At 69.1% G+C, this 110,668-nt stretch carries 105 protein-coding genes and 4 tRNA genes (2 of these 109 only partly in view); 47 read left to right on the forward strand and 62 right to left on the reverse strand.

Annotation, left to right across the window (positions count from 1 at the left end):
• The 5 genes from ACTCB7_RS01055 to ACTCB7_RS01075 all read right to left on the reverse strand — a co-directional run.
• Window positions 1-325, reverse strand: partial view of a class I SAM-dependent methyltransferase gene (locus tag ACTCB7_RS01055; protein ID WP_463005343.1) — the 5' end (the start) only. The gene continues 371 nt to the left of window position 1, outside the view; 325 of the gene's 696 nt are visible here — the first part of the coding sequence; the start codon lies at window positions 323-325; its stop codon lies off the left edge, out of view.
• A gap of 62 nt (window positions 326-387) precedes the next feature.
• Window positions 388-1,203, reverse strand: a complete 816-nt coding sequence (locus tag ACTCB7_RS01060; protein ID WP_463005241.1) for an undecaprenyl-diphosphate phosphatase — start codon at window positions 1,201-1,203, stop codon at window positions 388-390.
• Window positions 1,204-1,259: 56 nt separating this feature from the next.
• A complete protein-coding gene (tsaB, locus tag ACTCB7_RS01065; RefSeq protein ID WP_224415822.1) occupies window positions 1,260-1,958 on the reverse strand; it encodes a tRNA (adenosine(37)-N6)-threonylcarbamoyltransferase complex dimerization subunit type 1 TsaB in 699 nt (232 codons plus the stop codon).
• A gap of 315 nt (window positions 1,959-2,273) precedes the next feature.
• Entirely contained in the window at window positions 2,274-2,930 is a 657-nt protein-coding gene (gene adk / locus ACTCB7_RS01070) for an adenylate kinase (RefSeq protein WP_224415823.1), read from the reverse strand.
• 178 nt (window positions 2,931-3,108) lie between these two features.
• Entirely contained in the window at window positions 3,109-3,477 is a 369-nt protein-coding gene (locus ACTCB7_RS01075; RefSeq protein ID WP_463005242.1) for a diacylglycerol kinase, read from the reverse strand.
• A gap of 177 nt (window positions 3,478-3,654) precedes the next feature.
• On the opposite strand from ACTCB7_RS01075, the gene ACTCB7_RS01080 reads away from it, so the two are divergent.
• The 8 genes from ACTCB7_RS01080 to ACTCB7_RS01115 all read left to right on the forward strand — a co-directional run bounded on the left by ACTCB7_RS01080 (window position 3,655) and on the right by ACTCB7_RS01115 (window position 11,932).
• Window positions 3,655-4,632, forward strand: coding sequence for an MDR family oxidoreductase (locus ACTCB7_RS01080; protein ID WP_463005243.1), 978 nt, complete (start codon window positions 3,655-3,657; stop codon window positions 4,630-4,632).
• 210 nt (window positions 4,633-4,842) lie between these two features.
• Window positions 4,843-5,865 (forward strand): type I glyceraldehyde-3-phosphate dehydrogenase, encoded by a 1,023-nt coding sequence (locus tag ACTCB7_RS01085; RefSeq protein ID WP_463005244.1) that lies wholly within the window; start codon window positions 4,843-4,845, stop codon window positions 5,863-5,865.
• A 63-nt stretch (window positions 5,866-5,928) separates the two neighbouring features.
• Window positions 5,929-7,092, forward strand: a complete 1,164-nt coding sequence (locus ACTCB7_RS01090) for a phosphoglycerate kinase (RefSeq protein ID WP_463005245.1) — start codon at window positions 5,929-5,931, stop codon at window positions 7,090-7,092.
• 80 nt (window positions 7,093-7,172) lie between these two features.
• Window positions 7,173-8,237: a class II fructose-bisphosphate aldolase gene (gene fba, locus ACTCB7_RS01095; RefSeq protein WP_463005246.1), complete on the forward strand. Its 1,065-nt coding sequence runs from the start codon at window positions 7,173-7,175 to the stop codon at window positions 8,235-8,237.
• Between the two features lie 71 nt (window positions 8,238-8,308).
• Window positions 8,309-8,608 (forward strand): hypothetical protein, encoded by a 300-nt coding sequence (locus tag ACTCB7_RS01100; RefSeq protein WP_463005247.1) that lies wholly within the window; start codon window positions 8,309-8,311, stop codon window positions 8,606-8,608.
• Between the two features lie 40 nt (window positions 8,609-8,648).
• Window positions 8,649-9,551 carry a DMT family transporter gene (locus ACTCB7_RS01105; protein ID WP_463005248.1) on the forward strand — a complete coding sequence of 301 codons (903 nt, stop codon included), beginning with the start codon at window positions 8,649-8,651 and terminating at the stop codon, window positions 9,549-9,551.
• Window positions 9,552-9,595: 44 nt separating this feature from the next.
• Window positions 9,596-10,468 carry a DMT family transporter gene (locus tag ACTCB7_RS01110; RefSeq protein ID WP_463005249.1) on the forward strand — a complete coding sequence of 291 codons (873 nt, stop codon included), beginning with the start codon at window positions 9,596-9,598 and terminating at the stop codon, window positions 10,466-10,468.
• Window positions 10,469-10,534: 66 nt separating this feature from the next.
• Window positions 10,535-11,932, forward strand: a complete 1,398-nt coding sequence (locus ACTCB7_RS01115) for an SLC13 family permease (RefSeq protein WP_463005250.1) — start codon at window positions 10,535-10,537, stop codon at window positions 11,930-11,932.
• A gap of 105 nt (window positions 11,933-12,037) precedes the next feature.
• Here the strand turns inward: ACTCB7_RS01115 and ACTCB7_RS01120 are convergent, their stop codons facing one another.
• Both ACTCB7_RS01120 and ACTCB7_RS01125 read right to left on the reverse strand, forming a co-directional pair.
• Complete coding sequence (locus ACTCB7_RS01120) at window positions 12,038-12,175, reverse strand: hypothetical protein (RefSeq protein WP_463005251.1); 138 nt, start codon at window positions 12,173-12,175, stop codon at window positions 12,038-12,040.
• A gap of 109 nt (window positions 12,176-12,284) precedes the next feature.
• A complete protein-coding gene (locus tag ACTCB7_RS01125; RefSeq protein ID WP_463005252.1) occupies window positions 12,285-12,572 on the reverse strand; it encodes a DUF4235 domain-containing protein in 288 nt (95 codons plus the stop codon).
• A gap of 218 nt (window positions 12,573-12,790) precedes the next feature.
• Between ACTCB7_RS01125 and ACTCB7_RS01130 the strand changes: the two genes are divergently transcribed.
• The gene (locus ACTCB7_RS01130; protein WP_463005253.1) at window positions 12,791-13,084 is read left to right on the forward strand and encodes a hypothetical protein; all 294 of its coding nucleotides are present in this window, start codon (window positions 12,791-12,793) and stop codon (window positions 13,082-13,084) included.
• A gap of 19 nt (window positions 13,085-13,103) precedes the next feature.
• Here ACTCB7_RS01130 and ACTCB7_RS01135 read toward each other — a convergent pair whose 3' ends face one another.
• The gene (locus tag ACTCB7_RS01135) at window positions 13,104-14,189 is read right to left on the reverse strand and encodes a right-handed parallel beta-helix repeat-containing protein (protein WP_463005254.1); all 1,086 of its coding nucleotides are present in this window, start codon (window positions 14,187-14,189) and stop codon (window positions 13,104-13,106) included.
• Between the two features lie 170 nt (window positions 14,190-14,359).
• Between ACTCB7_RS01135 and ACTCB7_RS01140 the strand changes: the two genes are divergently transcribed.
• A complete protein-coding gene (locus ACTCB7_RS01140; RefSeq protein ID WP_163648215.1) occupies window positions 14,360-15,742 on the forward strand; it encodes an NAD-dependent succinate-semialdehyde dehydrogenase in 1,383 nt (460 codons plus the stop codon).
• An 87-nt stretch (window positions 15,743-15,829) separates the two neighbouring features.
• Here the strand turns inward: ACTCB7_RS01140 and ACTCB7_RS01145 are convergent, their stop codons facing one another.
• Genes ACTCB7_RS01145 through ACTCB7_RS01155 form a run of 3 tightly spaced genes read right to left on the reverse strand, consistent with a single transcriptional unit; the run spans window position 15,830 to window position 18,834 of the window.
• Entirely contained in the window at window positions 15,830-16,771 is a 942-nt protein-coding gene (locus tag ACTCB7_RS01145) for an ArsA family ATPase (protein WP_163648214.1), read from the reverse strand.
• Between the two features lie 28 nt (window positions 16,772-16,799).
• On the reverse strand, window positions 16,800-17,096 hold the full coding sequence (locus ACTCB7_RS01150) for a cory-CC-star protein (RefSeq protein ID WP_051907307.1): 297 nt from the start codon (window positions 17,094-17,096) through the stop codon (window positions 16,800-16,802).
• Entirely contained in the window at window positions 17,083-18,834 is a 1,752-nt protein-coding gene (locus tag ACTCB7_RS01155) for a carbon starvation CstA family protein (RefSeq protein WP_163648213.1), read from the reverse strand. The genes ACTCB7_RS01150 and ACTCB7_RS01155 overlap by 14 nt, the downstream gene beginning before the upstream one ends.
• A gap of 442 nt (window positions 18,835-19,276) precedes the next feature.
• Between ACTCB7_RS01155 and ACTCB7_RS01160 the strand changes: the two genes are divergently transcribed.
• The 7 genes from ACTCB7_RS01160 to ACTCB7_RS01190 all read left to right on the forward strand — a co-directional run bounded on the left by ACTCB7_RS01160 (window position 19,277) and on the right by ACTCB7_RS01190 (window position 24,806).
• On the forward strand, window positions 19,277-20,254 hold the full coding sequence (locus ACTCB7_RS01160; RefSeq protein WP_163648212.1) for a sugar kinase: 978 nt from the start codon (window positions 19,277-19,279) through the stop codon (window positions 20,252-20,254).
• A gap of 113 nt (window positions 20,255-20,367) precedes the next feature.
• Window positions 20,368-20,541: a hypothetical protein gene (locus ACTCB7_RS01165; RefSeq protein WP_224415838.1), complete on the forward strand. Its 174-nt coding sequence runs from the start codon at window positions 20,368-20,370 to the stop codon at window positions 20,539-20,541.
• A 172-nt stretch (window positions 20,542-20,713) separates the two neighbouring features.
• Window positions 20,714-21,700 (forward strand): 2-hydroxyacid dehydrogenase, encoded by a 987-nt coding sequence (locus tag ACTCB7_RS01170; RefSeq protein WP_163648210.1) that lies wholly within the window; start codon window positions 20,714-20,716, stop codon window positions 21,698-21,700.
• Window positions 21,701-21,827: 127 nt separating this feature from the next.
• Complete coding sequence (locus ACTCB7_RS01175) at window positions 21,828-23,069, forward strand: GGDEF domain-containing protein (RefSeq protein WP_224415839.1); 1,242 nt, start codon at window positions 21,828-21,830, stop codon at window positions 23,067-23,069.
• 120 nt (window positions 23,070-23,189) lie between these two features.
• Window positions 23,190-23,879 (forward strand): HAD-IA family hydrolase, encoded by a 690-nt coding sequence (locus tag ACTCB7_RS01180; RefSeq protein ID WP_163648208.1) that lies wholly within the window; start codon window positions 23,190-23,192, stop codon window positions 23,877-23,879.
• Window positions 23,880-23,966: 87 nt separating this feature from the next.
• Window positions 23,967-24,341, forward strand: a complete 375-nt coding sequence (locus tag ACTCB7_RS01185) for a translation initiation factor Sui1 (RefSeq protein WP_163648207.1) — start codon at window positions 23,967-23,969, stop codon at window positions 24,339-24,341.
• Window positions 24,342-24,389: 48 nt separating this feature from the next.
• A complete protein-coding gene (locus ACTCB7_RS01190; RefSeq protein WP_224415840.1) occupies window positions 24,390-24,806 on the forward strand; it encodes a YbaY family lipoprotein in 417 nt (138 codons plus the stop codon).
• Between the two features lie 4 nt (window positions 24,807-24,810).
• On the opposite strand, the gene ACTCB7_RS01195 is transcribed toward ACTCB7_RS01190, so the two are convergent.
• A complete protein-coding gene (locus tag ACTCB7_RS01195; protein WP_224415841.1) occupies window positions 24,811-25,680 on the reverse strand; it encodes an NAD-dependent protein deacetylase in 870 nt (289 codons plus the stop codon).
• Window positions 25,681-25,784: 104 nt separating this feature from the next.
• Between ACTCB7_RS01195 and ACTCB7_RS01200 the strand changes: the two genes are divergently transcribed.
• Entirely contained in the window at window positions 25,785-26,846 is a 1,062-nt protein-coding gene (locus ACTCB7_RS01200) for a diguanylate cyclase (protein WP_463005255.1), read from the forward strand.
• A gap of 72 nt (window positions 26,847-26,918) precedes the next feature.
• Window positions 26,919-27,830 (forward strand): nuclease-related domain-containing protein, encoded by a 912-nt coding sequence (locus tag ACTCB7_RS01205; RefSeq protein WP_163648202.1) that lies wholly within the window; start codon window positions 26,919-26,921, stop codon window positions 27,828-27,830.
• On the opposite strand, the gene ACTCB7_RS01210 is transcribed toward ACTCB7_RS01205, so the two are convergent.
• The 5 genes from ACTCB7_RS01210 to ACTCB7_RS01230 all read right to left on the reverse strand — a co-directional run bounded on the left by ACTCB7_RS01210 (window position 27,831) and on the right by ACTCB7_RS01230 (window position 33,105).
• Window positions 27,831-28,628 (reverse strand): ribonuclease T2 family protein, encoded by a 798-nt coding sequence (locus tag ACTCB7_RS01210; protein WP_224415842.1) that lies wholly within the window; start codon window positions 28,626-28,628, stop codon window positions 27,831-27,833.
• On the reverse strand, window positions 28,619-29,773 hold the full coding sequence (locus tag ACTCB7_RS01215; RefSeq protein ID WP_463005256.1) for a permease: 1,155 nt from the start codon (window positions 29,771-29,773) through the stop codon (window positions 28,619-28,621). The genes ACTCB7_RS01210 and ACTCB7_RS01215 overlap by 10 nt, the downstream gene beginning before the upstream one ends.
• Before the next feature lie 98 nt (window positions 29,774-29,871).
• Window positions 29,872-31,206: a deoxyguanosinetriphosphate triphosphohydrolase gene (locus ACTCB7_RS01220; protein WP_463005257.1), complete on the reverse strand. Its 1,335-nt coding sequence runs from the start codon at window positions 31,204-31,206 to the stop codon at window positions 29,872-29,874.
• A 94-nt stretch (window positions 31,207-31,300) separates the two neighbouring features.
• Window positions 31,301-32,743, reverse strand: coding sequence for a D-alanyl-D-alanine carboxypeptidase/D-alanyl-D-alanine endopeptidase (gene dacB / locus ACTCB7_RS01225; RefSeq protein WP_463005258.1), 1,443 nt, complete (start codon window positions 32,741-32,743; stop codon window positions 31,301-31,303).
• Window positions 32,744-32,775: 32 nt separating this feature from the next.
• Entirely contained in the window at window positions 32,776-33,105 is a 330-nt protein-coding gene (locus ACTCB7_RS01230) for an SMR family transporter (RefSeq protein WP_463005259.1), read from the reverse strand.
• 117 nt (window positions 33,106-33,222) lie between these two features.
• Between ACTCB7_RS01230 and ACTCB7_RS01235 the strand changes: the two genes are divergently transcribed.
• Window positions 33,223-34,101 carry a LysR family transcriptional regulator gene (locus tag ACTCB7_RS01235; protein ID WP_224415847.1) on the forward strand — a complete coding sequence of 293 codons (879 nt, stop codon included), beginning with the start codon at window positions 33,223-33,225 and terminating at the stop codon, window positions 34,099-34,101.
• A gap of 6 nt (window positions 34,102-34,107) precedes the next feature.
• On the opposite strand, the gene trmB is transcribed toward ACTCB7_RS01235, so the two are convergent.
• The gene (trmB, locus tag ACTCB7_RS01240) at window positions 34,108-34,788 is read right to left on the reverse strand and encodes a tRNA (guanine(46)-N(7))-methyltransferase TrmB (protein ID WP_463005260.1); all 681 of its coding nucleotides are present in this window, start codon (window positions 34,786-34,788) and stop codon (window positions 34,108-34,110) included.
• Between the two features lie 242 nt (window positions 34,789-35,030).
• Here trmB and ACTCB7_RS01245 point away from each other — a divergent pair, with 242 nt between their 5' ends.
• The 7 genes from ACTCB7_RS01245 to ACTCB7_RS01275 all read left to right on the forward strand — a co-directional run bounded on the left by ACTCB7_RS01245 (window position 35,031) and on the right by ACTCB7_RS01275 (window position 42,411).
• Complete coding sequence (locus ACTCB7_RS01245) at window positions 35,031-36,911, forward strand: beta-ketoacyl synthase (protein WP_224416812.1); 1,881 nt, start codon at window positions 35,031-35,033, stop codon at window positions 36,909-36,911.
• 126 nt (window positions 36,912-37,037) lie between these two features.
• The gene (gene coaD, locus ACTCB7_RS01250) at window positions 37,038-37,535 is read left to right on the forward strand and encodes a pantetheine-phosphate adenylyltransferase (protein ID WP_463005261.1); all 498 of its coding nucleotides are present in this window, start codon (window positions 37,038-37,040) and stop codon (window positions 37,533-37,535) included.
• Between the two features lie 28 nt (window positions 37,536-37,563).
• Window positions 37,564-37,812, forward strand: coding sequence for a YfhL family 4Fe-4S dicluster ferredoxin (locus tag ACTCB7_RS01255; RefSeq protein ID WP_463005262.1), 249 nt, complete (start codon window positions 37,564-37,566; stop codon window positions 37,810-37,812).
• Window positions 37,813-37,894: 82 nt separating this feature from the next.
• Window positions 37,895-39,244 carry an MATE family efflux transporter gene (locus ACTCB7_RS01260; protein ID WP_463005263.1) on the forward strand — a complete coding sequence of 450 codons (1,350 nt, stop codon included), beginning with the start codon at window positions 37,895-37,897 and terminating at the stop codon, window positions 39,242-39,244.
• A gap of 69 nt (window positions 39,245-39,313) precedes the next feature.
• Complete coding sequence (locus ACTCB7_RS01265; protein ID WP_463005264.1) at window positions 39,314-40,630, forward strand: short-chain fatty acid transporter; 1,317 nt, start codon at window positions 39,314-39,316, stop codon at window positions 40,628-40,630.
• Between the two features lie 256 nt (window positions 40,631-40,886).
• Window positions 40,887-41,396 carry an acyl-CoA thioesterase gene (locus ACTCB7_RS01270; RefSeq protein ID WP_163648189.1) on the forward strand — a complete coding sequence of 170 codons (510 nt, stop codon included), beginning with the start codon at window positions 40,887-40,889 and terminating at the stop codon, window positions 41,394-41,396.
• 28 nt (window positions 41,397-41,424) lie between these two features.
• Complete coding sequence (locus ACTCB7_RS01275) at window positions 41,425-42,411, forward strand: ion transporter (RefSeq protein ID WP_463005265.1); 987 nt, start codon at window positions 41,425-41,427, stop codon at window positions 42,409-42,411.
• A gap of 57 nt (window positions 42,412-42,468) precedes the next feature.
• Here the strand turns inward: ACTCB7_RS01275 and ACTCB7_RS01280 are convergent, their stop codons facing one another.
• Window positions 42,469-42,792, reverse strand: coding sequence for an I78 family peptidase inhibitor (locus ACTCB7_RS01280; protein ID WP_463005266.1), 324 nt, complete (start codon window positions 42,790-42,792; stop codon window positions 42,469-42,471).
• Between the two features lie 195 nt (window positions 42,793-42,987).
• Here ACTCB7_RS01280 and osmF point away from each other — a divergent pair, with 195 nt between their 5' ends.
• Genes osmF through ACTCB7_RS01300 form a run of 4 tightly spaced genes read left to right on the forward strand, consistent with a single transcriptional unit; the run spans window position 42,988 to window position 46,929 of the window.
• Window positions 42,988-43,905 carry a glycine betaine ABC transporter substrate-binding protein OsmF gene (gene osmF, locus ACTCB7_RS01285; protein ID WP_463005267.1) on the forward strand — a complete coding sequence of 306 codons (918 nt, stop codon included), beginning with the start codon at window positions 42,988-42,990 and terminating at the stop codon, window positions 43,903-43,905.
• 3 nt (window positions 43,906-43,908) lie between these two features.
• Window positions 43,909-45,102 carry an ABC transporter permease gene (locus ACTCB7_RS01290; RefSeq protein ID WP_463005268.1) on the forward strand — a complete coding sequence of 398 codons (1,194 nt, stop codon included), beginning with the start codon at window positions 43,909-43,911 and terminating at the stop codon, window positions 45,100-45,102.
• Window positions 45,103-45,133: 31 nt separating this feature from the next.
• Window positions 45,134-46,168, forward strand: coding sequence for an ABC transporter ATP-binding protein (locus ACTCB7_RS01295; protein ID WP_224415859.1), 1,035 nt, complete (start codon window positions 45,134-45,136; stop codon window positions 46,166-46,168).
• The gene (locus tag ACTCB7_RS01300) at window positions 46,165-46,929 is read left to right on the forward strand and encodes an ABC transporter permease (RefSeq protein WP_463005269.1); all 765 of its coding nucleotides are present in this window, start codon (window positions 46,165-46,167) and stop codon (window positions 46,927-46,929) included. The genes ACTCB7_RS01295 and ACTCB7_RS01300 overlap by 4 nt, the downstream gene beginning before the upstream one ends.
• Window positions 46,930-47,036: 107 nt before the next feature.
• Here the strand turns inward: ACTCB7_RS01300 and ACTCB7_RS01305 are convergent, their stop codons facing one another.
• The 5 genes from ACTCB7_RS01305 to ACTCB7_RS01325 all read right to left on the reverse strand — a co-directional run bounded on the left by ACTCB7_RS01305 (window position 47,037) and on the right by ACTCB7_RS01325 (window position 51,499).
• Window positions 47,037-47,168: an entericidin A/B family lipoprotein gene (locus tag ACTCB7_RS01305; RefSeq protein ID WP_163648185.1), complete on the reverse strand. Its 132-nt coding sequence runs from the start codon at window positions 47,166-47,168 to the stop codon at window positions 47,037-47,039.
• Window positions 47,169-47,295: 127 nt separating this feature from the next.
• Window positions 47,296-47,427: an entericidin A/B family lipoprotein gene (locus tag ACTCB7_RS01310; RefSeq protein ID WP_163648184.1), complete on the reverse strand. Its 132-nt coding sequence runs from the start codon at window positions 47,425-47,427 to the stop codon at window positions 47,296-47,298.
• 67 nt (window positions 47,428-47,494) lie between these two features.
• Window positions 47,495-48,241, reverse strand: a complete 747-nt coding sequence (locus ACTCB7_RS01315) for a sulfite exporter TauE/SafE family protein (protein ID WP_163648183.1) — start codon at window positions 48,239-48,241, stop codon at window positions 47,495-47,497.
• Window positions 48,238-50,370, reverse strand: coding sequence for a TRAP transporter permease (locus tag ACTCB7_RS01320; protein WP_463005270.1), 2,133 nt, complete (start codon window positions 50,368-50,370; stop codon window positions 48,238-48,240). The genes ACTCB7_RS01315 and ACTCB7_RS01320 overlap by 4 nt, the downstream gene beginning before the upstream one ends.
• A gap of 112 nt (window positions 50,371-50,482) precedes the next feature.
• Window positions 50,483-51,499, reverse strand: coding sequence for a TAXI family TRAP transporter solute-binding subunit (locus ACTCB7_RS01325; protein ID WP_224420544.1), 1,017 nt, complete (start codon window positions 51,497-51,499; stop codon window positions 50,483-50,485).
• Window positions 51,500-51,714: 215 nt separating this feature from the next.
• On the opposite strand from ACTCB7_RS01325, the gene ACTCB7_RS01330 reads away from it, so the two are divergent.
• A complete protein-coding gene (locus ACTCB7_RS01330; protein ID WP_463005271.1) occupies window positions 51,715-52,137 on the forward strand; it encodes an HIT domain-containing protein in 423 nt (140 codons plus the stop codon).
• A gap of 7 nt (window positions 52,138-52,144) precedes the next feature.
• Here the strand turns inward: ACTCB7_RS01330 and ectB are convergent, their stop codons facing one another.
• The 6 genes from ectB to ACTCB7_RS01360 form a co-directional block, all read right to left on the reverse strand.
• On the reverse strand, window positions 52,145-53,419 hold the full coding sequence (ectB, locus tag ACTCB7_RS01335) for a diaminobutyrate--2-oxoglutarate transaminase (RefSeq protein WP_463005272.1): 1,275 nt from the start codon (window positions 53,417-53,419) through the stop codon (window positions 52,145-52,147).
• A gap of 31 nt (window positions 53,420-53,450) precedes the next feature.
• Window positions 53,451-54,911, reverse strand: a complete 1,461-nt coding sequence (locus tag ACTCB7_RS01340; RefSeq protein ID WP_463005273.1) for an NAD-dependent succinate-semialdehyde dehydrogenase — start codon at window positions 54,909-54,911, stop codon at window positions 53,451-53,453.
• Window positions 54,912-55,101: 190 nt separating this feature from the next.
• A complete protein-coding gene (locus ACTCB7_RS01345; RefSeq protein WP_463005274.1) occupies window positions 55,102-56,463 on the reverse strand; it encodes a sigma-54-dependent transcriptional regulator in 1,362 nt (453 codons plus the stop codon).
• Window positions 56,460-58,298, reverse strand: a complete 1,839-nt coding sequence (locus ACTCB7_RS01350) for a sensor histidine kinase (RefSeq protein WP_463005344.1) — start codon at window positions 58,296-58,298, stop codon at window positions 56,460-56,462. The genes ACTCB7_RS01345 and ACTCB7_RS01350 overlap by 4 nt, the downstream gene beginning before the upstream one ends.
• Window positions 58,299-58,303: 5 nt before the next feature.
• Window positions 58,304-58,663: a hypothetical protein gene (locus ACTCB7_RS01355; protein ID WP_463005275.1), complete on the reverse strand. Its 360-nt coding sequence runs from the start codon at window positions 58,661-58,663 to the stop codon at window positions 58,304-58,306.
• Window positions 58,660-59,211 carry a hypothetical protein gene (locus ACTCB7_RS01360; protein WP_224415866.1) on the reverse strand — a complete coding sequence of 184 codons (552 nt, stop codon included), beginning with the start codon at window positions 59,209-59,211 and terminating at the stop codon, window positions 58,660-58,662. Before ACTCB7_RS01360 ends, ACTCB7_RS01355 begins: the two co-directional genes overlap by 4 nt.
• A 283-nt stretch (window positions 59,212-59,494) precedes the next feature.
• Here ACTCB7_RS01360 and ACTCB7_RS01365 point away from each other — a divergent pair, with 283 nt between their 5' ends.
• On the forward strand, window positions 59,495-60,631 hold the full coding sequence (locus ACTCB7_RS01365; RefSeq protein WP_463005276.1) for a glycerate kinase: 1,137 nt from the start codon (window positions 59,495-59,497) through the stop codon (window positions 60,629-60,631).
• A gap of 6 nt (window positions 60,632-60,637) precedes the next feature.
• On the opposite strand, the gene ACTCB7_RS01370 is transcribed toward ACTCB7_RS01365, so the two are convergent.
• Window positions 60,638-61,312 carry a Fe2+-dependent dioxygenase gene (locus ACTCB7_RS01370; protein ID WP_463005277.1) on the reverse strand — a complete coding sequence of 225 codons (675 nt, stop codon included), beginning with the start codon at window positions 61,310-61,312 and terminating at the stop codon, window positions 60,638-60,640.
• A gap of 148 nt (window positions 61,313-61,460) precedes the next feature.
• Between ACTCB7_RS01370 and ACTCB7_RS01375 the strand changes: the two genes are divergently transcribed.
• The 4 genes from ACTCB7_RS01375 to ACTCB7_RS01390 all read left to right on the forward strand — a co-directional run bounded on the left by ACTCB7_RS01375 (window position 61,461) and on the right by ACTCB7_RS01390 (window position 65,144).
• On the forward strand, window positions 61,461-62,567 hold the full coding sequence (locus ACTCB7_RS01375; protein WP_463005278.1) for a hypothetical protein: 1,107 nt from the start codon (window positions 61,461-61,463) through the stop codon (window positions 62,565-62,567).
• A gap of 148 nt (window positions 62,568-62,715) precedes the next feature.
• Complete coding sequence (locus ACTCB7_RS01380) at window positions 62,716-63,189, forward strand: Dps family protein (protein WP_463005279.1); 474 nt, start codon at window positions 62,716-62,718, stop codon at window positions 63,187-63,189.
• A gap of 209 nt (window positions 63,190-63,398) precedes the next feature.
• Entirely contained in the window at window positions 63,399-63,962 is a 564-nt protein-coding gene (locus ACTCB7_RS01385) for a type 1 glutamine amidotransferase domain-containing protein (protein ID WP_463005280.1), read from the forward strand.
• A 90-nt stretch (window positions 63,963-64,052) separates the two neighbouring features.
• Window positions 64,053-65,144, forward strand: a complete 1,092-nt coding sequence (locus tag ACTCB7_RS01390; RefSeq protein WP_463005281.1) for an App1 family protein — start codon at window positions 64,053-64,055, stop codon at window positions 65,142-65,144.
• Here ACTCB7_RS01390 and ACTCB7_RS01395 read toward each other — a convergent pair.
• From ACTCB7_RS01395 to ACTCB7_RS01440, 10 genes are all read right to left on the reverse strand, one after another.
• On the reverse strand, window positions 65,125-66,603 hold the full coding sequence (locus tag ACTCB7_RS01395) for an aminoacyl-histidine dipeptidase (RefSeq protein WP_463005282.1): 1,479 nt from the start codon (window positions 66,601-66,603) through the stop codon (window positions 65,125-65,127). The genes ACTCB7_RS01390 and ACTCB7_RS01395 overlap by 20 nt on opposite strands.
• A gap of 158 nt (window positions 66,604-66,761) precedes the next feature.
• Window positions 66,762-66,956 (reverse strand): hypothetical protein, encoded by a 195-nt coding sequence (locus ACTCB7_RS01400; RefSeq protein WP_163648168.1) that lies wholly within the window; start codon window positions 66,954-66,956, stop codon window positions 66,762-66,764.
• A gap of 16 nt (window positions 66,957-66,972) precedes the next feature.
• A complete protein-coding gene (gene cydB / locus ACTCB7_RS01405; protein ID WP_463005283.1) occupies window positions 66,973-68,106 on the reverse strand; it encodes a cytochrome d ubiquinol oxidase subunit II in 1,134 nt (377 codons plus the stop codon).
• A gap of 3 nt (window positions 68,107-68,109) precedes the next feature.
• Entirely contained in the window at window positions 68,110-69,693 is a 1,584-nt protein-coding gene (locus ACTCB7_RS01410) for a cytochrome ubiquinol oxidase subunit I (RefSeq protein ID WP_163648166.1), read from the reverse strand.
• A 128-nt stretch (window positions 69,694-69,821) separates the two neighbouring features.
• Entirely contained in the window at window positions 69,822-71,615 is a 1,794-nt protein-coding gene (gene cydC / locus ACTCB7_RS01415; protein WP_463005284.1) for a thiol reductant ABC exporter subunit CydC, read from the reverse strand.
• Window positions 71,612-73,366 (reverse strand): thiol reductant ABC exporter subunit CydD, encoded by a 1,755-nt coding sequence (gene cydD, locus ACTCB7_RS01420; RefSeq protein ID WP_463005285.1) that lies wholly within the window; start codon window positions 73,364-73,366, stop codon window positions 71,612-71,614. Before cydD ends, cydC begins: the two co-directional genes overlap by 4 nt.
• Before the next feature lie 220 nt (window positions 73,367-73,586).
• Window positions 73,587-75,824, reverse strand: a complete 2,238-nt coding sequence (locus ACTCB7_RS01425; protein WP_463005286.1) for a tRNA(Met) cytidine acetyltransferase TmcA — start codon at window positions 75,822-75,824, stop codon at window positions 73,587-73,589.
• 58 nt (window positions 75,825-75,882) lie between these two features.
• The gene (locus tag ACTCB7_RS01430; RefSeq protein WP_463005287.1) at window positions 75,883-77,787 is read right to left on the reverse strand and encodes a PhoX family protein; all 1,905 of its coding nucleotides are present in this window, start codon (window positions 77,785-77,787) and stop codon (window positions 75,883-75,885) included.
• Window positions 77,788-77,980: 193 nt separating this feature from the next.
• A complete protein-coding gene (locus ACTCB7_RS01435) occupies window positions 77,981-79,534 on the reverse strand; it encodes a DHA2 family efflux MFS transporter permease subunit (RefSeq protein WP_463005288.1) in 1,554 nt (517 codons plus the stop codon).
• The gene (locus ACTCB7_RS01440; RefSeq protein ID WP_463005289.1) at window positions 79,531-80,640 is read right to left on the reverse strand and encodes an HlyD family secretion protein; all 1,110 of its coding nucleotides are present in this window, start codon (window positions 80,638-80,640) and stop codon (window positions 79,531-79,533) included. The genes ACTCB7_RS01435 and ACTCB7_RS01440 overlap by 4 nt, the downstream gene beginning before the upstream one ends.
• Before the next feature lie 134 nt (window positions 80,641-80,774).
• On the opposite strand from ACTCB7_RS01440, the gene ACTCB7_RS01445 reads away from it, so the two are divergent.
• Window positions 80,775-81,434, forward strand: coding sequence for a TetR/AcrR family transcriptional regulator (locus ACTCB7_RS01445; protein ID WP_463005290.1), 660 nt, complete (start codon window positions 80,775-80,777; stop codon window positions 81,432-81,434).
• 235 nt (window positions 81,435-81,669) lie between these two features.
• Here the strand turns inward: ACTCB7_RS01445 and ACTCB7_RS01450 are convergent, their stop codons facing one another.
• The 6 genes from ACTCB7_RS01450 to ACTCB7_RS01475 form a co-directional block, all read right to left on the reverse strand.
• On the reverse strand, window positions 81,670-82,242 hold the full coding sequence (locus ACTCB7_RS01450; RefSeq protein ID WP_463005291.1) for a Rossmann-fold NAD(P)-binding domain-containing protein: 573 nt from the start codon (window positions 82,240-82,242) through the stop codon (window positions 81,670-81,672).
• Window positions 82,243-82,289: 47 nt separating this feature from the next.
• Window positions 82,290-83,645, reverse strand: a complete 1,356-nt coding sequence (locus ACTCB7_RS01455; RefSeq protein ID WP_463005292.1) for a TRAP transporter large permease — start codon at window positions 83,643-83,645, stop codon at window positions 82,290-82,292.
• Window positions 83,638-84,273, reverse strand: a complete 636-nt coding sequence (locus ACTCB7_RS01460; protein WP_163648156.1) for a TRAP transporter small permease subunit — start codon at window positions 84,271-84,273, stop codon at window positions 83,638-83,640. Before ACTCB7_RS01460 ends, ACTCB7_RS01455 begins: the two co-directional genes overlap by 8 nt.
• Complete coding sequence (locus tag ACTCB7_RS01465; RefSeq protein ID WP_463005293.1) at window positions 84,273-85,388, reverse strand: TRAP transporter substrate-binding protein; 1,116 nt, start codon at window positions 85,386-85,388, stop codon at window positions 84,273-84,275. Before ACTCB7_RS01465 ends, ACTCB7_RS01460 begins: the two co-directional genes overlap by 1 nt.
• Before the next feature lie 275 nt (window positions 85,389-85,663).
• The gene (locus ACTCB7_RS01470; protein ID WP_463005294.1) at window positions 85,664-87,067 is read right to left on the reverse strand and encodes a sigma-54 interaction domain-containing protein; all 1,404 of its coding nucleotides are present in this window, start codon (window positions 87,065-87,067) and stop codon (window positions 85,664-85,666) included.
• Window positions 87,068-87,161: 94 nt separating this feature from the next.
• A complete protein-coding gene (locus tag ACTCB7_RS01475) occupies window positions 87,162-87,689 on the reverse strand; it encodes an ankyrin repeat domain-containing protein (RefSeq protein ID WP_463005295.1) in 528 nt (175 codons plus the stop codon).
• Between the two features lie 202 nt (window positions 87,690-87,891).
• Here ACTCB7_RS01475 and ACTCB7_RS01480 point away from each other — a divergent pair, with 202 nt between their 5' ends.
• Window positions 87,892-89,586, forward strand: coding sequence for an ABC transporter permease (locus ACTCB7_RS01480; RefSeq protein ID WP_463005296.1), 1,695 nt, complete (start codon window positions 87,892-87,894; stop codon window positions 89,584-89,586).
• On the opposite strand, the gene ACTCB7_RS01485 is transcribed toward ACTCB7_RS01480, so the two are convergent.
• Window positions 89,548-90,696, reverse strand: a complete 1,149-nt coding sequence (locus tag ACTCB7_RS01485) for an ABC transporter ATP-binding protein (RefSeq protein ID WP_463005297.1) — start codon at window positions 90,694-90,696, stop codon at window positions 89,548-89,550. The genes ACTCB7_RS01480 and ACTCB7_RS01485 overlap by 39 nt on opposite strands.
• Before the next feature lie 172 nt (window positions 90,697-90,868).
• On the opposite strand from ACTCB7_RS01485, the gene ACTCB7_RS01490 reads away from it, so the two are divergent.
• A complete protein-coding gene (locus ACTCB7_RS01490; protein ID WP_224420514.1) occupies window positions 90,869-91,897 on the forward strand; it encodes a Fe(3+) ABC transporter substrate-binding protein in 1,029 nt (342 codons plus the stop codon).
• A gap of 80 nt (window positions 91,898-91,977) precedes the next feature.
• Here ACTCB7_RS01490 and ACTCB7_RS01495 read toward each other — a convergent pair whose 3' ends face one another.
• Both ACTCB7_RS01495 and polA read right to left on the reverse strand, forming a co-directional pair.
• A complete protein-coding gene (locus tag ACTCB7_RS01495; RefSeq protein WP_463005298.1) occupies window positions 91,978-92,682 on the reverse strand; it encodes an NYN domain-containing protein in 705 nt (234 codons plus the stop codon).
• 124 nt (window positions 92,683-92,806) lie between these two features.
• Window positions 92,807-95,575, reverse strand: a complete 2,769-nt coding sequence (gene polA / locus ACTCB7_RS01500) for a DNA polymerase I (RefSeq protein ID WP_463005299.1) — start codon at window positions 95,573-95,575, stop codon at window positions 92,807-92,809.
• Between the two features lie 224 nt (window positions 95,576-95,799).
• Here polA and ACTCB7_RS01505 point away from each other — a divergent pair, with 224 nt between their 5' ends.
• The 3 genes from ACTCB7_RS01505 to speA all read left to right on the forward strand — a co-directional run bounded on the left by ACTCB7_RS01505 (window position 95,800) and on the right by speA (window position 99,138).
• The gene (locus ACTCB7_RS01505) at window positions 95,800-96,099 is read left to right on the forward strand and encodes a DUF2782 domain-containing protein (RefSeq protein WP_163648148.1); all 300 of its coding nucleotides are present in this window, start codon (window positions 95,800-95,802) and stop codon (window positions 96,097-96,099) included.
• An 84-nt stretch (window positions 96,100-96,183) separates the two neighbouring features.
• Window positions 96,184-97,134 carry a homoserine kinase gene (locus ACTCB7_RS01510; protein WP_463005300.1) on the forward strand — a complete coding sequence of 317 codons (951 nt, stop codon included), beginning with the start codon at window positions 96,184-96,186 and terminating at the stop codon, window positions 97,132-97,134.
• Between the two features lie 102 nt (window positions 97,135-97,236).
• Window positions 97,237-99,138, forward strand: coding sequence for a biosynthetic arginine decarboxylase (gene speA / locus ACTCB7_RS01515; RefSeq protein ID WP_224415891.1), 1,902 nt, complete (start codon window positions 97,237-97,239; stop codon window positions 99,136-99,138).
• 3 nt (window positions 99,139-99,141) lie between these two features.
• Here speA and ACTCB7_RS01520 read toward each other — a convergent pair whose 3' ends face one another.
• Window positions 99,142-99,822 carry a fumarylacetoacetate hydrolase family protein gene (locus ACTCB7_RS01520; RefSeq protein ID WP_224415892.1) on the reverse strand — a complete coding sequence of 227 codons (681 nt, stop codon included), beginning with the start codon at window positions 99,820-99,822 and terminating at the stop codon, window positions 99,142-99,144.
• Window positions 99,823-99,949: 127 nt separating this feature from the next.
• Window positions 99,950-100,894: an ectoine hydroxylase gene (gene thpD, locus ACTCB7_RS01525; RefSeq protein ID WP_463005301.1), complete on the reverse strand. Its 945-nt coding sequence runs from the start codon at window positions 100,892-100,894 to the stop codon at window positions 99,950-99,952.
• A gap of 423 nt (window positions 100,895-101,317) precedes the next feature.
• Between thpD and ACTCB7_RS01530 the strand changes: the two genes are divergently transcribed.
• Window positions 101,318-102,028 carry a Crp/Fnr family transcriptional regulator gene (locus ACTCB7_RS01530; RefSeq protein ID WP_463005302.1) on the forward strand — a complete coding sequence of 237 codons (711 nt, stop codon included), beginning with the start codon at window positions 101,318-101,320 and terminating at the stop codon, window positions 102,026-102,028.
• A 100-nt stretch (window positions 102,029-102,128) separates the two neighbouring features.
• Window positions 102,129-102,926, forward strand: coding sequence for an HAD-IIB family hydrolase (locus ACTCB7_RS01535; RefSeq protein WP_463005303.1), 798 nt, complete (start codon window positions 102,129-102,131; stop codon window positions 102,924-102,926).
• A 30-nt stretch (window positions 102,927-102,956) separates the two neighbouring features.
• On the opposite strand, the gene ACTCB7_RS01540 is transcribed toward ACTCB7_RS01535, so the two are convergent.
• From ACTCB7_RS01540 to ACTCB7_RS01560, 5 genes are all read right to left on the reverse strand, one after another.
• The gene (locus ACTCB7_RS01540) at window positions 102,957-104,639 is read right to left on the reverse strand and encodes a sensor domain-containing diguanylate cyclase (RefSeq protein ID WP_463005304.1); all 1,683 of its coding nucleotides are present in this window, start codon (window positions 104,637-104,639) and stop codon (window positions 102,957-102,959) included.
• Between the two features lie 246 nt (window positions 104,640-104,885).
• A tRNA-Thr gene (locus ACTCB7_RS01545) sits at window positions 104,886-104,961 on the reverse strand.
• Window positions 104,962-105,018: 57 nt separating this feature from the next.
• The gene (locus tag ACTCB7_RS01550; RefSeq protein ID WP_463005305.1) at window positions 105,019-105,189 is read right to left on the reverse strand and encodes a hypothetical protein; all 171 of its coding nucleotides are present in this window, start codon (window positions 105,187-105,189) and stop codon (window positions 105,019-105,021) included.
• A gap of 387 nt (window positions 105,190-105,576) precedes the next feature.
• A complete protein-coding gene (locus ACTCB7_RS01555; protein WP_463005306.1) occupies window positions 105,577-105,978 on the reverse strand; it encodes an ectoine synthase in 402 nt (133 codons plus the stop codon).
• A 119-nt stretch (window positions 105,979-106,097) separates the two neighbouring features.
• Window positions 106,098-107,513: an amidase gene (locus ACTCB7_RS01560; protein WP_463005307.1), complete on the reverse strand. Its 1,416-nt coding sequence runs from the start codon at window positions 107,511-107,513 to the stop codon at window positions 106,098-106,100.
• Window positions 107,514-107,713: 200 nt separating this feature from the next.
• Between ACTCB7_RS01560 and ACTCB7_RS01565 the strand changes: the two genes are divergently transcribed.
• Both ACTCB7_RS01565 and ACTCB7_RS01570 read left to right on the forward strand, forming a co-directional pair.
• Window positions 107,714-108,460 carry a Crp/Fnr family transcriptional regulator gene (locus ACTCB7_RS01565; protein WP_463005308.1) on the forward strand — a complete coding sequence of 249 codons (747 nt, stop codon included), beginning with the start codon at window positions 107,714-107,716 and terminating at the stop codon, window positions 108,458-108,460.
• 183 nt (window positions 108,461-108,643) lie between these two features.
• Window positions 108,644-109,399, forward strand: a complete 756-nt coding sequence (locus ACTCB7_RS01570) for a Crp/Fnr family transcriptional regulator (RefSeq protein ID WP_463005309.1) — start codon at window positions 108,644-108,646, stop codon at window positions 109,397-109,399.
• 222 nt (window positions 109,400-109,621) lie between these two features.
• Here ACTCB7_RS01570 and ACTCB7_RS01575 read toward each other — a convergent pair.
• The 5 genes from ACTCB7_RS01575 to mutY form a co-directional block, all read right to left on the reverse strand.
• Window positions 109,622-109,697, reverse strand: a tRNA-Thr gene (locus ACTCB7_RS01575).
• A 17-nt stretch (window positions 109,698-109,714) separates the two neighbouring features.
• Window positions 109,715-109,789 (reverse strand) — tRNA-Gln (locus ACTCB7_RS01580).
• Between the two features lie 6 nt (window positions 109,790-109,795).
• A tRNA-Phe gene (locus ACTCB7_RS01585) sits at window positions 109,796-109,871 on the reverse strand.
• An 86-nt stretch (window positions 109,872-109,957) separates the two neighbouring features.
• The gene (locus ACTCB7_RS01590) at window positions 109,958-110,230 is read right to left on the reverse strand and encodes an oxidative damage protection protein (protein WP_224415900.1); all 273 of its coding nucleotides are present in this window, start codon (window positions 110,228-110,230) and stop codon (window positions 109,958-109,960) included.
• Window positions 110,230-110,668 carry the 3' end of an A/G-specific adenine glycosylase gene (mutY, locus tag ACTCB7_RS01595; protein ID WP_463005310.1) on the reverse strand. The gene runs 659 nt beyond the window's last position, so 439 of the gene's 1,098 nt are visible here — the last part of the coding sequence; its start codon lies beyond the right edge, outside the window; it ends in the stop codon at window positions 110,230-110,232. Before mutY ends, ACTCB7_RS01590 begins: the two co-directional genes overlap by 1 nt.

A 110,668-nucleotide genomic window follows, 5' to 3' on the forward strand; every position in this document is an offset into this window, starting at 1 on the left:
CCCGGGCCAGGCCGTCGGCCAGCAGCGCGGCGACCCCCGGCACCCGCTCGAGCATCAGCACCTCGGCGCCCAGACTCGCCAGCACGAAGGCGTCGCGCCCGAGGCCGGCGGTGGCATCCACCACACTCGGCGTGATGCCTTTCGAAAGCCCGCAGGCCCTGGCCACGAGCTGGCCGCGCCCGCCGCCGAAGCGGCGCCGGTGGTCGACCTTGCCGCCGAGAAAGTCCACCCGCAGCGGCTTGCCGTAGCGGGCGGGATCACCGGCCAGCGCCAGGCCGGCGTCGGTGGCGACCAGCGCCAGCCCCTCGGCGGGCGGCGTCGCCATCCAGGGCAGCCCCAGCTCATCGGCCAGCTCGCGCAGCGCCTCGCCCACCACCACCGGCGACGTCATGCCGCCCACAGCCACAGCAGCGCCACCCCCAGCAGCAGGCGGTAGGCGACGAACGGCCACATGCCGATGCGATCCAGCGCCGCCAGGAACAGCTTGATGCAGACCAGAGCGGCGACGAACGACAGGCCGATGCCCACCAGCACGTCGTGAATCGCCGCATCGCTGCCGGTCTGCATCAGCTCCAGGCCCTTGAGCGAGCCGGCGGCGATGATCAGCGGAATCGACAGCAGAAACGAGAAGCGCGCCGAGCTCTGGCGGTCGAAGCCCAGCAGCAGGGCCGCCGTGATGGTGATGCCGGAGCGCGAGGTGCCGGGAATCAGGGCCAGCGCCTGGAACAGCCCGATGATCAGCGCCGCCTTGAAGGTCAGGCTGGCCAGGTCGCGGCTGCGGCTGCCGCGCCAGTCCGCCCAGCCCAGCAGCACCCCGAAGATCAGGGTCGCCAGGGCGATCACCAGCGACGAGCGCAGCGAGTTCTCGATCGCGCCGTTGAACAGGGCGCCGACGATCACCGCCGGAATCGTCGCCAGGATGACCATCCACCCCAGCCGGCTCTCCGGCGTCTGGCGCGAACTCAGCGTGCCGGCGCCGGCGAACTGGCCGAACCAGCCGCCCAGGATCGCCACCACCTCGCGGCGAAAGGCCAGCAGCACCGCCGCCAGGGTGCCGATGTGCACGGCGACGTCGAAGGCCAGCCCCTGGTCGGGCCAGCCCAGCACCTGGGAGGGCAGGATCAGGTGCGCCGACGAGGAGATGGGCAGGAATTCGGTGAGCCCCTGGATCACCGACAGCGCGACGAGTTGCAACCAGTCCATGCGGAAGGTCCTTGTTCAGCGGGAGACGGCGCCGGACGCCCCGGCGCGGCGGGTATTCAGGCGCCGGGCTTGGGCTTTTTCCAGGCGACCTCGTTGCGCAGGTAGACCGGCACCGCCTCGTGGGGCGGCCGACCCTCGCCGCGGGCGAATGCCTCGGCAGCCAGGCGCACCATCGACTCGGCGGCCGGGTCGAGTTCCGGCAGGCGTTGGTACAGGGCGTTCTGGACCTCGACGGACATCGACTCCCACAGCATCCAGCCCGAACCCACGCCGCACCAGTCGGCCTCGCGATGCGACTCGGGCAGGGCCAGGCGCTCGGGCGGCATCACCGCCTCGTCGAGCAGCGTCGTCAGGTGCCCGTCCCGGCAGTGATAGGCGGCGACATAGATCTCGCCCATGCGGGCGTCCAGCGCCGGGACCACGAAGCGCACATGGCGTTCACGGTGCACCGCCAGCGCCAGCGCCTCGAGGGTGGAGACGCCGATCAGCGGCTTGTCGAGGCCGAACGCCAGCCCCTGGGCGACCCCGGCGGCGATGCGCAGGCCGGTGAAGGAACCGGGGCCGCGCCCGTAGGCCAGGGCATCGAGATCGGCGACGGCCAGCCCGGCCTCGGCGAGTACGTCATCGATCATCGGCAGCAGGCGGCGGGTGTGCTCGCGCGGGGTCAGCGCAAAGCGCGACACCACTTCCCCCTCGTGCCAGAGGGCACAGGAACAGGCGCTCGAGGAGGCGTCCAGAGCCAGCAGGGTCGACATGGGAATCACGGGGTTATGAATGGCGCGGGCATTATACGACCGGGGCGGGCCTGGCAAAAGCGGCGGCCGGCGAGGCCCCGGGCTATTACAGATAGCTGCGACATGACTCGGGCTGATCCGTTGGCAGGTCTGCGAGGGGCGCTGTGAACCCCTCCATGGGCGCTACCTACGCCATCCATGGCGTAGGACCCCCCTCTTCAACCTGCCCCCGGCGCCCTTGTCAGAGCCAACGGCGATTGCTCTGCCGACGAGGCCGGCAACGCAACAGCCCGGCGGAGTGCCGGGCTGCGGATGAGCGAATGGGTGCAGGCGGTATCAGCCTTCCAGCGCCTTCACCACCTGATCGCGGATGTCGTCGACCGTACCGATGCCCTCGACGCGATGGTAGGCGGGCGCCTTGGCCGGGTCCTGCTCGGCCCAGCGGCGGTAGTACTCCACCAGCGGCTCGGTCTGCTCGTGATAGACCGACAGGCGGTTGCGGACCGTCGACTCGCGATCGTCGTCACGCTGGATCAGCGCCTCGCCGGTGACGTCGTCCTTGCCCTCTTCCTTCGGCGGGTTGTACTCGATGTGGTAGACGCGGCCGGAATCGGGGTGCACGCGGCGACCGGCCAGGCGCTTGACGATCTCCTCGTCGTCGACGGCGATCTCCAGCACATGGTCAAGCTTGACGTCGGCATCCTTCATGGCGTCGGCCTGCGGGATGGTGCGCGGGAAGCCGTCGAACAGGAAGCCGTTGGCGCAGTCGGGCTGGCTGATGCGCTCCTTGACCAGGGCGATGATGATGTCGTCGGACACCAGCCCGCCGCTGTTCATGATCTCCTTGACCTTGAGGCCCAGGTCACTGCCTTCCTTGACCGCGGCGCGCAGCATGTCGCCGGTGGAAATCTGCGGAATGCCGTACCGCTCGCAGATGAACTGGGCCTGGGTGCCCTTGCCGGCACCGGGGGCGCCCAAGAGAATCAAACGCATCTGTGCTGCTCCTTGAATCGTTCGCGAGTCAATTGTTGTTGACATTAGCGTAAATGGGTGTCGGAGGCGGCGCCATCCGTGACGAGTCGAAAGAGCAACGACGATACCGGGGGGGCGGAAGGCAGACAAGCCGACAAACGGTGATGCGCGTCATGATGTCGCAGGACGCGACTCACGCTCAGGTCAGGCGCTGCCAGAGCAGCACGCCCCAGGTCAGCCCGGCCATGATCAGCGACAGCATGACCGCCGCCGAGCCGATGTCCTTGGCGCGCCCGGAGAGCACGTGGTGCTCGGGGCCGATGCGATCGACCACGGTTTCCAGGGCGCTGTTGAGCAGCTCCACCACCAGCACCAGCACACCGCTGCCCACCAGCAGCAGCCACTCCACCGGCGTGCGCGCCAGCCAGCCGGCCAGCGGCAGCATCGCCAGGCACAGCAGCAGCTCCTGACGGAAGGCCGCCTCGTGACGAAACGCGGCCCGCAGCCCCTTCAGGGAATAGCGCGTCGATTGAATCAGGTGTCGCCAGCCTGTCTCGCGGGGCTTCATGGGCACTCTCACAGGGCGATTCTCGGGGAGCCGCTCCGACGGGGCCGTGGCGGCCGCCGGCAGCATGAAGCGCCGATGGTAGCAGAGGCCCCGGGGCAGGCAAGCCGACCGATTGCCCGGCCCCACGGGGGCGACTAGTCTGGGGTGATTCCGCCCCGCCGACTGGAGCCATACCCCATGCCCCGCGTGCTGATGCTCAAGGACGAAGATCCCCGCGCCCGTGTCGAGACCGTCGACGACGACCGCCTGCCCGAGCGCGAGGTCACGATCGACATCGACCATTCCGATCTCAACTACAAGGACGCCCTGGCGGTCACCGGCAAGGGCCGGATCGTCCGCGACTACCCCTTCGTGCCGGGCATCGACTTCGCCGGCACGGTGCGCGACAGCGCCAGCGACGCCTACGCCCCGGGCGACCGGGTGATCCTCACCGGCTGGGGCGTGGGCGAGCGCTACTGGGGCGGTTTCGCCGAGCGCATGCGGGTCGACGCCGACTGGCTGGTGCCCTGCCCCGAAGGACTTTCCTCCCGCGAGGCGATGCTGTTCGGCACCGCCGGGCTGAGTGCCATGCTCTGCGTGGAACGCCTCGAGGAGGCCGGCCTGGCCCGCGGCGCCAGCGTGCTGGTTACCGGGGCCACCGGCGGCGTGGGCAGCTGGGCGGTACAGATGCTCGCCCACTACGGCTACGAGGTGCACGCCGTCACCGGCAAGCCGGATCAGGAACGCTGGCTGCGCAGCCTGGGCGCCGCCGAGGTACACGACCGCACCGAGTTCGAGGGCGAGCCGCGCCTGCTCGACAAGGCCCGCTGGGCCGGGGCCATCGACACGGTCGGCGACACCACCCTGGCCAATGTGCTCGCCCAGATGGAGCCCCACGGTCGGGTCGCCGCCGTGGGCCTGGCCGGCGGCAGCGCCCTGCCCGCTTCGGTGATGCCGTTCATCCTGCGCGGCGTGTCGCTGCTCGGCGTGGAAAGCGCCCGGGTCCCCGTGCCGCGGCGCCGCGACGTCTGGCAGCGCATCGCCGAGCTGCCCCGGGCGCTGCGCGAGGCCATGCACCACGAGGCGATCGGCCTGGAGATGATCGCCGAACGCGCCGAGGCGATGATCAACGGCGACATCCACGGCCGGCTGCTGATCGACCCGAGCCTAGACTGAGACATACCTCAGGGGAGGGCATCGGGCAGGCCGAGAGGAGGTCCTGCGCCAGGGACGGCGCAGGTAGCGCCCAGGGAAGGGTTCACAGCGCCTCCGGCCGGCCTGCCCGGCGCCTGAGCGCTTCGCGCAGCAACCGCTACAGTTGGGGCAAAGGGCGCTTTGCGCTAGAATCACCGCCTTCGAACGCCACCATCGCCGTCGAGCCCGCCCATGCCCCATCGCATCGCCATCAACGGTTACGGCCGCATCGGCCAGTGCGTCCTGCGGGCACTGGTCGAGCGCCCCGAGCTGGATATCGAGGTGGTGGCGATCAACGAGCTCTCGGATCTCGCCACCGTCGCCTACCTGACCCGCTACGACACCACCCACGGGCGCTTCCCCGGCGAGGTGCGCGTCGCGGACGACCGGCTGCACATCAACGGCCACGCGATCGCCCTGCTCTGCGAGGAAGACCCCGCCAACCTGCCCTGGGCGGCGCTGGGCATCGACCTGGTGCTGGAATGCTCCGGCAGCTTCAAGGATCGCGCCACCGCCGAGCGCCACCTGGCCGCCGGGGCGCGGCGGCTGCTGTTCTCCCAGCCGGCCGAATCCGACGTCGACCTGACCGTGGTGGGCGGCATCAACGAGCACCTGCTCGCCGCCGACATGCGGGTGATCTCGGCGGCCTCCTGCACCACCAACTGCCTGATCCCGATTCTCACCGTGCTCGACGAGGCGCTGGGCATCGAGCACGGCGTCACCACCACCATCCACTCGGCGATGAACGACCAGCCGGTGATCGACGCCTACCACAAGTCGGACCTGCGCCTGACCCGCTCGGCGATGCAGTCGATCATCCCCGTGGACACCGGCCTGGCGCGCGGCATCGAGCGCCTGATGCCGCACCTCGCCGGGCGCTTCGAGTGCCTGCACGTGCGGGTGCCGACCATCAACGTCTCGGCCATGGACATGGCCATCTCGGTGCGCCGGGCCACCACCGCCTCGGCCGTCAACGATCTGCTGCGCGAGGCCAGCCACGCGCGGCTCGCCGGCCGCCTCGGCTACACCGAGGAACCCATGGCCTCGGTCGACTTCAACCACGATCCACGCTCGGGTATCGTGGACGCCACCCAGACACGGGTCGCCGGCGGCCACCTGATCAAGATGCTCGGCTGGTTCGACAACGAGTGGGGCTTCGCCAACCGCATGCTCGATGTCGCCGGCCGCCTGGCGGAGCTCGACGCGCGGCGCTGACACCGCCCCGGCGACCGCGGTGGACACCGGACATTCTGGATTCGTCAACAGAGGATACGCCACATGAACGTGCGCAAGATGACCGACCTCCCTCTCGCCGGCCGGCGAGTGCTGATTCGAGAGGACCTCAACGTGCCGGTCAAGCAGGGCAACGTCACCTCGGATGCCCGTATCCGCGCCTGCCTGCCGACCATCCAGGCCGCCCGCGACGCCGGCGCCCGGGTGATGCTGATGAGCCACCTGGGACGCCCCACCGAGGGCGAGCCCGCCGAGGAGTTCTCGCTGGCGCCGGTCGCCGCCCATCTCGGCCAGCTGCTCGGCCAGCCGGTACGGCTGGTCAGCGACTATCTCGACGATCCGGTCGACGTGGCCGAAGGCGAGGTGGTACTGCTCGAGAACGTGCGCTTCAATGTCGGCGAGAAGAAGGACGACGAGACCCTGGCCAAGGCCTACGCGGCGCAGTGCGACGTCTACGTGATGGACGCCTTCGGCACCGCCCATCGCGCCCAGGCCTCCACCCACGGCGTGGCGCGCTTCGCCCCCGCCGCCTGCGCCGGCCCGCTGCTCGCCCAGGAACTCGAGGCGCTGGAGAAGGCGCTGGCCACCCCGGCACGGCCGATGGTCGCCATCGTCGGCGGCTCCAAGGTCTCGACCAAGCTCGAGGTGCTCAACGCCCTGGCCGAGAAGTGCGATCAGCTGATCGTCGGCGGCGGTATCGCCAACACCTTCATCGCCGCGGCCGGCCACAACGTCGGCAAGTCGCTGCACGAGGCCGACCTGATCGAGCAGGCCAGGGCGCTGATGGCCCGGGTCGAGATCCCGCTGCCCACCGACGTGGTGGTCGCCACCGAGTTCTCCGAATCCGCCGAGGCCGTGGTGCGCCCGGTCGACCAGGTGCGCGACGACGAGATGATCCTCGACATCGGCCCGGACACCGCCGCGCGCTTCGGCGGCCTGCTCAAGGACGCCGGCACCATTCTGTGGAACGGCCCCGTGGGCGTCTTCGAGATCGATCAGTTCGGCAAGGGCACCGAGGCGCTGTCCCGAGCAATCGCCGAGAGCAACGGCTTCTCCATCGCCGGCGGCGGCGACACCCTGGCGGCCATCGACAAGTACGGCATCGCCGAGCAGGTCTCTTACATCTCCACCGGCGGCGGCGCCTTCCTCGAGTACGTGGAAGGCAAGACGCTGCCCGCCGTTGCAGCCCTCGAGGCCGCCGACCGCTAACCCTGCAGCATTCACACAACCATCATCACGGGGCGGCCCAGAGGCCGCCCTTCGACTGTCAGCGAGGAAACACACTCCCCATGGCCCTGATCAGCCTGCGTCAACTTCTCGACCATGCCGCCGAGCACGGCTACGGCGTGCCGGCCTTCAACGTCAACAACCTCGAGCAGATGCGCGCCATCATGGAAGCCGCCGACCGCACCGATTCGCCGGTGATCGTCCAGGCCTCCGCCGGCGCCCGCAAGTATGCCGGGGCGCCCTTCCTGCGCCACCTGATCCTGGCCGCGATCGAGGAGTTCCCGCACATTCCGGTGGTCATGCATCAGGACCACGGCACCTCGCCCGCCGTCTGCCAGCGTTCCATCCAGCTGGGCTTCTCCTCGGTGATGATGGATGGCTCGCTGAAAGCCGACGGCAAGACGCCCGCCGACTATGACTACAACGTCGATGTCACCCGGCGCACCGTCGAGATGGCCCACGCCTGCGGCGTCTCCGTCGAAGGCGAGCTGGGCTGCCTGGGCAGCCTGGAAACCGGCCAGGCCGGCGAGGAGGACGGCGTCGGTGCCGAGGGCACGTTGTCCCACGATCAGCTGCTCACCGACCCCGAGGAAGCGGCCGCCTTCGTCGCGGCGACCCACGTCGACGCCCTGGCGATCGCCATCGGCACCAGCCACGGCGCCTACAAGTTCACCCAGCCGCCCACCGGCGACACCCTCTCCATCGCCCGCATCAAGCAGATCCACGAGCGTATCCCCAACACCCATCTGGTGATGCACGGCTCCAGCTCGGTGCCCCAGGAGTGGCTGGAGATCATCAACGAGTACGGCGGTCAGATTCCCGAGACCTACGGCGTGCCGGTCGAGGAGATCGTCGAGGGCATCAAGCACGGCGTGCGCAAGGTCAACATCGACACCGACCTGCGTCTGGCCTCCACCGGCGCGGTACGTCGCTTCCTCGCCCACAACCCGGCCGAGTTCGACCCGCGCAAGTACCTCAAGGAGACCGTCGCGGCCATGCGCGATGTCTGCGTGGCCCGCTTCGAGGCCTTCGGCAGCGCCGGTAACGCCAGCCGGATCCAGCCGATCGGCCTGGAAGCGATGTTCGAGCGCTACGCGCGCGGCGAGCTCGACCCGCGGGTCAACTGAGCCCTTGCCACGCCGCGCCGCCGGGAAACCGGCGGCCCCCATCGCCTTCCCCCTCGCCATCGAGGCCCGCCATGCACAACCTGATCGTTCCCTCCCTCGTCATCCTCATCGCCGCGGCGGTGATCTTCGGTGGCCAGGCCATCCAGGAGAGCCGGCTCGACGACCATATCGCCGACGCCATCGCCGCCACGCTCGACAAGGACGCTGTCGAGGTGACCGCCATGCGCGAGGTCAACAAGGGCTACGGCATCTGCGGGCAATACCGCCTGCCCGGCGGCGAGCCGGCCGCCTTCTTCTACAACAAGGTCAACGAGCACCTGGCACTGGGCAGCGACTCCCGCCGCTACCGCAACAACTGCCGGACGCACTGATCCGCCTTCTATTTTTTGCAGCCACTCGCGAGGCGTTCCGATGAGCATCCGACGCCAGACCGGCACGGCCAGCCTGATCGTCATTCTCACCGGCGCGCTCTGGGGCCTCTACTGGATTCCGGTGCGCCGCCTGGACGCGCTGCTTCCCGGCGCCTGGGGATCACTGCTGATCGTCGCCCTGGCGACGCTGCTGCTGTCCCCGTTCGCGGTGATCCATCGCCGCCGCCTGCGCGCCGCCGATCCGTGGTCGCTGGCGGCGATCGCGCTCGGCGGCGCGGCCTTCGTCATGTACTCGATCGGCCTGGTCCACGGCCGGGTCGCCACCGTGATCCTGCTGTTCTACCTGACGCCGGTGTGGAGCACGCTGATCGCGCGGCTGTGGCTGCGCTGGCCGACGCCCTGGCCTCGCTATGCGGCCATCGCGGTCGGCTTCGCCGGTCTCGCACTGGTGCTCGGTGACAACGGCACGCTGCCGCTGCCGCGCGGGGTCGGCGACTGGCTGGGGCTGGCGTCGGGCCTGCTGTGGGCGCTCTCCTCGACCGGCATCCGCCTGCGGGGCGAGACCACCGGCGCGATGGAGGGCAATTTCATCTTCTGTGCGGGCGCGACGCTGACCGCCGCGGCACTGGCGCCGTGGCTGTCGCCCTGGCCGGCCCTGCCGTCATCCCCGGAGTGGCCCACGCTGATCGGCTGGTCACTGGCCGCCGGCGGGCTGTGGTGGGCCCTGTCGCTGTCGGCCCTGTTGTGGGCCGCCACGCGCCTGGAACCGGCGCGCCTGGGTATCCTGCTGATGAGCGAGGTACTGGTCGGTGTGATCTCCGCGGCGCTGTTCGCCGGCGAGCCCTTCGGCCTGCAGGCCAGTCTGGGCGCACTGCTGGTAATCGCCGCGGCACTGCTCGAACTGTGGCCGATTTCGCGGGCAGGACAGGACACGCGCGTCTAGGCTGACGGCACGCTACACGCCGTCAAACGACTCAAGGAGGAGTCATGCAAAACGCGATAGGGCCCGCGCTGGTCATGCTCGCGGCCTTCCTGTGGGGTATTTCCGGCGGGCTCGCCGGCCTGCTCATGGACCACGACTGGAGCCCGGCCGTGGTCACATTCTACCGCGGCGCCGTCGGCCTGGTGTGCCTGCTGCTCGGCTGGCTGCCGCACACCGTCCGCCATGTCCGGCACATCAATCGCCGCCTGCTGGCCTGGGCGGTCCTGGCCGGACTGGGAGTCGCCGGCAACCTGACCTTCTACGCAATCGCCATCGACCGAACCAGCGTGGCGATCGCCGCGACGCTGATGTATACCGCGCCCGTCCACGTCTTCGCCGTCGCCTGCCTGACCGGCAACGAGCGCCCCACTCTGGGCAAGGGCCTGGCCATCGCGCTGGTGATGATCGGCATCGTCCTGCTCACCGACGTGCTGGGCGGCGGCGGGCAGGCGGTCACGCTGGTCGGGGTAGCCGCCGGGCTCGCCTCGGCGCTCTCCTACGCGCTGTTCATCTTCGCCTTTCAGCGGTCCGCGGCCCACGGCGCCATGACCAGCACGCTGATCATCGCCTTTGCGGTCTTCAGTATCGTCCTCGGCCTGATCATGAATCGCGGCGAGGCCGTGCAGGCGCTGTACAGCAGCGACCTGCAGCTCTTCCTGCTGCTCGGACTGCTCGGTGCCGGGCTGTCATTCGCCGTCTACCTGCCGGGCCTGCGACGCACCCCGGCGACCATCGCCTCGATCGTCGCCATGATCGAGCCGGTCACCGCCGCCCTGTTCGGCCTGCTGGTACTCGGCGAGTCGCTGGACCTCGGTCAGGCAGCCGGGCTGGCGCTGATCGTCATCACGGTGACGGTGCTGAGCGCACGGCGACCCTGACGAGGTGCGGCGGCGGCGGTTCGCCTGCTAAACTCTGCGCCCCCCGTCGCCGCCACCGGAGCCGTCATGTCCGCCGATGCCCCCCGTCCATCGCCTCGCCACCTCGCCAGCCTGGCCACCCTCGTCGCGGTAGGGGCATTTCTGCTGCTGGTCCCGGGCGCGCCCGAGGTGACCCGGGCGGCAAGTGTCATCGTGCTGGCGATCGCCCTGTGGGCGACCGGCTGGCTGCCGCAGTGGCTGACCGCCCTGGCCTTCTTCACGCTGTGTACCGTCGCCGGCGTCGCTCCACCCGACACGGTCTTCGCCGGGTTCGCCTCGGCGGCGACCTGGCTGGTGTTTTCGGGACTGGCGATCGGCGCGGCGATCCAGCACACCGGTCTGGGCGCCACCGTGGCGACACGGGTCGGCCCGCATCTTAGGGGATCCTACGCCGGGGCCGTGAGCGGCGTGGTGGCACTGGGCCTGGCCATGGCCTTCGTCATGCCCTCGGGCATGGGGCGCGTGGTGCTTTTGGTACCGATCCTGATCACCCTGGCCGACCATCTGGGCTATGCGGAGGGCCGCCCTGGGCGAACCGGCGTCATCCTCGGCGGCATCATGGGCACCTTCCTGCCCACCTACGCCATCCTGCCGGCCAATGTGCCCAACAACGTGCTGATGGGGGCGGTCGAGGCGGTGCTCGGCGAAGCGCCGACCTACAGCGCCTACCTGCTGCTGCACTTTCCCGTGCTCGGCGCCCTGAAGACGGTGCTGTTGATCGCGGTAATGCTCAAGCTCTATCCCGACCACGCCCCCACACCCGGCGTCGCGGCGCCCGACAAGGCCACAGCCCCCCACACGCCGCTGAGTCGCCCGGAACGCCGCCTGGGCCTGCTGCTGCTGCTGGCGGTGGCGCTGTGGCTCAGTGACGCCTGGCACGGCATCTCGCCGGCCTGGATCGGTCTGGCGATCGCCCTGGCCTGCCTCTTCCCGGGCAGCGGCCTGATGGCCGAGCGGCCGATGAAATCCCTGAACTTCGAGCCGCTGATCTACGTTGCCGGCATCGTCAGCCTGGGCGCACTGGCCCATCATAGCGGGCTGGGCGAGCGGGTTGCGCATTACCTGCTGGCTGCGCTGCCGCTGTCCGGCACCGGCGATGCCGCGACCTTCGGCCTGCTGAGTGGCCTGGCCATGGTCCTGGGCACCTTCGTCACCCTGCCCGGCGTACCGGCGATCCTGACGCCCATGGCACCGGAACTGGCCGCGATCACCGGCTGGTCGCCGGATGCGGTCACCATGACGCAGGTAGTGGGGTTTTCCACGGTGCTGCTGCCCTATCAGGGGCCGCCGCTGGTGGTCGGGCTGCTGGCAGCGGGGCTGCGCCTGCGCGATGCGGCACGAGTGTGCCTGATCATGGCCGCCATCAGCCTGGTACTGCTGTGGCCGCTGGATTACCTGTGGTGGCAACTGCTGGGCTGGATCTAGCAAACGACACGAATGTGCCGGGCCAGGTCGGGAAAAGACGGGAAAGGGAGGAAGGCAGAAAGGGAAGGAGGGCAGGCGCCGCCGAAGCGGCGCGACGCACAGGCATCAGTCGATGCCGTAGAGTCCCATCATCTGCCGACGGTAGCCTTCATAGGCACTCTCGGTCATGCGCTCGAGCAGGCGATAGGCCGAGCGGCCAAGACGACGGGACAGGGATTGGCGGGAAGCGGTCTGGGTTGTCATGCGAGAACCTCGGTCGGTGACGTGTCCCGACAGTATGCCATGACGTTAGACTTTGGTCTAATTCGTACGACTTTCGCCTAACAAGCCGACCGCTCCCGAGGCAAGAATGCTATCCCAGCGGGCGACGCGGCAATGACCGCGAGCGTCTGCGGCGACGCGCCCGATGCAGCGCTTCGCTGCCCATTCGTCGCCCCGCCACGCGCGCCACACCCACCAGAACGCCGGACGCCGCGCCCCACACCAGGGCATCGCGCCAGCGCACATCGCGCTCGTAGGGATCGAGCGGCGCCTTGCCGACCTTCCGTTCATAGACCTTGCGGGTCCCGTTGCGCACGGCGATGCCGGCGGCGATCGCCGTGCCCGCGCTGATCAGCGACCACAGGGTGCTCTCTCTCATGACGCTCACTCCTTCCGTGACAGTGGGCGAAAACCGCATGATGCAGCGGCCGTTCCGCCTCCAGCCTAGCCGAGGATCTCGGCAGACCCCAGCCCGAGGCCGGCTATTGCTGTATCATCGATGGCCACGGCCTTCCGCCAATCAGGTATTTGTGCATGCAGTCTTCCCCCTCCCCGACCGCCCCGGCGTCGTCACCCACCCCCTGGCGAGCGGGTGTCATGGCCGCCGAAACCTGGGCCAGCGCCCTGGCCACGATCGCCCTGCGCCAGCAGCTGTGGCTGACCCAGCCCCCGACCAGCCTGCCGCTGCTGGACGAGAACCAGCGCATGGTGACCGAGAAGTGGGAGGCCGGGGTCGAGCTGGCCGCCGTCTGGCACGAGACCTGGGTGGCCGCCTGCCACGGCCGCCTGCCCTGCTGGTGGGAATCCAGCCAGCGGATCCTGCATCCGCTGCACCGACGCACCATGGCCAACTCGCGGCGCCTGACGGCGCGCCCCGCAAGACGGCCCTGACGCCCCCGGGAACCCTCCCTCACCCGTCCGGCGGCGCGTCCCGGCTGCCGTCGTAGCGAATGCAGTGGCCGTAACGCTCCCACGACGGCTCGTCGTTGGGACTGTTGTGGAAGGTATCGTCCTGCGAGAGGTTGGGCGGCGTGTCGAAGCCGCGGCAGTTGGCGGCATCGTCCAGCGAGACCTGAAAGCCGTGACCGTTGTCGACGAAGCGGTTGTGGCGGAAGACGTTGTCGCGGCTGAAGCTGTCCTCCCAGCACTCCACCGGGTTGCGGTGACGGATCGAGCAGGTCAGGAACACCCCGGCCTTGTGGTTGCCGCGGAACAGGTTGCCGCGGAAGACATTGTGCTCGGCATCCGCCAGGTAGATGCCGTGGGAGCCGTTGTCGAGAAGGCGGTTGTCGATGACCTCGCCGTCGCGCAGGTATTCGACCGTGATCCCCGCCGCCACGTTGTCCTCGATGGTGTTGCCGACGACCCGCGTCGCCCCCGCCCGATTGAGCGACAACCCGTCCCACTGCGCCCGGGCCAGGTGGTTGTCCGCGATGGTCACGTCGCGGCTGTGATACTCGGTCAGCAGACAGGCGCTGCGGCAGTCCTGGATATCCAGCCGGCGCAGGGTCACGCCGTCGCCGCGCCGCACGATCAGCGCGCTGTTGCTGAGGTAGGGCAGGTCCTCGCGAAACTCCGGGCCGCCGTCGCCGCTGCCGCGAATCGCCAGGTCGCTGACCGTGACGTCGTGGATCGGCTGGCCCGGCACCTGCCGACGCGCCTCGCCGAGCACCAGCACCGGGCTGACCACGCCCTCCACCAGACTCAGGCGGGTGGCCTGGGCGCCCTGACCGCGCAGGGTCACGTGGTCACGCTCGACCGTGACCATGTCCTGGAGGCGGAAGTCTCCCGCCGCCAGGCACACGGTCTGCGGCGCACCGCTGTCGGGCAGCCCGTCGATCGCGTCCTGCAGGCTTTCCCCGGGGCGCACCAGCCGATCGCAGTCATCACCGCCCGTCGCCGCCAGCGCGCCACCGCTCATCAGCCCGCTCAGCACCAGCAATCCGAGGCCCAGCAGAAGGTCGCCCAACCGCCGCCCGCCGAATCGTCTCGTCATCACGCCTCCTTGTGATACGTCGCCTCGCCCGGATCGCCGGGCCCGTGTACGGACTTTGCCCGAAACCGCTCCCGCCTGCCACGCCCTTGAAGGCTATCGGGCCCGTCGCCACTGTCTACACTGAGGACGCGAGAAAGGATGCATTCACGCACGTCACCAAGGAGAACGTGATGAGCCGCAATACCCTCACCGCCGTCAACCCGGCCACCGATGAGGTCATCGGGCAGCACGAGATGCTCGACGAACAGGGCGTCCGCGACAAGCTGGACGCCACGCGCCGCGGCTACGACGAACTGCGCCGGCTGACGGTCGCCGAGCGCGCCAGGAAGCTCCATGCCGTCGCCGACCTGATCGAGCAGCGCCAGGCCGACATCGGCGAGGTGATCTGCCGGGAGATGGGCAAGAAGTTCTCCGGCGTGATCGCCGAGACGAAAATCTCGGCGGCGATCGTGCGCTTCTACGCCGATCATGCCGAGGAATTCATGGCCCCCAAGCCCAAGCAGGTGCCCGGCGCGCAAAAGGCCGAGGTGGTCCGCGACCCGATGGGCGCGGTGCTCGGCATCATGCCCTGGAACTACCCGCTCTATCAGGTGGTGCGCTTCGCCGCGCCCAACCTCGCCGGCGGCAACGCCTGCCTGCTCAAGCACGCCTCCAATGTCCCCGGCAGCGCCAAGCTGATCACCCAGCTGTTCCACGACGCCGGCTTCGAGGAAGGCACCTTCACCTGGCTGCCGGTCTCGTCCAGCGCGATCGAGGGCATCCTGCGCGACCCGATCGTCTGCGGGGTCACGCTGACCGGCAGCGAGGAAGCCGGCCGCGCCGTGGCCAGGCAGGCTGGTGAGCTGATCAAGCCCAGCGTGCTCGAGCTCGGCGGCATCGACCCGCTGATCGTGCTCGACGACGCCGATGTCGACAAGGCCGTGGAGATTGCCATCAACGGGCGCTTCGACAACACCGGCCAGAGCTGCGCGGCCTCCAAGCGCCTGATCGTGGTCGAGTCGATGGTCGAGCGCTTCACCGAGCGCCTCGTCGACCAGGTCCAGAAGCTGCGCATCGGCAACCCGCTCGACGAGGACACCGACATCGGCCCGATGTCGCGCAAGGACCTGCGCGACGACCTCCACGACCAGGTCAAGCGCGCGGTGCAGCACGGCGCCCAGATCGAGACCGGCGGCCAGGTTCTCGAGCGCTCCGGTGCCTGGTACGCGCCGACCGTGCTGACCAACGTCGCCCCGGGCAACCCGGCCTTCGACGAGGAGCTGTTCGGCCCGGTCGCCGCGGTGATCACCGCCGACAACGTCGAGCACGCCATCGAACTGGCCAACCACAGCCCCTACGGCCTGGGCGGCACCGTGGTCGGCCAGGACCTCGCGCGCGCCGAGGCGGTGGCCCGTCGTCTCGACGTGGGCATGAGCTTCGTCAACCGCCCCACCACGCCCTTCGCCGAGCTGCCCTTCGGCGGCGTCAAGCGCAGCGGCTACGGCCGCGAGCAGAGCGAGTACGGCTTCGGCGAGTTCCTCAACGTGCGCACGGTGTTCGTCGCCGACGCCTGAACGGAGCCACACCGCGCCGTGACGGCGCCCCGAAACAGCGAGGCCCCGCCAGGTGGCGGGGCCTCGGTGCATCGGGCGAACGGGTGTTCAGTCGTGATCCTGCCAGGGGGCCAGCCCCTGCAGGGCATCGCTCAGCGGTTGCAGGTCGTCACAGGACGCCGGGGCGTGCGGCTGGTGGCCGATCTCGAGCACCGGCCGATCGGTGAAGGTGGCGGCGAGCTGCTCGCGCCATGGACGCTGCTCGTCGCGCCAGTTGGCCAGCCAGGTGCTGTCGACGTCTTCCGGCAGGCACTTGTTGACTACCAGCGCACCGACGTGCAGGCCGTGGGACTCGAGCAGCTCGCGGGTACGGGCCGTCTCCAGGGTCGGCAACCGCTCGGGATTGGCGACCAGCACCACCGCCGAGTGCGCGGCGCAGGTCAGGTGCTCGCGGGCCGCGGCCAGGCGCCCGCGACGACGCATCAGCGCCTCCTGGATCGGATCGTCGACCACCTCGCCGTCGCCCAGCCACGCCTTGTAGTCACTGCGCACCTTGCGCCGGCGCTGCATCAGGCCGTCGACCCAGGCGCCCATGATCTCGGGCAGCGCCAGCAGACGCACGGTGTGGCCGCCGGGAGCGGTGTCGAAGATCAGCCGGTCGTAGTCCCGGCCGGTCTCGAGCAGTAGCCCGACCAGGGCATCGAACAGTGCCGCCTCCTCGGTGCCCGGCGCATGACGCGCCAGATCCAGCTGGCGGAACACCGTGGTGCTGCGCTCACCGCTGACCAGCGGGCGGATCGTCTCCTTGACCTGATCGAGATAGCGCTGCGTCTCGCGGTCGGGATCGAGCTCGACCACATCGAGGTCGGGGCGCATGCGCGTCGGGGTGGCCCCCGGCGCCCGACCGAACAGATCGGCCAGATTATGGGCGGGATCGGTGGAGACCAGCAGGGTCTTCTGCCCCGCCGCCGCGCAGTTCAGCGCATAGGCAGTGGCGCAGCTGGTCTTGCCGACCCCGCCCTTGCCGCCGAAGAACAGGCTCTTGGCCATGGGAACTCCTCGTCGGGTGGCAGGGCGGCTAGCAGCAGCGGAAGCTGTCCAGCGGCGAACGCGGAATGCCCTGACGCCGGTGCCACTCGTGGAAACGCTCGAGCATGTAGGGGTAGAGCTCGAGGGTCATGTCGCTGACGGGGTTGGGGATGCCCATCATGTCGCAGAAGCACAGCAGCATGAACAGGTCCTCCTCGTCCTGCAGCTCGCGGGCGATCTCCTGGCGATGCGGCAGGCTCAGCACCGCATCGTAGCCCTGGATGACCCGGCCGATCCGCGCCCGCCAGCCGGCGGGCGCGTTGTCGTCACGATCAGCGCGGCTCATCGCTCAACGCATCCAGACGTTCGCCGGCCCCCTGACGGAAGCTGCGCGACGCCTCCAGCAGGATCCACAGCGTGAAGACCAGGATCAGGCTGCCGAAGCTGAACAGCAGCAGGTTGCGCGGGGCATCCCCGAAGCCGGACCAGGTGAAGATCACCTGCTGCCCCATCGCCCACAGGGTCATGACCAGCAGGAACAGCATCGGTGCCAGGGTGAACACCACCGGCCGGCCCTGGCGCTTGAGCCATACCGACACCAGCATCAGGGTGATGCCCGCCAGCAGCTGATTGCTGGTACCGAACAGCGGCCACAGCAGGTAGCCGCCGGAGCCGAAGCCGTTGGGGCCTTCCGGCAGGATCACCAGCGCCGCGCTGGAGACCACGGCGATGCTGGTCGCCACGTGCTTGCGGGCCAGCACCGGCATGCCGTACTCGGTGCCCAGCTCGGCGATGATGTAGCGCATCAGGCGCACCGCCGTGTCCAGGGTGGTGGCCGCGAAGCTGACCACGATCACCGCCACCAGCGTGGAGCCCATCTGCGGCGGAATGCCCAGGTTGGCCGCCAGCTGGCCGGCGCCCTTGACGAACGAGCCCAGGCCGCTGGAGCCGGCCGCCGCGAAGCTGGAGTAAGTGGCGGTGAAGTCGGCGCCGCTGGCGAACAGCGTGCCCACGGCGATGATCGCCACCATGGCCAGCATGCCCTCGCCGAGCGCGCCGCCGTAGCCGATCAGCCGGGCGTCGGTTTCCTTGTCGAGCTGCTTGGAGGTGGTGCCCGAGCCGACCAGGCCGTGGAAGCCGGAGATCGCCCCGCAGGCGATGGTGATGAACAGCAGCGGATACCAGCTGATGTCGGCCTCGCCGTTGACCGCCGGCGCGGTCATCGCCGGCGCCCCGAACAGCAGGCCCAGGTAGAGCAGCGCCAGGCCGACGACCAGCTGGTGGGAGTTGATGTAGTCACGCGGCTGCAGCAGCTTCCAGACCGGCAGGGTGGAGGCGACATAGACGTAGACCATCAGCACCACGATCCACACCAGGAAGGCCATCGAGGTGCCGTCGAAGCCGCCGACGACCGGCGCGTCCGCACCGCCGAACCAGCTCACCAGGTCGATCTGCAGGGCCGGAACCTCGCTGGCCAGCAGCGCCGCGCCGTACATGACCACCAGCGCCACCACCGAGGGCAGCAGCATCGAGCCCGAATGCCGGTAGACGCGATAGCCGATCCATACCGCCAGCGGGATCTGGATGAACACCGAGAGCACGCTCGACGGGAAGGTGATGAACAGCTTGGCGATGACCCACGCGAAGACCGCGTTGATCATCAGCACCAGGATCAGAATGATGAACAGGAACAGCAGCTTGGCGCGCTGGCCGATGAGCCGGTTGGCCAGGGTGCCGATCGAGTGGCCCTTGTGGCGGCTCGACAGCACGATGGCGCCGAAGTCGTGCACGCCGGCGGCGAAGACCGTGCCCAGCACCACCCAGAGGATGGCCGGCAGCCAGCCCCAGTAGATGGCGATGGCGGGGCCGACGATGGGCGCGGCACCGGCCACCGAGGTGAAGTGGTGGCCCCACAGGATCCACTTGTTGGTGGGCACATAGTCGACGCCGTCGCGGTAGGTGTGCGCGGGCGTCTGGAAGTCGGGGTCGAGGCGATAGATGCGTTCGGCGATGAACTTCGAATAGAATCGAAAGCCCATCACGAAACACACGACGCCGAAAACGGCGATCCAGATTGCGTTCATGACGTGTCCTTGGTGGCTGACAGCGGGAGAGGCGCTGCTCACGACGGGTAACAGCGCACGCCTTCGGCCTGGACCGGCGCGCCGCGTCGCGCACCGGTTACAATCGAAGCAGGCATAACCTGAGAAGGCTAAGCAATTATTCGCCAGCCGTTGACCGGCGTCAAACGAGCCGCGGCCTCGGCCCGGCCGGCAGCCTTCCGGAAACCGCTGCATGCCGGGCTTCGCGCCGACCGGGCCGGGACCGGCATGCGACGAATGTCTAGTCGGCCGCGGATTGTTGCCTTCGCGCCTCGCCGCCTACGATGGAAACGCTTACCGTTTCCACACGACCGCCGCCACCGGCCGCCGCCGCCTCCACGTCCGCCCTTCACCCCGCGGCCGGGCCGACAGCGGGCCCCGGACCGGCGGGTCGCACGCAGCGCCAGCCGGCCGCCGAGGACCCATGATGACTTCCCGCTCCACCCCTCCCGAGATTCTCACCTTCGGCGAGGCGATGACGCTGTTCGTCGCCGAGACGCCCGGCGACCTGGCCGGGGTAGAACGCTTCCGGCGCGGCATCGCCGGCGCCGACACCAACGTCGCCATCGGCCTGGCGCGGCTGGGCTTCCATGTCGGCTGGCTGAGCCGGGTCGGCGACGACAGCTTCGGCACCTGCATCCGCCGCACCCTGGAGGCCGAAGGGCTGGACTGCCGCCACCTGACACGCGATCCCGACCACGCGACCGGCCTGGTGTTCAAGGCGCGTGTCGACGACGGCTCCGATCCGCATGTCGAGTACCTGCGCCGCGGCAGCGCCGCCAGCTTTCTCTCGCTCGCGGACGCGCAGTCGGTGGACTTCACTACCGCCCGCCACCTGCATGCCACCGGCATCCCGCCCGCCCTGTCGGCCTCGGCCCGCGAGCTGGCCTTCCACATGCTCGAGCGGGCCCGCGCCGCCGGCGCCGGTATCTCGTTCGACCCCAACCTGCGACCCGGCCTGTGGGCAAGCGAAGCCGAGATGCGCGATACGCTCAACGCGCTGGCGAGCCGCGCCGACTGGGTGCTGCCCGGCCTCGCCGAAGGGCGGCGGCTGACCGGGCTGGACTCCGCCCACGACATCGCCGGCTTCTACCTCGATCGCGGCGCCCGGGCGGTGATCATCAAGCTGGGCCCCGAGGGCGGCTACTATCGCGATGCCCAGCGGAGCTTTACCGTCGAGGGCTTCCCGGTCGCCGAGGTGGTCGACACCGTGGGCGCCGGGGACGGCTTCGCCGTGGGGGTGGTCAGCGCCCTGCTCGACGGGCTCTCCCCGCGGGCCGCGGTGCGCCGCGGCAACCTGATCGGCGCCCGGGCGGTGCAGGTGCGCGGCGACATGGAAGGCCTGCCCCATCGCGCTCGACTCGCCGAGCTCGAGGGCGAGTTGCCGCCGCTGGTGGACTGAGAGCCCCGCGGCGGCGCCCCATTCACGACGTCTAATGTTGCGTTAAGACACGGCGAGCATGCTAACGGTCGGCGGCAACGCCAACATTCATCACGCAACACAGGACAGCTCTCATGAATATCGACGCAGCCAATCACGCGCTCCTCCAGCAGGCGGCCCAGGCTCAGACGGCATCCCAGCCCCAGCCGGCCGCCAGGCCCGACAACGACGGCGACCAGGACGACGGCGTTCAGCGCAGCCCGCGCCCCCAGGGCTCCCTGGGCCACAACATCGACGTCGAAGCCTGAGACTGGCCTGCCGCCTGCCCGGCAGGCGGCAGGCCACCGGGCCCCGGAACAGCACGGGGGCGACGAACGCGGAACATGCGATACCCTGAAGGGCACGCCGGGGCGCCGCCAGGCAGCCACACTGCCGACGCAGGCGTGAACGCCCTTCCCGACCCCCAGGCCCGGAGCCACCATGAAGAAACGCATCACCGCCTTTCGCCGTCTCAAGCAGCATCACCTGGAACAGCTCAGCGAGCACTTCCATGTCGACTACTTTCCCGAACTCGACTCGCCCGACGACCCGGCCTTCCGCGAGGCCCTGCGCGAGGCCCACGGGCTGGTCGGCGCCGGCCTGCCGATCACCCCGGCGCTGCTCGACGAGGCCCCGCACCTGGAAGCCATCGCCAGCATCTCGGTGGGCGTCGACAACTACCCGATCGACGAGCTGACCCGCCGCGACATCCTGCTGTGCAACACCCCGGACGTGCTCACCGAGACCACCGCCGACACCGGCTTCGCGCTGATCATGGCCACCGCCCGGCGGGTCGTGGAGCTGGCCGACTTCGTCAAGCGCGGCGACTGGCAGGCGAGCATCGGCGAGGCGCAGTTCGGCAGCGACGTGCACGGCAAGACCCTGGGCATGGTCGGCCTGGGACGCATCGGCGCCGCCGTGGCGCGGCGCGGCGCCCTGGGCTTCGGCATGCCGGTGCTCTACTCCAACGCCTCGCCCAAGCCCGAGCTGGAGCGCGAACTCGGCGCGCGACGCCGCGAGCTCGACGAACTGCTCGCCGAGGCCGACTTCGTCTGTGTCACCGTGCCGCTGACCGCCGAGACCACCCGGCTGTTCGGCGCCGCGCAGTTCGCGCGCATGAAGCCGAGCGCGATCTTCATCAACATCGCCCGCGGCAAGGTGGTCGACGAACCGGCCCTGGTCGCCGCCCTCGAGGCCGGCGAGATTCGCGCCGCGGGCCTGGACGTCTTCGCGCAGGAACCGCTGCCGGGCGACTCGCCGCTGCCGCGCATGGCCAACGTGGTCGCGCTGCCGCACATCGGCTCGGCGACCGTCGAGACCCGCGATGCCATGGCCCAGCGGGCGGTCGACAACATCGCCCGGGCGCTGCGTGGCGAGCGACCGATCAGCCTGGTCAACGCGGCCGCCTGGGACGCTCGGCATGACTGACATCATCCTTTCGGCCGACCTTGCTCTGGACAGCCTGCGCTATACTCGACATCGCGACGCATTGCCGTGGCCATGACAATAACGTCCCGGAGACCTCCTCACGTGGACCCACAGCGGGGAACCCCTCATGCGCTCTTGCGGGCTGCCGGCCGATACCGCGCGCCCCGGTGAGTACGCTCGCCGCCTGGCGGCGCTCTGGCGCGCCCAGGGCGACGTCGACTACCGCCGGGCCAAGGCGCGCGACTACACGCGGTTCACGGTGGGCTCGCTGGGCCTCACCGCGGTCTTCGTGCTGTGCACGATCGGCTGGGACTTCGCCCTCGACGCCGACCACGCCGGCGACGCCATCGGCCACCGGCTGACCGAGGCCGGCGCGGTCCTGCTCTGGGCGCTGGCCACGCACCACGGCCTGCATAGCGGACGATCGCGCGTCGCCACCCTGGCGGTACCGCTGTTCGTCGAGGCCAGCTTCCTGGACGTCCTCAGCCTGTTCGAGCACGGCCGAGCCTACGGCATGGGCGGCTTCCTGTACTTCTTCATCTTCGTGCCCTTCCTGCTGCTCGGCCAGTCGCTGCGCCTGTCGATCCTGGTGCTCTCGGCGATCACGCTGTTCCCCCTGCCGGTCGCCTGGCTGGGCGGCTACGATGACTTCGATCGCCGGGTCTACCTGGCCTACATGCTGGTCAGCCTGGCGCCCGTGCTGGCGTTGCGCGGCTTCGTCGAGTACCTCTACTGGCAACTGTATCGCTACCGCTGCCGCATGGAACACCAGGCCGTCACCGACGCGCTCTCCGGCCTGGCCAACCGTCGCCACTTCCTACACGAGGGCCTGCGACGCCTGAGGCGCCACCGCCGCCACGGGCAGCCGGTGAGCCTGCTGTTCATCGACATCGACCACTTCAAGCGGATCAACGACACCTTCGGTCATCGCGCCGGCGACACGGCCATCGCCCGGGTGGCCGAACGGCTGCAGCAGTGTCGCCGACCCGGCGACCTGCTGGCCCGCTACGGCGGCGAGGAGTTCGTGCTCCTGCTGCCGGGCACTGCGTCCACCCAGGCGAGCCAGGTTGCCGAACACATCCGCGCGACGATCGCCGCCACGCCCCTGCGACTGCCCGACGCGACGATCCCGCCGCTGAACCTGACCGCCAGCATCGGGGTCGCCGGCTACCGGGCGACGGAAAGCCGGGCCGTCGACATCGACCGCCTGATCCACGACGCCGATCTCGCGGCCTATAACGCCAAGCGCCAGGGCCGCAACCGGGTCGTCATGCACGCCGACGACACGCCTGGCGAGATGCCGCACGACGACCCCGCGCGCTGCGACGGGGCGTCGGCGGCCCGCGGGGCGACAAATGCGTCACGATGAGCTAGAGTATTAAGAAACAGCGTTCTTTAAGTCCGCAACCTCATGCTCAACCGCGCGCCGTCCCTGCCGATAATGGAGACAAGAGCCCCACGCCAGGGCTGGCCGCAAGAGACACGACCCATGCACCAACCCCTCTGTCTGCTGTTTGACTGCGATGGCACCCTGGTGGACAGCGAGCCGCTCCTCGCGGAAGTCATGGCCGATGCGCTCAACCGTGCCGGCCTGCCCTTCGTTGCCCGGCAATACATGGAGGAGTTCCGCGGCGTCCGCTTCATGACCATCGTCGCCGAGCTGGAACGCCGCCACGGCACCCTCGACCCCGGCGTCCGCGCCGCCACCGAGGCCGAGATGCGCGCCACCCTGGCCCGGCGCATGGCCAGCGAACTCCAGCCCATCCCCCACGTCCGCGAAACCCTCGAGCGGCTGGCGCACCATCCGCGCTGCGTGGCCTCCAACGGGCCCGAGCACAAGATCCGCAACGCCCTCGACAGTACCCGGCTGCGCCCGCACTTCGGCGACCGGCTCTACAGCGGCTACACCCTGAACTGCTGGAAGCCCGATCCGGGCCTGTTCCGTCACGCCGCCCTGGGCATGGGCCACGAGCCGTCGCGCTGCGTGGTCATCGATGATGCCGCCGTGGGGGTCGCCGCCGGCCTGGGCGCCGGGATGCACGTCATCCACATCAACCGCTTCCCCGAGACCGAAGTCACCCCGCCGGGGGCGATCGCCATGCACGACATGCGCGAGCTTCCCGGCCTGCTCGCCGGTCTGGCCGCGCACCTCGAGCCGCCGGCGGCCCTGGCCCGGTAGCCGTTGCCTGCCGGCGCGGCGATCGCCGCGTCGGCGCTCCTGCGCTATCATCGAGACTCATCCATCGCCGCCAACAGGAGCCGCCGCATGGCCTCCCTCCAGGACCAGCTGCGCGGTCTCGTCTACTCCACCGAGCATGGCGAGACCTGCCCCGACTGCCGACAGCCCATCGCCGAGTGCCGCTGTGCCGATGACGCCGAGGCCGCGCGTCTCGCCACCCTCGACGGCATCGTGCGCATCCGCCGCGAGACCAGCGGTCGCAAGGGCAAGGGCGTGACCACCGTGAGCGGGGTGCCGCTGGTCCAGGACGAGCTCAAGGCCCTGGCCAAGTCGCTCAAGAAGCGCTGCGGCACCGGCGGCGCGGTCAAGGACGGCGTGATCGAGATCCAGGGCGATCATCGCCAGAGCCTCAAGGCCGAGCTCGAGTCACGGGGCTACACCGTCAAGCTGGCCGGCGGCTGAGTGCCGTCACGCCCCGCCTTCCGTCCCCTCTTCCCGGGAGAGATGCCCATGCCCCGCTCGTTCGGTTCGCGATTCCGCCTGCTCGCCGCCGGCGCCGTGCTGCTCACCCTCGCCGCCTGCGCCCTGACACCGCGTTTCGCCAACCTCGAGGCCCGCATCGTCAGCGACCGGCCCCTGGCGCTGCCGCGCAACGCCGAGCTCACGGTCACCCTGCGCACGACCGATGCCAAGGCCGGCACGGTGGCCGAGGCCACCTACACGCGGCTCGGCAGCGGGCCGATCCCGGTGGTGCTGCGCTACGACGACAACGCCATCGAGGGCGGGCAGCGCTACGTGCTGAGCGCGGCGATCCGCGCCGACGGCCGGCTGCTCTACACCTCGCCCAGGCCGGTACCGGTGCTGACCGGCGAGGCCGCCACTCCGGGCCCCGTCGAGGTGCCGGTGAAGCCCGTCTCCCGGCCCTGAGGCGTCACTGCGCGGCGAGCAGCGACGTCAGGACGTCATCCACTGGGGCATCGACCTTCAGGGCGTAGAGCGCATCGGCCCGGGTGCGGCCGCGGTTGACGCAGGCGATCGGCTGCCCGGCCCGGGCGGCCTGACGCGCGAAGCGATACCCGGATTGCACCATCAGCGAGGAACCGACCACCAGCAGGGCGTCGGCGGCTTCAAGGGCGGCGAAGGCCGCCGCGACCCGCTCGCGGGGCACGCTGTCGCCGAAGAACACCACGTCGGGCTTCCAGATGCCGTCGCCGCAGCGCGGGCAGGCCGGCACCCGGAAGGTCGAGAAGTCGAGCCCGTCCAGGTCGGCGTCGCCGTCCGGCCCCACCGCGGCCTCCAGCGACAGCCAGCGCGGATTGGCCCCGGCCAGCTCGGCATGCAGGTCATGGCGCATGCGCCGCGCGCCGCATCCCATGCAGCGCACGATCTCGGCCCGGCCGTGCAGGTCGATGACCCGCCGCGACCCGGCGCGCTGGTGCAGGCCGTCGACGTTCTGGGTGACCAGCGCGGTGACCCGGCCGCGCGCCTCGAGCGCGGCCAGCGCCCGGTGCGCCGGCCCCGGGCGCGCCTGCTGGATGGCCCGAAAGCCGATCAGGCTGCGCGCCCAGTAGCGCCGGCGAGTCGCCGCGCTGGCCATGAACGCCTGGTGGCGGACCGGCGGCGAACGCTTCCAGGCACCGCTGGCGTCGCGGTAGTCGGGGATGCCGCAGCCGGTGCTCACCCCGGCCCCGGTCAGCACCATCAACCGGGGGTGGCGCTCGATGAAGGCACGCAGGGCCGCCGATGGCGCGGCCGGCGCAAGAGAGGCGCCCTCACGGGGCGCGAAAGCATGATCTGGCAAGGGCATACGACGAGTGGCGACTGGCGAGTCGGGCATTTTTGGGTCAAGGTAAAAACGTCTCACACACCGATGGCAAGTACCAGTGCCGCGAACGGATGTCACCGATGCTCCCCATCACCGCGTCCTCCCGCCACCCCCGTCAGGCGCTTGCCCGACGCCTCTACCCGGCCCGGATCGTCGGCCTGGCGCTGGGCATGCTCGCCGTGGCCGCCGCCTGGCGGGCGGTGCCGCCGGCGTGGCCGTGGTGGATGCTGCTGGCACTCAACGGCCTGGGCTGGCCGCATCTGGCCCGCTACCTGGCCACCCGGGTGCGCGATCCGCATCGCACCGAACGTCACTGCCTGCTGATCGACGGCCTGCTGACCGGCTTCTGGGTCGCCGCCGTCGACTTCGCGCCGATCCCCGGCGCGGTGCTGATCGCGCTCTACAACCTCGGCACCATCGCCGTCGGCGGCCCCCGCCTGCTGGCCGCCGGCTCCCTGGCCTGGCTGGCCGGCGGCGGCGTGGGCGCCCTGATCTGGCCGACACTCGACTGGCAGCTGCTGCCCACGCCGCTCGCCCTGCTGGGCGCCCTGCCGCTGCTGCTGCTCTATCCGTTGATGATCGGCTGGCGCAGCTACCGTCAGGCCTGTCAGCTGGTCGAGCAGAAGCGCCGCGAAACCCGCCAGCGGCGCACCGACGCCCTCACCGGCCTCTACAACCGTGCCCACTGGGAGCGGGTGATCGAGAGCCATTTCGATACCGGCCGGCCCCCCCTGTGCCTGGCGCTGCTGGAGATCGACCACTTCCAGCGCATCAACGACACCTTCGGTCACGCCATGGGCGACCAGGTCCTGCGTCGCACGGCGCGCTTCCTGCAGGAGACGCTGGGCGAGGAGGCCCTGCTGGCCCGCCACGGCGCCACGACCTTCGGCCTGCTGCTGGACGAGACGCCCCTGGACCGGGCGCTCACGCAGCTCGACGGGCTGCGCGAGGCCTTCCTCAAGCCCGAGGCCCAGGGCGAGAGCCTGCTGCCCTGCACGCTCAGCATCGGCCTGGCCGAATGCCACACCACCCTGAACCGGCCGGGCGAATGGATGCAGCAGGCCGAGCTGGCGCTGGACAGCGCCCGGGTGCAGGGGCGCAACCGGGTGGTGGCCTACAGCGGAACCGCACGTTCCGCCTAGCGGCGCATGGTCGGCCACGCCGGGCTTGGCTAGAATGGGCCCTCGTCTTTCCGGGTGGCAAGGATGGCTGAGATGCCCTGGCTGGAATACCTGATTCCGTTGATCTTCCTCGCGCCGCTGGGCGCCACCGCGGCCATCGTCCTGGCCCTGCGCAACCTGCACGACGCGCGCATCCGCTCGCCGATCGACGCGCATCCCCTGCGCGAACCGGGCCAGGCGCTGCGCGATCGCCTCGACCACGCCTTCACCGGGCTGTTCCTCAACGGGGCACTGGGGCCGATCGTGATTCTCGCCCCGCTGACCTACGGCATGGGGCGGATGATCGTCACCGACGCCTCGATCTGGCTGGAGTGGGCCGTCTACGGCCTGATCTGCTCGGCCCTGGTCCTGCTGTTCTGCCTGCTGCTGATCCGCGACTTCCAGCGCATCCGCCGCCTCAAGCTGGGCCTGGCCTGCGAGCTGGCGGTGGGCCAGGAGCTGGAGCACCTGATTCGCCCCGAGGACCACCCCTACTTCGTCTTCCACGACATTCCCAGCGAGACCTTCACCATCGACCACGTGGCGCTGACCCCCCATGGCGTCTTCGTCATCGAGACCCGGGCCCGCACCTTTCCGCTGGACGCCAGCGGCCAACCGCAGCGTGACGTGGCGGTGGAGAGCCAGCGCCTGCGCTTTCCCGGCTGGAGCGAGCGCCAGCCGCTGCGCAAGACGCGCCAGGCGGCGGAGTGGATGCGCCACTGGCTGGCACGGGAGTGCAACGCCGACGTGCCGGTACGCGGCATGCTGGTGCTGCCGGGCTGGCGTATCGACCTCGAACAGGCGCCAGCGGGGGTGGATGTGGTCAACGGCGAGAACCTGACCCGGCGGCTGATCGACACGCCGCTGGGGCCGCTCGACCCGGCCACCCATGACCGCGTCGCCCAGGCCCTGCGCCGGCGTGGCGCCCTGCTCGACGACCGCCGCCGCGAGACCCCCTCGATCTGATCAGTCCCGGACCGCCGTCACCCGTACCCGCGACGCACAGCGTCCCCGGCGCAACGCCACCAGGCTGCCCGCCGCGGGGAAACCGTCCAGTGCCGCCGCCCGGATGCCGATGCGCACCTCGGTCAGCCGCCGGTTGCCGCGACCGGCGCAGACCAGCTGCAACGCCCGGCCCCTTCCCTCGCCGAAGGCCGCCTCGAAGGCCGCGATCAGGTCATTGCGCGCCACGACACCGCCCTGGTGGATCACCACGAAGTCGGCGAAGGCGCTGGCGTTGACCGCCGCCAGCAGGTCGAGTGCCGTGGCGAAGTAGTCGGTCGGGGCGATCGCCAGGCAGGCGGCGTGCTTGGCGTATTCGTGGCGATCGAGACAGCTCGCCCGCCCCGGCATCGCCCGGTCGAGCCGCGCGGCAAGCGACGCGGGCAGCTCGAAGGGCGCATGCGCCCGACAGAAGCCGCCGTCGGGCCGTGGCGACTCGCCGAAGCAGCCCTCGGCCCGCCACTGCCGGCGGCTCACGCCGGCCTCGGCGACCCGCTCCGGACGCGACGGCCACAGCCCGTGCAGCACGAAGCCCTCGCCGGCGGCCTCGCGCAGGCGTGGCTCGCGGCACTCCCGGGGCGGCGAACGCCGGCTCGCGCAGAACCCCGGATGCCAGGTCAGCGCCAGGGTGTAGTGATCGAACGCGTCGGCAGACGCCGAAGGCGGAGCGTCAGGCTGCGCCCCGGCCACGCCGATGGCCAGCAGCCCGGCCAGCAGCAGGCCGAGCCGGGCCGTCCACCGGCCCCGGGCGTTCAGTGGCAATGCCCGCCGCCCTGGCGGCGGCCCCAGAAGAACGCCGCCAGTGCCACGGGCAGCAGCACCACGTTGAGCAGCGTCACGTAGTTCCAGCCGAAGACGTCGCGGCCCAGGCTGACCTGACGCTCGCCCTCGGGCAGCCAGCCCAGGAGGGCGAAGCCGTAGTCCAGGCACAGTGCGGTGACGATCGCGCCCAGGAAGAACACCAGCGCCATCCAGCCGGCGGCCTTCCAGCCGTAGTAGCGCCGATAGACCGAGAGCATCGGCAGGGTGATCAGGTCGGAGAGGATGAAGGCGATCACTCCGCCGAAGGAAATGCCGCCCTTCCACAGCACCGCGGCCAGCACGATGTTGCCCACCGAGCAGACGAAGGCCAGCACGGCGATGATACTGCCGGCCACGGCGTTCCACAGCAGGACCCCGAAGCCGGGATTGTCGCCCTCGGTGAGGAACACCGAGCGCCAGACCTCGTTGGGCACGAGCACCGACAGCACCGCCGCCACGGTCACGCCGATCAGGATGTCCTTGCCGACCATCGTCACATCCATGTGGAAGTGCGAGGCGGCGGTCCGCAGCTTGGCGAGGAAGGCACTCTCGCCGTGGCCGGAATGGCCGCCGTGGTCGTGGTCGTGGTCGTGGTCGTGGTCGTGGTCGTGGTCATGACCGCCATGATCGTGATGGTGCTCGTGTCCGCCACCGCCGGCATCGTGGCCGGCGTTCTCGCGGGCGGCGGTGATCACCGAGTCGGGCACCAGCAGCCGCACCAGCACCGCCATCACCACGATGAAGATCAGCCCGCCGACCAGCTCGCCGAGCACGAAGGCCAGGCCCAGCAGCGAGAACAGCACGATCAGGATCTCGAACACCAGGTTGGTGCTGGCGACCATGAAGGCCATGGCGTTGGCCCACGCCGCGCCCTTCATGATCAGCGTGCGTGCCATGCTGGCGGCTGCGTAGGAGCAGCTCGACGACAACGCCCCCACCCCGGTGGCTAGCGACAGCGAGCGGGGCGTGGCCCGGCCCAGCTTGTCGCCCACCAGCTCGGCGGGAATCCAGGCACGGATCACCCCCGAGAGCAGAAAGCCCAGCGCCAGGCCCCAGAAGATTTCCCAGACCATGCCGGCCCAGGACGCGACGAGTTCCTCGAGCATATCGCCTCCGTGTGATGTCTCATGACTCCGACCCAGCATAAACCCTTGTGCTACACAAAGGTCCAACACGGCGCCGCGCAGCCGAGGCGTCGCCGGGACTACTCGCCCTTGAGTCGCCCGCCCATCTCCTGGGCCAGTTCGACCGCATAGTGGTCGGTCATGCCGCCGATGAAGTCGAGCATGCGCCGGTAGCTGGCATAGAGCGGCCAGGTCGGCCGTGGCGTGTTCTCGCCGATCAGCGCCAGCACGCGCTGGTGCTTGAAGGTCGAGCGGCCGTGATGATGCAGCTCATGGGCCGCGCCGATGAAGGCCTCGAGCAGGATGCCGAGGGTGGTATGGGCACCGATCTCCAGCTTGGCCTTGCGCTCGTTCTGGAAGATGCGCTCGCGGGCGAGCTGCTTGGCCGCCTTGACGCCCCAGTCGAGATCGGGGTGACAGAGCTCGAGCAGGTCCTCGGTGAGCGCGCCGTTGAGAAGCGCCGTCTCATGCTGGACGAACACCTCGCCGACGTCGTTCACGGCACGTTCCATGGCCGCCCCGCGCAACGCCGCGATGCGCCGGCGCTGCGACACGCCGGCGCCCAGCGCGGCGTACTCGGCGGGCTCACCGCCGGCGATCTGGCTCAGGATGCCCGCGACCTCGTCGAAGCGCAGGATGCCCATCTCCAGGCCATCCTCGAGATCCAGCAGCGCATAGCAGATGTCGTCCGCCGCCTCGACCAGATAGGCCAGCGGATGCCGGCACCAGGCCCACTCGGCCCGACGGCGCAACCCCAGGGTCTCGGCCACTTCGGCGAGCTGCTCGCGCTCGGACTGATAGGCCCCGAACTTGCCGGTACGGCCGCCGTGCTCCACCGTCCACGGGTACTTGAGCAGGGTGCCCAGTGTCGCCGCGGTCAGGCGCATGCCGCCGCGGAACTGGTTGTATTCGATCTGGGTAACGATGCGAAAGCCCTGGGCATTGCCCTCGTAGGTCAGCAGGTCGTCGCGCTGGGTATCGGTGAGCCCTTCCAGCAGCCCGCTGCCGTCGTTCTCGGCGCGCTTGAACCAGTCGCGGATGGCGTACTCGCCGGCATGGCCGAACGGTGGGTTGCCGATGTCGTGGCCCAGGCAGGCCGCCTGGACGATCACCCCCAGGTCGGCCGGGGTGATCCACGCCGGCAGCCGCTCGCGCAGCTGCTCGCCGACGATCATGCCCAGCGAGCGCCCCACGCAGCCCACCTCCAGCGAGTGGGTCAACCGAGTGTGGATATGGTCGTTGTCGGTGAGCGGATGGACCTGGGTCTTGCGCCCCAGGCGCCGGAACGAGCCGGCGAAGACGATCCGGTCGTGGTCCTTGTGGAACGGGCTGCGGCCGACCTCGTCGCGCGAGCCGCGTGGCTTGTCGTTGAGCCGGCCCGGCTCGAGCAGGCGTTCCCAGTTCATCGACGTCATGCGGCATCCTCCAGGGTAGCGCGCCGCCCCTGCGAGGCAGCATGCCCGAGTTGGCCGCGGCGGCCGGCGTCTGTCAAGCCGGGGCCGCGGGTGATCAGTGCGCGCGAATCATCGCCGCCAGGTCGGCGGACACCGCGTCCAGCACCGTGGACCAGGCCAGGTAGGGCGTGCTCGCCGTGCCGTTGACCAGCACGCTGAACGCGCCCCAGCGGCCGCTCGCGGTGCGGAAGTAGCCACCCAGCGCCCGGACCGCAACGGGCTGGTTGAGCGTGCCGGTCTTGAGCATCACATGGTTCTGAAACAGCGGATCGCCCCGACGGATGAAGTGCATCGGCCCGTTGACCGGCAGCTGCAGCCCGGCCAGAAAGGCCGGAAACAGCGCCGGCCGCCGGTACAGGGTCGCCAGCAGGGTGGTCACGCCCTGCGCCGAGGTGCGGTTTTCCGGCGTCAGGCCGCTGCCGCTGTGCAGCACCAGCGGCCCGTGCCCCGGCAGGCCCCGGGCGAAGCCGGCCACCGCCTTGCCGGCCTGGGGCAACGTGGCCCGCGGCGTATCGGCCAGATCCAGGCTCAGGGTGTCGGCCATGAAGTTGTTCGAATAATCGAGCATCCGTTGCAGCAGCGTCTGCAACGGCTTGCCGTCGACCGAAGCCAGCTGGGTCGCCGCCGCGGGAGGCCGCGTCCGGCTCACCGCCGTGCCGTCGGAGACGCCGACCCCGGCCCGCTCGAGCATCGCCTGCAGGGTCCGGGCGGTCTGCTCCGCCGGGTCGGAGCTGGCACGATAGAGCGCCCGTGGACGGGAGTCCCGGGCGATGGTGCCGCTGACCACCAGCACGTCGCCCCGCTCGTCGGTGACCCGCTCGGCATCGAGCCGGGACTCGCCGCCCCGGGCGACGGTGGTCACGCGGTTGTCGACGCGGGTGGTGGGCTCGACGGTGTTGCAGCTGAGGATCCGCGCCGCGCCGCCCACCCGGCGCCCCGGCAGCACGTCGAGGCACCAGCTGCCGTAGTTGACCGCCGCTGAAGAAAGCCGCGCGCTGTAGGCATTGTCGGCCCGCGAGGCGGCCCGGCAGCGGTCGGTGGTCACGCACTCGACCGGGCCGAAGCGCCACTGGCTGACCACCAGTTGCCCCCTGACCGCCGTGACGCCGCGCTGGCGCAGCCGCTGGATCAGCCGCCACAGATCCTCGGAGACCAGCGCCGGGTCGCCGCCGCCCTCGAGCACCAGGTCGCCGTGCAGCACGCCATCGTCATCGATCACTCCGGTCGACACCAGCCGGGTGGTGAAGCGATGCTGCGGCCCCCAACGGTCCAGCGCCGCGGCCGCCGTGTAGAGCTTGGAGACCGAGGCCGGCGAGAGCGCGCGGCGGGGCGCGATAGCGCCCAGCACCCGGCCGGAATCCAGCAGCTCGGCCCGGGCGCCGAGGCGATAGCCCTGGCCGGCCAGCCGCGCCACATGCTCGAACCCCGACGCCCGGGCGAACGACCCCGGCGTCGCCAGACACAACACAACGAACAGCAGGGACAGACGACGCGACATGACGGCTCCGTGAACGGTGAAGGGCATCCAGCCTAGTGGGCCGAGACCTGCGAGAAAACCTGAATCACCGCCACCCCGGCGATGATCAGCCCCATGCCCAGTACCGCCGGCACATCGAGCCGCTCGCCGAACCACACCACGCCGAGCAGCGACACCAGCACGATGCCCAGCCCGGCCCAGACGGCATAGGCGACGCCCACGGGCAGGCTGCGCAGCACCAGAGTCAGCAGGTAGAACGCCAGGCCGTAGCCGATCACCACCCCCACGCTGGGCCACAACCGGGTGAACTCCTGCGAGGCCTTGAGCGCGGTGGTGCCGAGCACTTCGGCGACGATCGCCAGAAACAGGTACAGATAGGCCATTGCGACTCCCTCCTGGGCAGTGGCGCGAGCGGTAGCGCCGGGTCCGTGTCGGAGGCTGCATTCTAGCCTCGTTAATGATGGAATCGAGTTATCAACTATCTGAAAAAGAGATAGATCATGCAGTGGAACCTGGATCAGCTCGTCTGCCTGCTGGCCGCCGCCGACAGCGGCTCCTTCTCGGCCGCCGCACGCCATCTGGGTCGCGCCCAGTCGGCGATCAGCACCGCCATCGCTCACCTCGAACTGGACTTGGGCCTGACCCTCTTCGACCGGCGCGGCCGCACCCCGGTGCTGACCGGCGAAGGCCAGGCGCTGGTCCGCGAGGCCCGGGAGATCCTGCGCCAGTGTGACCAGCTCGAGGCCCGTGCCCGCACCCTGGCCGGCGGCGAGGAGTCACACCTGACCCTGGCCGTCGACGAGGCGCTGCCCTACCCGCCGCTGATGGATACCCTGCTGGTGCTGGCCGAGCGCTGGCCGAACCTGGAGCTGTCGCTGCTCAACGGGGCGCAGGCGGACATCCCCAGCTGGGTCGCCGACGGCACCGCCGACCTCGGCGTGCTGTTCAGCCAGCCCTCGCTGCCGCCCCGGCTCGACGTGCGCCAGATCGCCCGCCTGGCGCAGACCGCCATCGTCGCCCACGACCATCCGCTCGCCACCGCGTCCTCCGTGCGGCTGTCGACGCTCAGCCGCCATCGCCAGCTGGTGGTGGCCTCGCCGCTGGGCGGCAACCGCAGCGCGCGCCTGTCGCCGCGCATCTGGCAGCTCAACAGCTACTACGCGATCGCCGAACTGGTCACCCAGGGCATCGGCTGGGCACTGGTCCCCACCCACATCGCCGACTACCCCATGTACCGCTCGCTGGTCAGCCGCCTGACCATCGACGACCTGCCCGAGCCGCCCGGTGTCAGCGTGGAACTGGTACGTCGGCGCGACGCCGGCCAGGGGCCGATCGCCCGCTGGCTCGAGGCGGAACTCAGTACGCGACTGTCGCGCTGAGCGGGGTCAGGGCAGCCGCTCCGGCGCATGGGGCAGCGTGGCGGAAAGCCGCCAGAGCGTCTGGCCGCTTTCCGCGTACTTGCGCTCGAAGGGCGTCAGGTAGTCGCCCTGCGGGTCATGGCGGACCACCGTCGGCAGCGGCTCGCCGGCATGCTGCAGCGCCAGGGCGAACTCCTCCAGGTACAGCCCCCAGTTGGACCGCACCTCGAGGCGCCCGCCCAGGGCGAGAATCGCCGGGAAGACCGGATGACCGTGCCAGCGCAGCTTGAGCTGCGAGGCCTTCGGGTAGGGATTGGGGTACAGCAGGTAATGGCGCTCCGGCTGCCAGCCGGCGCCCAGCGCCAGGCGCCAGAAGTCGACCAGATCGGCGCGCACCAGCAGGGCGTTGTCGGGCAGCGGGCCGTGCTCGCGCTCCAGCCGCGCCGCGCTGCGGTCGATGCCGATCACCGCGCGGTCCGGATGACGGGCGGCCAGGGCCCGGGTGGAAAGCCCCACGCCGCAGCCGGCATCGAGCAGCAGCGGCCGCCCCTGGGCGGCCAGCCAGTCCTGCGCCCGCTCGAAGGCGAGCCGGGTATGGTCGGCGATCGGCTTGCGCCAGGGGTGGTTCAGGGCGCGGGCGACCCGTCGCGCCAGGTCCTCGTGCGGGCCGGGCTGACGGGAGGTGACGGTACGGGAATTGGCGTGCATGGCAGTCTCTGGGTCGAGAAACGCGCCCAGTCTACCAAGCCGGCTCGCCTGCCCGCCAAGGCGGCCGGCATGACGCCGCTGCAACCCGAGTGCTATCATCGCGTCCCAGACCCGGCATGGCGTGCCCGCCCCTGTCCCCCGCGGCGCCCATGCAACCCTGACGGCTCGTTGCTGTCAGCTTTTCGTAGACTCCATTGCACAACGAGGGATGCGGCTTGTCACAGTTACCGGTGATTGTCGGCATGGGCGGTGTCAATGCCGCCGGCAGAACCTCGGGCCACCAGGCGTTCCGCCGCACGGTGCTCGATGCCCTGTCCGCCGAGGAACAGCAGCGCACCGTGGTCGGCCTGGCCGCCATGATGCATCTGGTGGCCCGCCAGGCCGACGGCTCCTGGCAGGACAGTCACGGTAACCGCCTCGACACGGCCGGCGTGGCCGATCGCTTTCGCCAGACGGTGCTCGACCACACCCTGATCCGCCGCATCGAGGACGAGGCCTTCAACGCCGAAGGCATCCCGGCCAACCGCCGCGCCCAGCTGGCCCTCGACGCGCCGCTGACCTTCCAGGTGCGCCGCCGCCAGCTGCCCGAGGCCCTGCCGGAAACCTGGCAGGTGCGCGACCTGGACAGCCGCCGGGTCGAGGTCAGCGTGCCGCCGGGCGCCCTCGAGGTGCTGCTTCCGGACCACCGTCAGGCCCAGGTTCGCGCCGCCGGTCAGCTGCCCAGCGGCTTCGCGCCCGAGCGCCTGTATCGCAGCGTGCATCACCCGCGCGGGCTGTCGATGGCGGTGTTCGGCGCCAGCGACTGCCTGGGCCAGAGCGGGCTGGACTGGGAGACGCTGCGCGACGGCCTCGACCCGGATCAGATCGCCGTCTACGCCGGCAACTCCATCGGCCAGCTCGACGACGAGGGCTGGGGCGGGCTGCTCAAGAGCTTCGTCTCCGGCAACCGCGCCACCTCCAAGCAGATGCCGCTGGGCTACGGCCAGATGCCCGCCGACTTCCTCAACGCCTACGTGCTGGGCAGCGTCGGCGCCACCGGCGCGATCCAGGGCGCCTGCGCGACCTTCCTCTACAACCTGCGCCAGGGCATCGAGGAGATCCGTCGCGGGGTGCGCCGGGTGGTGATGGTGGGCACCAGCGACGCCCCGATCACCCCCGAGATCATCGAGGGCTTTCGCAGCATGGGCGCGCTGGCCGACGACGACAGCCTCAAGGCGCTCGACGCCCTGAGCCTGCTCACCGATGCCGACTACCAGCGCGCCTGCCGCCCCTTCGCCCGCAATTGCGGTTTCACCATCGCCGAATCGGCCCAGTTCGTGCTGCTGATGGACGATGTCCTGGCGCTGGAAACCGGCGCGCAGATCCTCGGCGCGATACCCGGCGTGTTCGTCAACGCCGACGGCTGGAAGCGCTCGATCTCGGCGCCCGGCATCGGCAACTACATCACCTTCGGCAAGGCAGCATCGCTGGGCCGCGAGATCCTCGGCGAGCGCGGCCTGCGCGAGCGTACCTTCGTGCACGCCCACGCCACCAGCACGCCCAAGAACCGCGTGACCGAGTCCCATGTCCTCGACAGCGTGGCACGGGCCAACGGCATTCACGACTGGCCGGTGGCCGCCGTCAAGGCGTTCGTCGGCCACTCCCAGGGCAGCTCCGCCGGCGACCAGCTGGCCAGCGCCCTGGGCAGCTTCGCCCATGGCTACATCCCCGGCATCCCCACCCTCGACGCCGTGGCCGACGACGTGCACGGCGAACGCCTGCGCCTGCCCCGCGAGTCGCTGGCCTTCCGCGCCGACGCCGCCTTCCTCAATGCCAAGGGCTTCGGCGGCAACAACGCCACCGGGCTGCTGCTCTCGCCGGACGCCACCGAACGCCTGCTGGTCCAGCGCCACGGCCAGGCCGCCGTCGCCGCCTGGCGCGAGCGCGCCGCCGCCGTGCAGGCCCGTGGCGATGCCTATCTGGCACGCGCCGACGCGGCCGATTTCGAGGTCATCTACCGCTTCGGCGAAGGTGTACTCGAAGGGCCGGAGCTGACGGTCGAGGCCGACGGCATCCACATCCCCGGCTATGCCCGTCCGGTCTCGCTGGCGGTGGACAACCCCTTCGGCCGGCTCGACGACTGACGCATCGGGGGAGGCGATTGCCGGTACAGCATCCATCGGCTACCCTGAGGGCCCGGCGCCGCCAGGCGTCGGGCCGTGACTACCGCCGCCGATTACGGGCGGCCGGCCTTCCGACAGGATTCCCCCATGAATATCGTGGTTTACCCCGGCACCTTCGACCCGATCACCAACGGACACTTCGATCTGATCGAGCGCGCCGCACGAATCTTCGACAAGGTGGTGGTGGCCGTCGCGGCGAGTCCCGGCAAACGACCGACGCTGGACATCGACGCCCGCGTCGACCTGGCCGAGGACGTGGTCGCCGAGCTCGACAACGTCTCGGTCGTGGGCTTTCACGGCCTGCTCACCGAACTGCTCGACCAGCAGGGGGCGCGCATCATCCTCCGCGGACTGCGGGCGGTCTCGGACTTCGAGTACGAGCTGCAGCTGGCCAACATGAATCGTGCCCAGGCCCCCCACGTGGAGAGCCTGTTTCTGACCCCCGCGGTCGAGAACTCCTACATTTCCGCCACCATCGTGCGCGAGATCGCGCGGCTCGGCGGCGATGTCAGCCGGCTCGTGCATCCCCGGGTCGCGGCAGCGCTGCGCGAGCACTTCGACACCGAGAACGCGCGCGATGCGTGACGCGACCGCCGCAGCGAGGACATGACCCATGGCCCTGATGATCACCGACGAATGCATCAACTGCGACGTCTGCGAGCCCGAATGCCCCAACGGCGCCATCTCGCCGGGCGAGGAGATCTACGTGATCGACCCCGGCCTGTGCACCGAGTGCGTCGGCCATTTCGACGAGCCGCAGTGCCAGCAGGTATGCCCGGTGGACTGCATTCCGCTGGACCCCGACCATCGCGAGTCCCATGACGAGTTGATGACGAAGTACGAACGCATCACCGCCGCCTGAGCCGCCTGCGCGGTGCCGCCCGGCCGGGCGGCACCGGCCTGATTGCCTGCCACCCGCCTAACCCACAGGGACGTACCCGCCCATGAGCGCTGCCGCCACCCGTCGCGTCTGGACGCTGGCCTGGCCGATCATCCTGTCCAACATCACCGTGCCGCTGCTCGGCCTGGTGGACACCGCCGTGGTCGGGCACCTGCCGGAATCGCGCTTTCTCGCCGGCGTGACCCTGGGCGCCACGCTGTTCGGCTTCCTCTACTGGGGCTTCGGCTTCTTGCGCATGGGCACCACTGGCCTGACCTCCCAGGCGGTGGGCCGCGAGGACGACACCGCGGTGCGCAACCTGCTCGGCCAGTCGCTGCTGCTGGCGGCGCTGATCGGCGCGCTGCTGATCGTGCTCTCGCAGCCGCTGACCACGCTGGGCCTGTGGCTGCTCGACGGCAGCCACGAAGCCACCACCCTGGCCCGCGAGTACGCCGGCATCCGCTTTCTCTCGGCCCCGGCGGTGCTGGCCAACTACGCCATCCTCGGCTGGTTTCTGGGCCAGCAGAACAGCCGCGTGACCCTGACGATCATGGTCGCCACCAACAGCGTCAACATCGTCCTCGACCTGGTGTTCGTGGTCGGCCTGGGGATGACCAGCAACGGCGTCGCCTGGGCCACGGTGATCGCCGACTACACGGCGCTGGGCCTGGGCCTGTGGCTGGTCCGGCGCCAGCTGCGCACGCTCGGCGGGCGCTTCCTCGGCGAGCGCCTGTGGCGACCGGCCGCCTACACCGAGCTATTCCAGGTCAACAGCCAGCTGTTCCTGCGTACCCTGGGGCTGCTCTTCGCCATGGCCTTCTTCACCAGCCAGGGCGCCAGCCAGGGCGACGTGATCCTGGCCGCCAATGCCGTGCTGCTGCAGTTCATCATGCTGACCTCCTACGGCCTGGACGGCTTCGCCCACGCCGCCGAGGCACTCACCGGACGGGCCATCGGCCGGGGCGACGGCGCGGCGTTCCGCGATGCGGTGGGCGGCGCGATGCGCTTTTCCCTGCTCACCACCATCGCGGCCATGCTCGCCTTCGCTCTCGGCGGCCACTTCCTGATTGCGCTGCTCACCGACCTGCCGGCAGTGCGCGAGACCGCCGCCACCTACCTGCCCTGGATGGTGCTGATGCCGCTGCTGGCGGTGTGGAGCTACCTGTTCGACGGGGTGTTCATCGGCGCCACCGCCACCCGCGAGATGCGCAACAGCATCCTCGTCGGCCTGGCGGTCTACCTGCCCGCCTGGTGGCTGGCCACCGGCCCGCTGGCGCTCGGCAATCACGGCCTGTGGCTGGCCTTCACGCTGTTCACGCTGGCCCGTTCGGCGACGCTGCTCGCCTACTACCGACACTACCGCCGCACTCGCTGGCGCCTGCCGCTCGACCAAAGACGCACGGCGGCGCGTTGACCGCGGCCTGTCGGTTGCGCTATCGCTAGGCGCGACGCTGCAAAACGCCAACAACCAGCGAGACTCCCCATGCTCAAGACACTGTCACGCCCGGCCGTGAAACTGGTCGAGCGTTATCTGCCCGATCCCTACATCTTCGTGCTGCTGCTGACCCTGATCGCCGCCGCGGCCGCCATCGGCGTGGAACGCCAGACGCCGCTGGCCGTGCTGCGCTTCTGGGGCGACGGCTTCTGGAACCTGCTGAGCTTCTCGATGCAGATGCTGCTGGTGCTGGTCGCCGGCTTCATGCTGGCCAGCTCGCCGCCCGTACGGCGCCAGCTGGCTCGCCTCGCCACCCGTGCCGGCACCCCCGCCCGGGCCATCGTGCTGGTCACGCTGGTCTCGCTGGCCGCCAGCTGGATCAACTGGGGCTTCGGCCTGGTAGTGGGCGCACTGTTCGCCAAGGAGCTGGCCCGCCAGATCCGTGTCGACTATCGCCTGCTGATCGCCAGCGCCTATTCCGGCTTCGTCGTCTGGCACGGCGGACTGGCCGGCTCGATTCCGCTGGTGATCGCCACCGAGGGCCACTTCACGGCCGACCAGATCGGCGTGGTCCCCACCGGCGAGACGATATTCTCGCTGTTCAACCTGGCCATCGTCGTGGCGCTGTTCATCGCGGTGCCGCTGGTCAATCGGGCGATGCTGCCCGACGACGCCGACAGCGTGTACGTCGACCCCGAGCGGCTCGACACCCCCGCCGGCGAGGAACGCCCGGTGATCACGCGACCTGCCGAGCACCTCGAGAACAGCAAGACGCTGGCCTGGCTGGTGGGCATCCCGGGGTTGCTGTTCCTGCTCGATCACTTCCTGCTGCGCGGCGGCGGACTCAACCTCAACATCGTCAACTTCCTGTTCCTGTTTCTGGCCATCGTGCTGCACCGCACCCCGCGCCGCCTGCTCGACAGCCTCCACGAAGCCATCAAGGGCGGCGCGGGCATCGTCATCCAGTTCCCCTTCTATGCCGGGATCATGGCGATCATGGTGCAGTCGGGCCTGGCCCAGACGCTCTCCGAGGGCTTCGTGTCGATCGCCAACGCCGACACCCTGCCGTTCTGGTCGTTCATCAGCGCCGGCGTGGTCAACCTCTTCGTGCCCTCCGGCGGCGGCCAGTGGGCGGTGCAGGCCCCGGTCATGCTGCCGGCGGCCCAGGCGCTGGGCGCGGACATCCCGCGTATCGCCATGGCCGTGGCCTGGGGTGACGCCTGGACCAACCTGCTGCAGCCCTTCTGGGCGCTGCCGGTGCTGGCCATCGCCGGTCTCAAGGCCAAGGACATCATGGGCTTCTGCCTGATCCAGCTCGTGGTCACCGGCGTGATCATCGCCCTGGGGCTCAGCTTCATCCCCTGACGCCACCCTGCCGGGCCGACCATGAGGTTAGCCTTGTTGCAACAACGAGGGGCACCAAGGGGCAAGCCGAAGAGGAGGTCCGGCGCCAGGGAAGGCGTCGGTAGCGCTCAGGGATGAGTCTATAGCGCCTCCTCGCAGGCTTGCCCCGAGCGTCCGACACGATCCACGATAGTCTTGGGGTCGAACGCCCCGGACGCATCGTGCCGGGGCAAAACGTGTTACACCTAAGGGAAATCCCGCGACACGAGGATGCCCCATGGCCCCCGACGACATGCCCCGCCAGCACGAACTGACCATGACCGTGCTGATGACCCCCGACATGGCCAACTTCAGCGGCAAGGTCCACGGCGGCGCGATCCTCAAGAAGCTCGACGAGGTCGCCTACGCCTGCGCCAGCCGCTATTCCGGCAGCTACGTGGTGACGCTGTCGGTCGACCAGGTGCTGTTCAAGCAGCCGATCCATGTCGGCGAGCTGGTCACCTTCCTCGCCATGGTCAACCATGTCGGGCGCTCATCGATGGAGATCGGCATCAAGGTGGTCGCCGAGTCGATTCAGGAGAAGGTCATTCGCCACACCAACAGCTGCTACCTGACCATGGTCGCGGTCGACCCGCAGGGCAAGCCGGTCGAGGTGCCGCCGCTGCGCTTGGACACGGCGCTGCAGAAACGCCGTTTCGAGAAGGCCGCGCTGCGCCGGGAAATGCGCAAGGAAGCCGAGCGCGCCACCCGCGCGCACGACCATCAGTACGCGCAACGCTCATCCTGATACACCCCCGTCATCGCAAGGAGGCCGCATGACGTCGCCCGCATCGCTTCGGGACCGCCTCGCCCTGGCCTGGGACGGCCTGATCATCGCCCTGGTGATCGTCAACCTGGCGCTGCTGCTGTTCGACAGCCTGTACCTGCTGCCGCCGCTGCACGACGCCTTCGCCGCCGTCGCCCCGCGCCTCGAGGCTGCCTATGCCGACACCATCCACGCGCATTTCTTCTCCATCGACCTGGCCTTCGTCAGCGTCTACGTGCTCGACGTGCTGATCGGCTGGACGATGGCGATCATCGAGCGGCGCTATCATCGCTGGTTCTTCTACCCCTTCGTGCACTGGTACGACGTGCTCGGCTGCATCCCGCTGGCCGGCTTGCGCTGGCTGCGCGTACTGCGCGTGTTCGCCCTGCTCCATCGCCTGCAGCGCCTGGGCATGATCGACGTACGTCGCTGGTACGTGTTTCAGGCAGCCCGCAAGTATTACGACATCCTGCTCGAGGAAGTGTCCGACCGCGTCGCGGTCCGCCTGATCGGCAGTGTTCAGGAGGAGGTCCGCCACAGCAACACGCTGTCGCGTCGACTCGCCGACGAAGTGGTGGCACCGCGCAAGGAACAGCTGGTGGAGGAGATCGCCGAGCGGCTGGAGACGGGGCTCGACGGCATCTATACCGAAAACCGCGCGCTGATCGCCCGCTATGTCAGCGCCCTGGTGGGCCGCACTCTGCAGGAAAGCCCCGAAATCCAGCGCCTGCACCGCATGCCCATGGGCCGCCAGGTCACCGGCGCCATGGACCAAGCCCTCAGCGACCTGGCCAGCCGGCTGATCCACGAAGCGGTCGGCGGCCTGCGCTCGCCGGAGTTCTCGCAACTGCTGCGCCGCGCCGCCGACAGCGGCATGGACATCCTGCTGGTCACCGACCGGCGCAGCGAGCGCATCACCGAGCAGGTACTCATCGAAGTGCTCGAGCTGCTCAAGGAACAGATCGCCACCAAGCGCTGGCAGACCAAGTACGACTGATCAGGCTTCCATGGCCAGCACCGTGTACGGTGCCTCGCTGGCATGGCGTCGATCGCGCTAGCCGCAATCGGCGCCCACGATGCGCCCGTGTTCGTCCAGGTGCAGGTTCAGGCGATCCGGGCGGTAGTCCATGGTGTAGCCCTGCCCCGGACGGATCACCCGCACCTGCTCGGCACCGCTGCGTTCACGGGCCCGGGGCGTCAGCGCGTCCCGGTAGTCGCGCCCGGTCCAGTCGGCCAGGGCATCGGCATCGCAGGCCTCATCGTCCGCCTGACTCATCGGTGGCGGCGGCGGAGCCGGGGCCGATTCGTGCCTCGGCGCGCCGACACAGCCGCCCAGCAGGCCGGCGACCAGTATTCCGATCATGGTGCGTCTGTCCATCCCCGTCTCCTCCCTCGTGGACCCCGCCGCCGCGGCCACGCATGGCCGGCACATCGGGTAAACCGCTGGACGCCGCGCGGCACCCTCGATAAGGTCCTGAAATGTGGAGCCATCCGTCGCCGATGGCTAGGCTCAGTGGGATTGAGGCACGATATCGCTCATTGCACCCCGTCACCGACAAGAGGATGGAAGCTCATGGTCAGGATTGGCAATGTCTTGGGACTCGTGGCCGGCACGCTGCTGGCGGCCGGTCAGGCCGTGGCGGCCGAGCCGCTGCGTGTGGCGTCGAAGATCGATACCGAGGGGGCGCTGCTCGGCAACATGATGGTCGCGCTGCTGGAAGACGCCGGCTACCCGGTCGAGAACAAGCTCCAGCTCGGCCCCACCAACATCGTGCGCAAGGCCCTGCTCGAGGGCGAGATCGACCTCTACCCCGAGTACACCGGCAACGGCGCCTTCTTCAGCGGCACCACCGACGACCCGGCCTGGAAGAACGCCGAGGCCGGCTACGAGAAGGTGCGCGACTGGGACCGCAAGAACCACGGCATCGTCTGGCTCGAGCCGGCCCCGGCCAACAACACCTGGGCGATCGCCGTGAAGCGCTCGATCGCCGAGGCCAACGATCTCGACACCATGGCGGACTTCGGCCGCTGGGTGCGCGACGGCGGCGACGTCAAGCTGGCCGGCTCCGCGGAGTTCGTCGAGAGTGCCGCGGCCCTGCCCAGCTTCCAGAAGGCCTATGACTTCACGCTCTCCCAGGACCAGCTGCTGGTGCTCTCGGGCGGCAACACCGCCGCGACCATCCGCGCCGCGGCCGAAGGCACCAGCGGCACCAACGCAGCCATGGTCTACGGCACCGACGGCGCCATCCAGCCCGCCGGCCTCAAGGTGATGGACGATACGAAGGGCGTGCAGATGGTCTACGAGCCGGCCGTGGTGATGCGCGAGGCGGTCCTCGAGGCACACCCCGAGCTACCCGACCTGTTCGAGCCGGTCTTCGCCTCGCTGGACCGCGAGACGCTGCAGACGCTCAACAGCCAGATCCAGGTCCAGGGCCTGCCGGCCAAGCAGGTAGCGCATGACTACCTGAAAGACCACGGCTTCCTCGACTGACGCGTGAATCACGACGAACACGACGGGCCGCGGCGCATCGCCAACCGGGTGCTCGCCACCCTGCTGGTGGCCAGCCTGGCCGGCGCGGTACTGCTGCCGTTCGCCGCGATGGCGCCCAACCGGCTGGTATCGGGGGAATCGGTGTCGCTGCTGACGGCGCTGCGCCCCTGGCAGACGCTGGGGCTGGCGGCGCTGGCCGGCGCCCTCGCGCTGGCCTGCCTGGTCCGTCCACTGGGCGAACGCCGCGGCGCCCGCCTGACGCTGGTGGCCGCGCCGCTGGCGCTGCTGCTGACGCTGTACGGGCTGGGCGACTATGCCCAGCGCGCCCTGACGGACGCCTCGCCCGCGGCCCGGGTCTCCCAGGGCGCGGCCTTCTGGGTGCTGGTGTTCTGCACCAGCCTGATGATCGTCGACGCCTTCCAGCGCCTGGGATCGTCGCTGTGGCTGCGCAGCGGCTACGGCCTGCTGCTGGTCGCCGCCGTCGCGGCACTGTTCGCCACCGGCACCTTCAATGCGCTGTCGATCCTGCGGGAATACTTCAACATCGAGGATGCCTTCGTCGACCAGTTCGTCACCCACCTGACCTTGGTCGGGCTGGCGCTGGCGCCGACCCTGGCGATCGGCCTGCCGCTGGGCCTGCTGGCGCACCGCCGCCCCGCCACGCGCGGAGTGCTGTTCAGTGTGCTCAACGTCTTCCAGACGATCCCCTCGATCGCGCTGTTCGCGCTGCTGGTGGCGCCGCTGTCGGCGCTCGGCGATGCCGTGCCCTGGCTGGGCGCGCTGGGCGTGGCGGGCATCGGCGCCGCCCCGGCGATCCTCGCGCTGATCCTGTACTCGCTGCTGCCGATCGTGCGCAACACCCAGGCCGGTTTCGCCGGCGTCGACCCCGCCACCCGCGAGGCGGCGCGCGGCATGGGCATGACGCGCCAGCAGATCCTGTGGCGCGTCGAGGTGCCGCTGGCGCTGCCGGTGATCCTGTCGGGGCTGCGCATCGTCACCGTTCAGGCCATCGGCCTGACCGTGGTGGCCGCGCTGATCGGCGCCGGCGGGCTGGGTGCGTTCATCTTTCAGGGGCTGGGCCAGTACGCCATCGACCTGGTGCTGCTGGGGGCGGTGCCGACCATCGCCCTGGCGGTGATCGCCGACTTCCTGATGCAGATCCTGGTCGCCGTCAGCCGCCCCGCCGGCGCCCGCTGAGCGACAACCCCACTCATCGAGAGCCGAAGGCATGATCGAATTACAGGGCCTGACCAAGACCTACGGCGACAAGACGGTCGTCAGCGACATCTCGCTACGTGTCGAACGTGGCGAGTTCAGTGTGCTGATCGGCCCCTCGGGTTGCGGCAAGTCGACCACGCTGCGCATGATCAACCGGCTGATCCCCTTGACGAGCGGGCGCATCCTGCTCGGCGACGAGGATGTCACCCGCCTGCCGGCGGAACAGCTGCGCCGGCGGATCGGCTACGCCATCCAGTCGATCGGGCTGTTCCCCCACTGGACGGTGGCCGACAACATCGCCGTGGTGCCCAACCTGCTCAAGTGGCCGAGCGCGCGCATCGCCTCGCGGGTCGACGAGTTGCTCGACCTCTTCCACCTGGATGCCGGCGAGTTCCGCGACAAGTACCCGCACCAGCTCTCTGGCGGTCAGGCCCAGCGCGTGGGGGTAGCCCGGGCGCTCGCCGCCGACCCGGAAGTGCTGCTGATGGACGAGCCCTTCGGTGCCGTCGACCCGCTGACCCGCGAGGTGCTGCAGAACGAGATGCGCCGCGTCCACGAGCAAACCGGCACCACCGTGATCTTCGTCACCCACGACATGGACGAGGCGCTCAAGCTGGCCTCGCGCATCGCCCTGCTCGACGCCGGGCGCCTGGTGCAGTACGACCGCCCCATCGAGCTGCTCACCGCCCCCGCCGAGGCCTTCGTCAGCGACTTCATCGGCAAGGCCGACCTCGGCCTCAAGCTGCTCTCGCGGCGCTGGGTGCACCAGTACCAGCAGGCGGCGACGACATCCGGCGACGCCCCCCATCACTGGGAAACCGACGCGCAAGGCCACCCGACCTGCCTGCACGGCGGCCGTCCGACGGCGGATGTGCCACCGCGCGTGGCGGTCACCGATGACTGGACGGCGACACCGGGAATGACCATGAAGGAAGCCCTGTCGCGCATGGTCTGGTATCGCGTGGGAGTGCTGCCGGTCATCGACGACGCCGGGCGTCTGATCGGCGAGGTGACCCTGGAGGGGGTCATGGGGCGTCAGCCATGATGGCGGCCCTGCTCCGGTGCGAACGGCGCCGCGATGCCCTACTGCCGCTGCTGAGTCTGCTGCTGGTGGCCCTGGTGCTGTTCATGGGGCGCCTGGAACCGCTGTTCCATGCCGCCTTTCCGCAGCTCGAGACACCCGTCTACGCTCGCGAAAGCTTCTGGCGGCTGACCCTCGACCACCTCGTACTGGTACTGGTCTCGTCGCTGATCTCGGTGAGCGTGGGCGTCTCTGCGGGCCTGTTCGTCACCCGTCGCACCGGGCGCGAGTTCGAGCCGCTGGTCTCGGCACTGGCGGCGATCGGCCAGACCTTTCCGCCGGCGGCGGTGCTGGCGATCGTCGTGCCGCTGGCCGGGTTCGGCTTCGTGCCGACCATCGTCGCCCTGACCCTCTACGGCCTGCTGCCGGTGGTACAGAACACCATCACAGGCCTGCGCACCGTGCCCCCCGACACCCTGGAGGCCGCCCGCGGCACGGGCATGAGCGCCCGGCAGATCCTGTGGCGCGTCGAGTTGCCGCTGGCGATGCGGGTGATCATCGCCGGTGTCCGGGTGTCGGTGATCATCAACATCGGCACCGCCACCATCGGCTCCACGGTCGGCGCCCAGAGCCTGGGCACACCGATCATCGCCGGGCTGGTGGGCGACAATATCGCCTACGTGATTCAGGGGGCGGTGCTGGTGGGGCTGCTGGCGATCGTCAGCGACCTGTCCTTCGAACGCCTGGAACGGCGCTATCGGATCGGCGGCGAGGCTACGGACTGAACACAGGCGGCGGGGAACGACAGGAAAAGAGGTCGGAAACCGGGGAAAGGAGTGGCGCAAGGCACCAGCCCGCCCGACGGCAAGCCGCCGGGCGTGGGTGCTGACACTCAGCTGGCGGAGTCCTGGATCTGCTCACCGCCCTCTTCGATGTCTTCGCCGGCGCCATGCATGGTGTTGCAGCCGCTCAGCACGCTGACACTCACCAGCGCCAGAAACATCAGTGCCGTCAGTTTCTTCATCTCGCGTCCTCCCTAACGGATCAATGAAGTCACCGGCGAGGCCATCATCCGGACCCCGTTCCGGTGCGTGACAAGGCGTCACACCCCCAGCCTAACAGGCTCCGGCGGATTCTGCCCGGTGGATCCGCTACTTCCCGGAAGCGGCTTCCTCGATTTCCGAGCCCACCTTCTGCACATCGCGGCCGAAGCCGTGCATGGTATTGCAGCCGGCCAGGCCCGCCAGCATCAGCAGGGCCAGCGCGATCGCTAGCTTGTTCATGGCATTCTCCTCGCGCGATTGTTGCGCCTGTTATCGCCGATCCCGGCGCTTGCCACAAGAGGCGCGACTAGACCAGTACCAGGCGCAGGATGATCACCCCGATCACCGCCAGCGTCAGTCCGCGGACCCACTTGGCGCCACGCGGCCCCATGTTGACCCGCACCGCCAGCCAGGCGCCGCTCATGCTGCCCACCGCCATCAGCAGGCCGTAGGCCCAGCGGACTTGATCGTCGAGCACGAACACCGCCAACGCCGGCAAGGTATAGACAAGTATGATGAGTACCTTGAGCACGTTGACCTGGGCCAGGTCGATCCTGAGCATGCGGTAGAGCACGGCGATGAACAACACCCCCACGCCGACCTGAATGAAGCCGCCGTAGAGGCCGATGACGAACATCGCCAGATACACCGCCGGTGTCAGCCGTTCCGGGGTCAGCTCCCGGGTGTCCAGCGTCGGCTGTGGCAGCAGCATCATCAGCGAGGCGCCGACCATGGCCACCACCAGCACCGTCTCGAACACGGCGTCGGGAATTCCCAGCGCCAACCAGGCACCGCACAGTGCACCCAGCACCGCCGGCACCGAGAGCCGCAGGCCGACCCCCAGGTCCCGAGCGCCGGCGCGGCGGAAGTTGCCCACCGCGCTGACACTCTGCAGGGCGATGCTCACCCGGTTGGTGCCGTTGGCCACCTGGGGTGGCAGCCCCAGGAACATCAGCAGCGGCAGGGTCAGCATCGAGCCCCCCGCCGCCAGCACGTTGATGAAGCCGGCGGCAGCGCCGATCACCACCAGCGCCAGCCCTTCCAGCCCGCTCATGAGGCGGCCGTCCGTGGAGTCCGCCCCTGACGCACGCTCCAGGCGAACACGGCGGCGAAGATCGCCACCCCGGCCAGATCGAGGGCGAGCATGCCGTGCGGCCACAGCATCAGGGCGCCGATCGGGAACATCAGCAGCCGCAGCCACCATGACAGCTCATGCTCGAGATAGCCCTCGAGGCCGGCGACGATGGCGTAGATGCCGAACAGCGCCATGACGAAGACGGTGGTCATCTCCAGCGGCGTGCCGGTGATCAGCGGCGACCACACGAACAGCAGCGGCACGATGTAGAGCCCCTTGGCGATCTTCCAGGCGGTCAGGCCGGTGCGCATCTGCGGCGTGTTGGCGATCGCCGCGGCGGCGAAGGCGGTCAGGCACACCGGCGGCGTGACGTTGGAGTCCTGGGACAGCCAGAAGATCACCATGTGCGCGGCGACCAGCGCCATGGTCAGGAAGTGCGGCGACAGCGCCTGCTCGTAGAGCTGGCTGGAGAAGGTGTCCGGTACCTTGTCGAGCAGCGCCTGGGCGTCGGCCGGGCTCATCGGCGCGGACAGCGCCTGCACCTGATCCGGCGCGGCGAGCATGAAGATGGCCTGGGCCTGCTGCGGCAGATCGCCGGCCACCAGCAGGTCGACGAGCTGGGAGTGCGCCATCAAGTTGTAGAGCGCCGGCGCCGACAGCGTCGCCAGCACGATGTAGGACGCCGTGACCGGCAGCCCCATGCCCAGGATCAGCGAGGCGATGGCGATCAGCACCAGGGTCACCAGCAGGCTGCCGCCCGCCCAGTCGGTGATCATCAGCGAGAAGGTGTTGCCGATGCCGGTGGTCGAGACCACGTTGACGATCAGCCCCACGGTGATCAGCAGGATCGCCGTGGTGATCATGTTGCGGGTGCCCTGCACCAGGGCCTCGATGATCAGCCTCGGGGTCATCGGCTGCTTGGACAGCCACGACGCCACGACCACCGAGACGATGGCGATGCCGGCGCTGTAGGTGGGCGTGAAGCCGTAGATCAGCGCCGCCACCAGCACGATCAGCGGCAGCAGGAAGTGCCAGCCGTTCTTGAGCACCTCACCGATCTTCGGCGCATCGGGGTCGTCGAGGTGCTGGGCGTTGCTGCGCTTGGCCTCGATGCGCACGAACATCGCCACCGACAGGAAGTACAGCAGCGCCGGCAGCGCGGCGACGCCGATGATGGTCAGGTAGGAAACCTGGGTGTAGGAGGCCATGATGAAGGCCCCGGCCCCCATCACCGGCGGCATCAGCTGGCCGCCGGTCGATGCCGAGGCCTCGACGCCCGCGGCAAAGCGCGCCGGGAAGCCGGCCTTGCGCATCAGCGGGATGGTGATGACCCCGGTGGAGACGGTATTGGCCACCGCCGAGCCGGACACCGAGCCCATCAGGCCCGAGGAGAACACCGCCACGAAGCCCGGGCCGCCGACGAAGCGACCGGCCGCGCAGCGCGCCAGCTCGATGATGAACTCCCCGGCGCCCGACTTGACCAGGAAGGCGCCGAAGAGGATGAACATGAACACGTACGACCAGGAGATGCGGGCGATCGAGCCCAGCATGCCCTCGCCGCCGATGTAGCTGCGGAACAGCACGGTTTCCCAGCTCAGGCCGGGGAAGTTGAAGACGCCGCCGACGTACTTGCCCCACCAGGCCACGTAGGTCAGCGCGATCAGGCACAGCACCGGGATGAACCAGCCGGTGGTGCGCCGGGCGAACTCGAGCACCAGCCCCACGGCCAGGATCGACACCACCCAGTCGCTGGCGTTGAAGGTCACGCCGCGGTCGTAGAGCGCGTCCTCGAAGGCCATCAGGTAAAGAGCGCAGCCGATCGCCGCCACCGCCAGCAGCACGTCGACGGCCAGGATCGCGCGCTGCGCCCCGGCGCCGGAGGGCCGCGCCAGCGGCACCGACAGCGCGCACAGCGCACCGAACAGCCCGAAATGCATGGCGCTCGTCCACAGCGTGGACAGCGTCGAGAAGGTATTGAAATAGAGGTGCACCAGGGCGATGACGATCGCGAAGGCGAACAGGAAGCGCCCCAGCCACGGATGCGTCAGGCGCTCGTCGGCCTCCTGGGCCTCCTCGTCGCGGATCGAGTCAAGGTTCGGGTCGCTCACGGCGATCTCCTGAAAACGGAAGGGCTGAACATCGACGACGAACGCCGCGGCATGGCGCGGCGCTCGTCCAGGGCCGGATCGCCGGGGCCATGCGGCCCCGCGACCCGTGGGATCACTCGGCGATCAGACGATCGGGGATCTTGATGCCCTGTTCCTTGAAGAAGCGAGCCGCCCCCGGATGCAGCGGCATCGGCAGGCCGGCGATCGCCTTCTCGATGGCCATGGCCTTGGTCGCCGGGTGGATGTTCTGCAGGAACGGCAGGTTCTCGTACATGGTCTTGGTGATGGCGTAGACATCGTCGGCCGGGACGTCGGCACGCACCGCCAGGATATTGGGCTGGGCGATGGTGTGGATCACCTCGTCCTGGTTCGGATAGGTGCCGGCCGGGATGTCATACGGGGTCCACAGCTCGAACTCGCTGTTGACCTTCTTGAGCTGCTCGTCGGTGAAGGCCAGCGTGGTGATGTCGTCGCCGACGTTGGCATAGGCGCGGGTCACCGCCGCCGCCGGGGCACCGGCCGGAATGTTCATGCCCTTGATGGTGCCGTTCTGCAGGGCGTCGGCGCTGGGGCCGTAGCCCAGGTAGGCGATGTCCATCTTCTCCGGATCGATGCCCAGCTGGCCGAGGATGTAGCGGCCGGAGCCCTCAGTGCCGGAGTTGCGCGCGCCGATCGAGAACGGCTCGCCGTAGAGGTTGGTCATGTCGTCGATGGTGCCGGAATCGACCATGTCGTCCTTGACCACGAAGTGCTCGACGTTCTGCCACAGCATCGACACGCTGCGCAGGTTCTTGTACGCCTTGGGTACCGGGCCGGTGCCCTTCCAGGCGTAGGCGCCGTAGAGCCCCTGCAGGATGCCGAACTGCGCCTGATCCTCGTCCATCAGCTTGAGGTTCTCGCCGGAACCGGCGGAGCTGATCGCCGACACCGAGATGCCGGTCTTGGGCTCGAGCTTGACCTTGATCAGCGTCGACAGCGCGACGCCCACCGGGTAGTAGGTACCGCCGGTGGTCGCGGTGCTCAGGATGTACTTGTGGGATTCCTGAGCCATGGCCGAGCCGGCCGAGACACCCAGTGCCGCTGCGGTAGCCAGCCCGATGGCCGACTTGAGGAACTGACGCTTGTGCATGCCGTTTCTCCTGTTGGGAATTGGCGGTTATTGTGTGAAGCGTCAGAGCTACTGCAAATGCCTTGCCACCCACGGAATGATCTTGAAAATCAAAAGCTTGTAAAAAAACTGCCTGACGAACGCCCATTGATCGGCAACAACTTGCCGATCACGGCGCCGACCATCGGCCATTTCTTGCCGACACTTGCCGACACCGCACCTGCACGGAGATCCCCATGACCGACTTCACGCTCGATGAGCGCCTGGCCGAGGACACGCACTTTCTGCTCGACCTGCCGCTGTGTCAGGTGCGCCTGATGAACGACGCCCGCTTCGCCTGGCTGATCCTGGTACCGCGCCGCGAGGCCATTGTCGAGGTCAGCGACCTGAGCGAGAGCGAGCAGGCGCGCCTGTGGCACGAGGCCACCCGGCTCGGCGAGGCGCTCAAGGCCGAGCTCGGCGGCGCCAAGCTCAACCTGGCAACGCTGGGCAATCAGGTGCCGCAGCTGCATTTCCACGTCATCGTGCGGCGCCGCGACGATGCCGCCTGGCCCGGCCCGGTGTGGGGGGTGGGAACACCCGAGCCCTGGCCGGCCCGGGCGGTGGCGGAATGGCAGGCGCGGATCGACCGGCTCGCCGCGCCGCTGATGGCGGAGTGAGGGAACGTCAGGTGCCGCTCAGCAGCCCGTGCTTGTCGAGCACCGCCTCGATGGCGTCCTCGATGATCGCCAGCCCCTCGTCGAGATCGGCGTCGGTGCTGATCAAGGGCGGCATGACCTTGACCACGCAGTCCGCCTGGCCGGTGGTCTCCATGATCAGCCCGCGCTCGAAGCACTTGTCGATGATCGCGTTGCCGAATTCGGCGCGCTCGCAGGCCAGGCCGATGAACAGCCCGCGCCCGCGGATCTCGGCCTCGAAATGGCGGTGCTCGGCCATGATCGTGGCCAGCCGCTCGCGGACGTACTCGCCCTTGCGCAGCGTTTCCTTCTCCAGGGTGTCGTCGCGCCAGTAGGTCTCGAGCGCCGCGGTGCCGGTGACGAAGGCCTGATTGTTGCCGCGGAAGGTGCCGGTGTGCTCGCCGGGCGCCCAGACATCGAGCTCGGGCTTGAGCAGCACCATCGCCAGCGGCAGCCCCATCCCGGACAGCGACTTGGCAACGGTGACGATGTCCGGCGAGATGCCGGCCGGCTCGAAGGAGAAGAACGGCCCGGTGCGGCCGATCCCGGCCTGGATGTCGTCGACGATCAGCAGCATGTCGTGCTCACGGCACAGCCGCTCGATCTCGCGCAGCCAGGCGAAGTCGGCGACGTTGATGCCGCCCTCGCCCTGCACCGTCTCGACGATCACCGCCGCCGGCTTGTCGACGCCGCTGAAGTCATCCTCGAGCAGCGCCGCGAAGTCCTTCGCGGTGTCGCGACCGTCGGCGTAGTAGTGGCTGTAGGGCATCAGCACGGCATCGTCGAGCCCCACCCCGGCGCTGCCGCGCACCGCGGCGTTGGCGGTGACCGCCATCGAGCCCAGGGTCATGCCGTGAAAGCCGTGGGTGAAGTGGACGATCCGGCTGCGCCCCTTGACCTTGCGCGCCAGCTTGAGCGCCGCCTCCACCGCATTGGTGCCGGTGGGCCCGGGGAACTGCAGCTTGTAGTCCATCCCACGCGGCTTGAGGATCACGTCCTCGAAGGTGGCGAGGAAGGTCTCCTTGGCCTCGGTGGCCATGTCCAGGCCATGGTTGATGCCGTCGCGCTGGATGTACTCGACCAGCGCGCGTTTCATGGCCTCGTCGTTGTGGCCATAGTTGAGCGCCCCGGCGCCGCTGAAGAAATCCAGGTAGCGGGTGCCGTCGGTCGCGGTCAGGCGGTTGCCCTTGGCCTCTGTAAAGACTTTGGGAAAGGAGCGCACGTAGGCGCGGACCTGCGATTCGAGACGTTCGATGGTGTCCATGGTTGCCTCCTCCATGATGGCACGACGCGGTTCAGCGGCTGGGCACGCCGCCGACGCAGTAGTACTTGGTCTCGAGGTATTCCTGCATGCCGGCATCGGCGCCCTCGCGGCCCAGGCCCGACTGCTTGACGCCGCCGAACGGCACCTGAGCCCCGGTGATGTCCATGGTGTTGACGCCGACCATGCCGTATTCGAGCCGCCGCATGAACTTGCGGATGCGGGCGTCGCGATGGGTGTAGACGTAGGCGGCGAGGCCGTAGATGGTGGCGTTGGCGGCCGCGATCACCGCGTCGTCGTCGTCGAAGGCGCAGATCGGCGCCACCGGCGCGAACGCCTCCTCGCCGGCCACGCGCATCTCGGGCGTGAAGTCGGCGACCACCGTGGGCATGAAGAAGCGCGGCCCCGGCGCCTCGCTCTGGTCGCGACCGAGGATTCGTGCGCCCTTGTCGCGGGCGTCGTCGACGAGCCCGCGGGCCTTGTCGACGGCATCGCGGTTGATCAGCGGCCCAATGGCGGTGTCATCATCGAAGCCGTTGCCCACCGTCATGGTATTCATGCGCGCGGTGAAGCGCTCGACGAAGTCATCATAGAGCGAGCGGTGCACGTAGAGCCGGTTGGCCGCCACGCAGTCCTGACCGCTGGTCTGGAACTTGGCGGCGATCGCCCCTTCGACCGCCTCGTCGAGATCGGCATCGTCACAGACGATGAACGGCGCGTTGCCGCCCAGCTCCATGGCATTGCGCTTGACCGTGTCAGCGCTCTGGCGCAGCAGCTCGCGGCCCACCGGGGTGGAGCCGGTGAACGACAGCGCCCGGACCCGGTCGTCGGCACAGACCCGCTCGGCGAAGCGCTTGCCGCTGCCGGTGACCACGTTGAACTCGCCACGGGTCAGACCTGCGCGCTCGGCAAGCACCGCCAGCGCCAGCGCCGAGAACGGCGTCTGGGTGGCCGGGTTGACCAGGGCGGTGCAGCCCGCCGCCAGGGCGGCACCGACCTTGCGAGTGATCATCGCCAGGGGGAAGTTCCACGGCGTGATCACCGCGGCCACACCGACCGGCTCCTGCACGGTGCCCAGCGCGACGTCGGGCTTGTCGGCGGGAATCGTCTCGCCGTCGGCCCGGCGCGCCTGCTCGGCGAACCAGCGAAAGAAGCTTGCCGCATAATCGACCTCACCGCGCGCCTCGGCCAGCGGCTTGCCCTGCTCCCGGGTCATCAGCCGTGCCAGCGCCTCGCGGTGTTCGGTCATGCCCCGATACCACGCCAGCAGCTTGTCGGCGCGCTCCAGCGCCGAGGTGTCGCGCCAGTCGGCGAAGGCGTTCACCGCGGCATCGATCGCCGTATCGATGTCCGCCGCCGCCAGATCGGGCACCTGGCCGATGGCCTCCTCGGTCGCCGGGTCATCGATTGCCTGGCGCGCGTCGTCATCGGAGGTGATCCAGTCACCGCCGACGAAGGCGCGTTCACGCATCAAGGTCCTGGGATCAGTCGTCATTGCCGTTCCTCCCTGACTGCCAATGAAAGGGCCATCGGCAAGGGGCCGGCATGCCGGAACCAGCAGACTGGATGGACAGGATCCGTCGAGGATCGGCGATGAGCTATCCCTGGTTGCCCGGCATCGCCCCTCGCCGCGGCGAGGTCCCTGCAGTGTAGGTCGCCGGGACGATATCCCCCAAGGCGCATCGTCACGTCGCCGACGGCGTGACGAGAAAGGCTTCGCGGCGCAGCCCGTAACGGTGCATCTTCTGGTTCAGGGTACGCCGCGGCAGCTCGAGCTCCTCCAGCACCGCCTGGATGTTGCCGCCATGGCGGGCCAGCGCGGCACGCAGCAGCGAGGCCTCGAAAGCCGCCACCTGATCGGCCAGCGAGCCACCGGCGCCCGGCGCCGCCTGCGGATCGGCGCCCAGCTGCGGGATATCCAGCCCCAGGGTGAAGCGTGTCGCGGCGTTGCGCAGCTCGCGCAGGTTGCCGGGCCAGTCGTGGCGGGCCAGGGCGGCGAGCAGCTCGGCATCCGCCTCGCGCCGGCCGCGCTGGTGGACATCGGCGGCCTGGCGGCAGAAATGGTTGAACAGCAGCGCGATGTCCTCGCGACGCTCGCGTAATGGAGGGATGCTCAGCTCGGCGATCGCCAGCCGGTAGTAGAGGTCCTCGCGGAACGCCCCGCGCGAGGCCATGGCCAGCAGGTCGGCCTTGGTCGCCGCCACCACGCGCAGGTCCAGATGGATCACCCGGTTGCTGCCCAGCCGCGTGACCTCACCCTCCTGCAGCGCGCGCAGCAGCTTGACCTGAGCGGCCGGCGGCATCGATTCGACCTCGTCGAGAAACAGCGTGCCGCCGCTGGCGTGTTCCAGCTTGCCGACCCGCATCTCCAGGGCGCCGGTGAAGGCCCCCCGTTCGTGGCCGAACAGCTCCGACTCGATCAGCTCGGGGGCGATCGCCCCGCAGTTGAGCGCCACGAAGGGGGTCGCCTCGCCGGGGCCGAACTCGTGGAGACAGCGCGCGACCACCTCCTTGCCGCTGCCCGTCTCGCCGTGCACCAGCACGCTGGCCCGGGTCGGCGCCAGGTTGGCGATCTGCTCGCGCAGCCGCCGCATGCCCGACGCCTCGCCCAGCAGCCGTCCGGCCAGCCCGCCCTGGCGCAGCGCCTGACGCAGGCGCCGGTTCTCCTGGCCCAGCCGGCGCCGCTCGAGGGCTCGCTGGACCTGTTCCTCCAGCTGTTCGGGCTCGAAGGGCTTCTCGATGAAGTCCCAGGCGCCCTGGCGCATGGCATCCACCGCCATCGGCACGTCGCCGTGGCCGGTGATCAGCACCACCGGCAGGTCGGCATCGACGGCCAGCACCGCCTCGAGCAGCGCCAGCCCGTCCATGCCGGGCATCTTGACGTCGGAGATCAGCACGCCGCAGGGCTCGCCGGCGGTGAGCGCGGCCAGTGCCGTCTCGCTGGCGGCGAAGGTGCGCACCGGCAGGTCGCCGAGCTCGAACCACTGGGTCAGGGACTCGCGCACGCCGGGGTCGTCGTCGACCAGCCAGATCGGCAGTTCACTCATGTCTGGGCTTCCTCGTTGCTGTGCCGCTGCGTCGCCTGCCGGGCGCACGGCAATTCCACATGAAAGCGCGCCCCGCCACCCTCCCCGGCCGGACGGTTCTCGGCCCGGATGCGGCCGGCGAGATCCTGAACGATGCCGAAGGCGATGAACAGCCCCAGGCCGAGCCCGTCGCCCACGGCCTTGGTGGTGTAGAAGGGGTCGAAGAGATGCTCGAGCACCTCGGCCTCGATGCCCGGGCCGTTGTCCGCCACCGTCAGGATCACCTGCGCCTCGTCCACCGCCAGGGTGACCGTCAGCTGCGGCGACGCGACATCGCGCAGGGCATCGAGGGCGTTGCGCAGCAGGTTGGTGAGCAGCTGCTCGACCCGCACCTCGTCGCCGGCGACCCACACCCCGCCCCCTGAGCCTTCCGGGCGCTCGACCGTCAGCCGCACGCCCTGGCGCATCAGGCGGTCGTCGAGCAGCTCGAGCACGAAATCGAGCCGGGCGGCCAGGTCGATCGGCTCGCGGGCGCCGCCCTTGCGGGCGAACAGCTTGAGCTGGCGGATCAGCGTGGCCAGCCGGTCGGACAGCGCCTGGATGCGCCGGAAGTTGTCGGCCGCCGTCGCCTCGCGTCCGCGCTCGATCAACCGCGCGCCGCTGGCCGCGTAGGTGCGGATCCCGGCCAGCGGCTGGTTGAGTTCGTGGGCAATGCCCGCCGCCATGGTGCCCAGCGCGGCCAGCTTGCCGGCCTGCACCAGTTCGGCCTGGGCCGACTCCAGCTCGCGGGTGCGCGAGGCGACCCGGCTTTCCAGCCGTTCGTTGGCCTCGCGCATGATCCGCGCCTCGCGCTCGCGCAGCCACAGCCGCTGCTGGCGTTCGCGCAGCCACAGCCCCAGCAGCAGCAGGGCCAGGCAGCCGGCGGCGGCGACCAGCACCGCATCGCGGGCACTGGCATACAGCGGCCGCACCGGCACCAGATAGTGCATGCGCCAGCCCAGCGTCGACAGCGGGCTGGAGGTGATGAAATAGCGCTCTCCGACGGGGTCGCCCACCGCCCCGCCGGCCGGCTCGCCACCGATCAGCAGCGAACCGTCGGCCAGGCGCTCGCCCAGCGGCTCGAGCGCCGCGCCGTTGAACTGGCGCTGGGCACGGATCGCCTCACGCGCGGACGCGTCCAGTCGGCCGAAGTGGCGGAAGCGCCAGTCGGGGCGGCTGGAGAGGATCACCACCCCGTTGGCGTCGCTGACCAGCACCTTCTCGCCGGCCTGGCGCCAGTCCGCCTGCAGCGACTCCAGCGATACCTTGACCGCCAGCGCCCCGGCTACGGGCTGTCTGTCGCCCGCGTCACGGGGGCCGCTGATCACCGGTGCCGAGACGAAGTAGCCCGGGCGCCCGGTGGTGCTGCCCACCGCGAAGAACTCGCCCTGGTCGCCGCGCAGGGCGGCACGAAAGTAGGGGCGATAGTCGTAGCGATGGCCGATGAAGCTGCCCGGCGTGGCGTGATTGCTCGCCGCCACGGTCAGCCCACGACGATTCATCAGGTAGATCGCCTCGGCCTCCGAGTCCGCGGCCACCCGCGCCAGATGCCGGTTGACGCGGCGGATCACCGCCGGGTTGTCCATCCCCAGGGCGCTCTGGATCAACGGCTGGCGGGCCAGCAGGTCCGGCAGGTAGGCGAAGCGCGCCAGCGCCCCGTCGAGGCTGCTGGTGTACAGCGCCAGCCGTGCATCGGCATGGCGACGCGCCTCGCGCATGGCGGCGTCGAGCTGCCAGTGCCAGACCCACCACAGCATGGCGGCGACCGCCAGCCCCGCCGCCGAGATCAGCAACCGTCGCAGCCGGCGGCGACGCACCGGGCTCAACGGCGCGACTCGAGCCGGGCGCGGATCGCCGCGAGCAGGTCGTCGAAGCGCGCCGGGTCGATCGGCTGCCCGCCCTGTCGCCCGGAGAGCACAAGCCGGGTCCCCCCGTCGGCGGCCTGCGTCTCGAGCGTCAGGGCGTAGCCGTTGCGCCAGGCCAGCACGGCATCCACCCGCCCCAGGGCCGCATCCGCCATCTGGATCACGAAGCCGCGCTCGACCAGCACCGCGACCCCCGCCGACAATGCCGCCTCCGGCGCGGCGGTGACCTGCACGTCGCGGGTCGGCGGCGGCGATGCCAGGCTCGCGCAGCCGGCGAGCAGCCCCATCAGCACTCCCGCTATCAGCAGGCGTTTCATGGCTGTCCCTCCCGATTCAGCAGGCGTGACTGGATGGCGCCGCTCACCTCGCGGCAGAAGGCATCCCGGTTGTAGGGGCGGGAGTCGATGACTCGTCCGTCATCGGCGACCACCCGGGAGTCACGGGTCAGGGTCAGCTGCGCGTCGTCGACCACCAGCGAGACCCGCTCGACCTGGACCGGCTCGTCGCCGATGCGCATGCCCAGGCCGAGGTGCACCCCGCCCCCTGCATGGCCCCAGCCTCCCCAGCCCATGCCGCCGTCGATCCACGGTTCGTCGATGGCGCCCAGCCCCGGCTGGCGGGTGGTACGCTCGGCGCTCACCACGCCCAGGGCCAGGTCGGTACTGCGGATGGCGAAGCCCCGCGCCTCCAGTTCCGCCATGGCCGCGCGGACCCACGCCTCGCGGGACGCCGCCGGCTCACGCGGCCACTGGCAGGCCGCGGGCAGCGCCCGGGCATCTCCGGCCAGCGGGTCGCTGCCCATGGCCTGACACCCGCCGAGCGCGACGGTGGCCAGCAGCATCAGTGCATACAGTGGCTGTTTCATGGTGTCTCTCCTGACTGCGTCACGGGCCGCCCGGGCCCGGCTCTTCGAGCATAGCGCGGGCGGCTCCCGCCCCGGGCCATTTCACGCTAGGCTTTGGACGAAAACTGACTGCGCTCGGCAACACGGCGTTAAAAATCGTCTCAAAGTACTCATTTACAGCGCGTAAATTCCGTCTTTTCACCGATTTTTGCCTTGTCTTGCCTTCGCTCGCCGACTTTTCGTCAAAAACCCTCGGCTGGCAACCTTCCATGCCTTGCCGACGAGCCCACGACACGAGGACACCATGAAGATCCTGATCGCCCCCGACAGCTACAAGGATGCCCTGCCGGCCCGCGAGGCGGCCGCGGCGATCGCCGCCGGGCTGCGTCGCGTGCGCCCCGAGGCCGAACTCGTCGAGTGTCCGATGGGCGACGGCGGCGAAGGCACCCTGGATGCCCTGATCGCCGCCACCGGCGCCGAGCGTCGCCATGCCCGGGTGCAGGATGCCCTGGGCCGGCCCGCTACCGCCGCCTGGGGCTGGCACGCCGCCAGCCGCAGCGCCTATGTCGAGCTGGCCGAGGCCAGCGGCCTGCAGGCCCTGAGCCGCGAGGAGCGCACCGCCCGCGACAGCACCACCCACGGCGTCGGCGAGCTGATCCGCGCGGCCCTCGATGCCGGCGCCCGGCGGCTGATTCTAACCCTCGGCGGCAGCGCCACCAACGATGCTGGCGCGGGCATGCTGGCGGCGCTGGGCGCGCGACTGCTGGACGCCGAGGGAGGCCCCCTGCCGCCGGGCGGCGCGGCACTGGGCGATCTGGCGCGGCTCGACCTGAGTGGACTCGACCCACGCCTGGCCGAGCTGACGGTGGAGGCGGCGGTGGACGTCGACAATCCGCTGACCGGCCCGCGCGGCGCCAGCGCGGTGTTCGGCCCGCAGAAGGGCGCCTCGGCGGCGGACGTCAGCCATCTCGATGCTGCCATGGACCACTTCGCCGATCATCTCGCCCGAGCGCTGGGACGCGACGAGCGCGACCACCCCGGTGCGGGCGCCGCCGGCGGCATGGGCTTCGCCGCCGGCAGCGTGCTCGGCGCCGCCCTGCGCCCGGGCATCGAACTGGTCATGGAGCAGGCCGGCTTCAACCAGCGGCTCACCGGAGCCGACCTGGTGGTCACCGGCGAGGGTCAGCTCGACGGCCAGAGCCTGGCGGGCAAGACGCCCATCGGCATTGCCCGCCGCGCCCGCGAGCACGGCGTGCCGACGGTGGTGCTAGCCGGGCGCCTGGGGGACGGCTGGCAGGCGGCCCACGACGAGGGCGTACTGGCAGCTCTGGCCCTGGCCGACGGCCCCATGGCGCTCGACGAGGCCCTGACCCGCTGCGCCGAGCTGCTCGCCGACCGGGCCGAGGCGGTGCTGCGGCTGTTCGGCGCCGGCCGCGACTGAAGCCGGCTACACCTCGACCCACATGCGCTGCAGGTTGGCCAGCGACTTGCTCATCAGGTCGAAGGTTTCGCTCTTGCCCTCGCGCTCGAACAGGCCACGCCGTGCGGTGTCCAGATCGAAGAGGATCTCCCGCGCGGCGGGGTCGCGGACCTGGCTCTGCACCCAGCCGATCGCCACCCGGCGCTGCCCCCGGGTGACCGGCTCGACCCGGTGCAGGGTGGACGACGGATAGAGGATCATCGCCCCGGCGGGCAGCTTGTAGCGCTGCTCGCCGGCGGTGGTGTCGGTCACCAGTTCGCCGCCGTCGTAGTCTTCCGGCGCTTCGAGAAACAGGGTGAAGGAAAGGTCGGTGCGTACCGGCGCCGCGCCGCCCATCACCGGGTCGTCGACATGGTTGCCGTAGTGCATGCCCGAGCGGTAGCGGCTGAAGCGCACCGGGGTCATGCGCGCCGGCCGCGCCGCCATCTGGAACAGCGGATGGCGGTGAATCGCCTCGCCGAGGCGCTCGCTCCACTGGCGCACCACCGGCGCCTGGCCGTCGGCCTGCTGATTCGCCTTGACCTGGCGGGCATGCCAGCCCGCCGTCTCACGGCCGTCCCGGAAATGCGCGTCCTCGTCGAGATCCCGCCGCAGCGCCGCCAGCTGCTCGGCATCGAGGACATCCGCCACGCACAGAATCATTGTCTGCTCCCCTGCCAGTGATGCGAACGTGAATGCAAATAACTCTCGTGTGGGTTATGTTATTGTTCCACGCCATGATACGCCAGCGTACCGGCGAACCCCTTTATTTCTCCACCAGCAAGGCATTGAACAAGACGAGGGCATCAGCATGATGGAACAGCGCCTGAAACTGTGGGTCGGCATCGGCATGACCACCTTCCTGGGAGCCGGCGGCCAGGCGGCCCTGGCCCACAGTAGCGATCCCGCCGCCGACGAGTCCCACAAGGCCGAAATGGCCGTCGAATCGGGCGGCGAGAGGCATCATGGCGGTGAAGGCGATGAGTCCCGCCACGGCGGCGAAGGCAGCGAGTCTCACCACGGCGGCGAAGGCGGCGAGTCTCACCACGGCGGCGAAGGCGGCGAGTCCGACCACGGCGGCGAAGGCGGCGAATCCGGTCACGGCGGCAAGGGCGGCGAAGCCCATCACGGCGGCGAAGGCGGCGAATCCGGCCACGGCGGTGAAGGTGGCGAAGGCGGTTCCGTCGGCTTCGTCTTCAGCCACTTCCCGGTGGCGGTCAGCGAGGGGGGCGAAGGCGGTGAAGGCGGCGATCAGCCCGCCCCCAGCGCCCTGACCTCGCCCGGCATCTACTACACCGAACTCGCCCTCATGGAGGGTCACCTGGCCAGTGCCGAGGCGCTCTATCGCAGCGGCCACGGCGACCAGGGCGCGGCCCATCTCACCCACCCGCTGATCGAGCAGTACCCGAAGCTCGAGTCGGCGCTGGAAGCGCACGGCGAGGAGGCCCCGCTGGAGTCGGCCCTGGAAGCCCTCTCCGACAAGGCCGGCCAGACCGCCGACTGGGAGCAGCTGGCCCCCGCCGTGGCGAAGGCCCGCCAGGCGATCGACGCGGCCCAGGCCGATGTCGCCGCCGAGACGCGCCAGTCCCCGCGCTTCATCGGCGACGTGACCCTGGCGCTGCTCAAGCAGGCCGCCGCCGAGTATGAGGAAGCCGTCAAGGACGGTCGCTTCGCCAACGCCGCCGAGTACCAGGACGGCCGTGGCTTCGTGCAGGTCGCCACGCAGCTGTGGCAGGCCGGCGCGGACACCCTGGGCGGCGCCGACGGCAAGGTCTACACCAAGGGTCAGGCCGAGCTGGAGGAACTGTCTCGCATCTGGCCCGAGGCCGTGCCGCCGGCCGAGCCGGTCAAGGCGCCGGGTGAGGTCTATGCGGAAGTCGCCCGCTTCGAGCTGGCGACCTCCGCTCTGCGTCACTGAGGCATCGCCAGTCATGCTGGCGGGCCACTCCCCGCCGGCATTCCCGTGGCGATAGATTGCCGCTATGCCGTCGATGACTTCCGCTCACTGGGCGCTTCCCGACGGGCCGGTTATCATCGAGGCAGATTCCATCACGGAGGATTCTCTCATGGCAGATACCAACTCCATCGGCCTGCACCAGGCCAGCGCCGACCAGCTGGCCGACAAGCTCAACACCCTGCTGGCCAACTACCAGATCTTCTACATGAACGTGCGCGGCTATCACTGGAACGTGAAGGGCCAGCACTTCTTCGAGCTGCACACCAAGTTCGAGGAGTACTACACCGATCTGCTGACCAAGATCGACGAGGTCGCCGAGCGCGTCCTGACCCTGGGTCACCAGCCGCTGCATGCCTACAGCGACTATGTGCGAGTCGCCGACATCGCCGAGGACAAGAACGTCCACGACGGCGAGGCCTGCGTGCGCGGTATCGTACAGGGCTTCCAGACGCTGATCGAGCTGCAGCGCGAACTGCTCTCCCTGGCCTCCGACGCCGACGACGAGGGCACCGCCTCGCTGGCCGGCGACTACATCCGCGAGCAGGAAAAGACCGTGTGGATGCTCAACGCCTACCTCGGCTGAGTCCCCGCGCCTGCTCCTTTCGCCGCCGCTCCCCGGAGCGGCGGCGTCGTTTTCGGGCCTCACGGCACTCGGTCGCTTGAGGTCGCGTCACGATCGCCTATGCTGAACGCAGCGTCGGCCGCCCCCTTGTCCGCAGCGGCCGACGCCCCAAGGATGAGTCCTGTCGCGGTCGAAACCGCATTCGCTCACTGAGCCGCAAGGAGGTAGCCATGAGCCAGAAACTGAGTGGCAAGCGCGTCGCCATTCTCGCCACCGACGGGTTCGAGGAATCCGAACTCGCGGTGCCGCGCAAGGAACTCGATGCCCAGGGCATCACCGTGCACATCGTCGCGCCCGACAAGAAGGGTATTCGCGCCTGGGCGGAAACCGACTGGGGCGACACCTACGACGTCGACGTGACCCTCGACGACGCCGATGTCGCCGACTACCACGCCCTGGTGCTGCCGGGCGGCCTGTTCAACCCGGACAGCCTGCGTACCAACGACAAGGCCCAGGCCTTCGCCCGGCACTTCTTCGAGGCCGGCAAGCCGGTCGGAGCCATCTGCCACGGCCCTTGGCTGCTGATCAACGCCGGCGTGGTCAAGGGCCGTCGCATGACCTCGTTCCCCTCGGTGGCCCAGGATCTGAAGAACGCCGGGGCCGAGTGGGTCGACGAGGAAGTGGTGGTCGACAGCGGGCTGGTCACCAGCCGCAAGCCCGACGATCTCGACGCCTTCTGCCGCAAGCTGATCGAGGAGATCGGCGAAGGGCGTCACAGCCACCAGCACGCCTGATTCCCACCGCTGTCACCGATTCGCCCGCCTCTCATCGGGGCGGGCGCCTTGCGTCTGGCCCCGGCAAGGCCGTCTTCAAGGAGCCCCTGCATGTCCCGCCGTCCCCGACAGGCCCTGCGCAAGCTGCTGCATCTCGCCGCCCGGCCCATGAAGTCGGACCGCGGCCGCGGCGGCATCGTGGTGCATGCCTATCGCGGCTACGGCACGGCCCGCGAGGTCTACCTGATGGGGCGGGTCTTTCATCAGCCCAGCCTGGGACTGCCGCTGGCCGAGGGCACGCTGGCCCGCGACGTGGTCGACGTGGTACGGCGCGGCGTGCGCTGGGGCGTCGGACAGGCGGAAGTCGTACTGCGCCTGAACGGCAGCACGCTGACCGTGACCACCGACCGCGACGGCTACTACGACGCACGGATGCGCCTCGACAGCCCGCTGCCGCGTGATCAAAGCTGGCATCAGGCCGAGCTCGACGTACACGTCGACGGCGCCCACACGGTCAGCGGCCGGGCCGAGATCTACGTGCCGCCGCCGGAGGTCGACCTGGTGGTGATCAGCGACATCGATGACACCGTCATGTATACCGGGGTCGCCAACAAGCTGAAGATGGCCTACCGGCTGTTTCTCGAGAAGGCCGATCGCCGCACGGCCTTTCCGGGTGTCGCCCCCTTCTATCAGGCGCTGTTCGCGGGTGCCGACGGGCGACGCCGGCGGCCCATGCTGTACGTCTCGCGCGGCCCCTGGAGCATCTACGAGGTCCTCGAGGCCTTCTTCCAGTACCACCGCATCCCGGTGGGGCCGATCCTGTTCCTGCGTGAGTGGGGCCTGACCCTGCAGCGCCCCTGGCCACGCAAGGCCAGCGACCACAAGGTGATGATGATCGAGCGCATGCTGGCGCTCTACGACACCCTGCCCTTCGTGCTGATCGGCGACAGCGGCCAGGAAGACCCCGAGACCTATGCCCGCCTGGTGCACACTCACCCCGGCCGGATCCGCGCCATCTACATCCGCGATGTCGACCAGAGCGCCGCACGCGAGGCGGCCATCGCCCGGCTGGCCGAGGAGGTCGCCGCGCACGACTGCACGCTGCTGCTGGCCGACAGCAGCCAGGCCATGGCCGAGCACGCCTTTCGCCACGGCCTGATCTCCGCAGACGGCCTGGCGGCGGTCAAGCGCTCGCCGGGCTGAGCGGATCAATGGCCAGCGATTCGATCATCGCCCGCAGCAGCTGCCAGAACGCCGCCACCGAGTCGATCTCGACCCGCTCGTCGGGCGAATGCGCACCGCGAATCTGCGGGCCGAAGGAGATCATCTGCAGGCCGGGGTACTTGCCCCCCAGAATGCCGCACTCAAGTCCCGCATGGATCACCTTGATCGCCGGGTCGTCGCCCAACAGACGCCGATGGGTCTCGCAAAAGCGCGTCAGCAGCGGGCTGTCGGGGTCCGGCGTCCAGCCCGGATAGGCGTTCTCGACGCGCGTCTCGGCACCGATCAGCCCGAACAGCGCACGGAAGCGGTCGGCGATGTCGGTGCAGGCACTGTCGCGCAGCGAGCGCACCAGGGCACACAGATGCAGCCGCCCGTCCTCCAGGCTCACCACGCCCAGGTTGTTGGAGGTTTCCACCACCCCGGGCACCGCGACGCTCATGCGCTCCACGCCACAGGGGGCCACATGCAGCGCGGCGACCAGCATGCGGCTGGCGGTGGGGGTCAGGGCCGTCTCGGCATGCGCCGTCGGCGTCAGCGTCAGCTCGAGCCCTTCGTCGACGCCTTCAAGCTCGGCACGCAGCTCGTCCTGCAGGGCCGCCAGCCGCGTACGGGCGGCGGCCTCCTCACCCTCGGCCAGCGTCAGCGTGGCGAAGGCCTCGCGCGGCAGGGCGTTGCGCAGCGTGCCGCCGTGATAGTCCACCAGACGCACGCCGCAGGGCTCCAGCGCGCGCAGCACCCGAACCAGCAACCGGTTGGCGTTGCCGCGCCCCTTGTGGATATCGATACCCGAGTGACCGCCGACCAGCCCGGTCAGCGACAGCCGCCAGGTGCGCTCGTCGGCATGCACGGCGCTGGTCGGCAGGTTGGCCTCGACCACCACGTCGGCCCCGCCGGCGCAGCCGATGTAGACCTGGCCGCGATCCTCGGAATCCAGGTTGAGCAGGATGCGCCCCTCCAGCCAGTCCTCGGCCAGGTGCAGCGCGCCGCCCATCGAGGACTCCTCCTCGACGGTGAACAACGCCTCGAGCGGCCCGTGGCGCAGCGAGTCGTCCTCGAGGATGGCCAGCGCCGCGGCCACGCCCAGGCCGTTGTCGGCCCCCAGGGTGGTGCCGCGGGCGTGCAGCCAGCCGTCGGCGATGACGGTCTCGATGGGGTCGGCGGTGAAATCGTGGGCGTGGTCGGCATTGGCCTGGGCGACCATGTCCAGATGGCCCTGAAGGATGACCCCCGGGGCCCGCTCGCAGCCCGGCGTCGCCGGCTTTTTCAGGCGCAGGTTGCCGGCGGCATCGAGATCATGGGCGAGGCCTCGCGCCTCCGCCCAGGCGATCAGCGTGCGGCGAATGCCGTCCTCGTGACCGGACGGCCGCGGCGTATTGCACAGGGTGCGGAAATGGCGCCACAGCGGGCGCGGTGTCAGGGTTTCCAGATGGTCGTTCATGACAGATCCTGAAAGCGACGATATCGATCGCCGGTCATTGTAACGATCATGAAACCATCACGAAGCCTCCCGCCCGAGACTTTTCCGCGCCCTGACCTGCAAACGCCGCCGCCCCGGCCAAGACCGGGGCGGCGGTGAGAACGGGAGCGGTGCGACGCTCAGTAGTGGTCGTCGTGGCTCTCGTCGTAGCGGGCATCGATGATCGCCGTGCCGGCTGCGGCGATCAGCACGATCATCACCGTGCCCAGCACCCAGGCGAAATACCAGGCGCCGCGCTCGCCCAGCACGATGGTCAGGGCGATGGCCACCACGGCGAGGAGCAGCCAGAAGAGGAAGAGCAGTATCTGTTTCATGGTCCGGGCTCCGCAATCAGTAGGCGTGTTCGTCGTGGGCGATCGATTCCGGCGTCACCTTGCCGCGCATCACCCAGAACGCCCAGCTGGTATAGATGCCGATGATCGGGATGAAGATCGCGGTGAAGGCCAGCATCCAGCCCAGCGTACCCAGGCTCGAGGACGCATCCCACACGGTCAGGCTGTGGCTCGGCTCGCTGGACGACGGCATCAGGAACGGAAACATCGCCGCGCCCAGCGTGACCAGAGTGGCGGCCCAGGCCAGTGCGCCCAGCCACCAGGCCAGGTGCGAGAGGCCGGCGCGCGCCGCGACGATGCCACCCAGCACGGCCAGGTAGACGCTCGCCGGGACCAGCCACAGCGCCGGATGGGCGGTGTAGTTGGCCAGCCAGGCGCCGGACGCGGTTTCCACGGTCTTGTTGAGCGGCAGTGCCGGACCGGCCGGGTCGCCGCCCGCGGTGATCTCGTAGCCATGCATCATGGATACCCAGACACCACACAGGGTGAACACCGCCAGCGCCACCAGCCCGGCGATACTGAGCAGTCGGCAGGCGCGCTCGCGGATCACCCCGGTGCCGCGATTCATCACCATGGCGCCACCCTGATAGAGCGCCAGCGCCAGCGCCATCACTCCGCACAGTACGGCGAAGGGGTTGAACAGGCTGATGAAGCTGCCGGTGTAGTAGGAGACCATGTTCCAGGAGAAGTGGAACGGCACCCCCTCGAGCATGTTGCCCATCGCCGCGCCGAAGACGATCATCGGCACCGCGCCGGAGATGAACAGCATCCAGTCCCAGGCGCCGCGCCAGCGCTCACCCGGCAGCTTGCTGCGGTACTCGAAGCCCAGCGGGCGCACGATCATCGACCACAGCAGCACCAGCATCACCACATAGAGCCCGGAAAAGGCGGTGGCGTAGATGGTCGGCCAGGCGGCGAACACCGCCCCGCCGCCGAGGATGAACCACACCTGGTTGCCGTCCCAGTGCGGGGCGATCATGTTGATCACCGCGCGGCGCTCACCGTCGGTGCGGCCCAGGTAGCGCAGCGCGGCGCCGACCCCCATATCCATGCCGACCATCACCGCCAGGCCGATCAGCAGCACACCCAGCAGCACCCACCAGGTCACCTTGAGAAGTACGTACGGATCCATGGCTCAGGCCTCGCTCCACTGGGATGAATGTTGTTGACGGACCGAATCGGCATGCGCGTCATGCTTGCCCTCGCTCGGCCCCAGACGGATGAATTTCACCATCAGGTACATCTCGACGACGATGAACAGGCTGTAGAGCAGCACGAACCCGGTCAGCGAGAAGATCATGTAGCCGACGCTGTGGGTCGAAGCGGACAGCCAGGTCGGCAGCTGGCCGTAGACCGTCCACGGCTGGCGTCCCAGCTCGGCGACCACCCAGCCGGCCTCGTTGGCGATAAACGGTACCGGAATCATCCACGGCGCCAGGCGCAGGAACCAGTTATGCCGATGCAGGGTGCCACGCAGCGAGAAGATCACCGCCAGGATCAGGAAGGCCATCATCAGGAAGGCCGTCGCCACCATGACGCGGAACGACCAGAACACCGGCGCCACGGGCGGGATGGTGTCGGCCGCCGCCTTGGCGATCTGGGCATCGGTGGCCTGCGAAACGTCCTCGACGTAGCGCTGGACCAGCAGCGCGTAGCCCAGGTCGTCCTGATGGGCCTCGAAGGTGGCGCGTGCCTGGGCGTCGGTGGGGTTCTCGCGCAGCGTCTGCAGAGCGCTCAACGCCGGGATGCCGTTGCGAATCCGTGTTTCGGCCTCGGCCACCAGATCATTCACCCCGGGAATCGACTCGTCGAAGGTGTGGGTGACCAGCGGCGTCAGCAGGTACGGAATCTGTACCTCGAAGTCGTTGCGCTGCTCCTCCTGGTTGGGCCAGGCGATCAGGTTGAAGCCGGCCGGGGCCTCGGCGGTTTCCCACAGCCCTTCCATGGCGGCCAGCTTGGTGGGCTGGGCGCCGCCGTTGATGAAGCCCAGGGCGTCGCCCAGCGAGATCACACCGATGCTGGCGAACACGCCGAACAGCGCGGCGACCCGGAACGAGCGCTTGGCCAGCTCGATGTGGCGGCGCCGCAGCAGGTAGAAGGCGCTGATGCCCAGCACGAAGATCGCCGCGGTCACGTAGCCGGCGATGCTGGTGTGGACGAACTTGGCCTGCGCCTCGGGGCTGAAGATCAGGTCCGGCAAGCTGGTCAGCTCCATGCGCATGGTGTCGGGATTGAACGCCGAGCCGGTGGGCTTCTGCATGTAGCCGTTGGCGATCAGGATCCACAGCGCCGAGAGGTTGGACCCCAGCGCCACCATGTAGGTCACCAGCAAGTGCTTGCCGCGCGACAGCTTGCCCCAGCCGAACAGCATCAGGCCGACGAAGGTCGATTCGAGGAAGAACGCCATCAGGCCCTCGATGGCCAGCGGCGCGCCGAAGATGTCGCCGACGAAATGCGAGTAGGTCGACCAGTTGGTGCCGAACTCGAACTCCATGGTCAGGCCGGTGGCCACGCCCAGGGCGAAGTTGATGGCGAACAGCTTCGACCAGAAGTGGGTCATCTGCCGGTAGATGTCGCGCCCGGTGATGACGTAGATGGTTTCCATCGTCGCCAGCAACACCGAGAAGCCCAGCGTCAGCGGCACGAAAAGGTAGTGATACAACGCCGTGGCCGCGAACTGGAGTCGCGACAGCTCGATGACGGTGTCTAGTTCTTGCATGGCGAGGTGTTCTCCGTGATCCCTGCGTGACCGACGCTCTCCACGCCCGGCGGCGTGGACAGCGACGGAAGTGCGGCCTCAGCCTAACGCAGCGCCGGAAAACGCCTCTTGACCTGTATCAAGGCCGCTCACCGGCACTCGCCGCCGGCCTGCGGCAGGCTGTCGCAAGCCGTCTCGGCCAGGGGCGCCGGGCTCGTCAGCCCGGGGCTCGCCAGGCGTCGGTAGGTGGCGCAATCGCGCATCAGCGAGGCATGATCACCGCTCGCGATCGGCCGCCCGCGCTCGAGCAGCAACACTCGTTCGGCCAGACGCGCCCAGCCCGGATGGTGCGAGATCAGCAGCAGCGAACGCCCGGCGAGATAGCCGGCCAGATTCGCGCGCAGCCGCGCCGCGGTGGCGGTGTCGAGCCCCTCGCCCGGCTCGTCCATGATCACCACCGGGGCGTCGCGCAGCAGGGCGCGGGCAATGCCCAGCCGGCGGATCTGGCCGCCGGAGAGCTTGAGCCCCTCCTCGCCCACGATGGTGTCGTAGCCCTCGGGCAGCGCCAGGATCTCCTCGTGCAGACAGGCCAGTCGCGCCGCCTCGACCATCGCCGCCTCGTCGGCCTCGGGATTGCCCAGCAGCAGGTTGTCGCGCACCGTGGCATGGAACAGGTAGATCTTCTGCGGCACCACGGCGAGGCGTGCCCGCAGGTCCTCGCTGCGGTAGGCCTCGACCGGCCGCCCGCCCCAGCGGATCTCGCCGCGCTCGGCCGGCATCAGGCGCAGCAGCAGCTGCGTCACCGTGCTCTTGCCGGCCCCGCTCGGCCCCACCAGCGCGACATGCTCGCCGGGGGCGATGGTGAGGTCGAGATCCGTCAGCGCCCAGGGGCCGTCGGCGGTATGCCGTGCGCCGACGCCGGCGAAGCACAGGGTATCGTCCTCGGGCGGCGGCGCCGGCTCGGCGGGGTCGGTGACATTGGGCGCGAGCGTCTCGAAGGCCCGCAGCCGCCGCGTCGCCGCCCGCAGCTGTCCCAGGGCCTGCCAGGCGCCGGGCAGCTGGGCGATCGCCTCGAAGCAGCCCATGACCAGCAGCACCACCGGGGCGAAGTCGACCGCCGCCAGCCCCGGCCCCTGCACCAGCGGCACCATCAGCCAGGCGGTGACCAGCACGGCGAGGTTGGTGAGCAGCAGCACACCGGCGCCGGATAGCCCCGACAGGTGCGCAAGCCGCGCCTGGGCCGCCAGCCAGCGTCGGCTCAGCTCATGAATCTCCGCGCGGCGGCGGGGCATGTCGCCGAACACGCTCAGCTCGCCCAGCCCCTCGACCGCATCCACCACGCCGGCCTTGAGTTCCGAGGCGATTGCCACCCCCCGGCGGCCCGGCTCGCGCCCGAGCCGCTCGGCCAGCGCCGGCAGGGCCACGCCCGCCAGCACCAGCAGCGCCAGATTGACCAGCGCCACCGGCACGCTGTAGGCAGCCAGCACCAGCACCGCGCCGCCGAGGCAGATCAGTGCCACCACGGCGGGCGTCAGCAGGCGCAGATAGACGTTGTCCAGGGTGTCGATGTCCGAGCGCACGCGCGCCAGCAGGTCGCCGCTACGCAACCCCTGCAACTGCTGCGGCGACAACGGCTCCACCTGACGGTAGAACCACACCCGCAGGCCGGTAAGCAACCGCAGGGTGGCATCGTGGCTGACCAGCCGCTCGAGATAGCGCCCGCCGGTGCGGGCGATCGACAGGCCGCGGATAAGCGCCGCCGGGGTGAAGTAGTTGAAGTCCGCCGCGGCGAGCCCCGCCGCCGCCATGCTGGCCAGGAACCAGCCGGACACCGCCAGCAGCGCCATGTTGGCGGACACGGTCACCACGCTGAGCAGGATGCCCAGCGCGAAGTAGCCCAGATAGGGACGGGCGATCGACAGCCACCAGCGCAGGTCGCTCATGCCGGCCCCTCCCCGTCGGCGCCGGCCACCAGCCGGGCATAGAGTCCGCCGGCGGCCATCAGGGCCTCATGGCTGCCCTGCTCGCGGATGCGCCCGCCGTCGAGCACCACGATGCGATCGGCGTGGCGCACGGTCGCCAGCCGATGGGCGATGATCACCAGGCTACGCCCCTGCCCCAGCGCCTCGAGCGCCTCGACAAGCGCCCGCTCATTGTCGGAATCCAGATGCGCGCTGACCTCGTCGGCGACCACGAAGGTCGCCTCGCGGACCAGTGCCCGGGCGATCGCCAGGCGCTGCGCCTCACCGCCGGACAGGCGCACCCCGCGTTCGCCGAGGGGCGTGTCGAGCCCCTGCGGCAGCTCGGCGACCAGCGCCTTCGCCTGGGCCTGCGTCAGCGCCCGCCACAGGGCCGCATCGTCGATGTCGTCGCGCCCCAGGCAGAGGTTGTCGCGCACCGTGCCGAAGAACAGCCGCGGCTGCTGGGGCACCCAGGCCAGCGACTCGCGCCAGGTGTCGATGTCGAGCTCGTCGAGCGCCACGTCGTTGACCGCGAGCCGGCCCGCCTCGGCGCGCAACAGGCCCAGCAGCAGCAGCGCCAGGGTGCTCTTGCCCGCCCCCGAGGGGCCGACGATGGCCAGCGTCTCGCCCGGGGCGATGGACAGGTCGATGTCGGCGAGCGCCTGCACGCCGCCCGGATAGGCGTAGGACAGCCCTTCCAGCGCCACCCGCGGTGGCTCGCCGGGCGTCAGGACGTCGCGCCGCGTGCCGCTCCAGGGCCGGGCCGAGGTGTCGAGCAGCTCGACGATGCGCTCGGCCGCACCCAGCGCCTCCATGCGGGCATGGTAGACGCTGCCCATGTTGCGCAGCGGCAGGTAGAACTCCGGCGCCAGCAACAGCACCAGAAAGCCCGCCTCGAAGCCCAGCTCGCCCCACAGCAGGCGAAAGCCGATCAGCACGGCGACCATGGCGATGCTCACCGTGGCCAGGAACTCCAGCACCAGCGAGGAGACGAAGGCCAGCCGCAGGACCTTCATGGTGCTGGCCCGGTAGTCGTCGGAGAGCCGCTCGATCAGCCGCGCCTCGCGCCGTCCCAGGTTGAAGACCTTGAGCGTGGTCAGCCCCTGCAGCGCGTCCAGGAAATGCCCCGACAGCCGCCCCATGCGCCGCCACTGGCGCTGGTTGAGCTTCTCGGCGCCCTTGCCGATGAAGATCATGAACACCGGGATCAGCGGCGCGGTGACCAGCAGGATCAGCCCCGAGACCCAGTCGATGGGCAGGATCACCGCGAGGATCGCCAGCGGAATCAGTGCGGCCAGCGCCGTCTGCGGCAGATAGCGGGCGTAGTAGGCCTCGAGGTGCTCGACGCCGTCGGTGACGCTGTTGACGATGTCGCCGGTCTGGGTGTCGCGCTGCCAGGCCAGCCCCAGCGCCTCGAGCTGGTGCATGAGCCGGTCGCGGATCGCCAGCTTGACCGTGGCGGCGGCGGCGAAGGCGCAGCGCTCGACCGCGTAGGTCAGCCCCGCACGCACCAGCAGGATCGCCAGCATGCCGGCGAAGGCCGGCCACAGGGTCGCCAGCGGCGTGCCCTGGAAGATGGCGCCGTCGGTGACGTGGGCGAGCAGGGTCGCCTGGAGGATCAGCAGCACGCCGCTGGCCAGACCCAGGCCGATGGCCCAGCTGACCGGCGTGCGCACGCGACGGCTTTCCTGCTTGAGCCAGTCGCGGGGTCTTGCCGTGGTGGAAGTCTGCATAAGGGAGTGCGGGAACGTCAGTCGTCGGGGGAACAGGGAATCCGGCTTGGAGATTCTTTCACAACCGGTAAGCGGGATGGGCTTTCCCGGCGGCAAGCCTTCGCGAGGGCGCTGTAAACCCCTCCCTGGGCGCTACCTTTGCCATCCATGGCAAAGGACCCTCGCTTCGCCTTGTCCCCCGGCGCCCATCATGCCGATAGTCTGAAAACGAGCTCTTAGTCTAAAGGCTGTCGGCGCTGCCCGCTTGACGTGCATCAAGCTTGTCGGGACACGTTGCCTCGAGTATCGCTTGGAGCCGCCCGGCCAGCTCGCGCCAGCGGCGCAGGCGTGCCTTGCGCCCCGTCGCCGTCCAGCCGGCGGGCACCTCGCGGCCCTGGAACAGCGGCGCCGCCAGCGCCTGCCACTCGGCCTCGTCCAGCGCGGAGGGCGCGCGATGACGGGCGATGCGCCAGGCCCGGGCCAGCCAGGGCCGTGCCAGCGCCAGCTCGCCACCGCCCGCGGCGAACCAGCCCAGCCGCGCCACTGTGGCCGCGTCGAGTGTCGGCACGGGAGCCTCGTCGAGCAGCGCCACGACCAGGGCGACATCGAGATCGCGCAGCTCGGCGGCCAGCAGGGTCGGCAGCAGCTCGTGGAACTCGGCCCGCCAGCCGGCCAGCCGCCGACGGGCGGCATCGTGAAGCGAAAGTCCCATCATCACGGCATGCTCGCCGCTGGAGGCCTCGCGGGAAAGGCCCAGGCGCAGAGTGACGTAGCCCCGGGAGCGCCAGAAGGCCAGCAGGCCGGGCTCGCCGCCGAAGCTGGTGCCGAGGGCGTCGATGCCGGCGGCGCGGGCCCGCTCGGCCACGGCCGCGAGCAGCCGCGAGCCCACCCCGCGCCGGCGTGCCGCGGGATGCACGGCGATACGCTGGATACGCCACCAGCGGGTCTCGGCCGCCTCACGCCAGCCGCCGTGCACCGCCAGCGACTGGGCCAGCAGGTGGCCGCGCGGGCGGCGCTGGCCATGGTGGACCGCCGCGGCCAGATCCGCCGGCAACCCGCCCTCGGCCTGGACCACACACACGCCCACGCAGTGCCCGCCGACCCGGGCCGTCAGCAACCGGGCGTCGGGGGCATCGAGCAGCTGGCGCAGATCGCCGGGGGTGGTGCGGTAGTGGGCCTGGACCAGCAGGCCGAAGAGCTCGGTCAGCGCCGGGGTGTCACGGGCCAGGGCCGCCCGGTCGAGTTCGGCCAGTTCCACCGGCTCGTCGGCGAGTGCGGCGGTGATCCGGGCGTCGTCCACCGGTTCGGCGTCGAGCAGCAGCAGCTCGCGGGTCAGCGCCTCGAGCGGGTCGCCCGGTGCCCAGCGCACCGGGGTCGTGAGCCGGCAGGCCCGCCAGTCCGGGGTCTCGCGCGCGAGCCGCTCGCGAAAGCGCACCGCGAAGCCGCGCCCGGTGCCCTCGTAGCCATGCACGGTGGTGGCGAAGGCGAGCCGCGGAAAGGCGGTGAGCCAGCGCCCCAGCAGCGGCGCGGGGATCGCCGCCGCCTCGTCGACCAGCAGCGTCGGCGCGGCGCTCGGTTCGCCCCTCGCCTCGGCCAGGGCCGCCATCACGCCATCCGGCGGCAGAAAGCGCAGCCGCGCCGGGCCCTGGTCGGTGGTCACCACAAAGACATTGGCCTCACGACGGCCCTCCGGCAGCAGCGCCGCCAGGCGCTCGAACACCGGCTCGACGGCGCCGGGGCGCGGCGCGGTCAGCCATAGCTCGCGTTCGCCGCCAGCCAGCCGCCGGGCCGCGGCAATGCCCAGCGCCGCGCTCTTGCCGCGACCGCGATCGGCGCTGATCACCAGCGGGCGGCGTCGGCGCAGGCGGCTCAGGCGGCGCACCGCTGCGGCCTGATCGGCGCTCAGGCAGTCCGGATCGGTCACGTCCGGCGGCGCCGCGGCCTCGCCGGCCGCCGGCGGCGTCAGGTCGGGAAGCGTGGCCTCGGCCGGCCAGCGCAGCACCGTATCGGCGGTGCGCAGGCAACGGGCCAGCCGTGCCAGGGTATGGGCACTGAGCGAGTCGACGGCATGGGGCCAGCTGGCCAGGCGGGCATAGTCGGCGTCGGGGAACGGCGCGTCGGTGCGCCAGTCGGCGGGCGTCAGCAGCACCAGCAAGCCACCGGCGCGCACCGTGCCGGCGACGGCGCCGAAGGCCTCGGGGTCGAAGCCGCCGCCCGGGGAAGCGGCGTCCACCACCACCAGCTCGTGCTCGCCGCCCAGCCGGGTGCGCGCCTTGGCGGCGGGCAGCACGGGGATATCATCGGCGGGGGCGGTGGGGCCCAGCCACAGCGGCGCCTGCCAGTCGCCGCCACGCCAGATGCCAAGGGCCCGCTCACGCACCATCGCCGCCTCGCCGTCGGCCCACAGCAGGCCACGGTGGCGGCGATCATTGAGCGTCTTGCGCAGCGCCGCGAGGGCGGCGATCAGGGAGTCGTGCATGGCGCACAGGATGCGCCATGCACGGCGTCGAGGCCAGTGCCCGACGGTCGGCGGCGGCTCAGCCCAGCTTCGGCATGCCGGTGATGTAGCCCACCGCGGCGCCGTAGCGGTCCTTGTAGTTGGCCCGCACGTAGGGGTCGAGCGTCTCGCGGACCTTGTCGTGCAGCGGGCTTTCCCAGTCGCCTGGGTGCTGGAAGTTGCTCATGATGTAGGTCCAGCCGTTGATCGAGTCGACGGCCTGCAACCCGGTGGACTCGGCGCCCGCGGGGCAGGACAGGAGGCGCGTGAGCTTGCCGCTGTCGACGTTGTAGGCCCACAGGAAGTTGTTGACGTGGTTGCCGCTGTCCTCGCCGATGAACAGGGTGCGCAGCTCCTCGGAGAACTTGATGTTGTCGGGGTTGGCGATGCGGTCGGTATGGGCGGTGTTGCCCAGCGCGTCCGGTTCGGCCAGGTCCTCGCCGACGAGGTTGGCCGGCGGTGCCATGTGTACCGACACCCACTCGCTGTCGATGGGCTGGCCGCCGCTGTCCTTCTGGCCGCCGCGCAGGGTGTGCTCGTAGACCGCCCCGGCGGTCGGCCCCTCGACGTGGATATCGCTGCTGCCGTCGGTCATCGTCTTGTAGATGTAGGACATGGCCGAATAGGCCTTCTTGTCGGCGGCGTTGACGGTGGTGCCTTCCATCTTGGTGAAGCCCATCGAGGCGCCGACCAGGGCCGCGTAGCGGTGCGTCTCGAGGAAGGCGGCGGCCTTCTCCATGCCCGGCTTGAGCTTGACCCAGTTGATTTTGCCGCTGTAGGGGATGCGGGTGAAGCCCTCGTCCTGCGGGTCCTCGGTGCGGATATCCATGATATCCGACGCCTGGATACCGTCGTCGATCAGCTGCTTGATCTCGGCGCTGTCGGCATGGCCCAGACGGATCCAGCCGATGTCGCCGGCGCCGGGGCCCTTGCCCGAGACCTGGGTCCATTTGCCCACGTACAGGGTGCCGGACGACAGATCCCGCGGCTTGTCGGCGACGAACATGAACAGGCCGCCGTTGGTGGCGTCGTCACCCATCAGCACGGTGCGCTCGTCAGGCATGACCTGAATCAACTCGTGGGAGAGACGCCCGAGGTTGTAATGCTTGACGAGGGTGCCGGTGCCGTCCGGATTGACCGTCACTTCCGGCAGGTGGCCGTAGTTGTAGGGCGTGCCGCGGTTCTCGTCGCCGAACAGGTTCCGGCAGTAGCTCTTGAACTCGTCGTCGGGGGCGGCGGCGTCCGGCTCGTACTCCTCGCTGGACAGGTGGGTGCCCCAGGGCGACAGGCTGGCGCCGCAGGTGATCCACAGCCCGCCCACCGGCGAGGTGTCGACATTGTGGTACTTGACCAGCGTCAGCTCGCCGGTTTCCGGGTTCTGGTCCAGGGTCAGCACCGCGATCGGCGAGGGCAGGCGGCCGTACATCGATTCGCCGGCGCCGTCGCGGGTGGTGTATTCGAACTGCACGACGGCGAACACGGGATTGCCGTATACACCGTCGACCCGGGCGTTCTCGACCGTCAGCAGGCTGGTGCCGTCCGGGCAGTCGGAGAAGAACTGGCGATTGCCGGCCGAGGGATCGAGGATCGGCTGGTTGTCGATGTCGTAGTAGCCGCCGGCGACCACCGTGCCACCCCGGCCGTCGGGCACCCGGTCGCCGGTGATGAAGAAGGGATGGTAGGCCAGCTTGACCTGGCGGCTGGTCCCGTCGCTCATGTGGAGCTGCATGGCCGAGCCGATGGTGGTGGTCGCCATCGCGGCCGGGTTGCTCAACGAGGGGGCCGACATGGGCAGGAAGCTGACGGCGTCGAGCGTGGCCTCGGTCGCGGCGGCCGCGGAGCGGCTGGCGCCGAGGCCGGCGAGACCGCTGGCGAGCGGCAGCAGCGGCGCACCCGCCATGAAGCCGAGCAGACGGCGGCGATTGCTATCGACAGACTGGGTCATGGGAACGTCCTTGGTCATCGGGCAGAGCGAAGTGGCGTCGAGCGACATCGGCCTGGCCGGAACGTCGCCCCGACGCCATGATCGACATCGCCGCATGATCCCGCGCCGGGATGACAGCCGGCTGACACTTTCGTGTCCGTTCGATGGCACCGACCCGATGCCCGGTCTGCAGAACGCCTGGCATTGGCTGAAATCAGGCCTCGATGCGCCGCAGCAGGAACACCAGCGGCACGCTGAGCAGGTAGATCATGCCCAGCCAGAGGAAGATGTCGTTGAAGGCCATCACCACCGTCTGCTCGGAGAGGCGCTGGACCAGCATGCCCACCGCGGCCCGGTGGGCATCGGGCACCGAGCCGGCGAGCATCGCCTCGTACTTGGCGATTTCCGCCACCACCACCTCGCGCCCGGTATCGATGGCCGGTGCCAGCGCGTTCCAGTGAAAGTCCTCGCGCCAGTCGCGCACCGTGTCGAGCAGCGCCAGCCCCACCGCCCCGCCGAGGTTGCGCATCACGTTGAACAGGCCGCTGGCGTTGCCCACTTCATGGGGCGGCAGCGTGCCGAGCGCGATCCGCGAGGCGGGAATGATGCACAGGATCAGCCCCATGCCGCGTACCACCTGCGGCCAGAAGAACTGCCAGAAGCCCGACTCCACGGTCAGGTCGGCGTTCATCATCGAACCGATGCCCACCAGCAGCAGCCCGGCGAGCAGCAGCAGGCGCAGGTCCACGCGGTTGGAGAGCTGGCCGACGATCGGCGCGCAGAAGAACATGGTCAGGCCGGTGACGAACATCACCTGGCCGATCTGCAGGCTCGAGAAATGGCGGACATGACCGAAGAACAGCGGCATCAGGTAGACCAGCCCGTAGAGCGCGATGCCGATGATGAAGCCCAGGCCGGCGCCGAGGGCGAAGTTGCGGTTGGCGAAGGCATAGAGGTCGACGATGGGATGCTCGCGGCGCAGGGTGCGGGCGAAGAACCAGATGCCCGCCAGCACGCAGAGCAGCGTCATGACGACGATGCGATCGCTGGCGAACCAGTCGTCGCCGGGGCCCTCCTCGAGCACGAACTCCAGCGAGCCGAGGAACACCGCGATCAGCGCCAGGCCGAGCCAGTCCAGACGGCGGGCGACGGCATGGTCGGCCTTGTCAATGTCGAGAAAGGTCCAGGCCGCCCAGCACACCAGCACCCCGGGAATCACGTTGGCCAGGAACAGCCAGTGCCAGCTGGCGATATCGGTCAGGTAGCCGCCCACCGTGGGGCCGACCGAGGGCGCCATGGTCACCACCATGCCGATCACCGCCTGCACGCTGCCCATCACCCGCCGGGGAAAGATCGAGAAACTCACCGCCTGGGTGATGGGGATCATCGCCCCGCCGGCGAAGCCCTGGATGGCGCGCAGCACGATCAGCTGCTCGATGGAGCCGGCCAGCGCACAGCCCAGGCTGGCCAGGGTGAAACCGGCACAGGAGAGCGTGAAGGCCACCCGCGTCGAGAGGATGCGCATCAGCATGCCCGACAGCGGGATCATCACGATCTCGGCGATCAGGTAGGCGGTCTGCACCCAGGAGATCTCGTCCTGACTGGCCGACAGCCCGGCCTGGATCTCGTTGAGTGAGCTGGCGACGATCTGGATATCCAGGATCGCCATGAACATGCCGAACACCGCAGCGATGAAACCGATGCGCTGCGGCCACGGCGGCAGATCGCTGACGCCCTGACGGGCGCCGTCGACGGCGGCGTCGCTCACGCGCCGCTCCCGCTACGGGCTACATCGGCCGGCGTTCCGGCGGCCGGCGTTCCGGCGGCCGGCGTACCGGCACCCTGGTCGCGGGTGTCGATTCCCGGCACCACCGACAGCCCCCCGCGCAGGCGGCCCAGGGCGTCGTCGGGCCCGGTGACGCGAATCTTCACCGGCACCCGCTGGACGATCTTGTTGAAGTTGCCGGTGGCGTTGTCCTGCGGCAGCAGGCTGAACTGGGTTCCGGTGGCCGGCGCCAGGCTGTCGACCACGCCATGGAAGGTCGTGTCGGGATAGGCGTCGACATGAATGTCCACCGGCTGGCCGACGCGCATCCGCGCGAGCTGGGTTTCCTTGTAGTTGGCCACCACGTAGGCCGAGTCGATGGGCACCAGCTGCATCAGCGTCAGCGACGGCTGGGCGAGCGTGCCGGCCTCGACGGTCAGGTTGCCGACCACACCGTCGCGGGGCGCGACGATGCGGGTCTTGTCGAGCTGATGACGGGCGTAGGCCAGGTCGGCCCGGGCGGCGTCGCGACTGGCACGGGCACTGTCGACATCCGACTCGGCGACCGCCAGCCGGCGCTGCGCCGAGGTCACCGCGGCCTCGCGGGCGGCGAGCGTCGATTTGGCGACCCGCAGCGCGGCCTGGTCGTCCTCGTACTGCTGGCGCGAGCCATAGTTGCGCGAGGCCAGCTTCGACGAGCGCGCCAGGTGCTGCCGGGCCTGGTCGACATCGGCACGGGCCGCCTCGACCTGCGACCGGGCCTCGTCGATCGCCGCCTTCTGCAACGCCACCCGGCGCCGGGCCTGGGCGATCGAGGCCGTGGCCACCGCCAGCTGCGCCTCGGCCTGGCTGACCCGATCGCGATAGCTGGCATCGTCGAGGCGGACCAGCAGCTGCCCTTGCGTCACCGGCTGGTTGTCGTCGACCGCCACCTCGGCGACCCGGGCCGCCAGCTCGGCGCGAATCGCCACGCTGTCGGTATGCACGTAGGCGTTGTCGGTCTCCTCGATGAAGCGTCCGACCTGCCACCACTCCCAGGCCCGCCAGCCCAGCACGGCCAGCGCCACGACGGCCACCAGCGCGCCCACGATCTTGCCCGTCTGCTTCATGTCGACTCCTCGGTTCGATGCGCCCCGGCGCGGGCCCCGCCTGCCGCGGGTGCCGCCGCCCGACCCGGCTGCCACACAGTGTAATGAATGCTACACTACATCGCCATCGAGGATCGATCCGGCCAGGAGTCACCATGTCCGAATCCCGCCCCGGCCCGTGCACACGGGCCTGCACCCCGCGCGGCGAGGCGCGCCGCGAACGGCTGCTCGACGCCGCCCGGGACGTCTTCCTGGAACAGGGCTATGCCGGCGCGAGCGTCAACGACGTGGTCGCGCGGGCCGGCGGGTCGCTGGCCACGCTCTACAAGCTGTTCGGCAACAAGGAAGGGCTGTTCATGGCGGCCATGGAGCGCCACATCGCCACCGCCTGGGAGGTGCTGGAGGCCGGGCGGCGCGATGCCACCGCGCCGGAGCAGGTGCTCTTCGAGCTGGGCCGGCGGATGCTGGCGCTGGTCTTCGACCCGGGGGTGATCCGGCTGACGCGGGGGCTGGCCTTCGAGGCGGAGCGGGCTCCCGCGCTCGGCGAACTGTTCCTGCGCCGCGGCCCCGACCGCACCCGCCAGGATCTGGCCGACTACCTGCGCGACCAGGTCGCCGCCGGCAACCTGGCGCTCGCCGACCCCCGCGAGGCCGCGGGCATGTTCATGGGCATGCTGCTCGGCGAGTGGCACATCGACGCCCTGCTGGGCCGCCACCCCGCCCCCGACGACGCCCAGTGCGCCGAACGCGCCCGCCAGTGCGTGGCCATCTTTCTGGGTGGGGCACGCCCCGCCGGGTGGCGCGACCCGGTGTGATCTCTCGGTAGTTTGTGCATCCGGCGCCTGGCCGCGGGAGCGACTTCAGTCGCGATGGACCCGCCACCGGGCCGCCGCTGTCGGGGATGAATCCCCTCCCACAAAACCCTCAATCAACCCGGCCAGCCTGACCGAAGGGCCGTGGGAGCGACTTCAGTCGCGATGACCCAGCCACGCCGGCACCGCTGTCGGGGATGAATCCCCTCCCGCACCCCCTCGATCAGGCCTGACACTACTAGGTCAGGGTCAGCACCTGCCCGTTCAGCGCCCGCCCTGCCCCGCCGGCCAGGAAGCGGGCACAATCCGCCACGGCGGAGCGGGACGCCCCGCGCGGGCACAGCAGGTTGATGCACACGCCCGGGCTGCCGGCATCGCCCAGCCGCCGCACCAGCGCCGCCAGTGCCTCGCGCACCATGCTCGCCGCCTGGCTGTCGCCGTCCGGGGCGACGGCCACCAGACGCCCGCCACCGCGGCTGTGCATCCAGGCCCGGGCGATCTGCAGCAGGGCCGAGGGCTCGGCGACCTGCTCGCTCAGCCGCCGCGCCAGGGGCACATGGCGCGCCAGCGGCGGCGGCGCACAGACCAGCACATCCAGCCGGCCCAGGCGCCCGAGCAGGCGATCCAGCGCGCCCGTTTCCGCCACCTGGCCGAAGCGGTCCGCGCGCTCGCCGCCCAGGGCATCGAGCGTCCGCGCCAGACCGACGGCATCCGGCGTCAGCAGCGCCACCGTCGCGCCCTCCTCGAGGAAGGCCCGCGCCAGCGGTTCCAGCAGCTCGCCGCCGCCGGCGATCAAGACCCGTTTACGCACAGCCCTCTCCTCTCTCCGGGAAGCGCAGACATTTCGTCAGGGTTTCCTCACAGAAGCCCCGGCAGCCACAGCACCAGCGCCGGAAAGACCATGCACAGGATCAGCCCGGCGAGCTGCAGCAGCACGAAGGGGATGATCGAGCGATAGATGGTGCCGATGCCGATCTGCCCCTCGGTGATGCCCTTGAGGTAGAACAGCGCATAGCCGAACGGCGGGGTCAGGAAGCTGGTCTGCAGGTTGATCGCCACCAGGATGGCGAACCACACCAGCAGCCCTTGGCCGGAGAGGCCATAGCCGAAGTCCAGCGCCTCGATCACCGGCGCGACCAGCGGCAGCACCACGAAGCTGATCTCGATCCACTCGAGGAAGAAGCCGAGCACGAAGATCAGGCCCATGATCAGCAGCATCAGCCCGTAGGGGCCCAGGCCGGTGCCGGTGATCAGGTCCTCGATCATGTAGGCGCCGCCCAGGCGCTTGAAGATCACCGAGAAGCAGGTCGCGCCGATCACCACGAACAGGATCATCGCCGAGGTCCGCGAGGTCTCGCGCACCGCCTCGCGCAGGGTCGCCCAGTCCAGGCTGCGCATGACCAGCGCCAGCAGCAGGCTGCCGCCCGCGCCGATCGCTGCCGCCTCGGTGGGCGTGGCGATGCCGGCCATGATCGAGCCGAGCACGGCGACGATCAGCGCCACCGGTCCCAGCAGGTCGCGCAGCAGCGCCAGCGGCAGCGGCGTGGTGTCGGCCTCCGCGGAATTCTGGTCGACCAGCGGCGCCCAGTCCGGCTTGAGCCGCGCGGTGATCAGCAGATAGGCGATGTACAGCCCGCCCAGCAGCAGCCCGGGCAGCAGCGCGGCCTTGAACAGCGCGCCCACCGAGACCTGGAGGATCGAGCCCATCAGCACCAGCATGATCGACGGCGGAATCAGGATGCCCAGGGTCCCCGAGGCGGCGATCACCCCGCAGGCCATTTCGGCGCGGTAGCCCTGCTTGAGCATCACCGGCAGCGCCAGCAGGCCCAGCATCACCACCGAGGCGCCGATGATGCCGGTGCTGGCGGCCATGACGATGCCCAGCATCGCCACCGACACCGCCAGCCCGCCGTGGGTGCGCCCGAACAGCCGCTGCAGGGTCAGCAGCAGGCGCCGGGCGACCCCGGAGCGCTCGAGCATCAGCCCCATGAACACGAACAGCGGAATGGCGATCATCAGCCAGTTCTCGACCACCCCGCCGAAGATCCGCGAGCTGACCGTGCCCAGGAAGGGCAGCGGCACCCCGCCGATGAACGAGAAGATGATGCCCAGCCCGCCGAGCAGGAAGGCGACGGGATAGCCGGTGAAGATTCCCGCCAGCAGGGTGACGATCATCGCCAGCGCCAGTGCGTACTCGCTCAGGAACTCAGCCATGCGGCGCCTCCTCGTCGTGGTGGTCGGAGGCCAGATGCGCCGGGTCGAACAGCCCGGCGAGGTTGTGCAGCACCTGCCCCAGGGCCCCGATGGCCAGGAACACCAGGCTGATCGGCAGGATCGCCTTGATCAGGTAGCGGTCGGTGAGTCCGCCGTAGTTGGAATGCTCGCCGGAGAGATACGACATCGTCACGAAGTGCTTGGACAGCCAGGCCACCAGCAGGCAGAACGGAATCAGGAAGATCACGTGGCCGAGGATGTCGATGATCGCCCGCCCGCGCGGCGACAGCCGGTGGTAGACGAGATCGACGCGCACGTGGGTGTCGTGGTGCAGGGCGTAGGTGCCGCCGAACAGCGTCAGCACGCCGAACAGGTGCCACTGCAGCTCGGTGATGCTGTTGATGGTCAGGGCCTTGCCGAACAGCAGCACGTCGGTCTGCCATTCGGCGATCTCGTTGATGCCCAGGGCGTTGAGGGTCACGGTGGTGAGCACGGCCAGCATCACCAGCAGCACCAGCCAGCTGGTGACGCGGCCCACCCACAGCCCCAGCCCGACCAGCGGTCGGGCCAGGGCCTCGCATGCCGTGCCGCCTCGACTGCGCCAGGGCGCAAGGTCGGCGGTGGGCATCAGGCGTCTCCTTCAGACCCGCTGGTGCCGTCCGAGTCGGTGTCCTTGATCGGCTCCGGCGCGGGCAGCGCCTGCAGCTTGTACCACTCGTCGATCAGCCCGACGTGCTTCATCAGCGACTTGTAGGCCTCGGCGAAGGCCGGGTTCTGCTGCATCTCCTCCTGGCGCACCTCGACCCAGGCATCCTGCAGCGCCTGGATCACCGAGTCGGGGAAGCGCTTGACCTGCACCCCCTTCTCCTCGAGCTTGTGGATGGTGCGCACCTGCGCGGGCGGCGCCTCGGCCATCGCCCACTGCAGGGTCGAGCGGCAGGCGGTCTCGAACTGCGCCTTGCGCTCGTCGCTGTACTGGTCCCAGACCTGCTGGTTGACGATCAGCGAGAACCAGCTCGCGCTCTGGTGCCAGCCGGGGAAGTAGTAGTACTTGGCGACCTCGTCGAAGCCCATCGCCGCGTCGACCTGCGGCACCGAGAACTCGGTGGCGTCGACGCGCCCGCGCTCCAGCGCCAGGTAGATCTCGTTGCCCGGCACCAGCTGGGTCGAGGCGCCGAGCTTGTTGAGCACCTTGGCGCCCAGCCCGGAGATGCGCATCGACAGGCCCTTGAAGTCCTCGGGCGACTTGATCTCCTTGTTGTACCAGCCGCCGGTCTCCTGCGGCGAGATGAAGCACGGCAGCACCTTCACGCCGTAGGGGTCGTAGGCCTTCTGCAGCAGCTTCGTGCCCTCGCCGGCCCACATCCACGACATGAAGGCCTCCGGCGACGGGCCGAACGGCAGCGCGCCGTAGAGGTTGGTGATCGGCACGGTGCCCGCCCAGTAGCCGATCCAGTCCCAGCCGGCCTGCACGGCCCCGGAGGACACCGAGTTGAAGACCTCGAAGGGCGGCACCAGATCCCCCGGCTCGTGCACGCGCAGCGATACCGCACCGCCGGTGGCGGTCTCGAGTTCCTTGGAGAGGTGCTCGGCCCCGGCGCCGAGGAAGTTCTGGGTCGAGAAGGTACTGGCCACGTCGAGCCGCTTGGGGCCCTCGGCGTGGGCCGGCGCGGTCAGCATGGCGGCGCTCGCCAGGGCGATCGCCGAGGCCAGCAGCGAGCGGGTGGTGACGGTGTGAGGCATGAACGTTCTCCTTGAGCATTGTTGTTGTTCCCCCGTCATGGGGGCTCGTCAATGCCCAGCAAGGAGACTGCCAGTTCCGGCAAAACGCCTTTCCCGTCAGGCCACTGCGATGGCCATACACGACCGCACCGTGCCGGGGGAGCCGCTCAGGGTGTGACCGGCACACGCCGTCGTCCGAGAATCCGGACGCCTCGGCGGACGCGGCGTCTCGAAAACGCCCTTCGACCGCCTTCCGGGCGTCCGGAAAGTCGGACGCATTCCAGGATTCCGGACGCTCAGCCCGCGTCGCGCTCGCCGCCCAGGCCGTGGCGGGCCAGCTTCTCGTACAGCGAGGACTTGGCGATGCCCAGGCAGCGTGCCGCCTGGGTGCGATTGCCGTCGCACTCGCCCAGCGCCCGCTCCAGGGCCTGCCGCTCGGCCTCGGCGAGGGTCGTCCTGAGCGAGCGCGCCGCCCGCTCGGGAGGCGCCGTCGTGCCGCGCAGGGCCTCCGGCAGGTCATCCACGTCGAGATGCGTCCCCCCCAGGTAGAATGCCGCCTCGAGCACGTTTTCCAGCTCGCGCACGTTGCCCGGCCAGGCATGCCGGCACAGGCAGGCCAGCGCCGCCCCGCCGAGCGTCGGGCAGCGCCGCCCGCGCCGCTCGGCGAGCCGGGACAGCAGGTGGCGGGCCAGCGCCGGGATGTCCTCGCGGCGCTCGCGCAGCGGCGGAATCGCCAGCGGCACCACGTTGATGCGGTAGAACAGGTCCTCGCGGAACTCGCCGCGCTCGACCAGGGCCTCCAGCGGCCGGTGCGTGGCGGCGATCACCCGCACGTCGACCGGCACCAGCCGCGTCGCCCCCACCGCCTCGACCTCGCGATCCTGCAGCACCCGCAGCAGCTTGACCTGCATCGCCGGGGGCATGTCGCCGATCTCGTCGAGAAACAGCGTGCCGCCATGGGCGAGCTGGAACTTGCCCGGCTTGCCGCCCTTGCGCGCCCCGGTGAAGGCGCCGTCCTCGTAGCCGAACAGCTCGGCCTCGAGCAGCTGCTCGGGGATCGCCGCGCAGTTGAGCTTGATGAAGGGGCCGTCGGCCCGCTCGGAGAGCCGGTGCAGGGCGTGGGCGTAGAGTTCCTTGCCGGTGCCCGACTCGCCGCGGATCAGCACCGAGGCATCGCCGGGGGCGATCTTGCGCACCTTGGCGTTGAGCATACGCATCGCCTCGCTCTCGCCGACCACATCGGTGAGTTGCCAGCGCGCCCCGGCCCGGGCGTCGAGGGCCTGGCGATAGTAGTCGACCTCGGCCTCCAGGGCCCGCACCTGGGCATTCATCTGCCGCCACTCCCAGGTGTCGTGGTAGATCACCGTGCCGATCGCCCCGATCACCCGGCCGCCCGCGCGGACCGGGTAGCGGTGGGCGATCATGTGATGGCCGCGCACCAGCTGCAGCTGGGCCAGCTCGGCCTTGCCCGAGGCTACCACCTCGGGCATGCGGGTGTTCTCGATCACCTCGCTGACCGGGCGGCCCACCGCGGCGAGCGGGTCGACCTCGAGGAAGTCGGCATACGGCGCATTCAGGTAGGCGATGCAGCTGCGGGCATCGACCACGACCACCCACTCGGCCATGGCGTCGAGCCCGTGCAGCAGCAGCGTCGGGTCCCACCGGTCCGGCGGGATCTCGGCGAGCGATTCGTTGGCCATGCTGGCTCCGGCAGCTGTCCTGTGGGTATCGCTTCAGCCTCGTCACGGCCGCCACGCCTGGCAAGACGACCTTGGGCGGAGCCGCGGCGCCGGCTCATGACGCGAGCGCCGCCAGCCGGACCCGGGTCGACGCCGCGCCCATCGCCACGGCCAGGTCGAGCGCCGTCAGTCCACCGGCTTCCCGGGCCGCGGGATCGGCGCCGTGGGCCAGCAGGCAGTCGAGCACCTCGCGGTTGCCGAACATCGCCGCGAACATCAGCGGTGTCTTGCCATCGGCGGTGGTGCCGTCCACCGCCGCGCCATGCGACAGCAGCAGCTCGACCATCGCCAGGTCGCCCTTGAAGGCCGCGCCGCCCAGCGGATTCTGGCCGCGGTCGTTGTAGCGTTCCGGGTCGGCGCCGTGGGCCAGCAGCACCCGCACGGTGTCGTGGTGGCCGTGATAGCTGGCCAGCATCAGCAGGCTGTCGCCGTTGTGGTTGCACAGGTCGGGCGGCAGCCCGCCGGCCAGCCAGCGCCGAAAGGCCGCGGCGTGCCCGTCGCGGGCCGCGTTGAAGACCTCCGCGGCCAGGCGCAGGGTCTCCTCGTCCGGGGTGTCGGCGGTCTCGCGTGCATCGCGGGTCATCCCTGTCTCTCCCTGTTCAGCGCTGAAGGTTGCTCCAGCATAGGCGTTCCGGCGCGCCCGTCACCGCTATCGTGGCGATGAAATTCGCCAATCGGGTCGCGCGGCGACGCTGCGAGGCGCAATGCAAATTGCTATGATTCGCCGCGGACAGGGCTTCCCGCCTTGGCCGCTGCCAACGCCCCACTACCGCAAGGAGTCCCGCGTGTCCCTTTTCGCCACGACACGGTCGACCGCACCACGCACCCGGCGGCGCCTCGATCCCTGGACGCTCACCACGCTCGGCATCGCCCTGGCGGTCGCCGTGCCGGTGCTGGTGGTACTGGCGCACATCCTGATCCCCAGCCGCGAGATCTGGAGCCACCTGGCCGGCACCGTGCTGGGACGCTACCTGAGCAACACCCTGATCCTCGCGCTCAGCGTGGGCCTCGGCACGGCGGTGATCGGCACCGGCACGGCCTGGCTGGTGGCGATGTGCCGCTTCCCGGGACGGCGCCTGTTCGAGTGGGCCCTGCTGCTGCCGCTGGCGGTGCCCACCTACGTGATCGCCTACGCCTATACCGACTTCCTGCAATACTCCGGGCCGCTGCAGAGCGAGCTGCGTGCGCTGTTCGGCTGGCAGCACGGCGACTATGTCTTTCCTGACATCCGCTCGCTGTGGGGCGCGGCGCTGCTGATCACCCTGGTGCTCTACCCGTATGTCTACCTGCTCGCCCGCGCCGCCTTCCTCGAGCAGTCGGTGTGCGTGCTGGACGTGGGGCGGACCCTGGGGCGCGGGCCGTGGCGGCTGTTCACCACCATCGCCGTGCCGCTGGCGCGGCCGGCCATCGTCGGCGGCGTCTCGCTGGTGCTGATGGAGACCCTCAACGAGTTCGGCGCGGTGCAGTACTTCGGCGTCGACACCTTCACCACCGGCATCTACCGCACCTGGTTCGGCATGGGCGAGCAGGTCGCGGCGGCCCAGCTGGCGGCCTGCCTGCTGCTGTTCGTGATCCTCGCGGTGCTGCTCGAGCGCTGGTCGCGGGGCAAGCGCCGGTACTTCCACACCACCGGCCGCTACCGCCAGCTGCCGGAGTTCCACCTGCGCGGCCTGCGGGCCTGGGGCGCCATCGTGGCTTGTGCCCTGCCGGTGCTGGTGGGCTTCATCGCGCCCAGCGCGATTCTCGCCAACCTGGCGCTCGAGACGGGCGACAGCGTGCTGGGCTCGCGCTTCCTGGAGTTCGTCGGCAACAGCCTGTCGCTGGCCGCGGTGGCCTCGCTGGTGGCGGTGTGCCTGGCGGTGGCGCTGAGCTACGGCGTGCGCCTGCATCCGGGGCGGGTCTCGCGCCTGGCCACGCGGGTCGCCGCCATGGGCTACGCCGTGCCCGGCTCGGTGGTGGCGGTGGGCATCCTGATCCCCTTCGCCTGGCTGGACCGCCAGCTCAACGCCGGGCTGGACGCCTGGTTCGGCCTCCAGCCGGGGCTGCTGCTGAGCGGCTCGGCGTTCATCCTGATCTACGCCTACGTGGTGCGCTTCCTGGCGGTGTCGTTCAACACCGTGGAGGCCAGCCTGGGCAAGGTGACGCCGAGCATGGACGCCGCCTCACGGACCCTGGGCCAGACCGCCGGCGGCACGCTGCGCCGGGTGCACACGCCGCTGATGCGCGGCAGCCTGTTCGCCGCCGCCCTGCTGGTGTTCGTCGACGTGATGAAGGAGCTGCCGGCCACGGTGATCCTGCGGCCGTTCAACTTCGACACCCTGGCGGTGCGGGCCCACAACCTCGCGGCCGACGAGCGGCTGGCGGAGGCCGCCACGTCGTCGCTGACCATCGTGCTGGTCGGGGTGATCCCGGTGATCCTGCTCAGCCGGGCGATCCGCCGTTCACGCCCCGGCGCCGGCGGGAAAGACGAAGGTCTGTGAGGTGTCCAGCGCCAGCGCCACCGGCTGGCCCGGCTCGGGCAGGAAGACCCCCGGCACCTGCGCCTGCAGGTTCGCCTCGCTGCCGTCCGCGCCGCGGGCGTGCAGCTGTACCAGGCTGCTGCGGCCGAGCAGCCGGGCCTGAATCACCTGGCCGCGCTGGGCCGGTTCCGCGCGGCGCTCGTCGTCCGGCAGCTCGACGGGGGTGACACGCAGCGCCTCGGGGCGGATCATCACCCGCGCCCGCGCGCCCTCGGCCAGCGCCGGTGCCGCGACCGGCCCCACCGGCGTGGCCACCCGACCGTCGCGCACCTCGCCGCCCCACTCGTTGACCGCACCGAAGAACGACACCACGAAGGGGTCCTCGGGCTCGCAGTAGAGCTCGCGGGGCGTGCCCATCTGGATGATGCGGCCATCGCGCATCAGGGCGATGCGGTCGGCCATGAACATCGCCTCTTCCGGATCGTGGGTCACCAGCAGGGTGCCGGCGCCGACCCGCTTGAGCACGTGCAGGGTGTCGTCGCGAATCTGCTCGCGCAGCCGCGCATCGAGGCTCGAGAAGGGCTCGTCGAGCAGCATCAGCGCCGGCGCCGGGGCCAGCGCCCGGGCCAGCGCCACGCGCTGCTGCTGCCCGCCCGAGAGCTGGTGCGGGTAGGTCCGGGCGTAGTCGGCCATGCCCAGCTGCTCGAGCAGCGCCATGGCCCGCTCGCGGCGTTCGCCGGCGGGCAGCGACTCCAGGCCGAAGCCGACGTTCTCCAGCACCCGCAGGTGGGGAAACAGCGCCGAATCCTGGAACGCCAGCCCCACGCTGCGCTTCTCCGGCGGCACGTGTCGGCCGCCGGGCACGCTCAGCGGCTCGCCGCGCAGGCTCAGCTCGCCCTCCTGCAGGGCCTCGAGCCCGGCGGCGATGCGCAGCAGCGTGGTCTTGCCGCAGCCGGACGGGCCCAGCAGGCAGACCACCTCACCGGGCCCCACCGTCAGGCTGACATCGTCGACGGCCATCTGCGCGCCGTCGTAGACATGGCGGACATGACGCATCGCCAGCAGGGTGGCGTGACGCGGCGTGGCGGTGGCCCGGGAGGCCTCGGAGCTCGGAGAGGTCATGGTGGTCATGGGCGAAGCTGCTCGAGTGAATGAATCGCCCGGCGATGGTAACGCGAAACGCCGGTGGAGGCCGCGTCCTGCGGTGGAACGGCGCGAATGATTGACGTTCGCCGCACGACGCGCTTGAATACGGCCAATAATGCAACGTATTCTCATTAAAAACCACCACCGAGGATCGCCCATGCCCGCACGTCTGCGCTTCGCCGTTCCCCTGGCGGTACTCGCCGCCGGCCTGACCGCCGCCGGCACCGCCAGCGCCGAGGAGGTCAACATCTACTCGGCCCGCCACTACGATTCCGACCAGGCCCTCTACGACGCCTTCACCGAGAAGACCGGCATCGACGTCAACGTCCTCCAGGGCAGCTCCGACCAGCTCATCGAGCGCATCAAGCGCGAGGGCAAGGCCAGCCCCGCCGACGTGATGATCACCGTCGACGCCGGCCGCCTGTGGCGCGCCGAGGAGGAAGGCATCTTCCAGAGCGTCGACTCGAAGGTGCTCGACGAGCGCCTGCCCGCCACCGTGCGCCAGCCCGACGGCAAGTGGTTCGGCTTCAGCCAGCGGGTGCGGGCGATCTTCTACGATCCGCAGGACGTCGATCCGGCCAACCTCAAGACCTACGAGGACCTGGCCGATCCGCGCTTCAAGGGCGAGCTGTGCATCCGCTCGTCGAACAACATCTACAACCAGTCGCTGCTGGCCTCGATCATCGCCCACGACGGCAAGCAAAAGGCCGAGCAATGGGCGCAGGGTGTGGTCGACAACATGGCCCGCGACCCGGAAGGCGGCGACACCGACCAGATCCTCGGCGTGGCCAGCGGCGAATGCGACATCGCCGTGGCCAACCACTACTACTATGCGCGCCTGCTCGAGTCGGACAACCCGGACGACCGTGCGGCGGCCAAGAAGGTGCAGATCCTGTTCCCCAACCAGGACGGCCGTGGCGCCCACGTCAACATCGGCGGCGCCGGCGTGGTCCGCGACGCCCCGCACCGCGAGAACGCCGTGCGCTTCCTCGAGTTCCTCGCCTCCGACGAGGCCCAGGCGCTGTTCGTCAAGGGCAACCACGAGTACCCGGTGGTCGACGGCGTGGCCAAGGACCCGGTGCTGGAGTCGTGGGGCGACTTCAAGCGGGACGACCTGAACGTCAGCGCCCTGGGCGAGAACAACCCCGAGGCGATCCGCATCTTCGACCGGGTCGGCTGGCGCTGAGCGCTAACTAGCCTGCCCCTGGATGCACAAGGCCCGCGGCACTGCCGCGGGCCTTAGTGTATCGGCCGAAGCGCCAGCCTTCAGCCTCGACGACGCCCTGCTTCCCCATGGGGGTTCGGCATGACGGAACAGATCCCATCGATATGTTCGTTCAACTCCGGACGGATGGGGTTCCACATGGGATCAAGAATGAAGTCGATGCCATTGCGACGCGCCATCTTGGCGGCAGGGACAAAATCCGAGTCTCCCGCCACCAGAATGATCTGATCTACCTGCCCCTGCTGAGAAATAGAGGCAATATCGAGGCCAATTCGCATATCGACGCCTGCCTGCTTGACCTTGTAGAAAATGCTTGAGGGCTCCAGATCATCCAAGGTCGCTCCCGCCCGAAGCCGACGCACCGCCTCACGGGACAAGGTCCAGTCCCCGTTTTTCACATGAAGCTCCCCGAGACGCAGCGCCACCTTGCGCTGACGCCGCAGTTGCTCATGAAGCGCTTCCCGAAACGCGAAGTCGATCGTGTCCTCAACCCGAACAACCTCCCCGGTGATCGGATGAGGACCGGCGTTGTAACGCTCGGGACCGCAGTCATAAAAGAAGATTCGGTACAGCTCACGCTGCCGATAGCCATGCGGGTTGGCCTTGCGAATCCATCGAAAGGCCGATGCCGATATATCCCTGGCCAGGGTTTCCGGAGTGATTTCCTCGTCAGGCGCCACCCTTGCCTTGATGGCCTGATAACGCCTCACGAAGAAACCACCATCGATCAGAATGGCTGTCTTCATCATCGCCCCTGAGGTCCAGATACAAGAAAGCCCGCGAGGCTGCTCTGGCGGATAGGGTTGCCAGTTAGGCCTCGCGGGCGCTATTCACGACCAGTATATGGCCAGCATGCTCGCGGTCAAGAGCTCAGTGCGCCTCGTCCCAGTTGGCCCCGGCATGGGCCTCGACCACCAGCGGCACCTTCAGCTCGGCGGCGGCTTCCATGCGCCGGCGCACGGCCCCGAGGAAATCCTCGGCCTGGGCGTCCCGGACCTCGAAGACCAGCTCGTCGTGGACCTGCATGACCATCCAGGCGTCGAACTCGGCCTCGCCGTCACGGGGGTTGAGCCAGGCGTCGACGTCGATCATCGCGCGCTTGATGATATCCGCGGCGGTGCCCTGCATCGGCGCGTTGATCGCGGTGCGCTCGGCGGCCTGGCGGCGGGTGCGGTTCTGGGCGTTGATCTCCGGCAGGTAGAGGCGCCGGCCGAACACCGTCTCGACATGCCCCTCGTCGGCGGCCCGCGCGCGGATGTCGTTCATGAAGCGCGCCACGCCGGGGTAGCGGTCGAAGTAGCGGTCGATGTAGGTCTGCGCCTGACCGGGCTCGATGTGCAGCTGGCGGGAGAGCCCCCAGGCGCTCATGCCGTAGATCAGCCCGAAGTTGATCGCCTTGGCGCTGCGCCGCTGTTCGCCGCTGACCTTGTCGGGGGCGATGCCGAACACTTCGGCGGCAGTGGCGGTGTGGATGTCGCGCTCCTCGGCGAAGGCCTCGAGCAGCCCCTTGTCCTCCGAGAGATGGGCCATGATGCGCAGCTCGATCTGCGAGTAGTCGGCGGCGACGATGCGATAACCCGGCCGGGCGATGAACGCCTGGCGGATCTTGCGCCCTTCCTCGGTGCGGATGGGGATGTTCTGCAGGTTGGGATCGGACGACGACAGCCGCCCGGTAGCGGTCACCGCCTGGTGATAGCTGGTATGGATGCGCCCGGTGGTGGCGTTGATCAGCTGCGGCAGCTTGTCGGTATAGGTCGACTTGAGCTTGCTCAGCCCGCGGTGCTCCATGATCACCTTGGGCAGCGGGTAGTCCAGCGCCAGCTCCTCGAGCACCGCCTCGGCGGTTGACGGCGCGCCCTTGGGGGTCTTCTTGATCACCGGGATCTTGAGCTCGTCGAAGAGAATCTCGCCGAGCTGCTTGGGCGATCCGAGGTTGAACTCACGCCCGGCGATCTCGAAGGCATCCTTCTCGAGCTCGCGGATGCGTCCCTCGAGCTCCTTGCTCTGGGCATGCAACCGCGACACGTCGAGCGCCACCCCGGTGCGCTCCATACGCGACAGCACCGGGATCATCGGCCGCTCCAGGGTATCCAGCACCTCGGCCAGACGCCCCTCGGCCTCGGCGCGGGGGCGCAGCTCGCGGTGCAGGCGCAGGGTAATGTCGACGTCCTCGCAGGCGTAGGGCACCGCCTGCTCGAGGGCGACCTGGTTGAAGGTCAGCTGCTTGGCACCCTTGCCGGCGATCGACTCGAAGGTGATGGTCGTCTCGCCCAGGTACTTGAGCGCCAGCGAGTCCATGTCGTGGCGGGTCGCCGTGGAATTGAGCACGTAGGACTCGAGCATGGTGTCGGTCAGCGCCCCGGCGACATGGATGTCGTAACGGGCGAGCACCGAGATGTCGTACTTGAGGTTCTGGCCGATCTTGCCCTGATCCGGATTCTCGAGCAGCGGCTTGAGCGCGGCCAGCACGGTGTCACGATCGAGCTGCTCGGGGGCATCGAGGTAGTCGTGGGCGACCGGCACATAGGCGGCCTCGCCGGGTTCCAGTGCCAGACCAATGCCGACGATCTCGGCCTCCATGTAGTTGAGGCTGGTGGTCTCGAGATCGAAGCAGAAGGCCTCCGCCGCGCCCAGCTTGTCGAGCCAGGCGTCGAACGCCTCCCGGGTCAGCACGCTATGGTCCTGCCGCGATGCCGACGCGCCGCCGGTCGGGGCGTCCCCGTCGTCATCGGCGAGCGCATCGACGCCCTCGTCGCGCCCCTCGAGCAGTTCGGCGAGCCAGTTCCTGAACTCCAGCTCGCGATACAGCGCGACAAGCGCCTCGCGATCGGGATGGGCGATGTCCAGGTCGTCGAGGCCCACCGGCAGTTCGCAGTCAGTCTTGATGGTCGCCAGCTGATACGACAGGAAGGCCTGCTCGCGGTTGGCCTCGAGCTTCTTGGGCAGGGTCTTGGCACCGCGGAAGCTCAGCGACTTGACCGCCTCGAGGTCGGCGTAGATGGTGTCGAGCCCACCGTCGATGCCCTGCAGCAGGCCCAGTGCGGTCTTCTCGCCGACACCGGGCACGCCGGGAATGTTGTCGACCTTGTCGCCCATCAGCGCGAGGAAGTCGATGATCCGCTCGGGGGGCAGGCCGAACTTCTCGGTCACGCCGTCGACGTCGAGGGTCTCGCCCTTCATGGTGTTGACCAGCGTGATGTGGCGGTTGACCAGCTGCGCCATGTCCTTGTCGCCGGTGGAGATCACCGCGTCGCGACCGGCTTCGGTGGCATGGCGCGCCAGGGTGCCGATCACGTCGTCGGCCTCGACTCCCTCGATGCACAGCAGCGGCACACCCAGCGCGCGGATGCAGCGGTGCAGCGGCTCGACCTGGCTTCTCAGGTCGTCGGGCATCGGCGGACGGTGGGCCTTGTACTGCTCGAAGAGCTCGTCGCGGAAGGTCTTGCCCTTGGCGTCGAAGACCACCGCCATGGGGCTGTCGGGGTACTGCTTGATCAGGCTCTTGAGCATGTTGAGCACGCCCTTGACCGCCCCGGTCGGCTGACCGTTCGAGGTGGTCAGCGCTGGCAGGGCATGAAAGGCGCGATACAGGTAGGAGGAACCATCGACGAGCACGATGGGGGGTTGGGTATCAGCCATGCGGGGCACCTGAGCGATGAAAACGATCGATGCCCTCATGATACGCAAGCCACCGCGGGGCGTCAGGCGCTCGCCGCGAGACGGCGGACGCATCACGCCCGGATAGGGGTGTCGTCGCCCGCGAGGCGATGCAACGTCCCGGTGGAATTGACTAGAATCAGTACAGGTGTCGGCGCCTACCCCTACACTGGCACCTCTTTTGCCCGCCGCTACCGGAGGCCGCCATGAAAGCCCATCGCCTGTTCACCGCTCTCGGTCTCGCCGCTGCCCTGCTGCTGGGGGCCGCCACACCGGCCCTGGCCCAGGATGACGGAGACGCCGCGGTCAAGCCGGATATCACCGTGCGCCAGGAGAAGGACCGCACGATTCGCGAGTACCGCGTCAACGGCCAGCTCTACGCCATCGAGATCAAGCCCAAGCATGGCCCCTCCTATTTTCTGGTCGACGACAACGGCGACGGCGATTTCCGGCGCAGCGACAACGAGCGCGTCGTGCCGCCGCAGTGGGTGCTGATCCGCTGGTAGGCGTCGATCGGTCTCGCCCGATGACTGCAAGCCGGCGCACCAAGCCGCTACAATAGCGGGCTTGGCAATCAGGGCGAGATCATCATGGCCGTATTCACCCCGCTCGACGACGCCCAGGTCGCGAGCTTTCTCGAGCGTTTCGATACGGGTCGTCTGACAGCGCTCGAGGGCGTCGCCAGCGGCACCGAGAACACCACCTTCTTCGTCACCACCGATCACGCCTCGCTGGTGCTGACCCTCTTCGAGCAGGGGGATCACGAGGAGCTGCCGTTCTTCGTCGACCTGCTCGACTATCTCGCCGAGCATCGCCTGCCGGTGCCGGGGCCCGTGCATGATCGCCGGGGCATCGCCCTGCAGAGCCTGGCGGGCAAGCCGGCGCTGCTGTTTCCGCGCCTGCCCGGCAAGCACCCCAGGGACCCCAATCTCGCCCAGTGCCGCGCCCTGGGCGAAACCCTGGGGCGGCTGCACCACGTCGGCCAGCGCTTCGAAGGCCATCGCCCCAACCCGCGCGACCTGCACTGGCTGCTGGCCAGCCATCACAAGGTGCTCGGCTACCTGACGCCCGAAGACCAGACCCTGATGGCCGACGAGGTCGACACCTACCAGGGGGTGTTCGGCGATGCCGACGCCCTGCCCCGGGGGGCGATCCACGGCGACCTGTTCCGCGACAACACCCTGTTCGACGGCGATACCCTGGGCGGCATCATCGACTTCTACAACGGCTGCACCGGCGACCTGCTGTTCGACCTGGCGATCGTCATCAACGACTGGGCCAGCGACGACGACGGCCGCCTCGACCCGGGGCGTCACGACGCCCTGCTCACGGCCTATCAGGCCCAGCGGCCGCTGACCGAGGCCGAGCGCGACGCCTGGCCGATGATGCTGCGCATGACCGCCCTGCGCTACTGGCTCTCGCGGCTGCTGGTGATCTATGTCGATCCCCCGGCCCACGAGCTGACCCCGCACGACCCCGAGCGCTTCCGCCTCATCCTGAAGCGCCGGATTGCCGAGGGCGCCTTGCCGTTACCGGCCTGAGCGTTGCTACCCTGAACCCCGCGTCAGCCTGTCGCTGACACGCGCGGCGCGCCGCCACCGGCGCGCGTCGCCACCGGGTCACGTCATGTCGAGGAGTCTGCCATGACCGCCACCGCCGCCGAGGCGCGCCGCACCTACAACATCGATCAGTGGGGCAGCGGCTATTTCGACGTCGATTCACAGGGGCGGGCCATCGTGCGCCCGCTGGGGGACGAGAGTCCGGGGCCGGCGCTGCCGCTCGACGCCCTGGTCGACCAACTGCGCGAAGCCGGGCTGCGACTGCCGGTGCTGGTGCGCTTCACCGACATCCTGCACGACCGGGTGGAGCAGCTGTGCGCGGCCTTCGACACCGCCATGCGGGAGGAGAATTTCCACGCCGGCTACACCGCCGTCTACCCGATCAAGGTCAACCAGCAGCGCCGCGTGGTCGAGGAGATTCTCGCCACCCACGAGCGCGGCCGCGACCGGGTCGGCCTGGAGGCCGGCAGCAAGCCGGAGCTGCTCGCCGTGCTGGCGCTGTCCGGCGACGGCCCGTCGCTGATCGTCTGCAACGGCTACAAGGACCGCGAGTACATCCGCCTGGCACTGATGGGCGAGAAGCTCGGCCACCGTGTCTACCTGGTGGTCGAGAAGCTCTCCGAGCTGCCGCTGATCCTCGAGGAGGCGCGCAGCCTGGGCGTGACGCCGCGCATCGGCCTGCGCGCACGGCTGGCCACGGTGGGCCGGGGGCGCTGGCAGAACACCGGCGGCGAGAAGTCCAAGTTCGGCCTCACCACCAGCCAGATCCTCGAGGTGGTTGCCCACCTGCGCGAGGCCGGCGCCCTGGCCAGCCTGCAACTGGTGCACTTCCACCTGGGCTCGCAGATCGCCAACATCCGCGACATCCAGTGCGGGCTGCGCGAATGCGCGCGCTTCTACCAGAGCCTGCGCGAGCTCGGCGCGCCGGTGGACACCGTCGACGTCGGCGGCGGCCTGGGCGTGGACTACGAGGGCACCCGGTCGCGCAGCTTCTGCTCGGCCAACTACTCGATGCTCGAGTACGCCCGCAACGTGGTCTACGCCTTCCGCCTGGCCTGCGACGAGCAGGACCTGCCCCAGCCGCACCTGATCAGCGAGTCGGGGCGTGCCCTGACCGCCCACCATGCGGTGCTGATCACCAACGTGATCGGCGAGGAGCGCGTCGGCGAGACGCCGCCGCCCCGCCAGACCGAGGGCGACCCGCAGGTCGACGAACTGTGGCGGGTCCACGACCTGCTCAAGCGTCAGGTCGACCCGCGCGGACTGGTCGAGGCTTGGCACGACCTGGTGCAGGCGATCGGCGAGCTGCACGAACGCTTCGTCATGGGGCTCACCGGCATCGCCGCCCGCGCCGAGGGCGAGGCGATCTACTTCGCGGCCTGCGCCCAGCTGCGCCAGCGGCTCGACACGCGCAACCGCGCCCACCGCGAGATCATCGACGAGCTCGCCGAGAAGCTCGCCGACAAGCTGTTCGTCAACTTCTCGCTGTTCCAGTCGCTGCCCGACGTCTGGGGCATCAAGCAGGTGTTCCCGGTGCTGCCGCTCAACGGCCTGGACCGGCAGCCGACCCGCCGCGGCGTGATTCAGGACATCACCTGCGACAGCGACGGGCGCATCGACCGCTACGTCGACGGCCAGGGCCTGGAAGCCACCCTGCCGCTACCGGAGTGGCGCGACGACGACGAGAAGCTGCTCGGCCTGTTCCTGGTCGGCGCCTATCAGGAGATCCTCGGCGACCTGCACAACCTGTTCGGCGATACCGACGCCGTGGATGCGGCCCTGGACGAGAACGGCCGCTGGCGGCTGAGCAACATCCAGCTCGGCGACCGGGTGGCCGACGTGCTGCGCTACGTCAACTTCGATGCCGAGGTGCTGCGCGCCCGGCTCGACGCCCAGCTCGCGGCCAGCGACCTGGACGACGCCGAGCGCGCCCACTTCATGGATGATCTGGCCGCCGGACTCGACGGCTATACCTACCTGGAGTGACCCTCAGGCGGCGGTGCGGGTCACGGCCTCGATACCGCCGTGCCCTGCCCCCGCGGCCAGCTGCAGGCGCAACTCGGCCCCCCGCGGCAGCACACCGACGCCGGCGGGGGTGCCGGTCAGCACCACGTCGCCGGGCTCGAGCGTGAAGTGACGGCTCATCTCGGCGAGCAGCTCGGGGATGGCGAACAGCATGTCGCCGGTGTCGCCGGTCTGGCGACACTCGCCGTCGATATCGAGGGTGAAGTGCAGCGCCTGCCAGTCGACCTCGCCGGTCACCGGCGCAAAGGCCGACAGCGGACAGGCGCCGTCGAACGCCTTGGCGATCTCCCACGGGTGGCCCTTCTCCTTGAGCCGCGACTGCACGTCGCGCAGGGTCAGGTCCAGCGCCAGCCCCAGGCCGGCCACCGCCCGCGCGGCCTCGGCGGGCGACGCCGCCGTCAGCGGCGCACCGATCAGCAGCGCCAGCTCGGTCTCGAAGTGCACCTCGCCCCGTTCGAACTGCGCCTCCAGCGGCGTCTCGAGCGCCACGGCGGCACTCGCCGGCTTGATGAACAGCAGCGGCGCACTGGGTACCGGATTGTTCAGTTCGCGGGCATGCTCGGCATAGTTGCGGCCCACGCAGACGATCTTGCCTACCGGCTCGGCGTGGCGGCGGTCATCGGTGAAACGGGCGGTAAACGGCATGATGAGAGGGTTCCCTGGTGACTGTCGAAAACGGCAGTCTACCCCAGGCCGGTCGCCAAGAAACAACGACCCCGCTGACGGGGTCGCTGTCGGCTCGTTGCCTCGTCGGGAGACAGTGGGGTCGGCGTCACTCGGGGCGCCAGGTTTCCTCGGGACGATGGGCGAGGAACGACGGACGCCGCCGGCGGGCGCCGTAGGGCTCGACGCAGGCGTTGTCCCAGCGGTTGTAGACGAAGAACACGTTGCTGCGCGGGTCCGGGGACATGTTGGCGTTCGAGCCGTGCAGGGTGTTGCAGTCGAACAGCAGCAGACCGCCGGCCGCCCCGGTGGGCGACTCGATGCCGTTGGCATCGATCAGCTGTTCCAGCGCATCGGGGCCGGGCACGCCGAACTCCTGGGTCTTCAGCGACTGCTTGTGGTGATCGTCCGGGGTCTCGCCCAAGCAGGGCACGAAGACCTTGTGCGAACCGGGAATCAGCATCAGCGGGCCGTTGAAGTGGTGATTGTCGGTGAGCACGATCGACGCGCTCACGGCGTGCATCGCCGGCATGCCGTCCTCGGCGTGCCAGGTCTCGAAGTCGGAGTGCCAGTTGAAGCCCTTGCCGTGAAAGCCCGGCTTGTAGTTGATCCGCGACTGGTGCACATAGGCGTCGCCGCCGAGGATCTGGCGCACGCGGCCGGTCAGCCGCGGGTCGCGGGCCAGCTCGGCGAAACGTTGCGACAGGAAATGCACCGCGAACAATGAGCGGATCTCGCGACTGTTCGGCTCGGTGATGGAGAAATCCTTGCCGCGATAGGCATCGTTGTCGAGCAGCGCCTTGAGCTCGCCGCGCAGCTCGGCCACTTCGTCGGCGGACAGGAAGCCGGGCTCGAAGAGAAAGCCCTGGCGCTCGAAGCTGTCCAGCTGCCGGTCATCGAGGGGGCCATCCTCGGCCGTGCCCTTGACCACCTTTTCGTGACGCGGCATCAGCAGGGTGTCGGGTTGCCCGGCGAGCCGTGTGGGATAGGCGTCCCGGCGCTCCGGGGCGGGTGTTGCGGTATACAGGTTGCGGGATGCGGTCTGTACTGACATCCAATCACCTCCAGTGCTTGTGATCAGGTTCAGGTCCAGTCCTCAGCCATTGGTGTGAATCGTTTGGTGGTTACCGAAATCCTTGTCTGGCCTTGGCGGCTGTATCCTAGAATATTTAACATAACTTGCAACCTTGCCGATCGAACTCGCACCGCCGGCCTTGTGACGCCATATCCGGTCGCCCTCTTCCGCACGGTGACCGGTTGATGGCCGTTCACCCTTGAACCAAGACAAGCCGCGCCGCCCCCCACGGCGGCAAGCGCGACCGACAGAGGACTATCACCGCGAAAGACACCTCAAAAATAAACCTAAGTTATCGCAAGGTGCCGGCCGACGTGGTTTCGTGGCCCCCTTTTCGGGTTGTGGTCAGGAGAGTGCGTGCAAGACGTTAGCAGTCATATGGTAAGGCGGCTTCAGCGCTTCGTGTCCCTGACGAATGCCGAGCTCGCATTACTCGCCGACATGGAACGCGACTCCCGCGCCGTCTCGGCGGGCGATTGGCTGTGGCAGGAAGGCGACGCGGCGGACACCCTGCTCGTGCTCACGGAGGGCTGGAGCTGCTCCGCCCGCTACCTGCCCGACGGCAGCCGCCAGCTGCTGGAAATCTTCCTGCCCGGCGACATCCTGGGGATCGGCGAGCTGGCCGACGGCAAGCGGCGCAGCGACGTCTCGATGCTCACCGACGGGCGGATCAGCGAATACGCCTACCCTCGTCTTCGCGAGCTCTTCGAGCGCGCCGAGCGCCTGCGAAGCGCCCTATTCGTCATCGCCAATCAACGTCAGGCGATGCTCGCCGAGCGTCTGGTCAGCGTCGCCCGTCGCAACGCCCGCCAGCGCCTGGCCCACTTCCTCTGCGAGTGTCGCGCGCGCCTGCTGGAACCGGCGAGCGCCCGCCAGCGTTTCCTGCTGCCTCTGTCGCAGCAGGACCTGGCCGACGCCCTGGGCATGAGCACGGTGCATATCAGCCGTACCTTTTCGTCGCTGGCCTGCCTGGGCTTGGTTCGCCGCCGTCACTACCACATTCTGATTCTCGATCCGGCACGCCTGGAGCGCCTGGCCGGCTTCAATGGCGCCTACCTGCAGTGCGACCCGCAGCTGCTGGCTCCGGAGCCACCGGCGGCCGAGATTCAATAGCCCCCGCAGCGCGCGAGGCCGGAGCGTGGCACTTCGCCGCCGAGTGGGGCACCATCCGCAGATCCGTCCATACCGCCGATCGAGGAGTCCCATGCGGCCGATGAAGATGGCACCGTCCCCGGAGCTGGCCTCCGTGGATGTCGTGCTTACCGATGTCGACGACACCCTGACCCGCCGCGGGCGCCTGTCCAGCGCCACGCTGGCCGCCATCGAGCGTCTTTCCGAGGCGGGGATCGCGGTCATCCCGGTTACCGGCGGCTGTGCCGGATGGTGCGACCATATCGTGCGGGCCTGGCCGGTCGCGGCGGTCATCGGCGAGAGCGGCGCCTTCCGCCTGAAGCGCGCCGCCGGTGGCGGCCTGGATTGCCACAGCGTGCGCCCGCTGACCACGCTGCGCGACGAACAACGCCGCCTGCTGGCGGTCGCCGAGCGCGCGATGCAGGATGTGCCCGGTGCGCGCCTGGCTGCCGACCAGCCCTACCGGCTGGCGGATGTCGCCGTCGATCACGCCCAGGACGTGCCGCCGCTGGCCGCGGACCAGGTCGAACGCCTGCTGGCAACCTTCCGGGGAGAAGGCGCCCGCGCCCGGGCCAGTTCGATCCACGTCAACGCCTGGTTCGGTGATCATGACAAGGCGACGATGGCCGCCTGGGTGCTGGAACACGACCTGGGACTATCGGCGGTGGAGCAGCAGCAGCGCGTGCTGTTCATCGGCGATGCCCCGAACGACGCCCCGCTGTTCGCCCGTCAGGCACTCAGCGTGGGGGTCGCCAACCTCGCGGCGCATCTCGACCAGCTGCCGCAGCCGCCGCGCTGGCTGTGCGAGGCCGGCCACGGCGAGGGCTTCGTGGAGATGGCCGAGCACCTTCTTGCGGCCCGGCGAGCCGGCTCGGCATGAGTTGATCCGGGCGGGCGATCCGCCTTCGGCTTATCCACGGCAAATCCGGTCACGCCCCTTGTCCTTGGCAACATACAGCCCGCGGTCAGCACGCCTGAACAGGTGCGAGAAAGACTCTCCCCTGACGTGTTCACCGAGACCGGCACTGATGGTGATGCCGATGTTCTGGCCGCTCTGAAGAAGAATGATTCCGGCGCGGACGTGCTCACGCACCCGGGCCATGGCCTTTTCCGCCTCCAGTGTACGAGCGCCGCGCATCACCACCACGAATTCCTCGCCGCCCGTGCGTGCCACGATATCTCCCTCCCGCAGGCACTCGGACACCCTGCCGGCGAGCCACTGCAGCACGACATCCCCCGCATCGTGACCATGCCGGTCGTTGACCTGCTTGAAATGGTCGATATCCATCACGGCAATCGAGAACGGCTCGTTGTGCATGTCATGGGCCTCGATCAGCGCTTCGACATGCTGGTCCAGGTAAGCACGGTTCGGCAGCCCGGTCAGGTAGTCCCGCAGCGCCTTGTCGGCCATGAGATCGAGCTGCTGGCGTACCTGCTCGATCCTGGCATTGTCCGCGATGACCCGCTCCACCGCATCGGCGAGCAGGCGGACCAGTTCGATCTCGACCTCGCAGAACGGCTGCTGACGGGGGTGAGGGCTGGAAAAGTTGAGGGTCCCCCACATCTTGCCATTGAGATACAGCGGGGCGCCGATATAGCTCTCGAGGCCGAACTGCCGGTAGCAGGGATGGCCATTGACGCGTTCGTCCCGTCCGGCCTCGACGGTGTGAAAGACGCCCTCGGTATCGAGCATCAGCCGGCAGTAAGTGTCCCCCAGGGCGAAGGTATCGTTCGGCGACAGGTCGGCGATATCGGAGGCGGCCCACTTGACGATGTACTGCTCATCGATAATGCGGCTAACCAGACCGATGTCCAGGGAGAGGTAGGCAAGAGCATCGCGAAGCAGGTTGTCGATGATCTCGTCGGTACTGATGTCCGTGCGGTTCACCCCGCTGTGAACGTCGCGCAGCAGCTGGATAAGGGAGCGGTATTCGGACGTATCCTGGATGACGGCATAGAACCCGATCACCTCGCCGTCCAGGAAGTCGGGCGCGTAGTGAGCCTTGAAGTAAAAGGAACGACCATCCGCAAGCGCGAGCTGGTCTTCATAGTTGACCTCCTCTCCGGCCAGGGCCTTTTGCAGGTGCGTCTGCATCCTGGCGAAGGAGGCGGGGGTCATCACCGAGGCGAGCGGCTGCCCATACAGCGCCTCCCGGCTGATCCCGACGAAATCCACGTAGGCCTGATTGTTCAAGCGAAAACACAGATCACGATCGACGTAGGCCACGAGAACGGGCAGCTGGTCAGCGAGCCGCCCGACGATTCCCTGGTCAATCTTCAGTGCCGCCGAGAGCTTGATGACGAAGCTGCCATCGGCGAGGCCGTAATAGCAGCCGGCGCCATCCTCGAAGCCCCAGGTCTGCCCTGTTCGAACTTCCCGCCGGGCCAGGCTCTCGGCGATGGCCGCTCCCAACTTGGCGCGAATATCCTGTAGATCGGCCAGGGCCATGCCGGTCAGTGCCGCCGCCTCCAGGCCCAGGAGCGCCTGCGTGTCACCCGCCACGTCAATGATGCGCTGATCGCGCGAAACATGCAGATAGGCGGACTGCGAAAGGGAGAGGGCCTCTTCCCACCAGGCGGGTTGTTGGCTCACGATGCTAGCGTCTCTCGTTCATTGTTGTTCACTGGCCGATGCTAGTCGAGATTCTACGCGCCTTAAACACTCCTGCCCCGTGAACCGCGGGATTCCGGATACCAGATTCCCCTGTGCGGCCGCCCAGGCATCACGACCTGCCGGGCTTGCACGCCGGTCGTCCGGCACCAGTTTGGAACCTGGAGCGCGGGAATGAAAAAATCCGCCACCTGCACAATACGCAAGCAGCGGATTTTCAAGATTTTCTGGTGCCGGCGAGTGGACTCGAACCACCGACCTACGCATTACGAGTGCGTTGCTCTACCAGCTGAGCTACGCCGGCGCTGGGCCGGATATTACTCACTTGCCCGCGGCTCGACAAGCGCCTGGCCGGTGGGGGTCAGGCTTCCTGCGAGTCGCGCTCCTGGCGCAGCTGTTCCGCCAGGGTCCGCAGATAATGCGGCGTAACCGACGCCATCCCCGCTTCACTCATGGCGTTGGCCAAGCGCAAGTACGCCTCTGCGTCGCTCTGCGCCAGTCTTGCCTCTTCCTTGTCGAGCTCCGTCGCCACCGCAATACCTCCTTGGCTGCCTTCACGTCACTGGCGCCCATGTTCCAGGGGGTGACAACGATGCCATATTTTTGCCTCCCCTCAAATGGCGAGCCACGATTTTCATCGACACCATCGGCGGGGCCGTATGTCGTGACGCGACCACCGGGCAAAAGAAAACCCCGCAGGGGGTACGGGGTTCAAGGGAGATGGGGTTGCTTGCGGGCTTCCCTGGCGGTCGTGACTCCTGTCGTGACGTTGCCGTTCCGTGCCCTTCGCGGGCCTTCCCTGGCCCGTGCTTCCTTGCTTGCCGTGGCGGCCCTCCCGGCCACCGTTACAGCTTCAATATAGACAACACAGATTTATTGGACAAGTTTTGTACAATTTTTTACATGCCATCCGGGTGCTTCAGTGCTTGATCAGCGAGCCGTCGTCGTCGTACAGCGGATAACTGCCCTCGGCATCGTGATCCTCCGGGCCGACCAGCGACGGTGTGAACACGCACAGTACCGTCATGCCCTTCTCGCTGCTGAGGATGTGTTTCTGGTGCTTGTCGAGAGCATAGAGCACGCCCGGCTTGAGCTCCCAGCTTCCCCCTTCGGTCAGATCCTCGATCTGGCCCTCGCCCTCGATGCAGATGACCGACTCCTTGTGGTTCTTGTACCACATGTGCAGCGCCTGACCGGGCTTGATGTAAGTCTCGTGGACGGAGTGACCCATGCCGTCGGCACGCAGCGTGTAGCGGCGGCTGATGAACTTGTCCTCATCGACGGCACTGGCTTCGGCATCCTTGTGGTCACGAACGATCATCGAACGCTCCTCCTTGCTTCGACTGTCGGCGTGGTGACAGGCCGCCGGCGGCGCGCTACGCCGGGCCCGCGCCGACCGGGGCCCTGCGGCTCCGGCGGCGACCTGGTGAATTCCGCGATTCAGCCGTACTGGGCGGGGTCCGGCACCGTCGGGTGGCGGGCCGGATGCGCTTCCATGTAGGCATGGCAGGCGCGCAGCACGCGGATGTCGTCGTACTTGCCGCCCGCCAGCTGAAAGCCCACCGGCAACCCGGCGTCGGTGAAGCCGCACGGCACCGAGGCGGCCGGCTGCTGGCTGAGGTTGAAGGGGTAGGAGAACGGCGCCCATTCCTCCCAGTCACGCATGTCGCTGCTCGGCGGCACCTCATGATTGATCTCGAAGGGCTCGATCGGCACCGTCGGCGTCATCAGCAGGTGGTATTTCTGGTTGAAATGCTCGAGCTGCTCGGCCAGACGCGCCCGATCGGCCTCGGCCCGGAACAAGTCGAGCGCACTCCAGGCCTCGGCGTGGCGCGCATTGGCAACCAGCCCCGGGTCGAGTTCCTTGCGCTGGCGCTCGTTGCACTGTGACCAAAGTTCCAGCGAGGCGGTGAACCACAGCTTGCGGAAGATATCGATCGGCGAATCGAACCCCGGGTTGATCTCGACGATCTCGGCACCCAGCGCCTCGAGCCGCTTCGCAGCCTCGTGGACCCGCCCGGCGATCTGCGGATCCACGTCGGCATAGCCCAGCGTCGGCGAGTAGGCGATGCGCAGGCCGCGCAGATCGCAGTCCATGTCGACACCCCAGTCCTCGGGTTGGCCCCGGGTCGCATAAGGGTCGCGGTAGTCGTAACGGCCGATGACATTGAGCATGCGGGCGGCATCCGGCACCGTCCGGGTCAGCGGGCCGATATGCGACAGCGAGGGCTCCTGGGCCGGCGGCCACTGCGGTGTCCAGCCGAAGGTCGGCTTGAAGCCGAAGACGCCGGTGAAGGCTGCAGGGATGCGGATCGAGCCCCCGGAATCACCGCCCTGGTGCAACACGCCCATGTTGAGCGCAGCCGCTACCGCCGCACCGCCCGAAGACCCCCCGGAGGTCAGTCGTGTGTCCCAGGGGTTGCAGGTCGCCCCGAAGAGGCGGTTGTCGGTCACCGCCTTCCAGCCATACTCGGGCGTATTGGTCTTGCCGAGCAGGACGGCGCCGGCCTCGCGCAAGAAGCGCGCGGGCGGGGCGTCCATCTCGCAGGGGGTGTCCGGGGTGGTCAACGACCCTTCCCGGGCGGGCATGCCGGCAACGTTGGTGAGATCCTTCAGCGAGGCCGGCACCCCGTCGATCGGACTCAACGGCTTGCCCTGCCCCCAGCGCCGGGCCGAGGCGCGGGCCGCCTTTTCGGCCCCTTCGCGGTCCACGTGGACATAGGCATTGACCGCATCGTTGAAACGTTCGATACGCTCGAGAGCCGCCCGGGTCGCTTCCAGCGGCGAGGCCTCGCCGGACTCGAAAAGCCGCACCAGCGAACCGGCATCCATGGTTCCCAAGTCAGTGTCGCTCACATCATCCTCCCTGAATCCGTGCGTTCACTCCTTTGTCTCTGACAAACGTAGCGGACTATCGACGAGCAGGCCAACCGGTCACGTGCATCCTGGGCTAACGGGCTCCCTTGCGCAGCAAACTTCTTGTACATTTATCGGCGCGCGCCAGGCCCGTGCGGCCGGGCCGGCATCGACACGAGCAGTAACACAAGGATGTGGACATGCAACAGTCAGTGAGTTGTGTCACCAAGAATCTCGGCCACCACGTGAACCTTCACGACTCCGATATCGCGCTTCTCAAGGCCCTGGAGAAGGACCCGCGGCAGGTCAGTAAGGGCACGGTGCTGTGGGAAGCGCAGGATACACCCACCCAGCTCTATACCCTGCGCAGCGGCTGGGCCTACGCCTTCCACTGCTCCGAGAATGGCGCCCAGCAAGTGCTCGACATCTTCCTCCCGGGGGATGTGATGGGGATTCGTGACGCCACTTCGATGACCCATTACACCACGGCTGTCATGCTGACCGACGGCGTCATCTGCCCCTTCCCGACGGTTCGCCTCGAGGATCTCTTCACCCAGTCGCCGCGCCTCGCGCTGGGCCTTCACGCCTCGGCGGCACGCCAGCAGGGCGTGATCACCGAGCGCCTGGTGAACGTGCTCAGCAACGACGCCTGCTCGCGCCTGGGGCATTTCGCCCTGGAGATCTACTATCGGCTCCGACGCATCGAGGAGACCACCGGCAACAGCTTCACGCTGCCCCTCACCCAGCGTCAGCTGGCCATGCTGCTGGGCATGAGCGAGGTCCACGTCAGCCGCACCATGAGCGAGCTGGCCGAGCGTGGGTTGATTACCCGCCGTCGCCAGAGCTTCCAGATCAACGACCTGGAAACCCTCTCGCAGATCTCCGACTTTCGCCCCGAGAAGTTCAGCGACCGCATCAATCCCTGCCTGTCGCATCTGTTCGAATGATCCCGGCCCCAGGTTGCCTTTCCTGACGCCCCGGTAACATTTTCGGCCTTGTTTCCAGCCTCGAATCACTGTCAGGGTGGGGAGTCGGATCACACATCGCGCCAGTGACCGCCACCGGCCGGTTGCAACCCGGCCGACAAAAGCTGGCGCCAAATGGACAGAAGGTACACAAGGAGTGGTGCCATGCTGTCACGAGAAGGCCACCTGGCCAGAAACATCAACCGGCACGTCACGCTGTCAAGCGGCGATGCCAGCCTGCTCGCCGAACTCGACGCCCATCCTCGGCGCATGTCCCGAGGCTCGGAACTCTGGCAGACACAAACACCACCCGAGTTCCTCTACACTCTATGCCGTGGCTGGGCCTGCAGTTACCACCGCTCCGCCAACGGTTCGCAGCAGATACTCGACCTGTTCGTCCCCGGCGATATCATGGGGCTGCGGGACCTGACCTATCATGACCACACGAGTACGGCGGTCATGCTCACCACCGGTCAGGTGAGCGCCTACCCCATCGAGCGGGTCTCCGAACTGATGCGCTGCTCTCGCCGCCTCGGCTGGGCCCTGCAGGCCTCCGCCGCCCGTCAGGAGCGGCTGATCACCCAGCGGCTGATCAACGTGCTGAGCCACGACGCCGCCTCACGTATCGCGCATCTCATGCTGGAAATCCAGCACCGGCTGCAACGGGTGGACGCCGCCTCCGGCGATCAGTTCTACCTCCCCCTGCTGCAACGGCAGATCGGCATGCTGCTGGGCATGAGTTCGGTGCACGTCAGCCGCACCCTGATCGAACTATCGCGGCGCGGCCTGCTGGAACGCTCGCGGCGACGCATCCACCTGCTGGATGTCGAAGCTCTGACGCGCATCGCCGACTTCACGACCTTTCCCTACGAGGCCGGACTCAATCCGGAATTATTGCTCGAGGAGAGTATCCCGCGCTGACAGTCATCATGGCGGTGTCTTGATGGCAACCAGTTCGGCGAAAAGGGAAAGGAGCGAGGCCGTCCTGGCCAGCTTGATCACGGCAGGGGAGCCTGACGGGGTTTGCTGCAAGAGAGTCACGTCACGGGCTCGCTGTGGACACCTGGTTGACACCCACAAAAAAACCGCCTTGGGAGGCGGTTTTTAGAAATTCGTAAATGCTTGATTCTGCGAGCATTTTAATGGTGCTGGCACCAGGAGTCGAACCCGGGACCTACTGATTACAAGTCAGTTGCTCTACCAACTGAGCTATGCCAGCGCCAAAGAGCGTTGGCGTGGCTGGGGTAGCAGGATTCGAACCTGCGCATGCCGATACCAAAAACCGGTGCCTTACCACTTGGCGATACCCCAGCAATGTGGTGGCCAGAGACGGAATCGAACCGCCGACACGGGGATTTTCAATCCCCTGCTCTACCAACTGAGCTATCTGGCCGCTGCCAACGGGGACGTATTAAACCGTAACGCCCGCTTTCGGTCAACCCCTTCTTTCAAAAAGATCTTCGCGGGGCTCCGGCACGCTCAGGAGGACGGCGGCACGTAGCCTTCGGCCTGGTCGGTGTCACGGTTGTCGAAAAAGCGCTCCATCTGCTCCATCAGATAGGCCCGGGTCTCCGGGTCCAGCATGTTGAGGTGCTTCTCGTTGATCAGGCGCGTCTGCAGGGCCTGCCATTCCTCCCAGGCCTGCCGGGAGACGGTGCGCTGGATCTCGGCGCCCTTCTCGCCGGGCAGCGGCGGAAACGGCAGCGCCTCGAGCTCCTGCTGATACTTGCGACAGAATACGGTGTTGCTCATCACGAACGCTCCTCGGATTGGGTCAGGGTGTCGGCCAGCGTGTTCAGCAGGGCTTTCACGGGGGCGGCCAGGCCGACGCTGGGCGGCGCGTCGAGGTCGTACCACAACCGCCCCGCTTCGGCGACGCCCGACGGCTCCCGCTCCAGCCACACCGGCTGCGGCACGACATGCAGCCGGAAATGGCTGAAGGTGTGGGTGAACGGCGCCCAAGGGCGGCCACGCCGCGCTTCGGGCACCCGACAGGCTAACCACGCATCGAGGGCGGCGTCATCCTCGAACTGGGGGAAACACCACAGGCCACCCCACAGCCCGGTGGGCGGACGCTGCTCGAGCAGCACACGCCCGTCGGGGTGGCACAGCAACAGCATCCGTGCGTGACGTTCGGGCAGCGCCTTGCGCGGCTTGGGTTCGGGGAAGCGGCGCTCCTCGCCACGGGCG

Source organism: Modicisalibacter sp., assembly GCF_055145905.1.

What these genes read in the sequence shown, in the direction of transcription:
- ACTCB7_RS01060 (WP_463005241.1), bottom strand. Translation starts at nt 1,203, where the DNA reads ATGGACTGGTTGCAACTCGTCGCGCTGTCGGTGATCCAGGGGCTCACC.
- tsaB (WP_224415822.1), bottom strand. Translation starts at nt 1,958, where the DNA reads ATGTCGACCCTGCTGGCTCTGGACGCCTCCTCGAGCGCCTGTTCCTGT.
- adk (WP_224415823.1), bottom strand. Translation starts at nt 2,930, where the DNA reads ATGCGTTTGATTCTCTTGGGCGCCCCCGGTGCCGGCAAGGGCACCCAG.
- ACTCB7_RS01075 (WP_463005242.1), bottom strand. Translation starts at nt 3,477, where the DNA reads ATGAAGCCCCGCGAGACAGGCTGGCGACACCTGATTCAATCGACGCGC.
- ACTCB7_RS01080 (WP_463005243.1), top strand. Translation starts at nt 3,655, where the DNA reads ATGCCCCGCGTGCTGATGCTCAAGGACGAAGATCCCCGCGCCCGTGTC.
- ACTCB7_RS01085 (WP_463005244.1), top strand. Translation starts at nt 4,843, where the DNA reads ATGCCCCATCGCATCGCCATCAACGGTTACGGCCGCATCGGCCAGTGC.
- ACTCB7_RS01090 (WP_463005245.1), top strand. Translation starts at nt 5,929, where the DNA reads ATGAACGTGCGCAAGATGACCGACCTCCCTCTCGCCGGCCGGCGAGTG.
- fba (WP_463005246.1), top strand. Translation starts at nt 7,173, where the DNA reads ATGGCCCTGATCAGCCTGCGTCAACTTCTCGACCATGCCGCCGAGCAC.
- ACTCB7_RS01100 (WP_463005247.1), top strand. Translation starts at nt 8,309, where the DNA reads ATGCACAACCTGATCGTTCCCTCCCTCGTCATCCTCATCGCCGCGGCG.
- ACTCB7_RS01105 (WP_463005248.1), top strand. Translation starts at nt 8,649, where the DNA reads ATGAGCATCCGACGCCAGACCGGCACGGCCAGCCTGATCGTCATTCTC.
- ACTCB7_RS01110 (WP_463005249.1), top strand. Translation starts at nt 9,596, where the DNA reads ATGCAAAACGCGATAGGGCCCGCGCTGGTCATGCTCGCGGCCTTCCTG.
- ACTCB7_RS01115 (WP_463005250.1), top strand. Translation starts at nt 10,535, where the DNA reads ATGTCCGCCGATGCCCCCCGTCCATCGCCTCGCCACCTCGCCAGCCTG.
- ACTCB7_RS01120 (WP_463005251.1), bottom strand. Translation starts at nt 12,175, where the DNA reads ATGACAACCCAGACCGCTTCCCGCCAATCCCTGTCCCGTCGTCTTGGC.
- ACTCB7_RS01125 (WP_463005252.1), bottom strand. Translation starts at nt 12,572, where the DNA reads ATGAGAGAGAGCACCCTGTGGTCGCTGATCAGCGCGGGCACGGCGATC.
- ACTCB7_RS01130 (WP_463005253.1), top strand. Translation starts at nt 12,791, where the DNA reads ATGGCCGCCGAAACCTGGGCCAGCGCCCTGGCCACGATCGCCCTGCGC.
- ACTCB7_RS01135 (WP_463005254.1), bottom strand. Translation starts at nt 14,189, where the DNA reads ATGACGAGACGATTCGGCGGGCGGCGGTTGGGCGACCTTCTGCTGGGC.
- ACTCB7_RS01140 (WP_163648215.1), top strand. Translation starts at nt 14,360, where the DNA reads ATGAGCCGCAATACCCTCACCGCCGTCAACCCGGCCACCGATGAGGTC.
- ACTCB7_RS01145 (WP_163648214.1), bottom strand. Translation starts at nt 16,771, where the DNA reads ATGGCCAAGAGCCTGTTCTTCGGCGGCAAGGGCGGGGTCGGCAAGACC.
- ACTCB7_RS01150 (WP_051907307.1), bottom strand. Translation starts at nt 17,096, where the DNA reads ATGAGCCGCGCTGATCGTGACGACAACGCGCCCGCCGGCTGGCGGGCG.
- ACTCB7_RS01155 (WP_163648213.1), bottom strand. Translation starts at nt 18,834, where the DNA reads ATGAACGCAATCTGGATCGCCGTTTTCGGCGTCGTGTGTTTCGTGATG.
- ACTCB7_RS01160 (WP_163648212.1), top strand. Translation starts at nt 19,277, where the DNA reads ATGATGACTTCCCGCTCCACCCCTCCCGAGATTCTCACCTTCGGCGAG.
- ACTCB7_RS01165 (WP_224415838.1), top strand. Translation starts at nt 20,368, where the DNA reads ATGAATATCGACGCAGCCAATCACGCGCTCCTCCAGCAGGCGGCCCAG.
- ACTCB7_RS01170 (WP_163648210.1), top strand. Translation starts at nt 20,714, where the DNA reads ATGAAGAAACGCATCACCGCCTTTCGCCGTCTCAAGCAGCATCACCTG.
- ACTCB7_RS01175 (WP_224415839.1), top strand. Translation starts at nt 21,828, where the DNA reads ATGCGCTCTTGCGGGCTGCCGGCCGATACCGCGCGCCCCGGTGAGTAC.
- ACTCB7_RS01180 (WP_163648208.1), top strand. Translation starts at nt 23,190, where the DNA reads ATGCACCAACCCCTCTGTCTGCTGTTTGACTGCGATGGCACCCTGGTG.
- ACTCB7_RS01185 (WP_163648207.1), top strand. Translation starts at nt 23,967, where the DNA reads ATGGCCTCCCTCCAGGACCAGCTGCGCGGTCTCGTCTACTCCACCGAG.
- ACTCB7_RS01190 (WP_224415840.1), top strand. Translation starts at nt 24,390, where the DNA reads ATGCCCCGCTCGTTCGGTTCGCGATTCCGCCTGCTCGCCGCCGGCGCC.
- ACTCB7_RS01200 (WP_463005255.1), top strand. Translation starts at nt 25,785, where the DNA reads ATGCTCCCCATCACCGCGTCCTCCCGCCACCCCCGTCAGGCGCTTGCC.
- ACTCB7_RS01205 (WP_163648202.1), top strand. Translation starts at nt 26,919, where the DNA reads ATGCCCTGGCTGGAATACCTGATTCCGTTGATCTTCCTCGCGCCGCTG.
- ACTCB7_RS01215 (WP_463005256.1), bottom strand. Translation starts at nt 29,773, where the DNA reads ATGCTCGAGGAACTCGTCGCGTCCTGGGCCGGCATGGTCTGGGAAATC.
- ACTCB7_RS01220 (WP_463005257.1), bottom strand. Translation starts at nt 31,206, where the DNA reads ATGACGTCGATGAACTGGGAACGCCTGCTCGAGCCGGGCCGGCTCAAC.
- dacB (WP_463005258.1), bottom strand. Translation starts at nt 32,743, where the DNA reads ATGTCGCGTCGTCTGTCCCTGCTGTTCGTTGTGTTGTGTCTGGCGACG.
- ACTCB7_RS01230 (WP_463005259.1), bottom strand. Translation starts at nt 33,105, where the DNA reads ATGGCCTATCTGTACCTGTTTCTGGCGATCGTCGCCGAAGTGCTCGGC.
- ACTCB7_RS01235 (WP_224415847.1), top strand. Translation starts at nt 33,223, where the DNA reads ATGCAGTGGAACCTGGATCAGCTCGTCTGCCTGCTGGCCGCCGCCGAC.
- trmB (WP_463005260.1), bottom strand. Translation starts at nt 34,788, where the DNA reads ATGCACGCCAATTCCCGTACCGTCACCTCCCGTCAGCCCGGCCCGCAC.
- ACTCB7_RS01245 (WP_224416812.1), top strand. Translation starts at nt 35,031, where the DNA reads ATGGGCGGTGTCAATGCCGCCGGCAGAACCTCGGGCCACCAGGCGTTC.
- coaD (WP_463005261.1), top strand. Translation starts at nt 37,038, where the DNA reads ATGAATATCGTGGTTTACCCCGGCACCTTCGACCCGATCACCAACGGA.
- ACTCB7_RS01255 (WP_463005262.1), top strand. Translation starts at nt 37,564, where the DNA reads ATGGCCCTGATGATCACCGACGAATGCATCAACTGCGACGTCTGCGAG.
- ACTCB7_RS01260 (WP_463005263.1), top strand. Translation starts at nt 37,895, where the DNA reads ATGAGCGCTGCCGCCACCCGTCGCGTCTGGACGCTGGCCTGGCCGATC.
- ACTCB7_RS01265 (WP_463005264.1), top strand. Translation starts at nt 39,314, where the DNA reads ATGCTCAAGACACTGTCACGCCCGGCCGTGAAACTGGTCGAGCGTTAT.
- ACTCB7_RS01270 (WP_163648189.1), top strand. Translation starts at nt 40,887, where the DNA reads ATGGCCCCCGACGACATGCCCCGCCAGCACGAACTGACCATGACCGTG.
- ACTCB7_RS01275 (WP_463005265.1), top strand. Translation starts at nt 41,425, where the DNA reads ATGACGTCGCCCGCATCGCTTCGGGACCGCCTCGCCCTGGCCTGGGAC.
- ACTCB7_RS01280 (WP_463005266.1), bottom strand. Translation starts at nt 42,792, where the DNA reads ATGGACAGACGCACCATGATCGGAATACTGGTCGCCGGCCTGCTGGGC.
- osmF (WP_463005267.1), top strand. Translation starts at nt 42,988, where the DNA reads ATGGTCAGGATTGGCAATGTCTTGGGACTCGTGGCCGGCACGCTGCTG.
- ACTCB7_RS01295 (WP_224415859.1), top strand. Translation starts at nt 45,134, where the DNA reads ATGATCGAATTACAGGGCCTGACCAAGACCTACGGCGACAAGACGGTC.
- ACTCB7_RS01300 (WP_463005269.1), top strand. Translation starts at nt 46,165, where the DNA reads ATGATGGCGGCCCTGCTCCGGTGCGAACGGCGCCGCGATGCCCTACTG.
- ACTCB7_RS01305 (WP_163648185.1), bottom strand. Translation starts at nt 47,168, where the DNA reads ATGAAGAAACTGACGGCACTGATGTTTCTGGCGCTGGTGAGTGTCAGC.
- ACTCB7_RS01310 (WP_163648184.1), bottom strand. Translation starts at nt 47,427, where the DNA reads ATGAACAAGCTAGCGATCGCGCTGGCCCTGCTGATGCTGGCGGGCCTG.
- ACTCB7_RS01315 (WP_163648183.1), bottom strand. Translation starts at nt 48,241, where the DNA reads ATGAGCGGGCTGGAAGGGCTGGCGCTGGTGGTGATCGGCGCTGCCGCC.
- ACTCB7_RS01325 (WP_224420544.1), bottom strand. Translation starts at nt 51,499, where the DNA reads ATGCACAAGCGTCAGTTCCTCAAGTCGGCCATCGGGCTGGCTACCGCA.
- ACTCB7_RS01330 (WP_463005271.1), top strand. Translation starts at nt 51,715, where the DNA reads ATGACCGACTTCACGCTCGATGAGCGCCTGGCCGAGGACACGCACTTT.
- ectB (WP_463005272.1), bottom strand. Translation starts at nt 53,419, where the DNA reads ATGGACACCATCGAACGTCTCGAATCGCAGGTCCGCGCCTACGTGCGC.
- ACTCB7_RS01340 (WP_463005273.1), bottom strand. Translation starts at nt 54,911, where the DNA reads ATGACGACTGATCCCAGGACCTTGATGCGTGAACGCGCCTTCGTCGGC.
- ACTCB7_RS01345 (WP_463005274.1), bottom strand. Translation starts at nt 56,463, where the DNA reads ATGAGTGAACTGCCGATCTGGCTGGTCGACGACGACCCCGGCGTGCGC.
- ACTCB7_RS01355 (WP_463005275.1), bottom strand. Translation starts at nt 58,663, where the DNA reads ATGAAACGCCTGCTGATAGCGGGAGTGCTGATGGGGCTGCTCGCCGGC.
- ACTCB7_RS01360 (WP_224415866.1), bottom strand. Translation starts at nt 59,211, where the DNA reads ATGAAACAGCCACTGTATGCACTGATGCTGCTGGCCACCGTCGCGCTC.
- ACTCB7_RS01365 (WP_463005276.1), top strand. Translation starts at nt 59,495, where the DNA reads ATGAAGATCCTGATCGCCCCCGACAGCTACAAGGATGCCCTGCCGGCC.
- ACTCB7_RS01370 (WP_463005277.1), bottom strand. Translation starts at nt 61,312, where the DNA reads ATGATTCTGTGCGTGGCGGATGTCCTCGATGCCGAGCAGCTGGCGGCG.
- ACTCB7_RS01375 (WP_463005278.1), top strand. Translation starts at nt 61,461, where the DNA reads ATGATGGAACAGCGCCTGAAACTGTGGGTCGGCATCGGCATGACCACC.
- ACTCB7_RS01380 (WP_463005279.1), top strand. Translation starts at nt 62,716, where the DNA reads ATGGCAGATACCAACTCCATCGGCCTGCACCAGGCCAGCGCCGACCAG.
- ACTCB7_RS01385 (WP_463005280.1), top strand. Translation starts at nt 63,399, where the DNA reads ATGAGCCAGAAACTGAGTGGCAAGCGCGTCGCCATTCTCGCCACCGAC.
- ACTCB7_RS01390 (WP_463005281.1), top strand. Translation starts at nt 64,053, where the DNA reads ATGTCCCGCCGTCCCCGACAGGCCCTGCGCAAGCTGCTGCATCTCGCC.
- ACTCB7_RS01395 (WP_463005282.1), bottom strand. Translation starts at nt 66,603, where the DNA reads ATGAACGACCATCTGGAAACCCTGACACCGCGCCCGCTGTGGCGCCAT.
- ACTCB7_RS01400 (WP_163648168.1), bottom strand. Translation starts at nt 66,956, where the DNA reads ATGAAACAGATACTGCTCTTCCTCTTCTGGCTGCTCCTCGCCGTGGTG.
- cydB (WP_463005283.1), bottom strand. Translation starts at nt 68,106, where the DNA reads ATGGATCCGTACGTACTTCTCAAGGTGACCTGGTGGGTGCTGCTGGGT.
- ACTCB7_RS01410 (WP_163648166.1), bottom strand. Translation starts at nt 69,693, where the DNA reads ATGCAAGAACTAGACACCGTCATCGAGCTGTCGCGACTCCAGTTCGCG.
- cydC (WP_463005284.1), bottom strand. Translation starts at nt 71,615, where the DNA reads ATGAGCGACCTGCGCTGGTGGCTGTCGATCGCCCGTCCCTATCTGGGC.
- cydD (WP_463005285.1), bottom strand. Translation starts at nt 73,366, where the DNA reads ATGCAGACTTCCACCACGGCAAGACCCCGCGACTGGCTCAAGCAGGAA.
- ACTCB7_RS01425 (WP_463005286.1), bottom strand. Translation starts at nt 75,824, where the DNA reads ATGCACGACTCCCTGATCGCCGCCCTCGCGGCGCTGCGCAAGACGCTC.
- ACTCB7_RS01430 (WP_463005287.1), bottom strand. Translation starts at nt 77,787, where the DNA reads ATGACCCAGTCTGTCGATAGCAATCGCCGCCGTCTGCTCGGCTTCATG.
- ACTCB7_RS01440 (WP_463005289.1), bottom strand. Translation starts at nt 80,640, where the DNA reads ATGAAGCAGACGGGCAAGATCGTGGGCGCGCTGGTGGCCGTCGTGGCG.
- ACTCB7_RS01445 (WP_463005290.1), top strand. Translation starts at nt 80,775, where the DNA reads ATGTCCGAATCCCGCCCCGGCCCGTGCACACGGGCCTGCACCCCGCGC.
- ACTCB7_RS01455 (WP_463005292.1), bottom strand. Translation starts at nt 83,645, where the DNA reads ATGGCTGAGTTCCTGAGCGAGTACGCACTGGCGCTGGCGATGATCGTC.
- ACTCB7_RS01460 (WP_163648156.1), bottom strand. Translation starts at nt 84,273, where the DNA reads ATGCCCACCGCCGACCTTGCGCCCTGGCGCAGTCGAGGCGGCACGGCA.
- ACTCB7_RS01465 (WP_463005293.1), bottom strand. Translation starts at nt 85,388, where the DNA reads ATGCCTCACACCGTCACCACCCGCTCGCTGCTGGCCTCGGCGATCGCC.
- ACTCB7_RS01470 (WP_463005294.1), bottom strand. Translation starts at nt 87,067, where the DNA reads ATGGCCAACGAATCGCTCGCCGAGATCCCGCCGGACCGGTGGGACCCG.
- ACTCB7_RS01475 (WP_463005295.1), bottom strand. Translation starts at nt 87,689, where the DNA reads ATGACCCGCGATGCACGCGAGACCGCCGACACCCCGGACGAGGAGACC.
- ACTCB7_RS01485 (WP_463005297.1), bottom strand. Translation starts at nt 90,696, where the DNA reads ATGACCACCATGACCTCTCCGAGCTCCGAGGCCTCCCGGGCCACCGCC.
- ACTCB7_RS01490 (WP_224420514.1), top strand. Translation starts at nt 90,869, where the DNA reads ATGCCCGCACGTCTGCGCTTCGCCGTTCCCCTGGCGGTACTCGCCGCC.
- ACTCB7_RS01495 (WP_463005298.1), bottom strand. Translation starts at nt 92,682, where the DNA reads ATGAAGACAGCCATTCTGATCGATGGTGGTTTCTTCGTGAGGCGTTAT.
- polA (WP_463005299.1), bottom strand. Translation starts at nt 95,575, where the DNA reads ATGGCTGATACCCAACCCCCCATCGTGCTCGTCGATGGTTCCTCCTAC.
- ACTCB7_RS01505 (WP_163648148.1), top strand. Translation starts at nt 95,800, where the DNA reads ATGAAAGCCCATCGCCTGTTCACCGCTCTCGGTCTCGCCGCTGCCCTG.
- ACTCB7_RS01510 (WP_463005300.1), top strand. Translation starts at nt 96,184, where the DNA reads ATGGCCGTATTCACCCCGCTCGACGACGCCCAGGTCGCGAGCTTTCTC.
- speA (WP_224415891.1), top strand. Translation starts at nt 97,237, where the DNA reads ATGACCGCCACCGCCGCCGAGGCGCGCCGCACCTACAACATCGATCAG.
- ACTCB7_RS01520 (WP_224415892.1), bottom strand. Translation starts at nt 99,822, where the DNA reads ATGCCGTTTACCGCCCGTTTCACCGATGACCGCCGCCACGCCGAGCCG.
- thpD (WP_463005301.1), bottom strand. Translation starts at nt 100,894, where the DNA reads ATGTCAGTACAGACCGCATCCCGCAACCTGTATACCGCAACACCCGCC.
- ACTCB7_RS01535 (WP_463005303.1), top strand. Translation starts at nt 102,129, where the DNA reads ATGAAGATGGCACCGTCCCCGGAGCTGGCCTCCGTGGATGTCGTGCTT.
- ACTCB7_RS01555 (WP_463005306.1), bottom strand. Translation starts at nt 105,978, where the DNA reads ATGATCGTTCGTGACCACAAGGATGCCGAAGCCAGTGCCGTCGATGAG.
- ACTCB7_RS01565 (WP_463005308.1), top strand. Translation starts at nt 107,714, where the DNA reads ATGCAACAGTCAGTGAGTTGTGTCACCAAGAATCTCGGCCACCACGTG.
- ACTCB7_RS01570 (WP_463005309.1), top strand. Translation starts at nt 108,644, where the DNA reads ATGCTGTCACGAGAAGGCCACCTGGCCAGAAACATCAACCGGCACGTC.
- ACTCB7_RS01590 (WP_224415900.1), bottom strand. Translation starts at nt 110,230, where the DNA reads ATGAGCAACACCGTATTCTGTCGCAAGTATCAGCAGGAGCTCGAGGCG.